94 protein-coding genes, 1 tRNA gene and 2 pseudogenes (1 of these 97 running past the window's edge) are annotated in these 115,343 nt (G+C 72.3%); 61 read left to right on the forward strand and 36 right to left on the reverse strand.

Annotated elements, in window-relative coordinates:
• Window positions 1-3,281: response regulator (locus ACZ7LV_RS13295; protein WP_471938817.1), on the forward strand; the 3,281-nt coding region annotated here is incomplete at its 5' end.
• A 91-nt stretch (window positions 3,282-3,372) separates the two neighbouring features.
• Window positions 3,373-5,850: a PP2C family protein-serine/threonine phosphatase gene (locus ACZ7LV_RS13300; protein ID WP_471938819.1), complete on the forward strand. Its 2,478-nt coding sequence runs from the start codon at window positions 3,373-3,375 to the stop codon at window positions 5,848-5,850.
• Between the two features lie 61 nt (window positions 5,851-5,911).
• On the opposite strand, the gene ACZ7LV_RS13305 is transcribed toward ACZ7LV_RS13300, so the two are convergent.
• Window positions 5,912-6,778 (reverse strand): helix-turn-helix domain-containing protein, encoded by an 867-nt coding sequence (locus ACZ7LV_RS13305; RefSeq protein ID WP_471938821.1) that lies wholly within the window; start codon window positions 6,776-6,778, stop codon window positions 5,912-5,914.
• A gap of 234 nt (window positions 6,779-7,012) precedes the next feature.
• Here ACZ7LV_RS13305 and ACZ7LV_RS13310 point away from each other — a divergent pair, with 234 nt between their 5' ends.
• A complete protein-coding gene (locus ACZ7LV_RS13310; protein WP_471938823.1) occupies window positions 7,013-7,438 on the forward strand; it encodes a hypothetical protein in 426 nt (141 codons plus the stop codon).
• Here ACZ7LV_RS13310 and ACZ7LV_RS13315 read toward each other — a convergent pair.
• Complete coding sequence (locus ACZ7LV_RS13315; RefSeq protein WP_471938826.1) at window positions 7,420-8,250, reverse strand: helix-turn-helix domain-containing protein; 831 nt, start codon at window positions 8,248-8,250, stop codon at window positions 7,420-7,422. The genes ACZ7LV_RS13310 and ACZ7LV_RS13315 overlap by 19 nt on opposite strands.
• A gap of 143 nt (window positions 8,251-8,393) precedes the next feature.
• On the opposite strand from ACZ7LV_RS13315, the gene ACZ7LV_RS13320 reads away from it, so the two are divergent.
• The 4 genes from ACZ7LV_RS13320 to ACZ7LV_RS13335 all read left to right on the forward strand — a co-directional run bounded on the left by ACZ7LV_RS13320 (window position 8,394) and on the right by ACZ7LV_RS13335 (window position 11,255).
• Window positions 8,394-8,699, forward strand: a complete 306-nt coding sequence (locus tag ACZ7LV_RS13320) for a 4a-hydroxytetrahydrobiopterin dehydratase (RefSeq protein ID WP_471938827.1) — start codon at window positions 8,394-8,396, stop codon at window positions 8,697-8,699.
• Between the two features lie 7 nt (window positions 8,700-8,706).
• The gene (locus ACZ7LV_RS13325) at window positions 8,707-9,450 is read left to right on the forward strand and encodes a class I SAM-dependent methyltransferase (RefSeq protein WP_471939211.1); all 744 of its coding nucleotides are present in this window, start codon (window positions 8,707-8,709) and stop codon (window positions 9,448-9,450) included.
• A gap of 119 nt (window positions 9,451-9,569) precedes the next feature.
• Window positions 9,570-10,475 carry a class I SAM-dependent methyltransferase gene (locus ACZ7LV_RS13330; protein WP_471938829.1) on the forward strand — a complete coding sequence of 302 codons (906 nt, stop codon included), beginning with the start codon at window positions 9,570-9,572 and terminating at the stop codon, window positions 10,473-10,475.
• 78 nt (window positions 10,476-10,553) lie between these two features.
• Window positions 10,554-11,255 (forward strand): SDR family oxidoreductase, encoded by a 702-nt coding sequence (locus tag ACZ7LV_RS13335; RefSeq protein WP_471938831.1) that lies wholly within the window; start codon window positions 10,554-10,556, stop codon window positions 11,253-11,255.
• A gap of 72 nt (window positions 11,256-11,327) precedes the next feature.
• Here the strand turns inward: ACZ7LV_RS13335 and ACZ7LV_RS13340 are convergent, their stop codons facing one another.
• The 3 genes from ACZ7LV_RS13340 to ACZ7LV_RS13350 form a co-directional block, all read right to left on the reverse strand.
• Window positions 11,328-12,164: an aldo/keto reductase gene (locus tag ACZ7LV_RS13340; RefSeq protein ID WP_471938833.1), complete on the reverse strand. Its 837-nt coding sequence runs from the start codon at window positions 12,162-12,164 to the stop codon at window positions 11,328-11,330.
• Between the two features lie 97 nt (window positions 12,165-12,261).
• Entirely contained in the window at window positions 12,262-14,088 is a 1,827-nt protein-coding gene (locus ACZ7LV_RS13345; protein ID WP_471938835.1) for an AMP-dependent synthetase/ligase, read from the reverse strand.
• Window positions 14,089-14,235: 147 nt separating this feature from the next.
• Window positions 14,236-15,099, reverse strand: a complete 864-nt coding sequence (locus ACZ7LV_RS13350; RefSeq protein WP_471938837.1) for a LysR substrate-binding domain-containing protein — start codon at window positions 15,097-15,099, stop codon at window positions 14,236-14,238.
• A gap of 142 nt (window positions 15,100-15,241) precedes the next feature.
• Here ACZ7LV_RS13350 and ACZ7LV_RS13355 point away from each other — a divergent pair, with 142 nt between their 5' ends.
• Window positions 15,242-16,282, forward strand: coding sequence for a bile acid:sodium symporter family protein (locus tag ACZ7LV_RS13355; protein WP_471938839.1), 1,041 nt, complete (start codon window positions 15,242-15,244; stop codon window positions 16,280-16,282).
• Here ACZ7LV_RS13355 and ACZ7LV_RS13360 read toward each other — a convergent pair.
• The 7 genes from ACZ7LV_RS13360 to ACZ7LV_RS13390 form a co-directional block, all read right to left on the reverse strand.
• Window positions 16,218-17,444 (reverse strand): hypothetical protein, encoded by a 1,227-nt coding sequence (locus ACZ7LV_RS13360; protein ID WP_471938841.1) that lies wholly within the window; start codon window positions 17,442-17,444, stop codon window positions 16,218-16,220. The two genes, ACZ7LV_RS13355 and ACZ7LV_RS13360, sit on opposite strands and share 65 nt — an antisense overlap.
• A gap of 11 nt (window positions 17,445-17,455) precedes the next feature.
• Window positions 17,456-19,333 (reverse strand): exo-alpha-sialidase, encoded by a 1,878-nt coding sequence (locus tag ACZ7LV_RS13365; RefSeq protein WP_471938844.1) that lies wholly within the window; start codon window positions 19,331-19,333, stop codon window positions 17,456-17,458.
• A 355-nt stretch (window positions 19,334-19,688) separates the two neighbouring features.
• The gene (gene fdhD / locus ACZ7LV_RS13370) at window positions 19,689-20,537 is read right to left on the reverse strand and encodes a formate dehydrogenase accessory sulfurtransferase FdhD (RefSeq protein WP_471938846.1); all 849 of its coding nucleotides are present in this window, start codon (window positions 20,535-20,537) and stop codon (window positions 19,689-19,691) included.
• Between the two features lie 7 nt (window positions 20,538-20,544).
• On the reverse strand, window positions 20,545-21,405 hold the full coding sequence (locus ACZ7LV_RS13375; RefSeq protein ID WP_401665894.1) for a 2Fe-2S iron-sulfur cluster-binding protein: 861 nt from the start codon (window positions 21,403-21,405) through the stop codon (window positions 20,545-20,547).
• On the reverse strand, window positions 21,402-23,219 hold the full coding sequence (locus ACZ7LV_RS13380; RefSeq protein ID WP_471938848.1) for an NADH-ubiquinone oxidoreductase-F iron-sulfur binding region domain-containing protein: 1,818 nt from the start codon (window positions 23,217-23,219) through the stop codon (window positions 21,402-21,404). Before ACZ7LV_RS13380 ends, ACZ7LV_RS13375 begins: the two co-directional genes overlap by 4 nt.
• A 5-nt stretch (window positions 23,220-23,224) precedes the next feature.
• Window positions 23,225-25,147, reverse strand: a complete 1,923-nt coding sequence (locus ACZ7LV_RS13385) for a molybdopterin oxidoreductase family protein (protein ID WP_471938850.1) — start codon at window positions 25,145-25,147, stop codon at window positions 23,225-23,227.
• Window positions 25,144-26,115 carry a 2-dehydropantoate 2-reductase gene (locus ACZ7LV_RS13390; RefSeq protein WP_471938852.1) on the reverse strand — a complete coding sequence of 324 codons (972 nt, stop codon included), beginning with the start codon at window positions 26,113-26,115 and terminating at the stop codon, window positions 25,144-25,146. The genes ACZ7LV_RS13385 and ACZ7LV_RS13390 overlap by 4 nt, the downstream gene beginning before the upstream one ends.
• 201 nt (window positions 26,116-26,316) lie before the next feature.
• Here ACZ7LV_RS13390 and ACZ7LV_RS13395 point away from each other — a divergent pair, with 201 nt between their 5' ends.
• From ACZ7LV_RS13395 to ACZ7LV_RS13485, 19 genes are all read left to right on the forward strand, one after another.
• Window positions 26,317-27,651: an OFA family MFS transporter gene (locus tag ACZ7LV_RS13395; protein WP_471938854.1), complete on the forward strand. Its 1,335-nt coding sequence runs from the start codon at window positions 26,317-26,319 to the stop codon at window positions 27,649-27,651.
• The gene (locus ACZ7LV_RS13400; RefSeq protein ID WP_401665905.1) at window positions 27,620-27,754 is read left to right on the forward strand and encodes an MFS transporter small subunit; all 135 of its coding nucleotides are present in this window, start codon (window positions 27,620-27,622) and stop codon (window positions 27,752-27,754) included. The genes ACZ7LV_RS13395 and ACZ7LV_RS13400 overlap by 32 nt, the downstream gene beginning before the upstream one ends.
• A 164-nt stretch (window positions 27,755-27,918) precedes the next feature.
• Window positions 27,919-28,857 carry a beta-ketoacyl-ACP synthase III gene (locus tag ACZ7LV_RS13405; RefSeq protein WP_471938856.1) on the forward strand — a complete coding sequence of 313 codons (939 nt, stop codon included), beginning with the start codon at window positions 27,919-27,921 and terminating at the stop codon, window positions 28,855-28,857.
• A gap of 173 nt (window positions 28,858-29,030) precedes the next feature.
• On the forward strand, window positions 29,031-29,708 hold the full coding sequence (locus ACZ7LV_RS13410) for a GntR family transcriptional regulator (RefSeq protein WP_401665911.1): 678 nt from the start codon (window positions 29,031-29,033) through the stop codon (window positions 29,706-29,708).
• 400 nt (window positions 29,709-30,108) lie between these two features.
• The gene (locus tag ACZ7LV_RS13415; protein WP_471938859.1) at window positions 30,109-31,290 is read left to right on the forward strand and encodes an ROK family transcriptional regulator; all 1,182 of its coding nucleotides are present in this window, start codon (window positions 30,109-30,111) and stop codon (window positions 31,288-31,290) included.
• A gap of 148 nt (window positions 31,291-31,438) precedes the next feature.
• The gene (locus ACZ7LV_RS13420) at window positions 31,439-32,956 is read left to right on the forward strand and encodes a sugar ABC transporter ATP-binding protein (protein WP_471938861.1); all 1,518 of its coding nucleotides are present in this window, start codon (window positions 31,439-31,441) and stop codon (window positions 32,954-32,956) included.
• The gene (locus ACZ7LV_RS13425) at window positions 32,953-33,972 is read left to right on the forward strand and encodes an ABC transporter permease (protein ID WP_471938863.1); all 1,020 of its coding nucleotides are present in this window, start codon (window positions 32,953-32,955) and stop codon (window positions 33,970-33,972) included. The genes ACZ7LV_RS13420 and ACZ7LV_RS13425 overlap by 4 nt, the downstream gene beginning before the upstream one ends.
• 17 nt (window positions 33,973-33,989) lie before the next feature.
• A complete protein-coding gene (locus ACZ7LV_RS13430) occupies window positions 33,990-35,030 on the forward strand; it encodes a substrate-binding domain-containing protein (RefSeq protein WP_471938865.1) in 1,041 nt (346 codons plus the stop codon).
• A gap of 85 nt (window positions 35,031-35,115) precedes the next feature.
• Window positions 35,116-36,321: a Gfo/Idh/MocA family protein gene (locus ACZ7LV_RS13435; protein WP_471938867.1), complete on the forward strand. Its 1,206-nt coding sequence runs from the start codon at window positions 35,116-35,118 to the stop codon at window positions 36,319-36,321.
• 12 nt (window positions 36,322-36,333) lie between these two features.
• Window positions 36,334-37,332, forward strand: coding sequence for a sugar phosphate isomerase/epimerase family protein (locus ACZ7LV_RS13440; RefSeq protein WP_401665928.1), 999 nt, complete (start codon window positions 36,334-36,336; stop codon window positions 37,330-37,332).
• Between the two features lie 264 nt (window positions 37,333-37,596).
• Window positions 37,597-41,316, forward strand: coding sequence for a ThuA domain-containing protein (locus ACZ7LV_RS13445; RefSeq protein WP_471938869.1), 3,720 nt, complete (start codon window positions 37,597-37,599; stop codon window positions 41,314-41,316).
• Between the two features lie 85 nt (window positions 41,317-41,401).
• Entirely contained in the window at window positions 41,402-42,646 is a 1,245-nt protein-coding gene (locus ACZ7LV_RS13450) for an inositol-3-phosphate synthase (RefSeq protein ID WP_471938871.1), read from the forward strand.
• On the forward strand, window positions 42,643-43,557 hold the full coding sequence (locus ACZ7LV_RS13455) for an SCO3242 family prenyltransferase (protein WP_471938873.1): 915 nt from the start codon (window positions 42,643-42,645) through the stop codon (window positions 43,555-43,557). Before ACZ7LV_RS13450 ends, ACZ7LV_RS13455 begins: the two co-directional genes overlap by 4 nt.
• Window positions 43,554-44,531 carry a sugar phosphate isomerase/epimerase family protein gene (locus ACZ7LV_RS13460; protein WP_471938875.1) on the forward strand — a complete coding sequence of 326 codons (978 nt, stop codon included), beginning with the start codon at window positions 43,554-43,556 and terminating at the stop codon, window positions 44,529-44,531. The genes ACZ7LV_RS13455 and ACZ7LV_RS13460 overlap by 4 nt, the downstream gene beginning before the upstream one ends.
• On the forward strand, window positions 44,528-45,247 hold the full coding sequence (locus ACZ7LV_RS13465) for an EboA domain-containing protein (RefSeq protein ID WP_471938876.1): 720 nt from the start codon (window positions 44,528-44,530) through the stop codon (window positions 45,245-45,247). Before ACZ7LV_RS13460 ends, ACZ7LV_RS13465 begins: the two co-directional genes overlap by 4 nt.
• Window positions 45,247-46,095, forward strand: a complete 849-nt coding sequence (locus tag ACZ7LV_RS13470) for a TatD family hydrolase (protein ID WP_471938877.1) — start codon at window positions 45,247-45,249, stop codon at window positions 46,093-46,095. Before ACZ7LV_RS13465 ends, ACZ7LV_RS13470 begins: the two co-directional genes overlap by 1 nt.
• A 3-nt stretch (window positions 46,096-46,098) precedes the next feature.
• On the forward strand, window positions 46,099-47,268 hold the full coding sequence (gene eboE / locus ACZ7LV_RS13475; RefSeq protein WP_471938878.1) for a metabolite traffic protein EboE: 1,170 nt from the start codon (window positions 46,099-46,101) through the stop codon (window positions 47,266-47,268).
• Window positions 47,265-48,659 carry a nucleotide pyrophosphatase/phosphodiesterase family protein gene (locus tag ACZ7LV_RS13480; RefSeq protein WP_471938879.1) on the forward strand — a complete coding sequence of 465 codons (1,395 nt, stop codon included), beginning with the start codon at window positions 47,265-47,267 and terminating at the stop codon, window positions 48,657-48,659. The genes eboE and ACZ7LV_RS13480 overlap by 4 nt, the downstream gene beginning before the upstream one ends.
• A gap of 90 nt (window positions 48,660-48,749) precedes the next feature.
• Window positions 48,750-49,955 (forward strand): sugar phosphate isomerase/epimerase family protein, encoded by a 1,206-nt coding sequence (locus ACZ7LV_RS13485; protein WP_471938881.1) that lies wholly within the window; start codon window positions 48,750-48,752, stop codon window positions 49,953-49,955.
• A gap of 97 nt (window positions 49,956-50,052) precedes the next feature.
• Here the strand turns inward: ACZ7LV_RS13485 and ACZ7LV_RS13490 are convergent, their stop codons facing one another.
• From ACZ7LV_RS13490 to ACZ7LV_RS13505, 4 genes are all read right to left on the reverse strand, one after another.
• The gene (locus ACZ7LV_RS13490; protein ID WP_471938884.1) at window positions 50,053-51,438 is read right to left on the reverse strand and encodes an OFA family MFS transporter; all 1,386 of its coding nucleotides are present in this window, start codon (window positions 51,436-51,438) and stop codon (window positions 50,053-50,055) included.
• Window positions 51,439-51,562: 124 nt separating this feature from the next.
• Complete coding sequence (locus ACZ7LV_RS13495; RefSeq protein ID WP_471938886.1) at window positions 51,563-53,707, reverse strand: acetate--CoA ligase family protein; 2,145 nt, start codon at window positions 53,705-53,707, stop codon at window positions 51,563-51,565.
• Window positions 53,708-53,711: 4 nt separating this feature from the next.
• Complete coding sequence (gene frc, locus ACZ7LV_RS13500) at window positions 53,712-54,944, reverse strand: formyl-CoA transferase (RefSeq protein WP_471938888.1); 1,233 nt, start codon at window positions 54,942-54,944, stop codon at window positions 53,712-53,714.
• Window positions 54,945-54,953: 9 nt separating this feature from the next.
• Window positions 54,954-56,636, reverse strand: a complete 1,683-nt coding sequence (locus ACZ7LV_RS13505; protein ID WP_471938891.1) for a thiamine pyrophosphate-binding protein — start codon at window positions 56,634-56,636, stop codon at window positions 54,954-54,956.
• A 178-nt stretch (window positions 56,637-56,814) separates the two neighbouring features.
• Here ACZ7LV_RS13505 and sucC point away from each other — a divergent pair, with 178 nt between their 5' ends.
• From sucC to ACZ7LV_RS13530, 5 genes are all read left to right on the forward strand, one after another.
• Entirely contained in the window at window positions 56,815-57,945 is a 1,131-nt protein-coding gene (gene sucC / locus ACZ7LV_RS13510) for an ADP-forming succinate--CoA ligase subunit beta (RefSeq protein WP_471938894.1), read from the forward strand.
• Between the two features lie 11 nt (window positions 57,946-57,956).
• The gene (sucD, locus tag ACZ7LV_RS13515) at window positions 57,957-58,841 is read left to right on the forward strand and encodes a succinate--CoA ligase subunit alpha (RefSeq protein WP_471938896.1); all 885 of its coding nucleotides are present in this window, start codon (window positions 57,957-57,959) and stop codon (window positions 58,839-58,841) included.
• A 163-nt stretch (window positions 58,842-59,004) separates the two neighbouring features.
• Window positions 59,005-60,573: an aldehyde dehydrogenase family protein gene (locus ACZ7LV_RS13520; RefSeq protein WP_471938897.1), complete on the forward strand. Its 1,569-nt coding sequence runs from the start codon at window positions 59,005-59,007 to the stop codon at window positions 60,571-60,573.
• Window positions 60,574-60,705: 132 nt separating this feature from the next.
• Window positions 60,706-60,790, forward strand: a tRNA-Leu gene (locus ACZ7LV_RS13525).
• A 180-nt stretch (window positions 60,791-60,970) separates the two neighbouring features.
• Window positions 60,971-61,162 carry a hypothetical protein gene (locus ACZ7LV_RS13530; RefSeq protein WP_471938899.1) on the forward strand — a complete coding sequence of 64 codons (192 nt, stop codon included), beginning with the start codon at window positions 60,971-60,973 and terminating at the stop codon, window positions 61,160-61,162.
• Window positions 61,163-61,196: 34 nt separating this feature from the next.
• Here the strand turns inward: ACZ7LV_RS13530 and ACZ7LV_RS13535 are convergent, their stop codons facing one another.
• The 7 genes from ACZ7LV_RS13535 to ACZ7LV_RS13565 all read right to left on the reverse strand — a co-directional run bounded on the left by ACZ7LV_RS13535 (window position 61,197) and on the right by ACZ7LV_RS13565 (window position 68,650).
• Window positions 61,197-62,099 (reverse strand): RNA repair domain-containing protein, encoded by a 903-nt coding sequence (locus tag ACZ7LV_RS13535; RefSeq protein WP_471938900.1) that lies wholly within the window; start codon window positions 62,097-62,099, stop codon window positions 61,197-61,199.
• A gap of 77 nt (window positions 62,100-62,176) precedes the next feature.
• A complete protein-coding gene (locus ACZ7LV_RS13540) occupies window positions 62,177-62,437 on the reverse strand; it encodes a hypothetical protein (RefSeq protein WP_471938902.1) in 261 nt (86 codons plus the stop codon).
• A complete protein-coding gene (locus ACZ7LV_RS13545; protein WP_471938904.1) occupies window positions 62,434-63,048 on the reverse strand; it encodes a nucleotide-binding protein in 615 nt (204 codons plus the stop codon). Before ACZ7LV_RS13545 ends, ACZ7LV_RS13540 begins: the two co-directional genes overlap by 4 nt.
• 197 nt (window positions 63,049-63,245) lie before the next feature.
• A complete protein-coding gene (locus ACZ7LV_RS13550) occupies window positions 63,246-64,619 on the reverse strand; it encodes a glycoside hydrolase family 18 protein (protein WP_471938906.1) in 1,374 nt (457 codons plus the stop codon).
• A gap of 46 nt (window positions 64,620-64,665) precedes the next feature.
• Window positions 64,666-66,330 carry a phosphodiester glycosidase family protein gene (locus tag ACZ7LV_RS13555; protein WP_471938907.1) on the reverse strand — a complete coding sequence of 555 codons (1,665 nt, stop codon included), beginning with the start codon at window positions 66,328-66,330 and terminating at the stop codon, window positions 64,666-64,668.
• Window positions 66,331-66,424: 94 nt separating this feature from the next.
• Window positions 66,425-67,357 (reverse strand): endonuclease/exonuclease/phosphatase family protein, encoded by a 933-nt coding sequence (locus tag ACZ7LV_RS13560; RefSeq protein ID WP_471939212.1) that lies wholly within the window; start codon window positions 67,355-67,357, stop codon window positions 66,425-66,427.
• A 225-nt stretch (window positions 67,358-67,582) separates the two neighbouring features.
• Window positions 67,583-68,650 carry a glycerophosphodiester phosphodiesterase family protein gene (locus tag ACZ7LV_RS13565; protein ID WP_401666034.1) on the reverse strand — a complete coding sequence of 356 codons (1,068 nt, stop codon included), beginning with the start codon at window positions 68,648-68,650 and terminating at the stop codon, window positions 67,583-67,585.
• 266 nt (window positions 68,651-68,916) lie between these two features.
• On the opposite strand from ACZ7LV_RS13565, the gene ACZ7LV_RS13570 reads away from it, so the two are divergent.
• The 3 genes from ACZ7LV_RS13570 (at window position 68,917) to fusA (ending at window position 71,996) form a co-directional block, all read left to right on the forward strand.
• Entirely contained in the window at window positions 68,917-69,603 is a 687-nt protein-coding gene (locus ACZ7LV_RS13570; RefSeq protein WP_471938909.1) for a nucleotidyltransferase domain-containing protein, read from the forward strand.
• Between the two features lie 80 nt (window positions 69,604-69,683).
• Complete coding sequence (locus ACZ7LV_RS13575; RefSeq protein WP_471938911.1) at window positions 69,684-69,836, forward strand: hypothetical protein; 153 nt, start codon at window positions 69,684-69,686, stop codon at window positions 69,834-69,836.
• Window positions 69,837-69,950: 114 nt separating this feature from the next.
• A complete protein-coding gene (gene fusA, locus ACZ7LV_RS13580; RefSeq protein WP_471938913.1) occupies window positions 69,951-71,996 on the forward strand; it encodes an elongation factor G in 2,046 nt (681 codons plus the stop codon).
• Between the two features lie 54 nt (window positions 71,997-72,050).
• On the opposite strand, the gene ACZ7LV_RS13585 is transcribed toward fusA, so the two are convergent.
• Window positions 72,051-73,859: a coagulation factor 5/8 type domain-containing protein gene (locus ACZ7LV_RS13585; protein WP_471938915.1), complete on the reverse strand. Its 1,809-nt coding sequence runs from the start codon at window positions 73,857-73,859 to the stop codon at window positions 72,051-72,053.
• A 360-nt stretch (window positions 73,860-74,219) separates the two neighbouring features.
• Between ACZ7LV_RS13585 and ACZ7LV_RS13590 the strand changes: the two genes are divergently transcribed.
• The 10 genes from ACZ7LV_RS13590 (at window position 74,220) to ACZ7LV_RS13635 (ending at window position 89,757) form a co-directional block, all read left to right on the forward strand.
• Entirely contained in the window at window positions 74,220-75,308 is a 1,089-nt protein-coding gene (locus ACZ7LV_RS13590) for a DUF1996 domain-containing protein (RefSeq protein WP_471938916.1), read from the forward strand.
• A 784-nt stretch (window positions 75,309-76,092) separates the two neighbouring features.
• Window positions 76,093-77,844 (forward strand): discoidin domain-containing protein, encoded by a 1,752-nt coding sequence (locus tag ACZ7LV_RS13595; RefSeq protein WP_471938918.1) that lies wholly within the window; start codon window positions 76,093-76,095, stop codon window positions 77,842-77,844.
• A gap of 82 nt (window positions 77,845-77,926) precedes the next feature.
• Window positions 77,927-80,545 carry a glycoside hydrolase family 3 C-terminal domain-containing protein gene (locus ACZ7LV_RS13600; protein ID WP_471938920.1) on the forward strand — a complete coding sequence of 873 codons (2,619 nt, stop codon included), beginning with the start codon at window positions 77,927-77,929 and terminating at the stop codon, window positions 80,543-80,545.
• Window positions 80,546-80,571: 26 nt separating this feature from the next.
• Window positions 80,572-81,612, forward strand: coding sequence for a LacI family DNA-binding transcriptional regulator (locus ACZ7LV_RS13605; protein ID WP_471938921.1), 1,041 nt, complete (start codon window positions 80,572-80,574; stop codon window positions 81,610-81,612).
• A gap of 372 nt (window positions 81,613-81,984) precedes the next feature.
• Window positions 81,985-83,301 carry an ABC transporter substrate-binding protein gene (locus tag ACZ7LV_RS13610; RefSeq protein ID WP_471938923.1) on the forward strand — a complete coding sequence of 439 codons (1,317 nt, stop codon included), beginning with the start codon at window positions 81,985-81,987 and terminating at the stop codon, window positions 83,299-83,301.
• Between the two features lie 14 nt (window positions 83,302-83,315).
• Window positions 83,316-84,317, forward strand: coding sequence for a carbohydrate ABC transporter permease (locus tag ACZ7LV_RS13615; protein ID WP_401666053.1), 1,002 nt, complete (start codon window positions 83,316-83,318; stop codon window positions 84,315-84,317).
• 7 nt (window positions 84,318-84,324) lie between these two features.
• On the forward strand, window positions 84,325-85,164 hold the full coding sequence (locus tag ACZ7LV_RS13620) for a carbohydrate ABC transporter permease (RefSeq protein WP_385377516.1): 840 nt from the start codon (window positions 84,325-84,327) through the stop codon (window positions 85,162-85,164).
• A gap of 29 nt (window positions 85,165-85,193) precedes the next feature.
• Window positions 85,194-86,552, forward strand: coding sequence for a GH1 family beta-glucosidase (locus ACZ7LV_RS13625; protein WP_471938926.1), 1,359 nt, complete (start codon window positions 85,194-85,196; stop codon window positions 86,550-86,552).
• Between the two features lie 156 nt (window positions 86,553-86,708).
• Entirely contained in the window at window positions 86,709-88,595 is a 1,887-nt protein-coding gene (locus ACZ7LV_RS13630) for a discoidin domain-containing protein (RefSeq protein ID WP_471939214.1), read from the forward strand.
• Between the two features lie 145 nt (window positions 88,596-88,740).
• The gene (locus tag ACZ7LV_RS13635) at window positions 88,741-89,757 is read left to right on the forward strand and encodes an alpha/beta hydrolase (RefSeq protein WP_471939216.1); all 1,017 of its coding nucleotides are present in this window, start codon (window positions 88,741-88,743) and stop codon (window positions 89,755-89,757) included.
• 21 nt (window positions 89,758-89,778) lie between these two features.
• On the opposite strand, the gene ACZ7LV_RS13640 is transcribed toward ACZ7LV_RS13635, so the two are convergent.
• Window positions 89,779-90,108: a deoxyxylulose-5-phosphate synthase gene (locus ACZ7LV_RS13640; protein WP_471938928.1), complete on the reverse strand. Its 330-nt coding sequence runs from the start codon at window positions 90,106-90,108 to the stop codon at window positions 89,779-89,781.
• Window positions 90,109-90,202: 94 nt separating this feature from the next.
• Here ACZ7LV_RS13640 and ACZ7LV_RS13645 point away from each other — a divergent pair, with 94 nt between their 5' ends.
• From ACZ7LV_RS13645 to ACZ7LV_RS13655, 3 genes and pseudogenes are all read left to right on the forward strand, one after another.
• Window positions 90,203-90,781: a hypothetical protein gene (locus ACZ7LV_RS13645; protein ID WP_471938930.1), complete on the forward strand. Its 579-nt coding sequence runs from the start codon at window positions 90,203-90,205 to the stop codon at window positions 90,779-90,781.
• A gap of 38 nt (window positions 90,782-90,819) precedes the next feature.
• On the forward strand, window positions 90,820-91,380 hold the full coding sequence (locus tag ACZ7LV_RS13650; RefSeq protein WP_471938933.1) for a hypothetical protein: 561 nt from the start codon (window positions 90,820-90,822) through the stop codon (window positions 91,378-91,380).
• A gap of 16 nt (window positions 91,381-91,396) precedes the next feature.
• Window positions 91,397-91,534 (forward strand): annotated as a pseudogene (locus tag ACZ7LV_RS13655) (contact-dependent growth inhibition system immunity protein); the annotation flags it as partial.
• A 54-nt stretch (window positions 91,535-91,588) separates the two neighbouring features.
• On the opposite strand, the gene ACZ7LV_RS13660 reads toward ACZ7LV_RS13655, so the two are convergent.
• Both ACZ7LV_RS13660 and ACZ7LV_RS13665 read right to left on the reverse strand, forming a co-directional pair.
• Window positions 91,589-92,182 carry a hypothetical protein gene (locus ACZ7LV_RS13660; protein ID WP_471938935.1) on the reverse strand — a complete coding sequence of 198 codons (594 nt, stop codon included), beginning with the start codon at window positions 92,180-92,182 and terminating at the stop codon, window positions 91,589-91,591.
• 287 nt (window positions 92,183-92,469) lie between these two features.
• Entirely contained in the window at window positions 92,470-93,366 is an 897-nt protein-coding gene (locus ACZ7LV_RS13665; protein ID WP_471938938.1) for a CDP-alcohol phosphatidyltransferase family protein, read from the reverse strand.
• Between the two features lie 107 nt (window positions 93,367-93,473).
• Between ACZ7LV_RS13665 and ACZ7LV_RS13670 the strand changes: the two genes are divergently transcribed.
• The 5 genes and pseudogenes from ACZ7LV_RS13670 to ACZ7LV_RS13690 all read left to right on the forward strand — a co-directional run.
• Window positions 93,474-94,454 carry a zinc-dependent alcohol dehydrogenase gene (locus ACZ7LV_RS13670; protein ID WP_471938939.1) on the forward strand — a complete coding sequence of 327 codons (981 nt, stop codon included), beginning with the start codon at window positions 93,474-93,476 and terminating at the stop codon, window positions 94,452-94,454.
• A gap of 89 nt (window positions 94,455-94,543) precedes the next feature.
• Window positions 94,544-94,942: a 6-pyruvoyl trahydropterin synthase family protein gene (locus ACZ7LV_RS13675; RefSeq protein WP_471938941.1), complete on the forward strand. Its 399-nt coding sequence runs from the start codon at window positions 94,544-94,546 to the stop codon at window positions 94,940-94,942.
• The gene (locus tag ACZ7LV_RS13680) at window positions 94,939-96,111 is read left to right on the forward strand and encodes a glycosyltransferase family 4 protein (protein WP_471938943.1); all 1,173 of its coding nucleotides are present in this window, start codon (window positions 94,939-94,941) and stop codon (window positions 96,109-96,111) included. The genes ACZ7LV_RS13675 and ACZ7LV_RS13680 overlap by 4 nt, the downstream gene beginning before the upstream one ends.
• Window positions 96,108-97,151 carry a class I SAM-dependent methyltransferase gene (locus tag ACZ7LV_RS13685; RefSeq protein ID WP_471938945.1) on the forward strand — a complete coding sequence of 348 codons (1,044 nt, stop codon included), beginning with the start codon at window positions 96,108-96,110 and terminating at the stop codon, window positions 97,149-97,151. The genes ACZ7LV_RS13680 and ACZ7LV_RS13685 overlap by 4 nt, the downstream gene beginning before the upstream one ends.
• Window positions 97,152-97,387: 236 nt before the next feature.
• A pseudogene (locus ACZ7LV_RS13690) lies at window positions 97,388-98,131 on the forward strand (lysylphosphatidylglycerol synthase transmembrane domain-containing protein); the annotation flags it as partial.
• 113 nt (window positions 98,132-98,244) lie between these two features.
• Here the strand turns inward: ACZ7LV_RS13690 and ACZ7LV_RS13695 are convergent.
• Window positions 98,245-99,018, reverse strand: a complete 774-nt coding sequence (locus tag ACZ7LV_RS13695; protein WP_471938947.1) for a creatininase family protein — start codon at window positions 99,016-99,018, stop codon at window positions 98,245-98,247.
• Window positions 99,019-99,056: 38 nt separating this feature from the next.
• On the opposite strand from ACZ7LV_RS13695, the gene ribA reads away from it, so the two are divergent.
• From ribA to ACZ7LV_RS13715, 4 genes are all read left to right on the forward strand, one after another.
• Window positions 99,057-99,716 (forward strand): GTP cyclohydrolase II, encoded by a 660-nt coding sequence (ribA, locus tag ACZ7LV_RS13700; protein WP_471938949.1) that lies wholly within the window; start codon window positions 99,057-99,059, stop codon window positions 99,714-99,716.
• Between the two features lie 96 nt (window positions 99,717-99,812).
• The gene (locus ACZ7LV_RS13705; RefSeq protein ID WP_471938951.1) at window positions 99,813-100,958 is read left to right on the forward strand and encodes an NAD(P)/FAD-dependent oxidoreductase; all 1,146 of its coding nucleotides are present in this window, start codon (window positions 99,813-99,815) and stop codon (window positions 100,956-100,958) included.
• Window positions 100,955-102,007: a saccharopine dehydrogenase gene (locus tag ACZ7LV_RS13710; protein WP_471938953.1), complete on the forward strand. Its 1,053-nt coding sequence runs from the start codon at window positions 100,955-100,957 to the stop codon at window positions 102,005-102,007. Before ACZ7LV_RS13705 ends, ACZ7LV_RS13710 begins: the two co-directional genes overlap by 4 nt.
• Window position 102,008: 1 nt before the next feature.
• A complete protein-coding gene (locus tag ACZ7LV_RS13715; protein WP_471938954.1) occupies window positions 102,009-103,157 on the forward strand; it encodes a saccharopine dehydrogenase family protein in 1,149 nt (382 codons plus the stop codon).
• On the opposite strand, the gene ACZ7LV_RS13720 is transcribed toward ACZ7LV_RS13715, so the two are convergent.
• The 3 genes from ACZ7LV_RS13720 to ACZ7LV_RS13730 form a co-directional block, all read right to left on the reverse strand.
• Window positions 103,144-104,376, reverse strand: coding sequence for a serine hydrolase domain-containing protein (locus ACZ7LV_RS13720; RefSeq protein WP_471938956.1), 1,233 nt, complete (start codon window positions 104,374-104,376; stop codon window positions 103,144-103,146). The two genes, ACZ7LV_RS13715 and ACZ7LV_RS13720, sit on opposite strands and share 14 nt — an antisense overlap.
• Before the next feature lie 67 nt (window positions 104,377-104,443).
• A complete protein-coding gene (locus ACZ7LV_RS13725; protein WP_471938957.1) occupies window positions 104,444-105,790 on the reverse strand; it encodes an MFS transporter in 1,347 nt (448 codons plus the stop codon).
• Entirely contained in the window at window positions 105,787-106,377 is a 591-nt protein-coding gene (locus ACZ7LV_RS13730; RefSeq protein WP_471938959.1) for a TetR/AcrR family transcriptional regulator, read from the reverse strand. Before ACZ7LV_RS13730 ends, ACZ7LV_RS13725 begins: the two co-directional genes overlap by 4 nt.
• Before the next feature lie 77 nt (window positions 106,378-106,454).
• On the opposite strand from ACZ7LV_RS13730, the gene ACZ7LV_RS13735 reads away from it, so the two are divergent.
• A complete protein-coding gene (locus tag ACZ7LV_RS13735) occupies window positions 106,455-106,880 on the forward strand; it encodes a PPOX class F420-dependent oxidoreductase (protein WP_471938961.1) in 426 nt (141 codons plus the stop codon).
• A gap of 117 nt (window positions 106,881-106,997) precedes the next feature.
• On the forward strand, window positions 106,998-107,534 hold the full coding sequence (locus ACZ7LV_RS13740; protein ID WP_471938963.1) for a hypothetical protein: 537 nt from the start codon (window positions 106,998-107,000) through the stop codon (window positions 107,532-107,534).
• Between the two features lie 50 nt (window positions 107,535-107,584).
• Here ACZ7LV_RS13740 and ACZ7LV_RS13745 read toward each other — a convergent pair whose 3' ends face one another.
• From ACZ7LV_RS13745 to ACZ7LV_RS13760, 4 genes are all read right to left on the reverse strand, one after another.
• Window positions 107,585-109,075, reverse strand: a complete 1,491-nt coding sequence (locus ACZ7LV_RS13745; protein WP_471938965.1) for an MFS transporter — start codon at window positions 109,073-109,075, stop codon at window positions 107,585-107,587.
• A 200-nt stretch (window positions 109,076-109,275) separates the two neighbouring features.
• A complete protein-coding gene (locus ACZ7LV_RS13750) occupies window positions 109,276-109,644 on the reverse strand; it encodes a hypothetical protein (protein WP_471938967.1) in 369 nt (122 codons plus the stop codon).
• 191 nt (window positions 109,645-109,835) lie between these two features.
• Window positions 109,836-111,182: an MFS transporter gene (locus tag ACZ7LV_RS13755; RefSeq protein WP_471938968.1), complete on the reverse strand. Its 1,347-nt coding sequence runs from the start codon at window positions 111,180-111,182 to the stop codon at window positions 109,836-109,838.
• A 152-nt stretch (window positions 111,183-111,334) separates the two neighbouring features.
• The gene (locus tag ACZ7LV_RS13760) at window positions 111,335-112,000 is read right to left on the reverse strand and encodes a TetR family transcriptional regulator (protein WP_471938970.1); all 666 of its coding nucleotides are present in this window, start codon (window positions 111,998-112,000) and stop codon (window positions 111,335-111,337) included.
• A gap of 162 nt (window positions 112,001-112,162) precedes the next feature.
• Between ACZ7LV_RS13760 and ACZ7LV_RS13765 the strand changes: the two genes are divergently transcribed.
• A complete protein-coding gene (locus tag ACZ7LV_RS13765; protein WP_471938972.1) occupies window positions 112,163-113,038 on the forward strand; it encodes a shikimate dehydrogenase in 876 nt (291 codons plus the stop codon).
• A gap of 34 nt (window positions 113,039-113,072) precedes the next feature.
• Complete coding sequence (locus tag ACZ7LV_RS13770) at window positions 113,073-114,854, forward strand: bifunctional sugar phosphate isomerase/epimerase/4-hydroxyphenylpyruvate dioxygenase family protein (protein ID WP_471939218.1); 1,782 nt, start codon at window positions 113,073-113,075, stop codon at window positions 114,852-114,854.
• Here ACZ7LV_RS13770 and ACZ7LV_RS13775 read toward each other — a convergent pair.
• Window positions 114,841-115,343: the 3' portion of a membrane-associated oxidoreductase gene (locus ACZ7LV_RS13775; protein WP_471938974.1), read on the reverse strand. It continues 961 nt past the right edge of the window; the window shows 503 of its 1,464 coding nt (coding positions 962-1,464); the start codon falls outside the window, past its right edge — the gene reads right to left on this strand; it ends in the stop codon at window positions 114,841-114,843. The two genes, ACZ7LV_RS13770 and ACZ7LV_RS13775, sit on opposite strands and share 14 nt — an antisense overlap.

A 115,343-nucleotide genomic window follows, 5' to 3' on the forward strand; every position in this document is an offset into this window, starting at 1 on the left:
AGCTCTCCGCGTTCGCCGACGAGGTCACCCGGGTGGCCCGTGAGGTGGGCACCGAGGGAAGCCTCGGCGGCCAGGCACACGTGCGGGGCGTCTCGGGCACCTGGAAGGACCTCACCGACAACGTCAACGTGATGGCCTCGAAGCTGACGAGCCAGGTCCGCTCCATCGCCCAGGTCGCCACGGCGGTCGCGCGCGGCGACCTGTCGCAGAAGATCACCGTCGAGGCCAAGGGCGAGGTCGCCGCCCTCGCGGACGTCATCAACACGATGGTCGACACGCTGTCCGCGTTCGCCGACGAGGTCACCCGGGTGGCCCGTGAGGTGGGCACCGAGGGGCGCCTCGGCGGCCAGGCCCAGGTGCCGAACGTGGCGGGCACCTGGAAGGACCTCACCGACAACGTCAACTCGATGGCCAACAACCTCACCGGCCAGGTCCGCAACATCGCCCTGGTCACGACCGCGGTGGCCAGGGGCGACCTGTCCAAGAAGATCGACGTCGACGCGCGCGGCGAGATCCTGGAGCTGAAGACGACCATCAACACGATGGTCGACCAGCTCTCCGCGTTCGCCGACGAGGTCACCCGGGTGGCCCGTGAGGTGGGCACCGAGGGGCGCCTCGGCGGCCAGGCCGAGGTGGAGGGCGTCTCCGGCACCTGGAAGCGGCTGACCGAGAACGTCAACGAGCTGGCCGGCAACCTGACCCGGCAGGTCCGTGCGATCGCCGAGGTGGCCAGCGCCGTCGCCGAGGGCGACCTGACCCGGTCCATCACCGTGGAGGCCTCCGGCGAGGTCGCCGAGCTCAAGGACAACATCAACTCCATGGTGGAGTCCCTGCGCGAGACGACCATGGCCAACCAGGAGCAGGACTGGCTCAAGACCAACCTGGCGCGGATCGCCGGCCTCATGCAGGGCCACCGCGACCTGCCCGTCGTGGCCGAACTGATCATGGACGAGCTGGTGCCGCTGGTCTCCGCCCAGTACGGCGCCTTCTACCTCGCCGAGGACCGCGCGCAGGGCCCCGAGCTGCGGCTCGTCGGCTCCTACGGCCGCCCCGAGGACGACACGCGGCCCGACCGCATCCCCTTCGGCCGCTCCCTGGTCGGCCAGGCCGCCCGCAGCCGCCGCACGATCTCGGTCGATCAGCTGCCGCCGGACTACGTGACCATCTCCTCCGGCCTCGGCCGGACCGTGCCGAGCGCCCTGCTCCTGCTGCCGATCCTCTTCGAGGACCAGGTCCTCGGCGTCATCGAGCTGGCCTCCGTCACGTCCTTCACCCCGATCCACCAGGACCTGCTGGAACAGTTGCGCGAAACCATCGGCGTCAACGTCAACACGATCGTGGCCAACGCCCGTACCGACGAGCTGCTCGGTGAGTCGCAGCGACTGACGGCCGAACTCCAGGTCCGCTCGGCGGAGTTGCAGGCGCAGCAGGAGGAGCTGCAGCGCTCCAACGCCGAACTGGAGGACAAGGCCTCGCTGCTGGCGACCCAGAACCGCGACATCGAGGCGAAGAACCTCCAGATCGAGCAGGCCCGGCAGGAACTGGAGGCGCGGGCGCAGCAGCTGGCGCTGGCCTCGAAATACAAGTCGGAGTTCCTCGCGAACATGAGCCACGAGCTGCGCACCCCGCTCAACAGCCTGCTCATCCTCGCCCAGTTGCTCGCCCAGAACCCCTCGCGCAACCTCACCCAGAAGCAGGTCGAGTACGCGGGCATCATCCACTCCGCAGGCTCCGACCTGCTCCAGCTGATCAACGACATCCTCGATCTGTCCAAGGTCGAGGCCGGGAAGATGGACGTCGCCCCGGAGCGGGTGTCGCTGCGCCAGCTCATCGAGTACGTCGAGGCCACCTTCCGGCCCATGACGACGCAGAAGGGCCTGGAGTTCACGGTCACCACCTCGCCGGGTGCGCCCGGCGACCTGCTGACCGACGACTCCCGCCTGCGTCAGGTGCTGCGCAACCTGCTCTCCAACGCGGTGAAGTTCACCGAGCAGGGCGGCGTGGAGCTGCTCATCCAGCCGGCCGCGGACGAGGAGGTGCCCGAGGGGGTCGTCAAGGGCGGCGCCGTGGTCGCGTTCCGCGTGAAGGACACCGGGATCGGGATCCAGGAGCAGCAACTGGAGTCCATCTTCGGCGCCTTCCAGCAGGCGGACGGCACCACCAGCCGCAAGTACGGCGGCACCGGCCTCGGCCTGTCCATCACGAGGGAGATCGCCCACCTGCTCGGCGGCGCGGTCTCCGTCGACAGCACGCCCGGCCGGGGCAGCACCTTCACCCTGTATTTGCCGGTGACCCGGCCCGACTTCGAGGCGCTGGCCGGCCGGTTCCCGGAGAAGCCGGCGGAACTGCCCGCGGCGACCACCTCCCTCGACACCCCGGAGACCGCTCCCCGTCCGGGCGTTGCCGGGCGGGGACCGCGCCGACGCCGGCTGCTCGTCGTGGAGGAGCGGCCCCGGGGCCTGCTGACCCTGGTCGCCGAGAGCGTCGTCGCGGACGTGGTCCGGCACGGCGCGGACGAGGCGGTGCCGCGGCCCGACGTGGACCTGATCACCGCCGTCGGCGCGCAGGAGGCGGCCGGGGCGCTGGCCGCGGAACCCTGCCACTGCGTCGTCCTCGACCTGGACATGCCGGACGACGAGGCCACCCGGTTCCTGGAGGCGCTCCAGGGCGACTCGGCCCTCGCCGACGTGCCCGTACTGGTGCACAGCAGCCACCGTCCGGACGTGGCGCGGGCCTGGGCGTTGCGCTCCCACGCGGACGACGGGGCGCTGGAGTTCCTCTCCAGCCTCGACGAACTGCGCGAGCGCATCGCACTGCACCTGTCCGCCGAGGAGCCCGGGGACGTCCTGACCCTGGTGCGGGCGGAGGAGCCGCAGAACCTCGCCTCGCCCGTCGTCGACCGCTCCTTCGCCGGCCGCACCGTGCTGGTCGTCGACGACGACGCGCGCAACCTCTTCGCGCTCAGCGGCATCCTGGAGCTGCACGGCTTCCGGGTGCTGCACGCGGAGGACGGCCGCAAGGGCATCGAGACGCTCGTGGACAACCCGGACGTGTCCCTGGTGCTGATGGACGTGATGATGCCGGAGATGGACGGATACACGGCCACCGCCGAGATCCGCAGGATGCCCCGGTACGCGGACCTGCCCATCATCGCCGTCACCGCCAAGGCGATGCCCGGCGACCGGGAGAAGTCCCTGGCGTCGGGGGCGAGCGACTACGTCACCAAGCCCGTCGACACCCATGACCTGATCACCTGCGTACGGCGCTGGCTGGCCCCCTGAGCGCGCCGCAGCCCGCCCCCGCGGCCCGTGGGGGCGGGCCCGGCCAGTCCGTCCGCGCCCCAGGGGCCGCCCGCCGAGGAGCACGCACATCGTGAGCACGCCCGACCAGCCTTCCGACCAGCCCACCGACCGGTCCCTCGGGACGCCGGGCGCCGAGCCGCCGTCCCGGACGGCCGCCTCCGGCGCCGCGCCGCCGGCGGGCCCGGCACCGGCCGGTGCCGCCGGGGACGACGACCCCGCGACCTCCCCCGTCGGCAGGCTGGCCGCCACCGTCGAGCGGCTGCGGCGCGAGGTGCGCGCGGCGCAGGCCGAGGCGGAGGGCCGGGCCCTGGTCGAGCTCGCCAAGGGCATCCTGGTCGAGCGGCTCGGATGCGGCCCGGCGCAGGCCGCCCGGCAGCTCGCCGAACTCACCGAGCAGGCCCGGGTGACGCCGCTGGAGTTCGCCGTCGAGGTCATCAACCAGGCCGCCCGCGACCGGATGTCGGAGGTCACGGACGCCTTCCTCGCGGCCGCCAACGGCGCCGGCCCGGTGGAACGCGACACGGCCGCCGTACGGTTGCGCGCCGCCGAGAGCGGGGCGCTCGCCGCCTCCGACGCGCAGGCCGTCGCCGACTCGCTGCTGGAGCACGCGCTGCGCCCGCTGGGCGCGGTCGCCGTGGCGGTGTGGGCCGCGGGCGCCGACGGCTCCCTGACGCTGGCGGGCAGCGCCGGCTTCTCCCCGGCGGAGGCCGCCCGCTGGCGCTACGTACCGCCGGACGTGGCGACGGTGGCGCGCCGAGGGCTCGTCGAGCGCAGCGGCCAGTGGTTCACCTCGCCGGCGGGGGCCGGACTGCCCACGATCGGGCGGCACCCGTACCCCGAGGGCGGCCGGGTGGCCGTGCCGGCGGGCACCGGAGGGCGCATCCACGGCGTCCTGGAGATCGCCTGGCCGGGGCCGCTGGAGCCGCAGCCGCCCCAGGTGGTCCGCCAGGTCGAGGCCCTCGCGGAGCTGTGCGCGCACACCCTGGAGACCTACCCGCCGCACCCCGAGGCGGCCCAGGAGCCGCGGATCCTTCCCGACGCCGCGGAACTCTCCGACCTCGCCGACGGGTTGTACGACCCGGCCCTGGTCCTCGTGCCGCAGGTCGACGACTCCGGGCAGCTGGTCGACTTCCGCATCCAGCACGTCAACACCCGCTTCCTCGACCCCGCGGGCCGGCCCCGCGCGGTGGTGAGCGGCGCGCTGCTGCTGGAGGCGTACCCGATGACGGCCGGGGACAGCGAACTGTTCCAGCGCATCGAGCGGGTCTACGCCACCGGCGAGCCGTTCCGCGCGCGGCGCATGCATCTGACCGCGCTGGTGGACCAGGTGCCGCTGTCGGCGGTGGCGGACATCAGCATCAGCCGGCACGCGGGCAGCGTGCTGCTGATCTGGCGGATCGAGGACGAGACGGCACGGCTGGCGAGCCTGCTCCAGCACGCCCAGCGGCTCGGCCGCATCGGCGGCTTCGAGGAGAACCTGCTGACCGGCCAGATCACCTGGAACAGCCAGATGTTCGACCTGTACGGCCGCTCCCTCACCACCCCGCCGGTGCCGTTGGAGGACCTCCCCGCCCACGCCCACCCGGACGACGCGGTGGCCATCGGCCGGTTCCTGCGCACGCTGCTGCACCACCGGCGGCCCGCCACCGCCGCCTTCCGGCTGCAACGGCCCGACGGGGTCAACCGGCACATCCGGATCGTCGCCGAGCCGGTGCTCGACACCGACGGCCGGCTGTTCGTGCTGCGCGGGGCATGCCAGGACATCTCGGCCCAGCACTGGACGGAGGTGGCGCTGGCGGCCACCCGTGACCAGCTCGCCCACACCGAGCAGCAGGCCGCCGAACGCAACCGGCTCACGCTCCAGTTGCAGCACGCCATCATGCCCCCGGAACAGGCCCCGCTGCAGATGCCCGGCCTGGAGATCGCGGTGCGCTACCGCCCGGCGGAGACCGAGCAACTGGTGGGCGGCGACTGGTACGACGCCGTGGTGCTGCCCTCGCGGCGCGTGCTGCTGTGCGTGGGAGACGTGGCCGGTCACGGCATAGAGGCCGCGACGAGCATGGTCGTGCTGCGCAACGCGCTGCGGGGCCTCGCGGTCACCGGCGCCGGACCGGGGCAGCTGCTGTCCTGGCTCAACATCGTGGCGCACCACCTCACCGGCTCGGTCACCGCGACCGCGGTGTGCGCCCTGTACGACCCGGAGCGGCGGACCCTGCGCTGGGCAAGGGCGGGTCATCTGCCGCCCGTGCTGGTGCGCGACACGGAGGCCACGCCGCTGCCGCTGGTCAAGGGCATCCTGCTGGGCGCCGTTCCGGAGGCGGCGTACGAGGAGGCCGAGGTGCAGCTCGCGGCCGAGGACACGCTGCTGATGTACACCGACGGCCTGGTCGAACGCCGGGACCGCTCCGTGGAGGAGTCGCTGACCCACCTGCTCACGACGGCCCGCACGGCGCCGAGGACCCTGGACCAGCAACTCGACCGGCTCCTGACGTACAGCAGGTCGGACACGGACGACGACACGTGCCTGGTGGGTGTCCGCGTCGACTAGTGCCGCGTCCGCCAAAGTTCGCCCCGTCGCGACGCGGCACCAGCGAGGCCCACGGCGGCCGTCACAGGTCGCCGCGGCACTCCCGCAGCAGCTCCTCGGTACGCTGCGCCGACGCGGCGTGCGTGCTCATGTGGTCCAGCACCTCCAGATGGGCTGAGACCTCGCCGCGGGAGTCGAGGTACAGCGCGCCGCTCAGGTACTCGGTGAAGACCATGTCCGGCAGTTCCGGTTCGCCGAAGCGGAACAGCGAGAAGGGCGCGTAGGTGCCCGGGTGCGGGCCTCGGGCGAACTCGGCGATCTGAAGGGTGATCCGGTCGCTCTCGGCGGCCTCCAGCAGCCGGTCGAGCTGCTCGCCCATGACCTCGCGGCGGGTGCTCACCGGGCGGCGCAGGACCGTCTCGTCCATGACCACCCACAGGTGCGGAGGGTCGGACCCGCGCAGCAGCTCCTGTCGCGCCATGCGCAGCGAGACGTGCCGTTCGATGGTCTCCTCACCGCCGGACTGCCCTATCGTCCCGGCCTGGAGCACGGCACGGGCGTAGTCCTCGGTCTGGAGCAGTCCGGGCACGAAGTGCGGCTCGTAGGAGCGGATCAGCCGGGCGGCGCCCTCCAGACTGACGAACAGGCTGAACCAGTCGGGCAGCACGTCGCTGAACCGCTGCCACCAGCCGGGCCGGTTCGCCTCCTCGGCGAGCGCGACGAACGCCGCCACCTCGTCCTCGGGGATGCCGTAGGCCGGCAGCAGGATCTGGAGGTAGGGGATCCGGAGCGCGACCTCGGCCGTCTCCATCCGCCGCACCGTCGCCGGGGCCACCCGCAGCACCAGGGCGGCCTCCTCGCGCCGGAGCCCGGCCGCCTCACGCAACTCCTGCAGCCGTTTCCCCAGCACCACCTGGCCCACGGTGGGCGCGGCCCGCCGCTCACTCACGCCACGCCTCCCCTACGCGCCGAAAGCACGCGTGCAGTCTGTCATGTTCCGCTTGGGCGCACACGGGCGCGGTCGTGCGTCCCGCGCCACAACCACGGGCGCGGCATGACGTCCGGGGCAATCGACCCGGCCGTCCGCGCGCGCCATCGTGGTCGTACCGGGTGCCGGACCGGCGCACTCCGGCCCGGCACCCGGTTCACGGCCCGACTCGACCTCGACGGAGGGTGATCCGCCATGTCCGCGACCCAGCTCGCCGCTCTCGCCCGCACCACCGGACCGCAAGCCGCCCTCCGCCGCTTCCTCGCCCTGGACGCGGTGGTGACCGGGGCCAACGGCGTCGCCTACCTGGCCGCCTCCGGGCCGCTCGGGCGGCTCCTCGGCGTGGACCCCGGGCTGTTGGCCGTCCTCGGCGCGGTGCTCGTGGTCTACGCGGGCGGTGTCGCACTGCTCGCGCTGCGGCCCCGTCCCGCGGCGCTGCCCGTACGGGTGGTGATCGACATCAACCTGGCCTGGGCGGCGGTCAGCCTCCTCGCCCTCGCGCTGTGGCTCACGCCCAGCACGGCGGGCGCGGTGTGGGGCGTGCTCCAGGCTCTCGTGGTGGCCGCGTTCGCGGGACTCCAGTTCGCCGCGCTGAGGGCACGTCAGGGCATAGTCGAGTGAAGGTACTTGACCGTCGCCGGGTCGGCCGGGAGCAGCGTCTCGATGGCCAGCTCGGCGACCGTCACGTCCAGGGGCGTGTTGAACGTCGAGATCGACGAGACGAACGACAGCACCCTGCCCTCGTGCTCGATCCGCAGGGGCAGCGCGAAGTAGGGCACGGGCCCGGCCGGTTCGGCGACCGGTGCCGGGTCGGGGGCCGGATAGGCGGTCACCTCGTCGTACAGCTCGCGCAGCGCCGCCGAGCGGTGGAGCGCGAGCTGCCGCTCCATCTGGGCGAGCAGATGTCCGCGCCATTCGGGGAAGTTGCGGATCCGCGGTGCCAGACCCTGGGGGTGCAGCGTCAGCCGCATCACGTTCGGCGGCATGGCGAGCAGGGACTCCGGCAGGCCCTCCAGCAGCATGGTGACGCCCCGGTTGGCGGCCAGCACGTCGTACGTCGCGTCCACCACCAGCGCCGGGTACGGCTCGTAGCCCTGGATCAGCCGTTCCATGCCCTCTCGCAGGGCCTCCAGCGCCGGGTCGTCCAGCGGGGTCTGCGGATAGCGGGGCGCGTAACCGGCCGCCAGCAGCAGCGCGTTGCGCTCCCGTACGGGCACGTCCAGGTGTTCCGCCAGCTTCAGCACCATCTCCTCGCTGGGGCGCGAGCGGCCCGTCTCGACGAAGCTGATGTGCCGTGCCGAGGAGCCCGCGCGCAGCGCCAGTTCGAGCTGGCTGACCCGTCGCCGCTCCCGCCAGGCCCGCAGCAGCGGGCCGACGCCCCGGCCGGCGGGGACGACCGGGGACGTGCCGTGCGCGGAGGGGGGAAGGGTCATACGCAAGACGGTAGTCGAGCGGACGTTGCGGCGCGCTCCCGCCTCCCGCCTCCCGCCTCCCGCCGGCCGCGCCGACCAGGGGCGGGACCGCCCGCCTGTGGCACGCTGAAGGGGTACGCGACGTCCATGGAGGGAGACCGCTCATGCCCGTCGAAGCGCTGTCGCGCGAGGAGATCGAGGACCGGCTGGAAGCACTGCCCGGCTGGTCGCTCGACGGCGACCGGCTCACCCGCTCCTACCGGCTCGCCTCGCACTTCGCCGCGGCGGCCCTGGTCGTGCACATCGCGCAGGTCCAGGAGGAGCTCGACCACCACTCCGACCTGACCCTCGGCTACCACTCCGTCGACCTCACGGTGACCACGCACAGCGTGGGCGGCAAGGTCACCGCGCTGGACTTCGGGCTCGCGGAGCGGGTGGAGGCCCTCGCCCCGGCGCACGGTGCCCGCTGAGCGCACGGTGCTGGACTACACCGAGGAGGCCGAGGGCTACGACGTCTCCCGCGGCGGCGAACCCAGGGCGGCCGCCGCCGCGGAGGGCGTGCTGCGTCTCGTGCCGGACAGGGCGCGCAGCCTGCTGGACGTGGCGTGCGGCACCGGCATAGTGACCCGGCGGCTCGCCGCCTCCCGGGCCGGACTGCGCGTGACGGGCGCCGACCTGACGTACGCGATGGCCCGGCGCGCCGCGAGCCGCCTGCCCGGCACCGTCGTGCTCGCCGACTGCCGCCGACTGCCCTTCCGCAGCGGGGAGTTCGACGCCGTCGCCAGTGTGTGGTTGCTGCATCTGCTGCGGCGGCCCGAGCACATCCGGGCGGCCGTGGCCGAGTCCGCCCGGGTGCTGAGGCCGGGCGGGGTCTATGTGACCACGGTGGACAAGGCGGCCGCCCACAACGTGGGCAGTGACATCGATGCCGTTCTCGCCTCCCGCCCCCGCACCCTCTTCCTCGACACCTCGCGGGCCGTCGCGTCGTACGCCGCCGAGCAGGGGCTGCTGCCCGCGGGACTGACCCGCTTCCCGGGCCGGGGCCAGGGCCGCAGTCCCCGCCGTACCATCGCCGACCTGCACCGCGGCTGGTTCGTGACGCTCCCGCCCGGCCACCCGCTCGCCGAGGTCTACGCCGCCCGCCTCGCCGCGCTGCCCGACCAGGACCGCCCCCGCCCCGACCCGTGGTTCACCCTGCGTGCCTTCCGCAAGGCCGGGTGAGCGGGCGGGCACGCGGAGCCGGCCGGCCGCCGTGATCCTTTGCCGCTTCGGCAACGGACCTTGCGCTTCGCGGGGCCGTCGTCGCACCCTGGCGGCATCCGGAGGAGAGGCTGACCCCCATGGCGCACGACCACCACACCGCACACCGGCACGAGCAGCGGCACGGTCACCACCACGACCACGCCGAGGTCGACTGGTCCGAGATGGCCCCGCACCTGGAGGAGGGCGCGGAGCTGTTCTCGCCCCTGTACGAACGGGCGCTCGCCTGGCTGGCGAAGCAGCAGACCGCCCCGGGCCTGGTCGTCGACGCCGGCAGCGGCCCCGGCGTCGTCTCCGGCCTGCTCGCCGAGACCTTCCCGGGTGCCCGCATCGTCGCCGTCGACGGCTCCGAACCGCTGCTCGCCCGGGCCGGCGAGCGCGCCGCGCGTCTGGGCTTCGCCGACCGGTTCGGGACCCTGGCCGGTGAGCTGCCCGGCGTACTGGACGACCTGGACTACCCCGCCGATCTGCTGTGGGCGAGCCGCAGCCTGCACCACATCGGCGACCAGCGGGCCGCCCTGGCCGCCTTCGCGGGGCGGCTGGCGCCCGGCGGGACGCTGGCGATCGTGGAGGGCGGCCTGCCGACGCGGTTCCTGCCGCGCGACATCGGGATCGGCCGCCCCGGGCTCCAGGCCCGGCTGAACGCGATCGAGGAGGAGTGGTTCAACGACATGCGCGCGGCACTGCCCGGCACGGTCGAGGAGACGGAGGACTGGCCGGCCCTGCTGACCGCCGCGGGTCTGACACACCTCCGCAGCCGCAGCTTCCTGCTCGACCTGCCCGCACCGGCGACCGACCGGGCCCGCGGCTACGTCGCCGCCACCCTCACCCGTACCCGTGAGGCGGTAGCCGAGCGCCTGGACGCCACCGACCTCGCCACCCTCGACCGCCTCCTCGACCCCGACGACAAGGCGAGCGTCCACCACCGGCCCGACTTCTTCCTGCTGACGGCGCAGACGGTGCACGCGGCGAGCAGGCCCCTGTAGCGCCCAGGACCCCTTGACCTGGAGCGCGCTCCAGGTGATGGACTCCCGGCACGCATCGGGAACGACAGGGGGTACGTCATGAAGGAGTCCCAGGTCGCGCTCATCACGGGTGGCGGCAGTGGCATAGGCGCAGCGGTGGCGCGGCGTCTGCTGGACGCCGGGCACCGGGTGGCCGTGACGGGGCGGGGGGAGGAGCGGCTGCGCGCCTTCGCCGAGGAACTCGGGCGCCCCGAGGAGCTGTTGACCCTCGCCGGGAACGCCGCCGACCACGAGGACGTGCGGGCCGCGGTCGAGGCGACACTCAAGGAGTTCGGGCGGCTGGACACCGTGGTGGCCAACGCCGGGTTCGCCACCCATGACACGGTGGCCGAGGGCGACCCGTCCGGCTGGGCCGAGATGGTGCTGACCAACGTGCTCGGACCGGCGCTGCTGATCCGTGCCTGCGTCGACGCGCTGAGGCGGACGCAGGGGAGGATCGTGCTCGTCGGCAGCGTCGCCGGGTTCGTGCCGACGCCGGGCAACCTCTACGGGGCGACCAAGGCGGCGGTGACCGCCCTCGCCGAGAACACCCGGCGGCAGGTCACCGCCTGGGGGGTCGGGGTCACGCTGATCGCTCCGGGACGGGTGGAGACGCCGTTCTGGGACGAGTACGGGAGCCTGCCGCCGGGGCGTCTGCTGACCGCCGGCCAGATCGCCGACTCCGTCGTCTGGGCGATCCGGCAGCCCGAGGGCGTCGACGTCAACACGGTCGTCGTGCGGCCCCTCGGGCAGCCGAACTGATCCGCACGGCGAGGCGCCCCGGAACCTCGACGGTTCCGGGGCGCCTCGCCGTGGCCGCGGAAACGATCCCGGTCAGCCCGCGTCGAACGTGGCCGGGTCCGGGCCCAGCCGGCGGTCCTCGTTCAGCGCGCTGATCGCCGCCACGTCCTCGGTGTCCAGGCTGAAGTCGAAGACCTCGATGTTCTCCGCGATCCGCGACGGCGTCACGGACTTCGGGATCACCACGTTGCCCAGCTGGAGGTGCCAGCGCAGCACGACCTGGGCGGGCGTGCGGTTGTGCTTCTGGGCGATGGCCACGATCGCCGGGACCTCCAGCAGGCCTCGGCCCGACCCCAGCGGGGACCAGGCCTCGGTGGCGATGCCCCGCTCCGCGTGGAACTCCCGGGCGGCGTGCTGCTGGAGATGCGGGTGCAGCTCGATCTGGTTGACGGCGGGGACGACCGACGTCTCGGCGATCAGCCGCTCCAGGTGCTCCGGCAGGAAGTTGGAGACGCCGATCGCCTTGATCCGGCCGTCGGACTGCAGCTTCTCGAACGCCTTGTACGTGTCGACGAACAGGCCCTTGGCGGGAAGAGGCCAGTGGATCAGGTAGAGATCCACGTAGTCGAGGCCGAGCTTTTCGAGGGAGACGTCGAAGGCGCGCAGGGTGGCCTCGTACCCCTGGTCGCCGTTCCAGAGCTTGGTCGTGACGAAAAGCTCCTCGCGAGGGACGCCGGAGGCGCCGATGGCCCGTCCGGTGCCCTCTTCGTTGCCGTAGATCGCCGCTGTGTCGATGCTGCGGTACCCGGTCTCCAGCGCCGTGGCGACCGCGCGCTCCGCCTCGTCGTCCGGCACCTGCCAGACGCCGAAGCCCAGCTGGGGCATCTCGACGCCGTTGTTGAGGATGATCGGGGGGACCTTGCTGCTCACGAGCTCTCGATCCTTCGGTTGTCGTCAGGTGGTACTGACATCGTCAACGATCACGGCCCGGGATGCATTCCTGACGCGAAAATGACCGGAAGCCGCCTCAGGTGCCGTACAGCGCCTCGACCTCCTTGGCGTACGCCTTCTCGATCGCCCGGCGCTTCAGCTTCAGCGAGGGCGTGAGCAGCCCGTGCTCCTCGGTGAAGGGCTGCGCCAGGATCCGGAAGGTGCGGATCGACTCCGCCTGCGAGACGAGCGTGTTCGCGGCGACCACGGCCCGGCGGACCTCCATCTCCAGATCCGGGTCGCGCACCAGCTCGGCCGGGGTGAGCCGGGGCTTGTTGCGCATCTGGAGCCAGTGCTCGACGGCCTCCTGGTCGAGAGTGACCAGGGCGGCCACGAAGGGGCGGTCGTTTCCGACGAGGATGCACTGGGCGACCAGGGGATGGTCTCGGACCCGCTCCTCCAGCAGGCCCGGGGCCACGCTCTTGCCGCCGGAGGTCACGAGGATCTCCTTCTTGCGGCCGGTGATCGTGAGGAAGCCGTCCTCGTCGAGGGCGCCCAGGTCGCCGGTGGCCAGCCAGCCGTCATGCAGGGTCTCGTCGGTGGCCTTGGGATTGTTGAGGTAGCCCTGGAACAGCGTGGGGCCGCGCAGCCAGACCTCGCCGTCGTCGGCGATGTGCACGGTGACGCCCGGGACGGGCTGCCCGACCGTGCCGTAGCGGGTGCGCTCGGGCGGATTGGCGGTGGCGGCCGCGGTGGACTCGGTCAGGCCGTACCCCTCGTAGATCTGCACGCCCGCGCCCGCGAAGAACAGACCGAGCCGCCGGTCCATCGCCGAGCCGCCGGACATGGCGTGCCGCACCCGGCCGCCCATCGCGGCACGGACCTTGGCGTAGACGAGCTTGTCGAACAGCTGGTGCTGCATGCGCAGCCCCGCCGACGGTCCGGGCCCGATGCCCCACGCCTTCTCCTCGACCGCGTCCGCGTAGCGCACGGCGACGTCGACGGCCTTCTCGAAGGGCCCCGCCTTGCCCTCCCGCTCCGCCTTGCGGCGCGCCGCGTTGAACACCTTCTCGAAGATGTACGGCACCGCCAGGAAGAACGTCGGCCGGAAGGCGGCCAGGTCCGGCAGCAGGGCGGCCGCGTTGAGCTGCGGCTGGTGGCCGAAGCGGACCCGGCCGCGGATCGCGGCCACCTCCACCATCCTGCCGAACACGTGCGCGAGCGGCAGGAAGAGCAGGGTGGCCGCCTCGTCGCCGCGCCGGGAGTGGAACACCGGCTCCCAGCGCTCGATGACGGTGTCCGCCTCGTACATGAAGTTGCCGTGCGAGATGACACAGCCCTTGGGGCGGCCCGTGGTGCCGGAGGTGTAGATGATGGTGGCGACCGAGTCCGGGGTGACCGCCTTGCGATGCCGGTGCACCACCTCGTCGTCCAGGTGCGCGCCCACGTCGTACAGCTCGTGGACGGCGCCCGAGTCGAGCTGCCACAGCCGGCGCAGCCTCGGCAGCCGGTCGATGACGGTGGCGATGGTCATCGCGTGGTCCTCGTGCTCCACGATCGCGGCCGTGACCTCGGCGTCGTACAGCATCCAGTAGCACTGCTCCGCCGACGACGTCGGATAGACCGGCACCACCTGCGCCCCGATCGTCCACAGCGCGAAGTCGAACAGCGTCCACTCGTAGCGGGTGCGGGACATGATGGCGACCCGGTCGCCGAACCGTATGCCCTCGGCGAGCAGGCCCTTGGCCAGGGCCAGGACCTCGTCGCGGAACTCGGCCGACGTCACGTCCCGCCAGCGTCCGGCGTCGTCCTTGCGGCCGAGCGCGATGTGCAGCGGATCGTGCTCGGCGTACTCGAAGACGACGTCGGCCAGGCCGCCCACGGGGGGCGCCAGCGCCAACGGAGGATTGGTGAACTCGCGCAAACCCGCTCCCCGCTCTCTGTGACGGTTCCCTGTGACGCCCGCACAGGCCGTGAAAGCTACCCCACGGCCCCCGATTCCTGACGGTGGAGTAAGTTCCGGCAGCGTAATCTCCACGGAATCTGTACGAGCCACTTACCGTGCCGGGCCTCAGCGCCTGTGCAGCCGCTCGCCCGCCGCCAGGACGGCCGCCGCCAGGGCGTCCGCCGGGCCCTGGGAGACGGCGCGGCGACGGCCGTGCACCAGGACGAAGTCGACCTTGCCGAGTTCGGGCAGGCCGAGACGGTCCGGGACGCGGACCAGGCCCGGCGGGACGAAGCCCTGGGAGTGGGCCATCACGCCGAGGCCCGCGCGGGCGGCGGCGATCAGTCCGTTCAGGCTGCCGCTGGTGCAGGCGACGCGCCACGCGCGGCCCTGGCGCTGCAAGGCCTCCAGGGCGAGGGCGCGGGTGATGCCCGGCGGGGGATAGACGATCAGGGGGACCGGCCGTTCCGGGTCCAGACGCAGGCGTTCCGCGCCGATCCACACCAGGCGGTCGCGCCACACCAGCTCACCGCGCGGGTCCTCCGGTCGCCGCTTGGCGAGGACCAGGTCCAGCTTCCCCGCGGACAACTGCTCGTGCAGGGTGCCCGAGAGCTCCACGGTCAGCTCCAGGTCGACCTCGGGGTGATCGTGCCGGAAGCCCTCCAGGATCTCCGGGAGCCGGGTGAGCACGAAGTCCTCCGAGGCGCCGAAGCGCAGCCGGCCGCGCAGCCGGGTACCCGTGAAGAACGCCGTGGCGTGCTCGTGCACCTCCAGGATCCGGCGCGCGAAGCCGAGCATCGCCTCGCCGTCCTCCGTCAGCTCCACGGAGTGCGTGTCCCGGCTGAAGAGCTGCCGTCCGGTCGCGTCCTCCAGCCGACGCACGTGCTGGCTCACCGTGGACTGGCGCAGCCCGAGCCGGCGCCCGGCCTGGGTGAAGCTGAGCGTCTGGGCGACGGCCAGGAAGGTGCGCAGGTGGGAGGGGTCGTACACGGAGCCATCGTAACGCGGTCATCGCGATACGTGATGACAGTCAGAGTGGTATGCCGGATTCACGATCGGCAGGTGAGGGAGGACCATGGAGCGGGGACCCGTGACCCCTACAGGTCCTGAGTCAAGAGCTAAGTGGAGCACCGTGAAACGCCTGCGTTGGCCGTCCTGGATGCCGATCGACCCGTACGTCCTGCTGTTGCTCGGGACGGTGGGACTCGCGGCACTCCTCCCGGCCCGGGGTGCGGGCGCCGACGTGGCCTCCGGCGCCGCCACCGCGGCGATCGCCTTCCTCTTCTTCCTCTACGGCGCTCGGCTGTCCACCCGCGAGGCCCTGGACGGGCTGAAGCACTGGCGGCTCCATGTCACCGTCCTGGCCTGCACCTTCGTGGTGTTCCCGCTGCTCGGGCTGGCCGCGCGCGGTCTGGTCCCGGTGTTCCTCACGCACTCCCTGTGGACCGGACTGCTCTTCCTCACGCTGGTCCCGTCGACCATCCAGTCCTCGATCGCGTTCACCTCGATCGCCCGGGGCAACGTGCCCGCCGCGATCTGCGCCGGCTCCTTCTCCTCGCTCGCGGGCATCGTGATCACGCCGCTGCTCGCGGCGTCGCTGCTGGGCGGCGGTACGGGCGGGTTCCAGGCCGACGCGATCATCAAGATCGTGTTCCAGCTGCTGGTGCCGTTCCTCGCCGGGCAGCTGCTGCGGCGCTGGATCGGCGGCTTCGTCGCCCGCCACCGCAAGGGCCTCGGCCACGTGGACCGCGGCTCGATCCTCCTCGTCGTGTACACCGCGTTCAGCGAGGGCATGGTCCACGGCGTCTGGCACCAGGTCAGCCCCGCCCGGCTGGCCGGGCTGCTGGGCGTGGAGGCGGTGCTCCTGGCGGTGATGCTCGCCCTGACCTGGTACGGCTCCAAGGCCCTCGGCTTCGGCCGGGCGGACCGCATCGCCATCCAGTTCGCCGGGTCGAAGAAGTCGCTGGCGTCCGGGCTGCCCATGGCGAGCGTGCTGTTCGGCGCGCAGGCCGCGCTCGCCGTGCTGCCGCTGATGCTCTTCCACCAGATGCAGCTGATGGTGTGCGCGGTGATCGCCAAGCGCCGCTCCCACGACCCGCGTGAACCGCTCACGGCACCGGCTTCAGCCGCAGCGTCACGAACCGTGGTCGGTACAGGCTCACGTTCCCGCTGATCGCCGCCGCCGCGCCGGTCGTCTCCAGCCAGTTGACGTCGTAGCTGAGCACGAGCCGCCCCTGGCCGCCGAGGTCGGGGTGCGCCTGCGGGTTGTACGCGGCGACCCCGCCGGACGGCAGGGGCGGGCTGAAGCCGCCCGTCGGCCCGTGCCAGGGCCCGGTGGGGGAGCAGGCCCAGTACGCCGTCACCGTGCCGAGGCCGGCCGCGCCCGCCGCCATGGTGAACAGCACGTAGGTGTCCCCGTCCCGCACCACCGAGAACGCGCTGCCCACCCCGACGCGCCGGCCGTCGCCGAGCACCGGGGCCGGACGGGTCCCGGTGACCCACTCGGAGCCGTTCCAGTACTCCCAGGCCGCCGGGTCCCCGAGCCCGCCGTCCGGCACCCGCGCCACGTACGCCGACGACACGGGGCGGGACACGGCCTGCCGGTCGTCGCCGCCGAAGACGTAGCTCCAGCCGTCCCGTGCCACCAGCGTCGTGCCGAACAGCACCCGGCGGGACGGGTCCGGCACCGTCCGCTGGTCGGACACCGTGGTGACGGACTCGACCCGCAGGTCCGGCAGGGACAGGGTGGCGACCTCGGTGGCGAGCGGCACCCCGTAGATCCACGGCGCCCCACCGGCCGCGCGGGTCCACAGCAGCACCCGCACGACCCGCTCCGTCGCGCCGGGGGAGCGGGGCTCGACCCGGGCGGCGACGGGCCATCGCCACTGCCCGCCCGCCGGTTCGGGGAAGAGGGGCGCGGGGAGCGTCCTCGCCAGCCGGCCCCCCGACATCACCACCGCCGAGTTGCGCACCATCGGCGCGGTGGTCTCGCGCCAGGCGTACGACTCGCCGGACGGGTTCGGCGGGGGGTGCACGGGGCCGAGGAAGGTGTCGGAGAACAGCCACAGCACCCGGCCGTCGGGCAGCTTCAGCGAGTGGGTGCCGTCACCGCCGGTCCAGTCGTCGGTGCGGCCGGCGTCGTCGCCGTAACGCGCGAACTCGCCGGTGAGCGCGGCGTCCGCCGACCACGAGGCGACCGTTCGGCCCGTGCACGCGCGGCCGCCCTCCTGGTCGCCGTCCGGGAGGGCGGTGAGCAGCACGGTCGCGAGGCCCAGGGCCAGCAGCAGTGCGGCCCAGGTTCCCGTGCGCTGTCGTGCTCGTCGTCGGTCGGGCACGCTCCGCGACGTTATCGGGCGGCGGTCACCTGGTCCATGGGCAGCCACAGGATGTTGCCGAACCAGGGCCCGGTGTGGGTGGTGCGGAGCCGCTCGATCTCCTCGTCGGACAGGTCCGTGTCCCAGACGCGGACCTCGTCGAGCGCGCCCGTGAAGAAGGCCCGGCTGTCCATGCGCTGGCCGATGTGCACCCCGAAGGGCGAGTTGCGGCTCACCGAACCGGGCACGTCCTCGGTGCTGATCGCGGTGCCGTCGATGAACAGGGTCAGTTGACCACCGCCGCGACGCAGCGCGAGGTGGTGCCACTTGCCGTCGTTGTACGCCCCGTTCGTGGACACGGCGGCCGAGTTGACGGTCCGCACCCCCTCCCTGGTGGTGATCAGCCCGCGCACCCGGTTGCTCGCCGGCTCGGCGCGCAGCCAGACCTGTGGCTGGCTCGTGCCCACCCCGCCCATCCACAACAGCGGCTGCTCGCCCGTGGTGGCCGTGTAGCGGAACCACAGGGAGGCGGTGAAGTCCCCGTCGCCGAGCGGCAGTTCCTCGCGGTACGGCAGCCGCACGGCATCGTCGGCGCCGTCGAAGGCGACCGCGTTGTTCAGCACGCCGGCGGTGGTCGAGGCGCCGCCGAGGACGCTCGCCCCGGGGGCGAGCAGGGCGCGGTCGTCGGTGGTCGGGTCGGCGCCGCGGCGCGGCGTGAGCCACTCCTCGTTGAAGCGGGCGAAGCGGATCTCGTCGCGGGCGTCGACCGTGCCGGCCTCGTACATCAGGCCGACGGTGGTGCCCGAGACGTCCACCAGATCGGAGTAGCCGGCCCAGTCGCGGGAGACGACCGTGCCGCGGTCCACGCTGTCCCAGGTCTCGCCGTCGTCGTAGGAGGAGCGGATCATCATGGTCCGGCGGCGGTCGGGGTCGCCCGGGCAGGCCAGCAGGAGCCGGTCGCCGAGGCGCAGGGTGGCGCCCTGGACCTGGGGGGCGTAGAGGTCGGGGAGGGACGCGAAGCGGCCCTTGAAGGTCTGGCCGCCGTCGCCGCTGACCACCTGGGAGCGATGGCCGAGTTCCGTGCCCTCCTGTTCCCGGCCGCTGACCAGGATCGTGCCGTCGGAGCGCTCGGTCATGGTGATCTCGGAGGGCTTCTGGCCGAAGGTGCCGTCGGCGGACAGCGGCCAGGAGTCGGTGGCGCCGATCCGCCAGGTGGTGCCGCCGTCGTCGCTGAGGACGAGCGCGGCGTGGTTCGCGGTGACCCGGTTGCCGTCCCAGGTCTCGGTGTTGACGCCGAAGACCAGCCGTCCGGCGTGGGCGCCCTGGGTGAGCTGGATGCCGTGCACGGGGCCGGTGGCGTACCAGGAGTTCCAGTGCGCGGGCAGGATCTGCGGGCCGAGGTCGCGCGGGCTGGACCAGGTGGCGCCGTCGTCGTCGCTGTGCTGCAGATGGGGGACACGGTCGCAGGGGACGTCGCAGTGCTCGCTGTCGGGACGGCCCGTGTTGTACGTCTGCGCCAGCAGGATCCGGCCCGTCTCCCGGTCCACCACCGGGGTGGGGTTGCCGTGCGTGTCACCGCCGCCGTCGTTGACGACCTGCAACGGCCCCCAGGTGCGGCCGCCGTCGGTGGAGCGCTTCAGCACGATGTCGATGTCCGTCGCGTCCCCGCAGTTGAGGACCCGTCCCTCGGCGAACGCGAGCAGGGTGCCCTTGGTGGTCCGGACGACCGCCGGAATCCGGAAGCAGGCGTAACCCGGGTCCTGCGAGGCCTTGAAGAGGACCTGCTCGTCGAAGAGCGGTGCGGCCGCGGCGGGTTGGGCGTGGGCGGGGCCCGGGAGGGCGGCGGCAGCCGTCAGGACGGCGCCCGCGGTGAGGGTGACTCTCAGACGTGAGCGGAGTCGAGACGGCATGAATGACCCTTCATTTGTCAGAACATCTGGACATCCCACGTCCAACCTATGCGCCACAGACGGTAGTTGCCGCAGCGACACACCGCAACCAGCGGGGTCGGGGCAACGGGGGTGGCGGTCAGGTGACCTGATGGAGTGTCAGCAGGTGCGGCGGAAGGGTACGCCGCATCGGCCGCGGGGCGCGGCGGGTCGGATCGGGCCTCCTGAGTTCGTTGGAGTTCCCAACGATAAATCAGTTCGTGAGGAAATCCGAGGAATTGCGCACTACGTCGGATTCATGGCTGAGGCGGGACCCCTGCGGCGCAGGGGGCGCTCCCCGCCGTTCGGGGCCCCGCCGCCGTGTCGCGGGGTGCCGTCAGCCCTGTGCGGCCGCGGTCCGCAGAGCGATGCGGTCCTCGCCCGCGTACACGTTCATGGAGCTGCCCCGCAGAAAGCCCACCAGGGTCAGCCCGGTCTCCTGGGCCAGGTCCACCGCCAGCGACGAGGGCGCCGAGACCGCCGCCAGCAGCGGGATGCCCGCCATCACGGCCTTCTGCGCCAGCTCGAAGGAGGCCCGGCCCGAGACCAGCAGGATCGTGCGGGACAGCGGCAGGCCGCCGTTCTGCAGGGCGCGGCCGACCAGCTTGTCGACCGCGTTGTGCCGGCCCACGTCCTCCCGGACGTCGAGCAGCTCGCCCGCCTCGTCGAACAGCGCCGCGGCGTGCAGACCCCCGGTCCGGTCGAAGACCCGCTGGGCGGCGCGCAGCCGGTCGGGGAGGTCCGCGAGCAGCTCGGGCTCGACGCGGACCGGGGGAGTGTCGGCGATGGGCCAGCGGGCCGTGGTCCGCACCGCGTCCAGGCTGGCCTTCCCGCACAGCCCGCAGGACGAGGTCGTGTAGACGTTGCGTTCGAGCGTGATGTCGGGGATCGCCACCCCGGGCGCCGTCTGCACGTCCACCACGTTGTACGTGTTCGAGCCGTCCACGGTGGCGCCCGCGCAGTAGACGATGTTCCGCAGGTCGCTCCGCTCGCCGAGTACGCCCTCGCTGACGAGGAACCCGGCCGCGAGCGCGAAGTCGTCGCCGGGGGTGCGCATGGTGATCGCGAGCGGTTTGCCGTTCAGGCGGATCTCCAGTGGTTCCTCGGCGACGAGTGTGTCGGGGCGGGTGGAGACCGCCCCGTCCCGGATGCGGATCACCTTGCGTCGTTCCGTGACTCGTCCCATGTCCTGATCAGCCCCGGTTCTGTACGTGCTGGTAGCCGAAACGGCCCTTGATGCAGAGGTTGCCGTGGGTCACCGGGTTGTCGTGCGGCGAGGTGACCTTGACGATCTCATTGTCCTGCACATGGAGCGTGAGGTTGCAGCCCACTCCGCAGTAGGCGCAGACCGTCGTCGTCTCCGTCTGCTGCGACTCGTCCCACGTACCCGCCGCGCGCATGTCGAACTCGGACTTGAACGACAGCGCCCCCGTCGGGCAGACCTCGATGCAGTTCCCGCAGTACACGCACGCCGAATCGGTGAGCGGGCCGTCGTGCTCGACCGCGATCCGGGCGTCGAAACCGCGGCCCACGACGGAGATCGCGAAGGTGTTCTGCCACTGGTCGCCACAGGCGTCGACGCACTTGTAGCAGAGGATGCACTTGTCGTAGTCACGGACGTACAGGTCGTTGTCGATCCGGGGTTCCTCGTCGAGGCGGGCGGCGTCCGGGCCGAAGCGGTCCGGCTTCGCCTCGTACTCCTTCAGCCACCCCGCCACCTCGGGTGTGGTCGACAGGTCGACCGAGGAGGCGAGGAGCTCCAGGACGATCTTGCGGCTGTGCCGGGCGCGCTCGGTGTCCGTGTGGACCGTCATACCGGGCTCCGCCTTGCGCGAGCAGGCCGGTACGAGGGTCCGGGAGCCCTCGACCTCGACCATGCAGACCCGGCAGGCGTTCTTGGGCGTCAGCGTGTCGCCCTGACACAGGGTGGGGATGTCCTTCCCGGCCGCCCGGCATGCGTCCAGGACGGTCGAGCCCTCCGGGACCCTGGCCTCCTGCCCGTCGACGGTGAACTCGACCAGCCGGCGCGGCACACCCAGTGGTATCGCGGTCATTCGTATGCCCCCAGACGGTCGATGGCGGATTCCACGGCGTTCCAGGCGGTCTGTCCCAGACCGCAGATCGAGGCGTCCCGCATCGCGCGGCCGACCTCTCTGAGCAGGGCGATGTCGCCCGCGGCGGCGGCTCCGGTGCGCTCCGCGATCCGGTGCAGCGCCTCCTCCTGCCGCACGGTGCCGACCCGGCACGGCACGCACTGCCCGCACGACTCGTCGCGGAAGAACTCGGCGATGCGCAGCAGCAGCCGGGGCAGCGGCACCGTGTCGTCGAAGGCCATCACGACACCCGAGCCGAGCGTGGTGCCGGCCTCACGGGTGCCTTCGAAGGTGAGCGGGATGTGCGTCTCGTCGGGCCGCACGAAGCCGCCCGCCGCGCCACCGAGCAGGATCGCGCGCAGCCCGCCGCGCACACCCGCCAGCTCCAGCAGCTCGCCCAGCGTCGCGCCGAACGGCAGCTCGTAGATCCCGGGCCGCGCCACGCTGCCCGACACGCAGAACAGCTTCGGGCCGGTGGAGGCCTGCGTGCCGATGGCCGCGTACGCCGGGGCACCCATCGTCAGGATCGGCAGGACGTTGACCAGCGTCTCGACGTTGTTCTCCACGGTGGGCTTGCCGAACAGGCCCTTCTCCACCGGGAAGGGCGGCTTCGAGCGCGGCTCGCCCCGGTAGCCCTCGATCGAGTTGAACAGGGCCGTCTCCTCGCCGCAGATGTACGCGCCCGCGCCCCGCCGGATCTCGATGTCGAAGGCGTATCCCTGGCCCAGGACGTCCTCGCCCAGCAGACCGCGCGCGCGTGCCTGGGCGAGGGCGTGCTCCAGCCGGTGCAGGGCGCGCGGGTACTCGCCGCGCAGGTAGAGGTAGCCGTGGTGGGCGCCGGTGGCGTACCCGGCGATGGTCATCGCCTCCACCAGCGCGTACGGGTCGCCCTCCATGAGCACCCGGTCCTTGAAGGTGCCCGGCTCGGACTCGTCGGCGTTGCAGACGACGTAGTGCGGGTGGTCCGGCTGGGACGCCGTGGCCTGCCATTTGCGGCCGGTGGGGAAGGCGGCGCCGCCGCGTCCGACCAGGCCCGAGTCGGTGACCTCGCGGATCACTCCGGCGGGTCCGAGTTCGAAGGCGCGCCGCAGGGCGGCGTAGCCGCCGTGGGCGCGGTAGTCGTCGAGCGAGGCGGGGTCCACCACGCCGATCCGCCGCAGCAGCACCAGATCGGGTGATCCGGCCTGCGGCACGGCCAGCGCGGCCGGCGGCTCCTGCGACGCCGCGTCGGGCGAGGTCGCGGCGAGGACGGCCGCGTCGACGGTCGCCGGCGCGGACACCGCCGTACGGACCGGCTCGCCGGCCTTGACGGCGAGCGCGGCCGGGGCGCGTTCGCACAGGCCGAGGCACGGGGAGCGCTCGAGGTGGACGCCGGGACCGAGGCGGGCCTCGATCCCGGCGCACAGCTCCTGCGCTCCGGCGGCCGCGCAGGCGAGGTCCGTGCAGACGTGCAGCACGGTCGCCGGACGCGGCTTCACCGAGAACATCGCGTAGAAGGTGGCCACCCCGTACGCCTCCGCCGGCGGCACCGTCAGCCGCCGGCACAGGTAGTCCAGGGCGCCGTCGCTGATCCAGCCGATCCGGTCGTTGATCGCGTGCAGCCCCGGCAACAGCAGGTCGCGGCGGTCGCGTGCCTCCCGGCCGCCCCGCGCCCACCGCAGGTCGGCGTCGGAGCGGTCGGCCCCCTCCCACGAGGACTCGGGCGGACCGAGCAGGGCGTCGACGGCCGCCCGTTCGTCGTCCGTCGGTTTGCTGTCACCGAAGTGCAGGTCCACTTACGTCACCTCACGATGGTCGCGACAGGAAGCTTGTCGATCCGGATCGCCGACGCCTTGAACTCCGCCGTCCCCGCGATCGGGCAGTTCGCCTCGATCGTCAGCTGGTTGGTGTCCACCTCGTCGGGAAAGTGCATGGTCATGAAGGCGAGGCCGGGCCGCAGCGCCGGGTCGATCCACACCGGGGCGACCACCGCGCCGCGCCGCGAGGAGATCTGGACCTCCTCGCCCACGACGACCCCGTACCGCTCGGCGTCCTCCGGGCACAGCTCGACGTACTCGCCGCGCCGCAGCGGGGAGGCGAAACTCCCGCTCTGCACGCCGGTGTTGTAGGAGTCGAGCCGGCGTCCGGTGGTGAGCCGGATCGGGAACCGGTCGTCGGTGAGGTCGACCGGCGGATCGTGCTGGACCAGCCCGAAGGGCGCGAGGCGGCCCCGCCTGGCCGGGTCCGCGTCCCACAACCGGCCGTGCAGATAGCTGGGTTCGATCCCGTCGGTGCTCGGGCACGGCCACTGGATGCCCTGGTGCTCCGCCAGGCGGTCGTACGTCATCCCGTAGTGGTCCGGCGAGACCGAGCGCAGCTCGTTCCAGACCGCCTCGGCGTCGGCGTACTTCCAGTCGTGGCCCAGGCGCGCGGCCAGATCGCAGATGATGTCGATGTCCTCGCGCGCCTCGCCGGGCGGCGTGACGGCCCGGCGCACCCGCTGGACGCGGCGTTCGCTGTTGGTCGTGGTGCCGTCGGTCTCGGCCCACCCGGCGGTCGCGGGCAGCACGACGTCGGCGAGCTCGGCGGTCTTCGTCAGGAAGATGTCCTGCACGACCAGGAAGTCCAGTTCCTGCAGGCGGCGTACCGCCTGTCCGCTGTCCGCCTCGGACTGCGCCGGGTTCTCGCCGATGCAGTAGACGGCCTTGAGCGTGCCCTCCTCCATCGCCTCGAACATCTCCGTGAGGTTCAGTCCGTAGTGCGGCTGGATGACGGTGTCCCAGGCGGTCTCGAACTTCAGCCGGGTGTCGGGGTCGAGGATGTCCTGGAAGCCGGGCAGGCGGTTGGGGATCGCGCCCATGTCGCCGCCGCCCTGCACGTTGTTCTGGCCGCGCAGCGGCTGGAGCCCGGAGCCGTAGCGGCCGACGTGGCCGGTGAGCAGGGACAGGTTGATGAGCGCGCGGACGTTGTCGGTGCCGTTGTGGTGCTCGGTGATGCCCAGGGTCCAGCACAGCTGGGCGCGCTCGGCACGGGCGTAGGCGTGCGCCAGCTCGCGGATCGCCTGCGCCGGTACGCCCGTCACCTTCTCGGCGAGCGACAGCGTCCACGGCTCGACGAGTGCCTTGTACTCCTCGAAGCCGCTGGTCGCCCGCTCGATGAACGCCTCGTTGGCGAGCCCGGCGTGGATGATCTCGCGGCCGATCGCGTGCGCCATCGGGATGTCGGTGCCGACGTTCAGCCCGAGCCAGCTCTCCGCCCACTCGGCGGTGGAGGTGCGGCGCGGGTCGACGGCGTGCATGCGCGCCCCGTTGCGGATGCCCCGCAGGACGTGCTGGAAGAAGATCGGGTGCGCGTAGCGGGCGTTGGAGCCCCACATCACGATGACGTCGGTGTGCTCGATCTCCTCGTACGACGACGTCCCCCCGCCGGAGCCGAAGGCGGCGGACAGGCCCGCGACGCTGGGGGCGTGGCAGGTGCGGTTGCAGGAGTCGACGTTGTTGGTGCCCATGACGACCCGGGCGAACTTCTGGGCGACGTAGTTCATCTCGTTCGTCGCGCGGGCGCAGGAGAACATGCCGAACGCGCCCTGCGCCGCGCGCAGTCCGCGTGCGGCGCGGTCGAGCGCCTCGTCCCAGGTGGCCGGGCGGAAGGGGGCGTCGCGCGAGTCCCTGACGAGGGGGTGCGTGAGCCGGGTGTAGGTCTTCGGGGACTGGCGTTTCCTCATGCGGCGCTCCTCAGCGCGAGCAGGTCCGAGATGGCGTGCACCGTGCGCAGGGTGGGCACGTCGACGCCGGTGATCTCCGCCAGCTCGACGACCGCGGCGAGCAGCACGTCGAGTTCGAGCGGTTTGCCGCGCTCCAGGTCCTGGAGCGTGGACGTGCGGTGGTCGCCCACCTTCTCGGCGCCCGCGAGGCGGCGTTCGATGGAGACGCCGACCTCGCAGCCGAGGGCCTCGGCGACGGCGAGCGTCTCGGTCATCATGATCTCGATGACCCGACGGGTGCCGCCGTGCAGGCACATCTGGCGCATGGTGGCCCGGGCGAGCGCGCTGATCGGGTTGAAGGAGATGTTGCCGAGCAGCTTCAGCCAGATGTCGTTGCGCAGGTCCGGTTCGACGGGGCACTTCAGTCCGCCGGCCAGCATGGCGTCGCTGAAGGCGGAGCACCGCCCGGACACGCTGCGGTCGGGCTCGCCGATGGAGAACCTGGTGCCCTCCAGATGCCGGACGACGCCCGGCCCCTCCAGTTCGGTGGCCGCGTACACCACGCAGCCGATGGCCCGTTCGGGCGCGAGCACCGCGCTGACCGAGCCGCCGGGGTCCACGCTCTCGACGCGGTGGCCGTCGTGGGGGCCGCCGTGGCGGTGGAAGTACCACCAGGGGATGCCGTTCTGGGCGGCGATCACCGCCGTGGTGTCGTGCAGCAGTGGCTCGATCAGCGGCCCGCACGCCGCGTACGAGTTGGCCTTCAGGCCCAGGAAGACGTAGTCGACCGGGCCGACTTCGGCCGGGTCGTCGGTGGCGTGGGCGTGCGCGGTGAAGTCACCGCGCGGGCTCAGCACCCGCACTCCGTGCTGCCTCATGGCCGCGAGATGCGGTCCACGGGCGATGAGATGCACGTCGGCGCCCGCGCGATGGAGCGCGGCACCGACGTAGGCGCCGATTGCTCCGGCGCCGAGGACTGCGACTTTCACAAGAACACTCCGTTCGGTTTGAGGGATACCGCGGAGATGGCCGGGGACGGCTTATGTCGACGAAATATTGTCTACAGTATGGAGGTTGGGTCGACAAGGGTCCGGGCGATGACCGTTCGGCGCAGGTTGGATACCGCTCACCGCATACGGTCGACTCCGCGTCTTCCCAACCCCCTTGATCCTTCCTAGCGTCCGGGATCCATGAGTCCCCCCGTCGCACCCCCGGGATGGAGCCGCTGGCTGGTCCCGCCCGCCGCGCTCTCCGTCCATCTCTCCATCGGGCAGGCCTACGCCTGGAGCGTGTTCAAGCCGCCCCTCGAATCCGCGCTCGGCCTCAGCGGCACCCAGAGCGCCCTGCCCTTCCAGCTGGGCATCGTCATGCTCGGCCTGTCGGCCGCGTTCGGCGGCACGCTCGTGGAGCGCAACGGGCCGCGCTGGGCGATGACCGTGGCGCTGGTCTGCTTCTCCTCCGGCTTCCTGCTGTCGGCGCTCGGCGCGGCCACGGAGCAGTACTGGCTGATCGTCCTCGGCTACGGCTTCGTCGGCGGGATCGGCCTCGGCATCGGCTACATCTCACCCGTCTCCACGCTGATCAAGTGGTTCCCCGACCGGCCCGGCATGGCCACGGGCATCGCCATCATGGGCTTCGGCGGCGGCGCGCTGATCGCCTCCCCGTGGTCCGCGCAGATGCTGGAGTCCTTCGGCTCCGACAGCTCCGGGATCGCGCTCGCCTTCCTGGTGCACGGGCTGACGTACGCCGTGTTCATGCTGCTCGGCGTGATGCTCGTGCGGGTGCCGCGGACCGAGCGGCCGGTGGCGTCCGGTCCGGCCGTGACCGAGGGCGTCCAGGTGTCGGCGAAGAACGCCGTGCGCACCCCGCAGTTCTGGTGCCTGTGGGTCGTGCTCTGCATGAACGTGACCGCCGGCATCGGCATCCTGGAGAAGGCCGCGCCGATGATCACGGACTTCTTCGCGGACACCGCCACCCCGGTGTCGGTGACAGCCGCCGCCGGCTTCGTCGCGCTGCTCTCGGCGGCGAACATGGCGGGCCGCATCGCCTGGTCGTCGACGTCCGACCTGATCGGACGCAAGAACATCTACCGCGTCTACCTGGGCGTCGGCGGGCTGATGTACCTGCTGATCGCGCTGTTCGGGGACTCGTCCAAGCCGCTGTTCATCCTGTGCGCGCTGGTGATCCTCTCCTTCTACGGTGGTGGCTTCGCGACGATTCCCGCCTATCTGAAGGACCTCTTCGGCACCTACCAGGTCGGCGCGATCCACGGCCGGCTGCTCACCGCCTGGTCCACCGCCGGTGTGCTCGGACCGCTGATCGTCAACTGGATCGCCGACCGGCAGGAGGAGGCCGGCAGGCACGGCGCGTCCCTGTACGGACTGTCGTTCATGATCATGATCGGGCTGCTGGCCGTCGGCTTCGTCGCCAACGAGCTCGTCCGCCCCGTCCACCCCCGCCACCACATCCCCGCACCCCGTCAGGAGGCCGTCGATGCCGGACGACACCAGCCAGAGTCCGCCTGACCGGCGCCCGCTGATCGCGGTCGCCTGGCTGTGGGTGGGCGCACCGCTCGCCTACGGTCTGTACGAACTCGTCAGGAAGGCCACACAACTGTTCACAGGATGAAGTTGTCTGGATCTGCTGAGCGAACCACCTGGCCGGACGTTCGAGGCCCTGCGGGAAACCGACAAGCCGACGTTCTCATTCCTGTGCCTTCGCCTGCACCGTTACTCGTGAGTCGCTGACCAGACTGGTGGGTCCCGCATCCCGCAGCAACGAGGGGACCCCCCATGAACGGCTCGCGCATCGCCGCCGTCGGCCACTACCAGCCCGCCAGGGTGCTCACCAACGAGGACCTGGCGGGCATGGTCGACACCAGCGACGCATGGATCACCAGCCGGGTCGGCATCCGCACCCGGCACATCGCCGGCCCCGACGAGCCGGTGGACGAGCTCGCCGCGCACGCCGCCGCCAAGGCGCTCGCATCGGCCGGGCTGGCCCCCCAGGACATCGACCTCGTCCTCGTCGCCACCTCGACCGCCGTCGACCGCTCCCCGAACATGGCCGCGCGGGTCGCGGCCCGGCTCGGCGTCCCGAGGCCCGCCGCGATGGACGTCAACGTGGTGTGCGCCGGCTTCACCCACGCCCTCGCCACCGCCGACCACACCGTGCGGGCGGGTGCCGCCACCCGGGCGCTCGTGATCGGCGCCGACAAGATGTCCGACGTCACCGACTGGACCGACCGCTCCACGTGCGTGCTCGTCGGCGACGGGGCCGGGGCCGCCGTCGTGGAGGCCTCGGCGGAACCGGGCGTGGGGCCGGTGCTCTGGGGCTCGGTGCCGGAGATGGGGCACGCGGTGCGGATCGAGGGCGAGCCCGCGCGGTTCGCGCAGGAGGGGCAGAGCGTCTACCGCTGGGCGACCACCCAACTGCCGCCGCTCGCCCGGCAGGCCTGCGAGCGGGCCGGGTACGCGCCGGCGGACCTGGCCGCGGTGGTGCTGCACCAGGCCAACCTGCGCATCATCGAGCCGCTCGCCGAGAAGCTGGGCGCCGTCAACGCCGTCGTCGCGCGCGACGTCTGCGAGTCCGGGAACACCTCCGCGGCCAGCATCCCGCTCGCCCTGTCCAAGCTGGTGGAGCGCGGGGCGATTTCGAGCGGCGACCCGGTGCTGCTGTTCGGGTTCGGGGGGAACCTGTCGTACGCGGGGCAGGTCGTGCGCTGTCCCTGAGCGCGCCGGAGCGGACCGGAGTGTGACGAGGCCAACTACCGCTGCCGCTGGTCATTGTGCGCCGTAGACTGTAGACAAAAGGCAATTGATACTCTCTTTCCCAGGGCTTTACGGCTTCGGGGATTGCCCCGGCGTCGTCATCTGCTGTGCACGGCCCAGCCAGGAGGGGACCGATGTTGTCGACAGGACTGCCGCAGGGTGCGGTGCCCAAGCTCGAACGTCCCGGCCCACTGCGCGACCGCGTCTACGAGGCGTTGCTCGAACTCATCACCACCCGCGCCCTCCAGCCCGGCCAGCACCTGGTCGAGAGCGAACTCGCCGGGCACCTCGGCGTCTCCCGGCAGCCGGTGCGCGAGGCGCTGCAGCGGCTGAACACCGAGGGGTGGGTCGATCTGCGCCCGGCGCAGGGCGCGTTCGTGCACGAGCCGACCGAGGCGGAGGCCGACCAGCTGCTGACCGTGCGCACGCTGCTGGAGGCCGAGGCCGCCCGGCTCGCCGCGGCCAACGCGGGCAAGGCGGGCGTGGCCGTCCTGGAGGAGCTGTGCGCGGAGGGCGAGCGCGCGGTCGCCGCCGACGACGTGGACGGCGCGGTCGCGCTCAACGCGCGCTTCCACGCGAAGGTCATGGAGCTGGCGGGCAACGCGGTCCTCGCCGAACTGGCCGCCCAGGTCGACCGGCGGGTCCGCTGGTACTACACGCCGGTCGCCCGGCAGCGCGGAAAGCAGTCCTGGATCGAGCACCGCGAGCTGATCGCCGCGATCACCGCGCGTGACGAGCAGCGCGCGACGACCGTCATGCGCGCGCACACCGAGCACACCCGCAAGTCGTACCACGACCGCCCCCGCGGCTAGCGCCTGTCGCGGGAGCGGCGTCGTCGTCCGGGGGGCGGCAGCGCGGTGCCGGGTGCGTGCGCCGGGCGGCAGACGCCACGTTCGCGACAGGTCCCGGAGCCGCGCCAGGCCCTGGTCGACTCGGTCCCCTGCGCCCCGTCACGGGGGTGGCCGGGTGAGTGCCGCGTGCGGTCCTGCGTGCGGCCGCACCCCCGGCCCCGGCCTGCCTTCTGATCACTGCGCGTAAGCCTGGCCCCGGCCTCGCCCGGGCACACTCGTCCCCATCTTTGTCCTGTGAGTGGAGAAAGTCCGCAGCAATTCGTGCGCACCTTCTTCCCAGTCCCGGCTGCCACTGCTACGTTCCCCCTCGAAAGCCGGACAGCGATGGCCGATTCGAGGCGGGGAGGGGCTCGTGAGACGCATGACCGCACGACCCGCGAACGCCCACCAGGCCAGACTGCTGAAGCTGCTGCGCGACGGCGGGCCCAACTCCCGGGCCCAGCTGGGCGATCAGGTCGACCTCTCGCGGTCCAAGCTGGCCGTCGAGGTCGACCGGCTGCTGGAGACGGGCCTGATCGTCGCCGACGGACTCGCCGCCTCGCGCGGCGGCCGCCGCTCGCACAACATCCGGCTCGCACCAGGCCTGCGCTTCCTCGGCGTCGACATCGGCGCGACCTCCATAGACGTCGCGGTCACCAACGCGGAGCTGGAGATCCTGGGCCACATCACCCAGCCGATGGAGGTACGCGAGGGACCCGTCGCGGTCTTCGAGCAGGTCCTCGCCATGGCGGCCAAGCTGCGGGCCTCCGGGCTCGCGGAGGGTTTCGACGGCGCCGGCATCGGCGTCCCGGGCCCGGTCCGCTTCCCCGAGGGCGTGCCCGTGGCACCGCCGATCATGCCGGGCTGGGACGGCTTCCCCGTGCGGGAGGCACTCAGCCAGGAACTCGGCTGCCCGGTCATGGTCGACAACGACGTGAACCTGATGGCGATGGGGGAGATGCACGCGGGCGTCGCACGCTCGGTGGGCGACTTCCTCTGCGTCAAGATCGGCACCGGTATCGGCTGCGGCATCGTCGTCGGCGGTGCCGTACACCGCGGGACCACGGGCTCCGCGGGCGACATCGGGCACATCCAGGCCGTGCCCGACGGACGTCCGTGCGCCTGCGGCAACCGCGGCTGCCTGGAGGCCCACTTCAGCGGCGCGGCACTGGCCCGCGACGCGCTGGAGGCGGCCCAGCAAGGAGACTCGGCCGAACTCGCGGCACTGCTGGAGGCGAACGGCATGCTCACCGCCGTCGATGTCGCCACCGCCGCCGCCGCGGGAGACGCCACCGCCCTCGAACTGATCCGTGAGGGCGGAAACCGCACCGGCCAGGTCATCGCCGGCCTGGTCAGCTTCTTCAACCCCGGCCTCGTGGTGATCGGCGGTGGGGTGACCGGCCTCGGCCACACCCTGCTCGCCGCGATCCGCACCCAGGTCTACCGCCAGTCGCTGCCGCTGGCGACCGGCAATCTGCCCATCGTCCTCGGGGAGCTGGGCCCCACCGCCGGTGTCATCGGCGCGGCCCGGCTGATCAGCGACCACCTCTTCTCACCCGCGTAGGCACCTGCCGCGCGCACCACCCGCACCGCGCACCACCCGCACCGCGCACCACCGGAAGAGCGCACCACCCCGTACCGCCCACCGCACCGCCCTACCCTGCTCCGCCCTGCCCTGAAACCGGCCCGCACGCCTGCCAAGGGGAACCCACATGGCCCCAGAACCACCCCTGCTCAGCATGTCCGGCATCACCAAGTCGTTCCCCGGCGTCCGCGCCCTGGACGGCGTCGATCTCGACGTCCAGGCCGGTGAAGTGCACTGCCTGCTCGGCCAGAACGGCGCCGGCAAGTCCACCCTGATCAAGGTGCTGGCCGGCGCCCATCAGCCCGACACCGGCACCATCCGCTGGCGCGGCGAGGACGTCACCCTGCGTTCGCCCATCGCCGCCATGCGCCTGGGCATCGCCACCATCTACCAGGAACTCGACCTGGTGGAGCATCTGTCGGTCGCCGAGAACGTCCACCTCGGCCACGAACCCACGGCCGCCGGGTTCGTCGTACGGCGCGGGACGGCCAAGGCGGCGACGGCCCAGTTGCTCAAGCGGCTCGGGCACCCGGAGATCGATCCGGCCCGGCTCGTCGGTGAACTGTCCGCCGCCCAGCAGCAGATCGTCTCCATGGCCCGCGCGCTCTCCCACGACGTCCGGCTGATCGTGATGGACGAACCGTCCGCCGCGCTCGACCCCGACGAGGTCGACAACCTCTTCCGGATCGTCGGCGACCTCACCGCCGACGGCGTCGCCGTCGTCTACATCTCGCACCGCCTGGAGGAGATCCGCCGGATCGGCGACCGGGTGACCGTGCTCAAGGACGGCCGGGCCGTGGCGGGCGGGCTGCCCGCGAAGTCGACGCCGACGCGTGAGGTCGTGGCGCTGATGACCGGCCGCAACGTCGAGTACGTCTTCCCCGAGCGGCCGGCCGCGCCGGCCCAGGGGGAACCGCTGCTGGAGGTGCGGGGACTGGCGCGCACCGGTGAGTTCGAGGCCTTCGACCTGACCGTGCGCCCCGGTGAGATCGTCGGCCTCGCGGGACTCGTGGGCTCCGGCCGCTCCGAGATCCTGGAGACCATCTACGGCGCCCGCAGGCCCACCGCCGGTCACGTCCTCGTCGAGGGACAGCCGTTGAAGTCCGGCAGCGTACGGGCCGCCGTCCGCGCCGGACTCGGGCTCGCTCCCGAGGAGCGCAAGGCGCAGGCGCTGCTGATGCTGGAGTCGGTCACCCGCAACGTCTCGGTCTCCTCCATGTCCCGCTTCTCGCGGGGCGGCTGGATCGACCGCGGCGCGGAACTGGGCGCGGCGCGCGCGGCGACCCGCGAGCTGTCGCTGCGCCCCGACAACCCCTCGGTGCCGGTCCGCACCCTGTCCGGCGGCAACCAGCAGAAGGCCGTCCTGGCCCGCTGGCTGCTGCGCGGCTGCCGCGTCCTGCTGCTCGACGAGCCGACCCGCGGCGTCGATGTCGGCGCCCGCGCCGAGCTCTACGCGGTCGTGCGGCGCCTCGCCGACGAGGGACTCGGGGTGCTGCTGGTCTCCAGCGAGGTGCCCGAGGTGCTCGGCCTCGCCGACCGTGTGCTGGTGCTGCGGGAGGGGCGCGTCGTGCACACCGCCCCCGCCCGTGAGCTGGACGAACACCGCGTACTCGACCTCGTGATGGAAGGAAGCCCGGCGACATGACGCAGCCCGTCTCCCCGCCGCGGGACAGCGCCGACAAGGTGCCGACGGCCGTACCACCCCCCGCCTGGCGCGGCATGCTGTTCCGTGCCGACGTCCGCACCCTGTCGCTGCTCGGCGTGCTCGCCGCGCTCGTGATCATCGGCGGCATCACCAAGCCGGACCAGTTCCTCGACACCCGCAACCTGCAACTGGTCCTCACCCAGGCCTCCGTGATCGGTGTCGTCACGGTCGGGATGACCTTCGTGATCATCTCCGGCGGCATCGACCTCTCCGTCGGCGCGATCGTCGCCCTCGCCTCCGTGTGGGCCACCACCGTCGCCACCCAGGAGTACGGTTTCGCCGGCATCCTGTTCACCGCGGTGCTCGTCGGCGTGGGCTGCGGGCTGGTGAACGGAGTGCTCATCGCCTACGGCGGGATGGTCCCGTTCATCGCGACCCTGGCCATGCTGGCCTCGGCCCGCGGACTGGCGCTGCAGATCACCGACGGCAGCACCCAGATCGTCACGGTGGACGGCATCCTCGACCTGGGCGAGCGCGACGCGTACGTCCTCGGTATCCCGCCGCTCGTCCTCGTCTTCGCGGTCGTCACGATCATCGGCTGGCTGGTGCTCAACCGCACCACCTTCGGCCGCCGCTCGGTCGCCGTCGGCGGGAACGCGGAGGCGGCACGACTGGCCGGCATCGACGTCCGCCGGCAGCGCCTGTATCTCTACCTGCTCTCCGGACTGTGCTGCGGCATCGCCGCGTTCCTGCTGATCATCCTGTCCGGATCCGGTCAGAACACCAACGGCAACCTCTACGAACTCGACGCCATCGCCGCCGCGATCATCGGCGGCACGCTTCTCAGCGGAGGGCGCGGCACCATCGTCGGCTCCGTGCTCGGCGTCCTGATCTTCACCACGATCACCAACATCTTCGCCCTGAACAACCTGCAGAGCGACGTCCAGCAGATCGCCAAGGGCGCGATCATCGTCGCCGCCGTGCTGGTCCAGCGCCGTACCGCGAGCACGACCTGAGGAAAGGGTTCACCGCCATGTCGCAACTCACCAGTCGCAGAGGACTGCTCTTCGGGACGGCCGCCGTGTCGGCCGGTGCCCTCCTCGCCGGGTGCACCAGCAACGAGCCCAAGGAGGAGGAGCGGGCCGCCGACAACCAGCCGGCCGCCGACGACAAGCCCGGCAAGCAGGTCACCATCGGCTTCGCCGGACCGCAGGCCGACCACGGCTGGCTCAACGCGATCAACGAGAACGCCAAGAGCCGCGCCGAGAAGTACCAGGACGTCACGCTGGAGATCACCGAGGGCTCCAACGACACCGCCGCGCAGATCGGCCAGATCGAGACCCTCATCAACAAGAAGGTCGACGTCCTGGTCATCCTGCCCGCCGACGGCAAGGCGCTCACCCAGGTCGGGCTCAAGGCCATGCGGGCCGGGATCCCGGTGATCAACCTGGACCGCATCTTCAACACCCCGCAGGCGTACCGCTGCTGGATCGGCGGCGACAACTACGGCATGGGTCTGAACGCCGGCCACTACATCGGCGAGAAGCTCAAGGACAAGTCCGGCGCCCGGGTCATCGAACTGGCGGGCCTGGACAACCTGGAGCTGACCAAGCAGCGCACCCAGGGCTTCGACGACGCGCTGAAGAACTACCCGAACATCCGCAAGGTGGCCCGCCAGGCCGCCGAGTTCACCGTCGAGTCCGGCCAGGCCAAGATGGCCCAGCTGCTCCAGGCCCAGTCCAAGTTCGACGCGCTGTGGAACCACGACGACGACCAGGGCGTGGGCGCGCTGCGCGCCATCGAGCAGGCCGGGCGCGACGACTTCCTGATGGTCGGCGGCGCCGGTGCGCTCTCCGCGTTCCAGGCCATCGAGGCGGACGACGGCGTGCTGAAGGCGACGGTCCTCTACCCGCCGTCGATGGCCGCCTCGGCCATCGACCTGGCCCGTGCCCTCGGCCAGGCCAAGGGAGTCGGCGGCCTCGCCGAGTTCGAGATCCCGGCCTCGCTCACCTGCTACTCGGCCGTCGTCGACAAGATCAACGTCGAGCAGTACATGTCCACCGGCTTCAAGTGAGGCGCCCCGCCTGACGGGCCCGGCCCCAGTGAGCGGGCCGGGCCCGAACCCCCCACCGCGCCACGACGACGAGGAGGACATCCCCATGGCACAGCCGCAAGCGCCCGAAGGGGCCGACGCCGCGAAGCCCCCGCTGCGCATCGGCATGGTCGGCTACGCCTTCATGGGCGCCGCCCACTCCCAGGGCTGGCGCACCGCGGGCCGCGTCTTCGACCTGCCCCTGCGGCCGGAGCTGGCCGTCATCTGCGGGCGGGACGAGACGGCCGTACGCGCGGCGGCGGACCGGTACGGCTGGGCGGCGGCCGAGACCGACTGGCGGGCGCTGATCGCCCGGGACGACGTCGACGTGGTCGACATCTGCACCCCCGGCGACAGCCACGCCGAGATCGCGCTCGCGGCGCTGGCCGCGGGCAAGCACGTCCTGTGCGAGAAGCCCCTCGCGAACACCGTCGAGGAGGCGGAGGCGATGACGGCCGCCGCCGAGGAGGCCCACGGACGCGGCCAGTTGGCCATGGTCGGCTTCAACTACCGCCGGCTTCCCGCCACCGCGCTCGCCCGGCAGATGGTGGCCGAGGGCCGCCTCGGTACCCTGCGGCACGTCAGGGTGTCGTACCTCCAGGACTGGCTGGTCGACCCGCAGGCCCCGCTGACATGGCGGCTGCGCAAGGAGATGGCCGGCTCCGGCTCGCTCGGCGACCTCGGCGCGCACATCGTCGACCTGGCGCAGTACCTGGCGGGGGAGCAGCTGGCCGGCGTGTCGGCGCTCACCGAGACCTTCGTACGGGAACGGCCGCTCGCCGGCGCCGTCCGTGGTCTGGGCGCCGCCTCGGCCGACGGGACCGGGCAGGTCACCGTCGACGACGCCGCCCTGTTCACCGCTCGCTTCGCCTCCGGCGCGCTGGCCTCCTTCGAGGCCACCAGGTACGCCACCGGCCGCAAGAACGCCCTGCGCCTCGAACTCAACGGCGAGCGCGGCTCGCTCGCGTTCGACCTGGAGCGGCTCAACGAGCTCTGGTACCACGACGGCACCGAACCCGACACCCGGGCCGGCTTCCGCCGCATCCTCGTCACCGAACCCGACCACCCCTACCTGGACGCCTGGTGGCCGCCGGGCCACGGCCTCGGCTACGAGCACACCTTCGTCCACCAGGCCCGGGACCTGGTCCACGCGGTCGCCGAGGGGCGCCTGCCCGAACCCTCCTTCGCCGACGGGCTGCAGGTGCAGCGCGTGCTCGCGGCGGTCGAGGAGAGTGCCGAGAAGAACTCCGTCTACACCCCGATCGCTCTCTAGGAGGCGTCGGTCATGCCGCGCACGTTCACACTCTTCACCGGCCAGTGGGCCGACCTGCCGCTCGAAGAGGTCTGCCGCCTCGCCCGTGACTTCGGTTACGACGGTCTCGAACTGGCCTGCTGGGGCGACCACTTCGAGGTCGACAAGGCCCTCAGCGACCCCGCCTACGTCGAGTCGAGGCACCAGCTGCTCGACAAGTACGGCCTGAAGTGCTGGGCGATCTCCAACCACCTGGTCGGCCAGGCCGTCTGCGACGCCATCATCGACGAGCGCCACCAGGCCATCCTGCCCGCCCGGATCTGGGGCGACGGCGAGGCGGAGGGCGTGCGGCAGCGCGCCGCGGCCGAGATCGCCGACACCGCGCGGGCCGCGGCGGCGTTCGGTGTCGACACCGTCATCGGCTTCACCGGCTCCGCCATCTGGCACCTGGTCGCGATGTTCCCGCCCGCCCCCGAGGCGATGATCGAGCGGGGCTACGAGGACTTCGCCACGCGCTGGAACCCGATCCTGGACGTCTTCGACGCCGAGGGCGTCCGGTTCGCCCACGAGGTGCACCCGAGCGAAATCGCCTACGACTACTGGACGACCCGGCGTGCCCTGGAGGCCGTCGGCCACCGGCCCGCCTTCGGGCTGAACTTCGACCCCTCGCACTTCGTGTGGCAGGACCTCGACCCGGTCGGCTTCCTGTGGGACTTCCGCGACCGCATCTACCACGTGGACTGCAAGGAGGCCCGCAAGCGCCTCGACGGCCGCAACGGGCGCCTCGGCTCGCACCTGCCCTGGGGCGACCCGCGCCGCGGCTGGGACTTCGTCTCCGCGGGGCACGGCGACGTGCCCTGGGAGGACGTCTTCCGCATGCTGCGCTCCATCGACTACCAGGGCCCGATCTCCGTCGAGTGGGAGGACGCCGGCATGGACCGGCTCCAGGGCGCCCCCGAGGCCCTGGCACGCCTCAAGGCCTTCGACTTCGAGCCCCCCAGCGCGTCCTTCGACGCGGCGTTCAACAGCTGATCGACCCACCCCGCGACTGCTCGGGGACGGGGGCCGGAATCACCGCCGGTCCCCCCTCCGACCTGCCCGGATTCCGCTTTGTCCAGTGATGGGAAAAAGTTCGACAGGTCCTGGCCCAAGGGGTGTTCGGCCGCGACGCAAGCGGTTACCGTCCCTGAAGCATTTAAGACACAACCACCTCCGGGGTGACGGCGCACCCCGGCGCCCGCACCGCACGTCCACGCACCCATTCCGTACGGCCCACCCCGTTCCCGGAGGGACTTCGTGCACAGCACCAGACTCAGAAATACCCGCACCACGAGGCGTCCCAGGCTTCGTACCGCCCTTGCCCTGTTCACCGGCCTGCTGCTGGCCGTGGGCACCCCGGCGACCGTCGCCGGCGCCCACCCCGGCCACCCCGAACACGACGAACCGGCCGCCGAGGGGCAGTTCCAGCAGGTGCCGCTCGCCAAGGGCGAGCCCGAGATGGGCGAGCCGATGTCGCTCGCCGTGCTCCCCGACCGCAGCGTCCTGCACACCTCGCGCGACGGCACGCTGCGCCTGACCGACCAGGGCGGCGTCACCAAGGTCGCCGGCAAGATCCCCGTCTACAGCCACGACGAGGAAGGCCTGCAGGGCGTCGGCATCGACCCGGACTTCGAGAACAACCGGGCGATCTACCTCTACTACGCCCCGCCGCTCGACACCCCCGCGGGCGACGCCCCGGAGAACGGCACCCCCGAGGAGCTCGCGAAGTTCGACGGCGTCAACCGCCTCGCCCGCTTCGTGCTGAACCCCAACGGCACGCTGGACATGGCGAGCGAGAAGAAGGTCCTGGACGTCGCGGCCTCCCGAGGCACCTGCTGCCACGTCGGCGGCGACATCGACTTCGACGCGGACGGCAACCTCTACCTGTCGACCGGCGACGACACCAACCCCTTCTCGTCCGACGGCTACACCCCGATCGACGACCGCGAGGGCCGCAACCCCGCCTTCGACGCCCGCCGCAGCTCGGGCAACACCAACGACCTGCGCGGCAAGATCCTGCGCATCAAGGTCGCCGAGGACGGCTCCTACACCGTTCCGCAGGGCAACCTCTTCGCCCCGGGCACTGAGAAGACCCGTCCCGAGATCTACGCGATGGGCTTCCGCAACCCGTTCCGGATGAGTGTCGACGACGAGACCGGCATCGTGTACGTGGGCGACTACGGCCCCGACGCGGGCGCCGCCGACCCGAACCGGGGCCCGGCGGGACAGGTCGAGTTCGCCAAGGTCACCGAGGCCGCCAACTTCGGCTGGCCGTTCTGCACCGGGAACAACGACGCCTACGTCGACTACGACTTCGCCACCGGCACCTCCGGCGGGAAGTTCGACTGCGCCGCCCCGAAGAACACCTCGCCGCACAACACGGGCCTGGTCGACCTGCCGCCCGCGCAGGCCGCCTGGATCCCGTACGACGGCGGATCCGTGCCCGAGTTCGGCAGTGGCTCCGAGTCCCCGATGGGCGGCCCGGTCTACCGCTACGACGCCGACCTCGACTCCAGCGTGAAGTTCCCCGAGGCCTACGACGGCGACTTCTTCGCGGGTGAGTTCGGGCGCCGCTGGATCAAGCGGATCGAGCAGAACGAGGACGGCTCGGTCGCGAAGATCAACGACTTCCCGTGGACCGGCACCCAGATCATGGACATGGAGTTCGGCCCCGACGGCGCGCTCTACGTCCTGGACTACGGCGTGTCCTGGTTCCAGGGCGACGAGAACTCCGCGCTGTACCGGATCGAGCACGCCGAGGACGGCTTCTCCCCGATCGCCGAGGTGAGCGCCGACAAGACGTCCGGCGCGGCCGGCCTGAAGGTCACCTTCACCGGCTCCGCGACGGACGCCGACTCCACGGACCTCACCTACAGCTGGGACTTCGGCGACGGCACCACGGGCGAGGGCCTCAAGCCCACCCACCGGTACAAGAAGGTCGGCACCTACACCGCCACCTTCACCGCCAAGGACGCCGAGGGCAACACCGGCAACGCCAGCGTCCGGATCGTGGTCGGCAACACCGAGCCCAAGGTGCGCATCGACGTCCCGGCCAACGGCACCCTGGCCGCGTTCGGCGAACCCGTCCCGTTCAAGGTGACCGTCACCGACCCCGAGGAGACGATCGACTGCTCCAAGGTCAAGGTGGCCTACAGCCTCGGCCACGACTCCCACGCCCACGAGCTGACCAGCGAGATGGGCTGCGAGGGCACCCTGAAGCCGCCGCCCGGTGACGGCGGACACGACCCCAACGCCAACATCTACGGCGTCGTCGGCGCCAGCTACACCGACGGCGGGGCCAATGGCCAGGAGGCCCTGACCGGTACCGCGCGCACCGTGCTCCAGCCGCCGCACCGCCAGGCCGAGCACTTCGGCGCCCAGTCCGGCATCAGGACCTACGACAAGGCCGGCGCCAACGGCGGCAAGACCGTCGGCGACATCAACGACGGCGACTGGATCTCCTTCAGCCCCTACCGGTTCGACGGGCAGAAGAAGGTGACCGTGCGGGCCTCCTCCGGCGGCGCCGGCGGCTTCGTCGAACTGCGCACCGGTTCGCCCGAGGGACCGCTGCACGGCTCGGCCTACATCCCGCCGACCGGCAGCTGGGACACCTTCCAGAACGTCGACGTCCCGCTGCGTGCGCTGCCCAAGGGCACCACGGAGATCTACCTGGTCTTCCGGGGCGGCGAGGGCGCGCTCTACGACGTCGACGACTTCGAGTTCTCCAAGGAGCCGTTCAAGGCCGGCAAGAAGGTCCTGGTCTTCTCCAAGACCGCCGGCTTCCGGCACGACTCCATCCCGGCCGGCATCGCGGCCCTGAAGGAGCTCGGCGCACCGGCCGGCATCACGGTCGACGCGACCGAGGAGGCCGGGCAGTTCACCACGGCCAACCTCGCCAAGTACGACGCCGTGGCCTTCCTGTCCACCACCGGTGACGTCCTCAACGCCGCCCAGCAGACGGCGTTCGAGAACTTCGTCAAGAACGGCGGCGGCTACATGGGCATCCACGCCGCCGCCGACACCGAGTACGCGTGGGAGTTCTACGGCGGCCTCGTCGGCGCCTACTTCGACTCGCACCCGGCCATCCAGAAGGCCACGGTCCGCGTCGAGGACCACGACCACCCGTCGACCTCGCACCTCGGCGACGCCTGGGAGCGCACCGACGAGTGGTACAACTACCGCACCAACCCGCGTGAGCAGGCCAAGGTCCTCGCCACCCTGGACGAGACCACCTACCAGGGCGGGAACATGAAGGGCGACCACCCGATCGCCTGGTGCCAGAGCTACGGCGGCGGCCGCTCCTTCTACACCGGCGGCGGCCACACCAAGGAGTCGTACGCCGAGGAGGCCTTCCGCGCCCATCTGCTCGGCGGTCTGCAGTACGCCACCGGCCAGGTCAAGTCGGACTGCAAGCCGAGCACGGACTACCGGAAGATCTTCAACGGCCAGACCCTGGACGGCTGGAAGCAGGCCGGCCCCGGCAAGTTCAACGTCAAGGGCGGCACCCTGGAGTCCGAGGGCGGCATGGGTCTGCTCTGGTACCAGGCCAAGGACCTGAAGTCGTACTCCCTCAAGCTCGACTGGAAGATGCAGGGCGACGACAACTCCGGGATCTTCGTGGGCTTCCCCGCCTCCGACGACCCCTGGTCCGCGGTGAACAAGGGTTACGAGATCCAGATCGACGCCACTGACGCGCCCGACCGCACCACGGGCTCCGTCTACTCGTTCAAGTCGGCGAACATCAAGGCCCGTGACCAGGTCCTGCGTCCGCCCGGACAGTGGAACTCCTACGAGATCAAGGTCCAGGGCGAACGCCTCCAGGTGTTCCTCAACGGAGTCAAGATCAACGACTTCACCAACAAGGACCCCCAGCGGAGCCTGACCGACGGTCACATCGGCCTCCAGAACCACGGAGCCGACGACCAGGTGTCCTTCCGCAACATCCAGTTGAAGGAACTGCCCACCACGGGCGGCTGAGCGGGCGGCGGGCGGGGGACGCCGGACCCCCGCCCGCCGTCTTCGTCCCGCCGCCCGGGGTTCGCGCTCGACAAGGAGGCTGCCCATGTCCGCGTCCCTTACCCGACCGCGTGTGGGGGTGTGGCTGATCGGAGCACGAGGCTCCGTGGCCACCACCGTCGTCACGGGTTGCGCCGCCGTCACCGCGGGACTGCACCCACCCACCGGCATGGTGACCGAGACGTCACCGTTCACCGACAGCGGCCTGCCCGCGCTGTCCGACCTCGTCTTCGGCGGTCACGACACCGTCGACTGCCCCCTGCCCAAACGCGCCGAGACCCTCACCGCGGGCGGTGTGATCCCGCCCGGCGTCGCCACCGCCGTGAGCGCCGAACTCGCCGCCGCCGACCGTGAGATCAGGCCCGGCGGGCCCACCCCGGGGGACACCAGGAGCCAGACCGAACTGATCACGGCCTTCGCCGACGACATACGCGACTTCGTGCGCCGCAACGCACTGGAGCGGGCCGTGGTCGTCAACGTCGCCTCCACCGAACCCGCGTCCCAGGGGCCGGACGCCCCGCTCCCGGCCAGCACCCTGTACGCCCTGGCGGCGCTGCGGGCCGGCTGCCCCTACGTGAACTTCACCCCCTCCGAAGGCCTGCACCACCCCGTCGCCGCCCGGGAGGCGGAGCTCAGCGGGCTGCCCTACGCCGGCCGGGACGGCAAGACCGGCCAGACCCTCCTGCGGGCCGTGCTGGGCCCGATGTTCGCGCAGCGCGCGCTGACCGTACGGGCCTGGTCCGGGACCAACCTGCTCGGCGGCGGCGACGGCGCCGCCCTCGCCGACCCGGCCGCCGCGGCGGCGAAGAACGCGGGCAAGGAACGCGTCCTCGCCGACACCCTCGGCACCGTTCCCGAGGGCGAGGTGCACATCGACGACGTCCCGGCCCTCGGAGACTGGAAGACCGCCTGGGACCACATCGCCTTCGACGGATTCCTCGGCACCCGCATGGTCCTCCAGACCATCTGGCAGGGCTGCGACTCGGCCCTGGCGGCGCCGCTGGTCCTGGACCTGGCACGCCTGACCGCGCGCGCCCACCAGGTGGGCGTCTCCGGGCCGCTCGGCGAACTGGGCTTCTACTTCAAGGACCCGGTCGGGGAGGGGCCCGCGAGCCTGGGGGAGCAGTACGTGGCACTGGGCCGGCTGGGGCAGCGGCTGCGCGCCGCGGGGGCGGGCACGGCCGCGGACGCGTCCGCGCTCGCGGGAGCGGGGCCCGCCTGGCCCGAGGAGCGGACCCAGGACGACGGCGACGGTACCGAGGACGAGGGCAGCCAGGGGACGCGGGTATGAGCCGTAGCCGGGCCTGGGCCGAACTGCTGCGTCTGCCCGCCCTGTTCACCGTCCCCGGGGACGCCCTGAGCGGCGCGGCGGCCACCGGCGTCGCGCCCAACTCCCGGACCGTGCTCGCCATCGGCTCCTCCCTCTGCCTCTACGAGGCCGGCATGGCCCTCAACGACTGGGCCGACCGGGAGGAGGACGCCGCCGAACGACCCCACCGCCCGCTGCCCTCGGGCCGTATCCAGCCGTCCTCCGCCCTCGCCGCGGCCTGCGCCCTCACCGCCGCCGGACTGGCCCTCGCCGCCCGCGCGGGGCGCCCCGCCCTGACGGTCGCCGCACCCCTCGCGGCCACCGTCTGGGCCTACGACCTCGCCCTGAAACACACCCCCGCCGGCCCGGTGGCCATGGCCGCCGCCCGCGGCCTCGACCACCTCCTCGGTGCCGCCGCCACCAGCGGCCGCACCCGCGAGGCCCTGCCCTCCGCCGCCCTCCTCGGCACCCACACCCTCGCGGTCACCACGGTCTCCCGCCGGGAGACCCAGGGCGGTTCGTCCCTGCCACCCCTGGCCGCCCTCGCCGCGACGGCCCTCCTCACCCGCCTGGTGGCACGCGGCCGGGGCGCGGCCGGTGCCGGGACCGGCCCGCGCACGGCCGCGCACGACCGGCCCACCCTCACTCTCGACGGCGCGCTGCGCACCGCGCTGGCCGGCGCCTACGCCGCCACCGCGGGCCGCCCCTACACACACGCCGCCCTCAACCCCTCACCGCCCCTGACCCAACGGGCCGTCGGCGGCGGCATCCGCGCCACCATCCCCCTCCAGGCCGCGCTCGCCGCCCGTGCCGGGGCCGGCCTGACCGCCGTGGCCATCGCCGCGCTCGCCCCGATCGGACGCAGGTACGCGAGGAAAGTGAGCATCACATGAGCCACCGGCCCCACCCGGCGCAGCACCCCCGTGAACCGGCCCCGCCCCATGCCCCCCTGCGCTTCGGCTACGGCACCAACGGCCTCTCCGACCTCCGGCTCGACGACGCCCTCGCGCTGCTCGCCGACCTCGGCTACGACGGCGTCGGTCTCACCCTCGACCACATGCACCTCGACCCCCTCGCCCCGGACCTCCCGGCCCGCACCCGCCGGGTCGCGCGGCGCCTCGACGAGCTCGGTCTCGGCGTCACCGTGGAGACGGGCGCCCGCTACGTGCTCGACCCGCGCCGCAAGCACGGGCCCTCCCTCCTGGACCCGGAGCCCGACGACCGCGCCCGGCGCGTGGACCTGCTGCTGCGGGCCGTCCGGGTCGCCGCCGACCTGGGTGCCCACGCCGTGCACTGCTTCAGCGGCATCCTGCCGCCCGGCACCGACGAGGACACGGCGTGGAAACGCCTGGCCGACAGCCTGGCCCCGGTCCTGGACGCGGCGGCCGCCGCCGGCGTCCCGCTCGCCGTCGAACCCGAGCCCGGCCATCTGCTCGCCACCCTCGACGACTTCCACCGCCTGCGCCGCACCCTCGGCGACCCCGGCGTCCTGGGACTGACCCTCGACATCGGCCACTGCCAGTGCCTCGAACCCCTTCCGCCCGCCGACTGCGTACGGGCCGCCGGACCCTGGCTGCGGCACGTCCAGATCGAGGACATGCGCCGCGGTGTGCACGAGCATCTGCCGTTCGGGGAAGGGGAGATCGACTTCCCGCCGGTGCTCGCGGCCCTCGCCGCCACCGGCTACCAGGGCCTGACCGTCGTCGAGCTGCCCCGCCACTCGCACGCGGGCCCCCACCACGCCGGGCTCTCCCTCCCGTTCCTCCGTGCCGCCGCCCCACCACCCGACGGGCCGGTCCCACCCCCGACCCCGCCCGGCGCACCCCACGGCGGACCCTCCGCCCTCTCCGAAGGGAGCATCCCGTGAAGCACCCCGACGCCGCAGCGGCGACCCCGGCGGCGAGAACCGGCGACCCGGGCGGCGGCGAGGACGGCGGCCCCGGCTCGCTCGCCGCCCTGCGCGCCCACCTCGCCTCCCACCTCCCGGGAGCCGCCCGCGCCTGGCTCGACCAGGCACTCGCGGAGGCCGCAGCCCACCCCGGCACGCACGGGCCCATCTCCGTGTGGGAACTGCGCATCGCCGAGGCGGGCCGCCGGTGCGGGGACGAGCACGCCGACGCGGCCCGGGTGCTGGTCCTGCACGCCGCCGGCGCCGACCCGGAGTCGCTCGCCCGCGTCTACCGCCAGGGCACCGGCGCCGAACGCCGCGCCGTGCTGCACGCCCTGCCCCACCTGGTGGCCGGACCCGAAGGCCTCCCGCTGATCGAGGACGCCCTGCGCACCAACGACACCCGGCTCGTCGCCGCCGCCGTCGGCCCCTACGCCGCCCGGCACCTCGACGCGCACAACTGGCGCCACGCCGTGCTGAAGTGCCTGTTCACCGGCGTCTCCGTGGACAGCGTCGCCGATCTGGAACACCGCGCGAACGGGGACGCCGAACTCGCGCGCATGCTCGGCGACTACGCCACCGAACGCACGGCCGCGGGCCGTGCCGTACCCGAGGACCTGCACCGTGTCCTGGCCCTGACCGATCCCGCCGCCGCACCGCGGGGATCGGACACCCCCCACGCCAAGGAGTCCTGATGCGCATCTTCGACCCCCACATCCACATGACGTCCAGGACCACCGACGACTACGAGGCCATGCACGCCGCCGGTGTGCGCGCCGTCGTCGAGCCCGCCTTCTGGCTCGGGCAGCCCCGTACGTCGCCCGCGACGTTCCTCGACTACTTCGACTCCCTGCTCGGCTGGGAACCCTTCCGCGCCGCCCAGTACGGCATCGCCCACCACTGCACGATCGCCCTGAACCCCAAGGAGGCCAACGACCCGCGCTGCCTGCCCGTCCTCGACGAACTTCCCCGCTATCTCGTCAAGGACCAGGTGGTGGCCGTCGGAGAGATCGGCTACGACTCGATGACACCCGCCGAGGACACCGCGCTCGCCGCCCAGCTCCAGCTCGCCGCCGACCACGAGCTGCCCGCGCTCGTGCACACCCCCCACCGCGACAAGCTGGCCGGTCTGCGCCGCACCCTCGACCTGGTGCGGGAGTCCGCCCTGCCGACGGACCGCGTCCTGATCGACCACCTCAACGAGACCACCGTCAAGGAGGCCAAGGACGGCGGCTGCTGGCTGGGCTTCTCCGTCTATCCGGACACCAAGATGGACGAGGAGCGGATGGTGGCGATCCTGCGGGCCTACGGGACCGAGCAGGTGCTGGTGAACTCCGCCGCCGACTGGGGCCGCAGCGACCCGCTGAAGACCCGCAAGGTCGCCGACCTGATGCTCGCGGAGGGCTTCACCGAGGACGACGTCGACCAGGTGCTGTGGCGCAACCCCGTCGCCTTCTACGGCCTCAGCGGCCGGCTGAACCTCGACATCGCCACGACCGACGCCACCCACGAGGGCAACTCCATCCTGCGCGGCGGGGAGTGAGCCATGCGCTTCCGTCATCCGGACGGCTCCACGGTGCACCTCGCCTACTGCACCAACGTCCACCCCGCCGAGACCCTCGACGGCGTCCTCGCGCAACTGCGTGACCACTGCGAACCGGTCCGCCGCCGCCTCGGCCGCGACCGGCTCGGCATCGGCCTGTGGCTCGCCAAGGACGCTGCCCACGCGCTGGTCACCGACCCGTCCGCGCTGCGCACCCTGCGCACCGAACTCGACCGGCGCGGACTGGAGGTCGTCACCCTCAACGGCTTCCCCTACGAGGGCTTCGGCGCCGAAGAGGTCAAGTACCGCGTGTACAAGCCGGACTGGGCCGACCCCGAGCGCCTCGAACACACCACCGCCCTCGCCCGCGTCCTCGCCGGACTCCTCCCCGACGACGTCACCGAGGGCAGCATCTCCACCTTGCCGCTCGCCTGGCGCACCGCCCAGGACGCCCCGCGGGCCGACGCCGCCCACGCCGCCCTGCGCACCCTCGGCGAACGCCTCGACGCTCTCCAGGAACTGACCGGCCGCTCGCTGCGCGTCGGCCTGGAACCCGAGCCCGGCTGCGTCGTCGAGACCACCGGGGACGCCATCGCCCCGCTGACCGCGATCGCCCACGACCGCATCGGCATCTGCGTCGACACCTGCCACCTCGCCACCTCCTTCGAGGACCCGCACACCGCCCTCGACGCCCTGGTCCGCGCCGGTGTGCCGGTCGTCAAGTCGCAGCTCTCCGCGGCCCTGCACGCCGAGCACCCGTATCTCCCCGAGGTGCGCGAGGCACTCGCCGCCTTCGACGAGCCCCGCTTCCTGCACCAGACCCGCACCGCCACCGCCGCCGGTCTGCGCGGCACCGACGACCTCGGACCCGCCCTGGAGGACGCCGCCCTGCCCGACGCCTCGCCGTGGCGCGCCCACTTCCACGTCCCGCTGCACGCGGACCCCGCGGCGCCCCTGACCTCCACGCTCGCCGTGCTGAAGAGCGCGCTGGCCCGGCTCGTCGGCGGGGCCACCCCGCTCACCCACCACCTGGAGGTCGAGACCTACACGTGGCAGGCCCTCCCGCCGGAGCTGCGGCCCCGCGCCCGCACCCAGCTGACGGACGGCATCGCGGCCGAACTCACCCTCGCCCGTGACCTGCTGACGGACCTCGGCCTCAAGGAGCTGCCGTGAACGCCCCCGCCCCCGCGCGCCCCACCCCGCTCCTCGTGCTCGACGTCGTGGGCCTCACCCCCCGCCTCCTCGACCACATGCCGCACCTCAAGGCCCTCGCCGCATCCGGCGCCCACGTCCCGCTGGGCACGGTCCTGCCCGCCGTCACCTGCGCCGCCCAGTCCACCTTCCTGACCGGCACCATGCCCTCCGAGCACGGCATCGTCGGCAACGGCTGGTACTTCCGCGAACTGGGCGACGTCCTGCTGTGGCGCCAGCACAACGGTCTCGTCGCCGGCGACAAGCTCTGGGACGCGGCCCGCCGCGCGTACCCCGGCTACACGGTCGCCAACATCTGCTGGTGGTACGCCATGGGCGCCGACACCGACATCACCGTCACCCCCCGTCCGGTCTACTACGCCGACGGCCGCAAGGAACCCGACTGCTACACCCGCCCGCCGGAGCTCCACGACGAACTCACCGAGGAGCTGGGCACCTTCCCGCTCTTCCACTTCTGGGGACCCGGCGCGGACCTCGTCTCCAGCCGGTGGATCATCGACGCGACCCGGCACATCCTGCGCACCCGCCACCCCGACCTCGCCCTGTGCTACCTCCCCCATCTCGACTACGACCTCCAGCGCTTCGGTCCCGACGACCCGCGCTCCCTGAAGGCGGCCGCGGACCTGGACGCGGCCGTGGCCCCGCTGCTGGCCGACGCGCGCGCGGAGGGCCGTACCGTCGTCGTGCTCTCCGAGTACGGCATCACCAAGGTCAGCCGGCCGGTCGACATCAACCGGGCGCTGCGCCGCGCGGGCCTGCTGGAGGTGCACACGCAGGACGGCATGGAGTACCTGGACCCGATGGCGTCACGGGCCTTCGCCGTCGCCGACCACCAGATCGCCCATGTCTACGTGCGCCGCCCCGAGGACCTCGACGCGACCCGGGCCGCGCTCGACGGGCTGCCCGGCATCGAGCAACTCCTCGACGACGAGGGCAAGAAGGCCCACCATCTTGACCATCCGCGGGCCGGCGAACTGGTCGCCGTCGCGGAGCCGGACGCCTGGTTCACGTACTACTACTGGCTCGACGACGAGCGCGCGCCCGACTTCGCGCAACTCGTCGAGATCCACCGCAAACCCGGCTACGACCCGGTCGAGCTGTTCATGGATCCCCTCGACCCCTACGTCAAGGTCAAGGCGGCCACCGCGCTGGCCCGCAAGAAGCTCGGCATGCGCTACCGCATGGCGGTGGTGCCGCTGGATCCCTCACCTATTCGTGGCAGCCACGGCCGCCTTCCCGACAGCGACGACGACGGTCCGCTGCTCATCTGCTCCACCCCCCGTGCACTCGGTGACCGCGTGGCGGCCACCGAGGTGAAACAACTCCTGCTCCAGCTCGCCGGACTCGGCTGAGATCCGGCTACTGAGAGTGAATCACACGGCACTGACAACGGCCGGTCCCGGCGGCACCGGGCCGGCCACGACCGAGAAGGCAGGCCATTCGTGACCCTGTATTCCGACCCTTCCCGCACCGCAGCCGCCACCGACGCCCCCGACGAGGGACTGCGCCGCAGCCTCGGCGTGGACCGGCGCCGTTTCCTCAGCACCTGCACCGCCGTGGCGGCCGGAGCGGTCGCCGCCCCGGTCCTCGGCGCCGCCCCGGCCCTGGCCCAGGACCGCGGCAGAGACCACGGCCACGGGCACGGGCACGGCCACGGCCACGGCGGGGACGTGCTCGTCCCGGCGCACAAGCGCGGCATCATCCTCTACACGGTCCGTGACGCCACCGCCCGCGACCCGCTCGCCACCGACCTGCCCTCCGGGTTCCGCGAGGTGTTCAAGCAGCTGGCGCGGCACGGCTACCGGCAGGTGGAGTTCGCGGGCTACCGCCAGCACGCCAACGCGCCCGGCGGCGCCGACCTGGAAACCGTCGCGGGTGCCAGGCTGCTGCGCTCCTGGCTGGACGACTACGGTCTGCGCGCCCAGGGCAACCACGGCTTCATCCCGTCGTCCTGGCCGCTGACCACGGCGGACCTGGACACCTTCAAGAAGCACCTGGAGATCGCCAACATCATCGGCATGGACCACATGGGCACCGGCGGCGACCCCACCGGCAGTTCCTACCGTGCCGACTGGGACGTGGCCGCCGACAAGTGGAACGCCCTCGGCGAGATCGCCCGCCGTGAGGGCATCAAGCTCTACACCCACAACCACGACAGCGCGTACGGCTTCCTGCTCGACCGGGGCCCGCTGGACGACCAGGGCCGGCCGACCCGTAGCTCGGGCGTCCGGAAGCTGGAGTACTTCCTCAAGGTCACCGACCCGAGGGTGGTCTGGCTGGAGATGGACATCTTCTGGGCGCACGTGGCCCAGTACAAGTTCCACACCTACACCGCCGCCGACGGCTCCACCCGCAGGAACGTCTTCGACCCGGCGGGCCTCGTCGCCTGCCACAACAAGCGCTACCCGCTGTTCCACGCGAAGGACGGCGTCGTCAGCACGACCAACGGCATGGGGTACGACATGGTGCCCTTCGGCACCGGGGTCATCGACTACACGACGTTCTTCTCGCGGGTCGGGGACCGCAACTACCACAACCCGATGGTCGAGGACGACAACTCCCCGAGCGCCACGGACCCGGGGCAGTCGCTGCGTGAGGCCAAGATCAGCTACGACAACATGGCGGCCCTGCGCAAGCGGCGCCGCTGATCCACCACGCGAATCGGGCGGCCCTTCCCCCTGCTGGGGGAAGGGCCGCCCGGTCCGTTCGCGGTGCCTCGTGCGGCCGCGCGGGCCACGTGTCACGTCAGGCCGTCTCCTCGCCCAGAGGTTGCGGGTTGGGGGTGATGCGCTTGTCCTTGGGCCGTCCCGGCGGGCTGAGGAACAGCGCCACGAAGCCGGCGAAGAACGAGATGCAGCCGGCGAGGATGAAGGCGCCGTTCAGGCCCCAGGCCGACACGACGACGATGCCCATGCCGGAGCCGAGGCCGGAGACCAGCTTGGAGCTGTACACCATGCCGTAGTTGGTGGCGTTGTTGTTCTCTCCGAAGTAGTCCGCGGTCATCGCCGCGAACATCGGGAAGATGGCGCCGCCACCGAAGCCGGAGACCGCGGAGAAGAACAGGAACAGCGGCAGGTTCTGGATCTCCGCCGACCAGATGATGCCGAACTGGGCGAGGCCCAGGATGACACAGACGTACAGCAGGCACTGCTTGCGGCCGTACAGGTCGGAGAGCCAGCCGATGACGCCGCGCCCGGTGCCGTTGACGATGGCCTTGAGCGACATGGCGGTGGCCACGATCCCGGCGGCGAATCCGGCGTGCTCGCCGATCTCGACCTGGAAGGCGATGCCGAAGATGTTCACGCCCGAGGTGCAGGCGAGACAGAACCACATGAGCGCCACCCGGCCGGTCTTCCAGGCCTCACCGGGGCTGTACTGGTGGACGGCCGGCGGGTTCTTCTCCAGGGAACGGCGCGCACGGGGGTCGTCCGGCGGGTTCAGCGGGTCGATCGCGGCGGGCCACCAGTTCTTCGGCGGGTCCTGGAAGAAGAATCCGGCGACGGCGACGGTCAGCGCGAGGAAGCAGCCGACCGCGACCAGGATGACCTTGAAGTTGGAGATGTCCATCACGGTCGAGAAGAGGAAGACGAAGGGCACCGAGCCGTAGGCGAAGCCGCCGTTGACGAAGCCGGTCTTGCCGCCCTTGCGTTCCGGATACCACTTGCCGACCATGTTGACGCAGGTGGCGTACACCATGCCCGCGCCCATACCGCTGAACATACCGAAGCCGATGAAGGCGAGGATGACGTGCGGTGCGAAGGCCAGGGACAGATAGCCCATCAGCGTGCCCGTCGCGCCCAGCATCATGGCCCAGCGCGCGGGCAGCTTGCCGGTCTCACGCAGCCGTCCCGCCGGGAAGGCCACCGCGGCCTGGAAGAACACCCAGACGCTCAGCATCCAGAAGATGCTGCCCTCCGACCAGTGGTGGGCCTGGTGGATCGTCTCCTCGGCGGACGCGAACGCGTACTCCGCGGAGGAGATGCCCATCATGCCCACCCAGGGCAGGATCACCATCCACTTGCGCTTGCGCCCCATGATGTCGATGTCGGACTCGCCGACCCGGTAGACGCGTCCGTTCTTGTCGGTGACCTCACGGTAGGTCACCGATGTTGGCAGATCGGTCGTTGTCATGTTCTGTTGCACCCCTTGCGTTCGAAAGATCTGGCCAGCGCCCCCTGTCCAATGCCTTTCGTGCGCGCGCGGGTCCCGGGGCCGGCCGACGCGCACCGTCGGCCGGCTCCCCCCTGAGCTCACGTCATGAGCCGCCCCCCAACAGCCCCGCCGCCCGTGCCCAGCGGTACTTGGCGCCGAGCACGGCCACCGGCCTCTCCGTCGTGTAGGGGTAGGCCACGACCCCTCGCTCGTAGAGGTACTGGCACGCCTCCTCGACCTCGACGTCGCCCGCGAGCGACGCGACCACCGGCTTCTCGATCCCGCGCTCGCGGAACTCGGCCACCACACGCGCGGTGAGTTCGGCGAAGACCATGGGAGGGGTGACGATGGTGTGCCAGTAGCCGAGGACGAGCGCGTGGATGCGCGGGTCCTCCAGGCCGAGCCGGATGGTCGCCTCGTAGGTCGACGGCGGCTCGCCCCCGGTGATGTCCACCGGGTTGCCCGCGGCCCCGAACGGCGGGATGAACTTCCGGAACGCCTCGTCCAGGTCCGGCGGGATCTCCATCAGGGAGAGCCCGTTGTCGGTGACCGCGTCGGAGAGCAGGACACCGCTGCCGCCGGCCCCGGTGATGATCACGACGTTGTCGCCCTGGGGGGTCGGGAGCACCGGCAACGCGCGCGCGTACTCCAGCATGTCGTTCAGGCCGGGCGCCCGGATGACGCCCGCCTGCCGGAGGATGTCGTCGTACACCGCGTCGTCGCCGGCGAGGGCGCCGGTGTGCGAGCCCGCGGCCTTGGCGCCGGCCGCCGTACGACCCGCCTTCAGGACCACGACCGGCTTCTTCGGCACGGTCTCCCGCGCGGCCTCCACGAAGGCCCGGCCGTCCTTGAGGTCCTCCAGGTGCATGGCGATGCACTCGGTGTGCGGGTCCTCACCGAACCAGGTCAGCAGGTCGTCCTCGTCCAGGTCGGACTTGTTGCCGAGGCCCACGATCGCGGACACGCCGGTCTTCGTGGTGCGGGCGAAGCCGAGGATGGCCATGCCGATGCCGCCCGACTGCGAGGTCAGCGCGACGCCGCCCTTCACGTCGTACGGCGTGCAGAACGTGGCGCACAGGTCCTGCCAGGTGGAGTAGTAGCCGTAGATGTTCGGGCCGAGCAGCCGGGTGCCGTGCCGTTCGGCGATCTCCACGATCTCGTCCTGGAGTTCGTGCTCGCCGGTCTCCGCGAATCCGGAGGGGATGAGGACGGCGTTGGGTATGCCCTTGCGTCCCACCTCCTCCAGCGCCGCGGCCACGAACTTGGCGGGAATGGCGAACACGGCCACATCCACCTCACCGGGAACGTCCGTGACACTCTTGTACGCCTTGCGGCCCAGAATGTCATCGGCCTTGGGGTTCACCGGGTGGATCTCCCCGGAGAACCCGCCGTCGACGAGGTTGCGCATCACCGAATTGCCGATCTTGCCCTGCTCGTTGGAGGCACCGATCACGGCGACCGTGCGCGGCTGCATCAGCCGGCGCATGGAGGTGAGGATCTCCTCGCGCGAGTAGCGGCGGCGCTGCTTGGCCGGCGCCTCGGACAGGATCACCCGGATGTCCGCGGCCAGTGCGCCCTCCGGGGTGGCGATCACCGGGTTGAGGTCGACCTCGGCGATCTCCGGGAAGTCCGTGACGAGCTGGGACACCCGGCGGATCTGCTCGGCGACCGCCCAGCGGTCCACGGCCGCCGCGCCGCGCACCCCGCGCAGGATCTCCGCCGAGCGGATCGAGTCCAGCATGGACAGCGCCTCGTCGGCGTCCACCGGAGCGAGCCGGAAGGTGACGTCCTTGAGGACCTCGACCAGCACACCGCCGAGCCCGAAGGCCACGACCTTGCCGAACGTGGGATCGGTCACGGCGCCGACGATGACCTCCTGCCCCTTGGGCAGCAGCTCCTGCACCTGTACGCCTTCGATCCGGGCGTTCGCGTCGTACGCACGGGCGTTCTCGACGATCGAGTGGAACGCGGCCCGCACGTCGGCGGCGCCCTCGACGCCGACGATCACGCCGCCCGCGTCGGTCTTGTGCAGGATGTCCGGCGAGACGATCTTCATCACGACGGGACCGGCGAACCGCGCCGCGTGGGCCACGGCCTCGTCGACGTCCGTCGCCAGCTCCTCACCGGGTACGGCGATGCCGTACGCGTCCGCGAGCACCTTGCCCTCCGGGGCGGTCAGCGCCGTGCGCCCCTCGGCCCGGACGGTGTCGAGGAGTGCGCGCACCCTCAGCACCCGGTCTTCGGCCATCACGTCAGATCACTCCGTTCGACTTGAGCAGGCGCAGTTCCTCGTCACCGAGGCCGAGCTCGCCGACGTAGACCGCGGCGTTGTGCTCGCCCAGCAACGGCGAACTGGTCACGTCCACGGGGGAGTCGGACAGCTTCAGCGGGCTGCCGACGGTCATGAACTCGCCCCGCTCGGGGTGCGGCACCCGGACGACCATCTCGTTGGCCGCCAATGAGGCGTCCTCGATGATCTCCTTGGTGGAAAGGATCGGCCCGCACGGGATGTTGTGGGCGTTGAGCCGCTCCAGCACCTCCCACTTGGGCAGGGTCGAGGACCACTCCTCGATGAGCTGGAACATCTTGTTGAGCTTGGGCAGCCGCGCCTCGGGCGTCGACCACTCGGGGTCGTCGGCCAGCTCGGGCCGGCCGATGAGCTCACTCATCGGCTTCCAGCCGACGGGCTGCACGATGACGTACACGTAGTCGTTCGGGCCGCCCGGCGCGCACTTGACCGCCCAGCCGGGCTGGCCGCCGCCGGACGCGTTGCCCGAGCGGGGGACCTCGGTGCCGAAGTCCTCGTTGGGGTACTCGGCGAGCGCGCCGTGCGCCAGGCGCTGCTGGTCGCGCAGCTTCACCCGGCAGAGGTTGAGCACGGCGTGCTGCATGGCCACGTTGACCCGCTGCCCGCGTCCGGTGTGCTCGCGCTGGTACAGCGCCGCGAGGATGCCCGCGACGGCGTGCACACCCGTGCCCGAGTCCCCGATCTGGGCTCCGGTCGCCAGCGGCGGCCCGTCCTCGAAGCCGGTGGTCGACATCGAGCCGCCCATGGCCTGCGCGACGACCTCGTACGCCTTGAAGTTGGTGTACGGGCCTTCGCCGAACCCCTTGATGGAGGCGTAGACGATCCGGGGGTTGATCTCCTGGATGCGGTCCCAGGTGAAGCCCATGCGGTCGACGGCGCCCGGTCCGAAGTTCTCGACCATGACGTCGGAGCGCCGGATCAGCTCGGTCAGGAGCTCCTTGCCGCGTTCGGTCTTGGTGTTGAGGGTGATGCTCCGCTTGTTGCAGTTGAGCATCGTGAAGTAGAGGGAGTCGACGTCCGGGAGGTCACGCAACTGCTTGCGCGTGATGTCCCCGGACGGCGCCTCCAGCTTGACGACGTCCGCGCCGAGCCAGGCGAGCAGCTGCGTCGCGGAGGGCCCGGACTGGACATGGGTCATGTCCAGGACGCGGATGCCTTCGAGAGCCTTGGCGGTCACCGGATCACCTCACTTGTACATGGTCTGGTTCATGGTTCCGGGGGCGTACGCGTCCGGGTCGACCCAGACGTTGATCAGCGACGGCTTGCCCGACTCACGGGCGCGCCGCAGCGCGGGGCCGATGTCGGCGGGGTCACGGACCTCCTCGCCGTAACCGCCCAGCATCTGCGCGAACTTGTCGTAGTGGACGTCGCCGAGGGTGTTGCCGATCCGCTCGCGCTCCTTGCCGTACTTGGCGGCCTGGCCGTAGCGGATCTGGTTCATGGAGGAGTTGTTGCCGACGATGCCGACGAAGGGCAGGTCGTAGCGGACCAGCGTCTCGAAGTCCCAGCCGGTCAGGGAGAACGCGCCGTCACCGAAGAGGGCGACGACCTCCTTGTCGGGCCGGGCCTGCTTGGCCGCGAGCACGAACGGCACCCCGACGCCGAGCGTGCCGAGCGGACCGGGGTCCATCCAGTGGCCCGGCGACTTGGGCTGCACGACCTGACCGGAGAAGGTGACGATGTCGCCGCCGTCGCCGATGTAGATCGAGTCCTCGGTGAGGAAGTCGTTGATCTCGCTGACCAGCCGGTAGGGGTGGATCGGCGAGGCGTCGGAGCGCAGCTGCGGCAGCCGCTTCTCCAGCGCGCTCTGCTCGGCGGCGCGCAGTTCGTCGAGCCACTCCTTGCGCTTGGAGGCGCCTCCGTTGACGCGCCCGGAGGCCGCCTCGGTCACCGACTTCAGCACCAGCCCCGCGTCGCCGACGATGCCGAGGTCGATGTCGCGGTTCTTGCCGACGGTGCGGTAGTCGAGGTCGATCTGCACGACGGTCGCGCTCGCCGACAGCCGCTTGCCGTAGCCCATGCGGAAGTCGAAGGGCGTGCCGACAATGACGATGACGTCGGCGTTGGAGAACGCGTAGCGGCGCGACAGCTGGAAGTGGTGCGGGTCGCCGGGCGGGAGGGTGCCGCGGCCGGCGCCGTTCATGTACGCCGGGACGTTCAGCGCGCGGACCAGCTCGATGGCCGCCTCGGTGCCGCGGGTCGTCCACACCTGGCTGCCCAGCAGGATCGCGGGCTTCTCGGCGTGCACGAGCAGGTCGGCGAGCTTCTCGATGGCCTCGGGGTCGCCGGCCGAGCGGGTCGAGGCGCGGTAGGCCCCGGCCTTCGGCACGCGCGCCTTGTCGGCCGGCACCTTGGCGTCGAGGACGTCGCGCGGGATCTCCAGGAAGGAGGGGCCGGGCGCGCCGTGGTAGCACTCGCGGAACGCCATGGACACCATGTCCGCCGCGCGCGCCGTGTCCGGCACGGCCGCCGCGAACTTGGTGATCGGCGTCATCATGTCGACGTGTGGCAGGTCCTGAAGGGACCCCATCTTGTGCTGAGTGAGGGCGCCCTGGCCGCCGATGAGCAGCATCGGCGACTCGGCGCGGAAGGCGTTGGCGACGCCGGTGACCGCGTCGGTCGTGCCGGGGCCCGCGGTGACGACGGCGCAGCCGGGCTTGCCGGTGATCCGCGCGTAACCGTCGGCGGCGTGCGCGGCCACCTGTTCGTGACGGACGTCGACGACTTCGATGCCCTCGTCGACGCAGCCGTCGTAGATGTCGATGATGTGGCCGCCGCAGAGGGTGTAGATGCGTTCTACCCCCTCGGCCTTCAAGGCCTTGGCGACGAGGTGACCGCCGGAAATGACGTCCTGGGTGTCGTCGGGCATGGCGAAGTCCTGTCCCTTCGTAGGGGGTTGGAACGCTCTCGCGGTACATTGCATACAGTCGACGAATACTGTATGAAGCTTGTTATCCCGCATCCGGTGGGTGGTGTCCAGGGGGCGTGCGGCAGTTTTCGAGGGGCTCGGGTTTCGCCCACGCAAGACTCAGTAGTCAGGAGCCGAGATGGACCTGTACGAACACCAGGCAAGGGAACTCTTCGAGGAACACGGCATCTTGGTGCCGCGGGCCGAGGTCACGGACTCGCCCAAGGAGGCGCGGGAGATCGCCCGCAGGCTCGGCGGACGTGTCGTCGTCAAGGCACAGGTCAAGACGGGCGGTCGCGGCAAGGCGGGCGGAGTGAAGCTCGCCGCCGACCCGGCCGCCGCCGAACTGACGGCACGCCAGATCCTCGGCATGGACATCAAGGGCCACACGGTCGGCAAGGTCATGCTGGCCCAGCCCGTCGACATAGAGACCGAGTTCTACGTCTCCTACGTCCTCGACCGCGCCGCGGGCCGCTTCCTCGCGATCGCCTCCGCCGAGGGCGGCATGGACATCGAGGAGGTGGCCGCGACCCGGCCCGACGCCGTGGCACGCATCCCGATCGACCCGGCCGAGGGCGTCACCTCCGCCAAGGCGGGCCGGATCGCCGAGGCGGCCGGACTGCCGCCGCAGACCGTCGACGTGCTCGTCCGGCTCTGGGAGGTGCTGGTCCGCGAGGACGCCCTGCTGGTCGAGGTGAACCCGCTGGTCCGCACCGCCCAGGGGCAGATCCTCGCCCTCGACGGCAAGGTCACGCTGGACGACAACGCCCGCTTCCGGCAGGCCCGCTGGGGCGCCGAGGCAGCGGAGCACGACGACCCGCTGGAGGCGGTGGCCGCCGAACGCGGCCTGAACTACGTCAAGCTGGACGGCGAGGTGGGGATCATCGGCAACGGCGCCGGACTCGTCATGTCGACGCTCGACGTCGTCGCCGGCTGCGGCGCGCGCCCCGCCAACTTCCTCGACATCGGCGGCGGGGCCTCCGCCCAGATCATGGCCGACGGTCTGTCCGTCATCCTCTCCGACCCCGCCGTGAAGTCGGTCTTCGTCAACGTCTTCGGTGGCATCACCGCGTGCGACGCGGTGGCCGACGGCATCGTGCAGGCGCTGGACACCGTCCGGCTGACCAAACCGCTGGTCGTCCGGCTCGACGGCAACAACGCCGTACGCGGCCGGGCGATCCTCGACGAACGCGCGCACCCGCTCATCCAGCAGGCCACCACCATGGACGGCGCCGCCCGCGCGGCGGCCCAACTCGCCAACGCCACTTAAGGAGCCGGGACATGGCCATCCACCTCACCAAGGAGAGCAAGGTCCTCGTCCAGGGCATGACCGGCGGCGAGGGCATGAAGCACACCCGGCGCATGCTCGCCGCCGGCACGGATGTCGTCGGCGGCGTCAACCCGCGCAAGGCGGGCCAGAGCGTCGACTTCGACGACCGCGCCGTGCCCGTCTTCGGCTCGGTGGGCGAGGGCATGGCGGCCACCGGGGCGGACGTCACGGTCGTCTTCGTGCCGCCCGCCTTCGCCAAGGCCGCGGTGATCGAGGCCGCCGACGCCGGCATCGGCCTCGCGGTCGTCATCACCGAGGGCATCCCGGTCCACGACTCGGTGGCCTTCACCGCCTACGCCGCACAGAAGGGCACCCGGATCGTCGGCCCCAACTGCCCCGGCCTGATCACCCCCGGCCAGTCCAACGCCGGCATCATCCCGTCCGACATCACCAAGCCCGGCCCGATCGGCCTGGTGTCGAAGTCCGGCACGCTGACCTACCAGCTCATGTACGAGCTGCGCGACATCGGCTTCTCCACCTGCGTCGGCATCGGCGGCGACCCCGTCGTCGGCACCACCCACATCGACTGCCTCGCCGCCTTCCAGGACGACCCCGACACCGAACTGATCGTCCTGATCGGCGAGATCGGCGGCGACGCGGAGGAACGCGCCGCCGCGTACATCCGCGAACACGTCACCAAGCCGGTCGTCGGCTACATCGCCGGCTTCACCGCCCCCGAGGGCAAGACCATGGGGCACGCCGGCGCCATCGTCTCCGGCTCGTCCGGCACGGCACAGGCCAAGAAGGAGGCGCTGGAGGCGGTCGGAGTGCGGGTGGGGAGCACACCGACCGAGACGGCCCGCCTGGTCCTGGCCGCGCTCGGGACCACCGGGTGATGTCACTCACGGTCGCCGCACGGTGACTGTGGCGTTTCCTGACTCGTCAGTAGCTTCTGGGTGAGACACCCTCGAAGTACGGCGCCGCGCACGGCAGTGCGAGCCGTGTGCGGCGCAGCCACGCAACTCCCGCCCGACCGTGCACCGAGAGCGGAGCAAAACGATGGCATCCACCCTCATTCCGAGCACCGGCTCCCCGACCCTCACCCTCAAGGCCGGCACCGCCTGGGCAGACGCCTGGCAGCGCTGTCTGGCCGTCGCGCCCGAGGCGTTCCAGGACGACCGCGTCCTCAACCTCTGGAACGCCACCTGGCAGGCGGACGGCCACGTCCTGCCCGCCACCACCCCCGTCGACGGCACCCCCATCGCGGCCCCGCCGCGCCTGGACGGGGACGCCGCCCACCAGGCCGTCCGCGCCTCGCTCGACCAGCACCGCGCCTGGCGGCACATCCCGCTCGACGAACGCCGCGCCCGCGTCGCCGCGACCCTCGACGCGCTCACCGAGCACCGCGAACTGCTCGCGCTGCTGCTCGTCTGGGAGATCGGCAAGCCGTGGCGGCTCGCGCAGGCGGACGTCGACCGGGCCATCGACGGCGTGCGCTGGTACGTCGACGGCATCGAGCCGATGCTCGCCGGACGGACCCCGCTGGCCGGCCCGGTCTCCAACGTCGCCAGCTGGAACTACCCGATGAGCGTCCTCGTCCACGCCATGCTGGTGCAGGCGCTGGCGGGCAACGCGGTCATCGCCAAGACCCCGACCGACGGCGGCGTCGCCTGCCTGACGCTGGCCTGCGCGCTCGCCGCCCGGGAAGGGCTGCCCGTCACCCTCGTCAGCGGCAGCGGCCGCGAGTTGTCGCAGGCGCTGGTGCGGGCGCCCGAGATCGGCTGCGTCTCCTTCGTCGGCGGCCGCGACACCGGCGCCGCGGTGGCCACGGCCGTCGCCGACCTCGGCAAGCGGCACATCCTCGAACAGGAAGGACTCAACACCTGGGGTATCTGGAACTACTCGGACTGGGACACCCTCACCGCGGTCGTGCCCAAGCTCTTCGACTACGGCAAACAGCGCTGCACGGCCTATCCGCGCTTCGTCGTCCAGCGCGCGCTGTTCGACGAGTTCCTGGCGGCGTACCTCCCGGCGGTCCGTACCCTGAAGGTCGGGCACCCGCTCGCCGTCGAGAAGCGCGACGACCCCTACCCGGCCCTCGACTTCGGCCCGTTGATCAACGCCGCCAAGGCCAAGGACCTGAACGACCAGGTGGCCGAGGCCGTCGACCGCGGCGCCGTCCCGCTGCACCGCGGCAAGCTCGACGACGCCAGGTTCCTGCCCGGCCAGGACACCTCCGCCTACGTGCAGCCGGTCACGCTCCTCAACCCGCCGCCGTCCTCCCCGCTGCACCACGCGGAACCCTTCGGCCCGGTCGACACCATCGTCCTGGTCGACACCGAGGCCGAACTGCTGGCCGCCATGAACGCGTCCAACGGCGCGCTGGTCGCCACGCTGTCCACCGACGACCGCACGACGTACGAACGACTGGCCCCGCAGATCCGCGCCTTCAAGACCGGCCACGGAAAGCCGCGCTCCCGCGGCGACCGCGAGGAACTCTTCGGCGGATTCGGCGCGTCCTGGCGGGGCGCGTTCGTCGGCGGCGAGCTGCTGGTGCGGGCGGTGACGCAGGGCCCGGAGGGGGAGAGGCTGCCGGGGAACTTCCCCGAGTACCACCTGATGCCGTAGTCATCCGAGCACCTTCCGTCACGGCGCCTGTCGCGGCGAGGGGTGGAAACGCAGGTGAAGGGCACTCCGAAACCTTGGTATTGTTGTCCCTGTCGCCGCCGGGAACAGCCCCGGCAAGGCGGCGGACACCTGGTCCGGGTGGCGGAATGGCAGACGCGCTAGCTTGAGGTGCTAGTGCCCTTTATCGGGCGTGGGGGTTCAAGTCCCCCCTCGGACACGCACTCCAACGATACGCAGCGAGGGCCTCGACCTGACGGTCGCGGCCCTCGTCGCGCGTCCTCCTTGCAGGCTGTGTCCACAACGCCAAGAGGTTCAGATGCTCTACCGGAGCCCTGCTGACTTTTGCGCCGAGTACGCCCGAGCACACAACCGCAGCAAGACCGATGAGTTCGGCGCCGTGTCCACACTGGAGCAGGTGACCGTCGTCAGCGAGACCGCGGACACGGCGCGGGTCGAGGCACTCTGGTTCACCTTCGGCCATCAACCGGAGGCCGGGTACTACGACGTTCTTGAACGCACCGCCTTCGTCCTGGTCAAACGGCACGACGGGTGGCGCCTGCACTCCGAGGAAGTCCTCGGCTACGAGTGACCGGTGTGGTGCCGGTCTCGCCTGGCCGTGTGACTTACCGGTCGGTGATGTCGCAGAGCCACGCCGTGTCCTCCGGGCCCGGGGCGTCGGGGCCGGGGTCGGGGAGCCGGCGGACCTCTCCCGTGCGCAGGGCGACCGTGGCTCGTGCCCGCATCGGCCCGTCGCCCCTGCGGGAGAGCAGGACCAGTTCCCAGACCGTCGCGGTCATGGCGTCCAGCCGGGTGGCGCAGTCGGCGGTGACGTGCCGCGGATCCCGGGTCCGGCCCAGGGACAGATGGGGCGTGAAGTCCTCGGCGGGCCCGCGACAGCGCGGGAACCGTTGTCGCAGTGCGCGGTGCAGGTCCGCCCATGGCGCCTCGCCGGCCGCCGCCGGGTCCAGCCACACGGTGACGTACGCCCTGTGCCGGAAGGTGCGCACGCCGTCCAGCCGGGTGGTGAACACCGGCGTCATGGCCGTCGCCGCGGACAGCAGCGGGGCCGCCCGCTCGAAGTCGGACTCCGGCACGAAGCCGGGGAGCACGTTGACGTGCGGCGGCCATCGGTGGATCTGCGGATCGTGGTCCCGGCGGATGTCCTGGATCGGCGGCCACAGCTCCGCGGGCGGGATCCAGGCCACCGCCGTGCGGGCGGTCGGGGACACGTCGAGCACGCGGGCGGGCTCGCCGCTGTGGGAGCTCAGGTCCGCCCGGGGGTCCCGCACCCGGCCGGCGCCCGAGGCGTCGACGCGGTCCACGCCCGTGGCCCGGTCCCAGACCAGTTCGCCGTCCGCCTCGATGGACACCACCCGGTGCCACGGGATGTCGCCCCCGGGCACGAAGGAGGGCAGCGGGACGCGTGCGAGACCACCGCCGCGCCGGCTGATTCTCAGCACGAACCGGGCCGGGTCGAACCGGGTGTCCCAGCGGACCTGGTGATAGACCTCGTCGCTGGTCCGCATCACGAGTCCTCTCCCCGCCACCGCACCTTCCCTTCTTCCAGGGTGCCACCACCGGAACGCGGTCGTGGCGCCCTCGGTCAGGTGCGGCTGCCCGCGTCCGACGAGGGCGTGCCGGGAGCGATCGCGGACAGGACGCGCAGGGCGGCCGTACCGGCGTTCGTCAGCACGGCGACGGCAGGGGCCGTCCACTGGTCCAGCCGGCGCTGCAGGTCCGGTTCGAGTTCGATGGTGATCCGGACGTATCTGCTGTTCAGCGTGGCTGCCTTGGGCGTGTGGGGCTGCGGCTCCGCCTGACCGCGCCGCAGGGCCGCGCGGTAGTTGTCCTTGCGTTGGTTCATGCGTTTTCCTGACGCTTGAGGAGTTCGTTCGCGAGGTCGATGTAGGCGGTCTTCCGGACGCGGACCGGTCCGCCGAACGACTGGGAGTAGAGGTCGAGGCGGGCGATCTGCGTGTCGAGCACCTGGAAGCCCCGTTCCGCGAGGACTTCCCGGGCGTCGGCGTCGGGACCGGTACGCGTGGTGTCAGGGCGGTTGGTGCGGTTGAGCAGCACCGCGGTGCGGGCCGGCTTCGCGCGCAGGGACTGCACATCGCCCATTTCGGTCTGGATGGGGGCCATCCGGTCCAGCTCGATGGGAGCCGGAGTGACCGGCACGAGCCACTCGTTGGCGTGGAGCATGACGCTACGGGCGATGCGGGCGTGGTCCTCGAGCTGCGGGGCGTCGAGCACCACAGCCTGGCGCCCGCCGAGGAAGTCGTCGATGCGACGGTGTACGTCGCCGACGGGAAGGGCGATCACGGGGAAGGGGAAGCCGCCGGCGAGTTCGCTCCAGCGCAGTGCGGAACCGGCCGGATCGCTGTCGACAAGGAGCGGGGGCAGGCCCAGCTCGTGGAGCGCATGGGCCAGCCAGACAGCGCTGGTCGTCTTCCCGACTCCGGGCTTCAGATTCACAAAAGCACAGCTCAGCAGCACGTCCGTCACCGTATTGAGCCCGACCGGCCGGTGCCGCCCGCCGCGCGGAGCGGGCGCCCGGGTTCACCCGGGAGTCGGCCTGGGCGTCGTACGGGCGTCGTACGGGGCGAGCCGCCGGACCGTGGCGTGTGCCCCGGCACCCGTGTCGGGTGCCGGGGCAGATCATCCATGACGGGTCAGCGCCCGTTGAGGCCCCTGTCCACCGCCGCCGTCAGCTCGCCGTCGGCCGTGTCGCCGTCCATCGACCAGAACATCGCCCCGCCCAGCCCGAGCTTGCGGACGTACGCCGCCTTGGTCCTGAGCACCTTCGGGTCGTCGTACGTCCACAGCGTGGTGCCGTCGAAGATCCAGGCGCTGCCGTTCCACCGGTCCCGGTGCACGGTGTACGTGCCGGAGGCGGCCAGGCCCTTGAGGACCTTGTAGTCCTCGTAGCCGTCCGCGTACGTGCCCTTCGCCGGACCGGTGGCCGGCTGGCCGAGGCCGTCGCCGCCCCCGCTCACCCCGGTCCAGCCCTGCCCGTAGAACGGCATGCCGACCACCAGCTTGCGGGGCTGGGCGCCCCTGCGCACCCAGTCCCGCACCGTCCGGTCCACGCTGAAGTCGCCCGGCGCGAACAGGGCGGACTGCTGAGCCGTCGTGGGCTGGCCCGACACGTGGTAGTCGTAGCCCTGGAGATTGACGAAGTCGAAGTCCCGCATGATCCGCGGGATGTCGAACCCGGCGTCGATCGCGCCCGGCGCGGCCGGTACGAACGCCGTCAGGTCGTAGTGCTTGGCCTTCCTGCCGCGCGGCGCCTGGCTCTTGGCGTACGCGTCGAGCTGGGTGCGGAACTCGTGGACGAGGGCGGTGAAGTTGCGCTTGTCCTCGGGTCGGTAGACCGTGTCCGTGTCACCCGGCGAACCGGGCCACTCCCAGTCCAGGTCCACGCCGTCGAACAGCCCGGCGGCCGAGCCCGCGCCACCGCGCGCGCCGTCGACCGGCAGATTGCCCTTGATGTACAGGTCGATGCAGGACGACACGAACCTCTTGCGTGACTCGGCGGTCAGCGCGGCGTCGGAGAAGTGGGTGGACCAGCTCCAGCCGCCCAGCGAGATCAGCACCTTGAGGCCGGGGTGCTTGGCCTTGAGCTCCCGCAGCTGGTTGAAGTTGCCGGCGAGCGGCTGCGTGTCGGTGTCGGCGACGCCGTCCACGGAGTTCTCGGCGTCGAGGGGGCGCGCGTAGTCGGCCCAGGCGTCCGCCTCGCCCGGTACGTTCCCGGTGAAGCACTCGCCCTCGGCGTTCACGTTGCCGAAGGCGTAGTTGATGTGCGTCAGCCTGGCTGCCTGACCGCTCGTGTCCAGGTCCTTGACCTGGAAGTCGCGGCCGTACACGCCCCACTGCGTGAAGTAGCCCACCCGCTTGCCGTGTGGGGCGGTGGTGGTGTGCGACTCGCCGGCGACGGCCGTTCCGGCCGCCGGGGCGAGGACGGCGAGCAGGGACAGGGAGCAGGTGGCAACGGCCACTCGTCTCAGGGTTCTTCGCATGAGGGGGAACGTATTGGTATGGACCATTGCCGTCAATAGGTCCGTGGCGCCTGGCGCCTCGGGCGCCGGCCCGCTAGGGGGCCGGGCGGACAGGGGCCGGCTTGGGCACGACGACGAGTGCGTCGCCGACCGGACGCTCGCCGGTGGCGTCGCTGGGGCGCCCCTGCAGCGCGCCGCGGACGACCATCGTCGTGGAGCCGCCGCCGTCCAGGTTGACCGCGTCCACCGCGCCCAGGCTGCGCAGCACCTCGGCGGTCTCGGTGATCGACAGCCCCGCGCTCCGGTCGGGGCGGCGGCCGTCGACGGTGAGCAGGAGAACGCGTCCGTCGGCGGTGACTCCGGCGGCCGTGCGCGGATTGCGGCGCAGATACCAGTTGTTGTACACGGCGGCACGGTCCGCGCCCGTGATGTCCTCGGGGCTCCAGCCGTCCCGGACCGGGTCGAGGGCGATCGCGCCGTCGCGCAGCAGCAGCGGACCGCCGTTGACGACGGACGTCCTCGCGGCGAGCGGCACCGCGGCGCCCGTGTCGGCGTCGGACACCGTGCTGCGCACCGTGAACCGGGCACCCGTGCGGGCGTGGGTGCGCAGCCATCGGGCCTCGGTGCCGGTGCCCTGGAGCAGGGTGCCGCGCGCGGGCACGGTGCCGCCCCGGCTGCCGCGCACCGCGGTCACCCGCCCGGTCGCGTCGAGGGTGACCTGGTATCCGGGCCCTTGGGGAGCGGTGTTGCCGAACTTCGCCGTGAGGGCGACCAGTTCGTTGACGTTTCCGCAGGTGTAGTCGTGCGCCGGGTGGGAGAAGGGGGTGATGGTCCCGACGCCGCCGCAGTTCGCGATCAGTCCCGGCTGCCGGTTGAGGCCGGTCACCTTGCGGGTGGCGCCGCCGGCCGCCGCGACCGTGCTGCTGGTCCGCAGCCGGCGTACCGAGGTGCCCCGCACGCTGTCGCCCGGGATCACCAGGGCCGGCCGCGCGCCCACGGACTCGGAGAGCAGGGCGCCGCCCACCACCGAGATGCCGGCGGGATCGCCGTCGGTGCCGGCCACCCAGTTGCCGGGAGTGGTGTGGGAGCCGCCGATGACGAAGTAGCCGCCGTTGACCGCCGCGAGTGCGTGGGCGCGACGCGCCGTCGCGCTGGTGGTCTCGCGTCCCGGCACGACGCCGCTCGCCAGCTCCGACCGCAGGCTGCCGCGGAACCGGGCGGGGTCGAGGACCAGCACGTCCAGGGACCAGGGGCCGTCCGTGGCGTGCCCGTCCGCGCCGGTGTGCTGGACGGCGGCGGACAGCCCGCGCGCCGCGATCGCCGTCCTGGCCCGGTCGGCGGCGGCTTCGTCGGAGTAGCGGCCGACGCGTACCGTCCAGCCGAGCGGCCGGTCCTGCGGCCCACGGGGGTCGGGTCCGGCGGTGCGGTCGAGGCGTGGCGTGTACCCGGCGGCGCGGACCCTGTCCGACAGTGCGTCGGCCTCCGCCTCGCTCGTGGCGAGACCGACCGTGACCGTCCAGAACTCGTGCGACGACACCCGGCCGCGCTCGATCGCGATGTGTGTGACGCCCGGCGCGATCTGCCGGGAGGTACGGGTCTCCGTGAGGTCGGCGGGTCCCAGCGGCAGCTCCGCCGCGACCGCCGCGTCGGCGCGCTGCGCGGCCGGCTGGATCTGCGCGCCCGCGGTGATCGTGGCGCCGACCAGGAGGGCGGTGGTCACCGCGCCGAGCAACCGACGTCGTGCCGTGCGGAGCTGCATGGCCAAGCCCTTTCAGCTGGAGGGTCAGCTGCGACCGTGCATGCCGCACATGTCGTCGAGCCGACCGCCCCTCTGACGGGCGGCGACGGGATGGTTACCGTATGGAGCGGTGGCGTGTCTCCCACGCGCGGGCCGGGTCGTCGAGCGCGATCCGCGCCACCACGGGGAGGTGGTCGCTCCCCGTCCTGGGCAGGGTCCGTATGTCGGTCACGGTCGCGCCGCGCGCCATGACCTGGTCGATCCTGGCGACGGGGAACGCGGTGGGCCAGCTGAACTCGAAGTCCTCGTCCGGGGAGTGGAGTCGTGAGGTGAGCGGCGTCAGGCCCCGGTCCCGTGTCGTGCCGTTGAGGTCGCCGGCCAGGATCACCGTGGCCGACCGGTCACCGGCGATCCGTCCGCCCAGCAGGCCCGCGCTCTCGTCGCGCCACCTGGTGTCGAATCCGGCGGTCGGCCTGATCCGCACCGACGGCAGATGCGCCACGTACACGGCGACGGCGCGCTCCGGCGCGACCCGGACGACCGCCCGCAGCCCCCGGTTCCAGTCGCCCGGCACCTGCTCCGGCCGGATGTCGGCCGGCCCCTTCTCCGTCAGCGGATACCGCGACCACAGACCGACCGTCCCCACCACCACGTGATACGGGTAGCGACTCCTGAACTCCGCCTCGTAGACCGGCAGTTCCTTTGCCGTGAGCTCCTGGAGCGCCAGCAGGTCCGGGCCGGTTCCGGCGAGGGCGCGGGCCGTGGCCGCCGGGTCCCCGTTCTCGTCGCTGACGTTGTGCTGCACCACCGTCAGGTCGTGGGCGCCCGGATCCCGGGGCAGCAGCGACGGGGCGAACTGGGCGGCCCAGACCACGGTCGCCGCACCCCCGGCCGCGACCGCGCTCGCCGAGCGGCGCAGTGCGGCCACCGCGAGCAGCGGCACGACCGGCAGGCCCAGCCAGGGCAGGAAGTTCTCGGTCAGAGCCCCCACGTTCCCCGGGGTGCCGGGCACGAGGGAGGGGAAGAGCAGCACGAGGGCGACCAGCAGGGCCGACGCCGCGGTGACGCGCCCACGGGTCCAGGCGGTCCGCCCGTCCTCGTCGCGCCCCCGCCAGGGCCGCCGCCGGAAACGGTCACGGAACCGACGCGCGGCCACGGACACCCCCAAGTGCTGTCAGACCCGCGGGCCCACCCCTGTGCTCACCGGCCCGTCGACGGCGACGATACGCCGTCGACGGGCGGGACCTCCGCCCGGCCCGCACGGGCCCCCGGGTCAGTGGCGCGGGAAGTACTGCTTCGGCAGCCGCATCCCGCGGTCGGCCATCAGCTCCCGGACGTGGTTCGGGTAGTTCGTGATGATGCCGTCGACGCCCATGTCCATGAGCGCCGCCACCGTCGCCGGGTCGTCGCAGGTCCACGGGACGACCTTGAGGCCCCGGGCGTGCGCGGCGTCGATCATCGCGCGGTCGGGGTAGAAGCGGAAACCGGGGTCGCCGATCTTGCCGTTCTGCGGGAAGCCGTAGTTGGGGGAGAGGGCCTCGACGCCCGGTACCGTCGCGGCGGCCTTCACGAAGTCGCCGTCGTAGTCGTCGGCGTCGATCCCGCCGAGCCAGGGGGAGGCGCCCTCCTTGCCGACCTGGAGGAAGTCGTAGTTGGTCAGCGCCACCAGCGGCCACCGCGGCGCCAGCTTGTGCATCGCCTTGAGCGCGCCCCAGTCGAAGGACTGGATGCTGACCTGGCGCTCCAGGCCGGAGGCGCGGATCTCCTCGAAGACCCGGCGCACGAAGAGCTCACGCGGCGCGGTCTGTTCGGGCGCGCCCGCCTCGACCTTCGTCTCGATGTTGAGGGTGACGTCCTTGGCCTTGTAGCGCTTGACCAGGTTCAGCACATCGCGGAGCTCGGCCATCCGGGCGCCCGCGATCTGCTCCTGCTCGGGGTGGCCGGGCAGCTGCTGGAAGCCGCAGTCCATGGTCTTGATCTGCGCCAGCGTCAGGTCCTTGATGTACTTCCCGACGTACGGGTACTGCGCATCGCCCGGCACGACCGGAGCCGTGTCCCGGCACTTCTGGGCGCTGACCTGCCGGTCGTGCGTGACGACGACCTTGTGGTCCTTGGTGACCTGGGTGTCCAGCTCCAGCGTGGAGACGCCGAGGCGCAGCGCCTTGCCGAAGCCCTGCAGGGTGCTCTCGGTCGTCATGCCCAGGCCGCCGCGGTGGGCCTGGAGGTCGAAGCGCGCCTTGTGGGTCGACGCGTGGGGGCCGTCCGTCGTCGCCTGGGCGGCCGCGGGGGCGGCCAGCACCGGCAGCAGGGCCAGGCCGACGAGGGCATGTCGTGCGGACATCGGAACCTCACTGGTGAAGATCGGGGTGTGGTCGGTCGGGTCGATCGGGGCGATCGATCCCTGGACGCTAGTTCGAGACCCGGCGCGCTTGAAGACCTGGACGTGATGCCGCTGTGAACGCTGGAGGAACCCGAGGGTCACGCCGTACGGGCCCGGTGGCAGGAAAATGGCAGGCCGTCCGCGCGTCGGACGCGGCATCATGACGGTTCGCCGCCGTCCTCGCCACCGAAACGAAGGGCGCGCGCCACGCACTCCGGGGGGTTTCCGTGACCGTGACCAACATCCTGCTGTCCGGCGTCGTCGGCTCGACCGCCTACGGCCTCGCCCACGAGGGCTCCGACGTGGACCGGCTCGGCATGTTCGCCGCCCCCACCGAGACCCTCCACGGTCTGCACGGCCCGAAGGAGTCCCACGTCACCACCGCACCCGACCGCACCCTGCACGAAGCGGCGAAGTGGTGCCGCCTCGCGCTCGGCGGCAATCCGACCGTCATGGAACTGGTCTGGCTGCCCGAGGAGTTGTACGAGGTCAGGACCCCCCTCGGTGACGAGCTGATCGGCATCCGCTCGACCCTGCTCGGCGCCCGCCGGGTCCGAGACGCGTATCTCGGCTACGCCACGCAGCAGTTCCGCAAGCTCCGCAGCCGTGCCGGCGACCCGGTCGGCCTCAGGCGCACCGCCAAGCACGCCCGCCACCTCAAGCGGCTGTGCACCCAGGGCTACGAGCTGTACGCCACCGGCCGGCTGACCATCCAGGTCGAGGACCCCGGGAGCTACCACGCCTTCGGCGAGCGGGCCGCCGCCGACCCCTCGACGGCGCTGCCGCTGCTGCGCCACTTCGAGGAGGCGTTCGACGCGACGCCCGGCGTCCTGCCCGAACAGCCCGACGAGAGGGCCGCCGAGGCGTGGCTGCGACGGGTCCGGCGGCACTTCTACACGGCGGACGGATCCTAGGGCCCCTCGTTCGCAGCAGGCCCTGGGGCCGGTCGAAAATGCCGTGCGGCCGGCGGTTCGGGCTCCCTACACTCGCCTCGTTGTCGAACAGCGAGTCGAGCGAGGGGGGACGGGCCATGCGTGAGCGTGCCGCTGTCGTCGTTCCCCGCTCCCGCTACGAGGTGATCCTCGTGTCCTCGGCCTTCCGGTGCCCGCTGCGCGGCCGGCACCGGAAGGCCGTGACGACCATCTGAGCGCACGCAGGTGCGCGTCGGTACACGCCGACGCCCCGCGCCCGCCCGCCGCTTCATGTCACGTCCGGACATCGCGCCGCCCACGCACACACATCACCCGAAAGGCCAAGGGCCGTGCGCACCGCACTCGACCGACACCTCACCGCCGTCCGCAACCTGGGCATCCTCGCCCACGTCGACGCCGGGAAGACCACCCTCACCGAACGCGTCCTCTACGCCACCGGCACCACCCACCGCCGCGGCGAGGTCCACGACGGCACCACCGTCACCGACTTCGACCCCCAGGAACGCGACCGGGGCATCACCATTTTCGCCGCGGCCGTCAGCTGCGCCTGGGAAGGGCACCGGATCAACCTGATCGACACACCCGGACACGTCGACTTCGCCGACGAGGTCGAGCGTTCGCTGCGGGTGCTGGACGGGGCGGTCGCCGTGTTCGACGCCGTCGCCGGTGTCGAGCCGCAGAGCGAGTCCGTCTGGCGGCAGGCCGACCGGCACGGCGTACCGAGGATCGCGTTCGTCAACAAGCTGGACCGCGCGGGCGCCGACCTCGACGCGGCCGTCGCCTCGATCCGGAGCCGGCTGCACCCGGCCCCGCTGGTCGTGCAGCTGCCGATCGGCGCCGAGGACGGCTTCACCGGCGTCGTCGACCTGGTCCGGATGCGGGCGCTGATCTGGGCCGAGGGCGCCGAGACCGCCGCGGCGCGACCGGTTCCGCCGGACCTGCTGGACGAGGCGCGGCGACGACGACAGCTGCTGGAGGAAGCGGTCGCCGAACTGCACCCGCAGGCGCTGGAGGAGTTCTGCTCCGCCGCCGGGCTGTCGGAGCGGACCCTGTCCGCGGCCCTGCGCGACCTCACCCGCAGCGGCGACGGCGTCGTCGTCCTGTGCGGGTCGGCGTACCGCAACCGCGGTATCGAGCCGCTGCTCGACGCCGTCGTGGCCTACCTGCCGTCACCGCTGGACGTGCCGCCGGTGCGCGGCACAGGGGGCGAGGAACGCCAGGCCGACCCGCGGGCGCCGCTCGCGGCCCTGGCGTTCAAGGTGAGCGCCACACCGACGGGACGCCTCACGTACGTGCGGCTGTACTCGGGGACGATGGAGAAGGGGGACATTGTGTGGGAGGCGGGCGCGCGGCGCACCGAGCGGATCGGGCGGATCCTGCGGGTGCAGGCCGACCGGCACGCGCAGGTGGACCGGGCCGTCGCGGGCGACATCGTGGCCGTGGTCGGGCTGAAGGCCGCCCGCGCCGGCTCGACCCTGTGCGCGCCGGACGCGCCGCTCGTCCTGGAGCCCCCGGGCGTGGCCGAACCGGTCGTCACCGTGGCCGTCGAGGCCCGCACGTCCACCGACGCCGAACGGCTGGCCACGGCGCTCGCCCGGCTGGCCGAGGAGGATCCGTCGCTGGTCGCGCGGACCGACCCCGAGACCGGGCAGACCGTGCTGTCCGGCATGGGCGAACTGCACCTGGAGGTGGCGGTGGAGAAGCTGCGGCGCGGCCACGGGCTGGACGTGGGTGTCGGCCGGCCCAGGGTGACGTACCGCGAGACCGTCGGGCGCGGGGTGGCCGGGCATGTCCACCGGCATGTCAAACAGGACGGCGGGGCGGGCCAGTTCGCCCATGTCGTGCTGGACGTCGAACCGCTGGAGGAGGGGTTCGCGTTCCGCTCGGCGGTCGTCGGCGGGCGCGTGCCGCAGGAGTACGTGCGTGCCGTCGAGGCCGGCTGCCGGGACGCCCTGACCGAGGGCCCGCTCGGCGGGCATCCGGTGACCGGGCTGCGTGTGACGCTGACCGACGGGGCGACCCATGTGAAGGACTCGTCCGAGACGGCGTTCCGGACGGCCGGCCGGAACGGGCTGCGCGACGCCCTGCGCGGCTGCGCGATGGTCCTGCTGGAGCCGGTCGTCGAGGTCACGGTGACCGTGCCCGAGGACGCCGTGGGCGGTGTCCTCGGTGACCTCGCCGCCCGCCGCGGCCGGGTGACCGGCTCGCGGAACCGGGCGGGCTCGGCGGTCGTCACCGCCACCGTGCCGCTGGCCGAACTCTTCGGCTACGCGACCCGGTTGCGCAGCCGCACCCAGGGCCGCGGCACCTTCACCGCCCGGCCCACCGGGTACGCGCCGGCGCCGGTGACCCCGGCGGCGACGGCCGGCCGGTAGCGCCGACGGCGGCCCCACCCCCACCTCGGGGGCGGGGCCGCCGCCGGCGCGCGGTCACGGGAACGACACCACCGTCGAGGGCACCGTGGACGTTCCGGACGTCGGCGCGCCCGTGTCGTTGATGACGTGCGCGTACTGCCCGTTGCCGCCGAGCGAGACGACGAGCAGGTTGTGGAAGCGCACGCCCGCACGCACGGGGGCGGCGAAGCCGTGGTGCTGCACGATCGAGGGCGCCACGTTGTAGTAGCAGTAACTGCCCATGCCCCAGCCCTCGTGCGTGGTGACGTTGTCGCCGACGCGGTAGGCGGCGTAGCCCCGGATCGAGCCGTTCTGGATGGCGGCCTGGTTCGGGGCGTCGTACGCCTTCTCGTTCTGGTAGAAGATCGTGCGGCCGCGCTCGCCGAACCACTGCACGTCGTACTTGTTGAAGTGCTCCACGAACAACCCCGTCGCCAGCACGTCGTGGCCGTTGACGACGAGGCCGTGGTCGGCCCGGTTGGTCTCCCAGCCGACGCCGTCGCCGTGGTCGGCGCGCCAGATCCAGGTGTGGTCGATGATCGTGTGCCGGCTGTTGACGACCATGCTGGTGGTGGCCTTGCCGGGGCCCGCGCCGCCGATGCGGATGAAGACGTCCTGCACGCTGATCGGGTTGGCCGAGTGGTCCCGGGAGCTGCCGCTCGGGCCGATCTCCACCAGCGTCGGGGAGTTGACCGGCCCGGCGTCGACCAGGAACCCGGCCAGCCGTACGCCGTCCACGTCGGCGACCTTCACCGCGGTGACGCCGTTGTCCGGGATGATCGTCGCGTAGCCGAGGCCGAGGACGACGGTGCCCGCGCGGTTCACCTGGATCGGCTGGTTCACGTGGTAGATGCCGGGCGTGAGCAGCAGGTGCAGGCCTTCCGACAGGGCCTGGTTGAGGGTGGCGGCGGAGACGCCGGGCTTGGCGACGTAGAACTGGGAGAGCGGCAGCGAGGTGCCGCGCGGAGTTCCGTTGCCCCAGGTCACGCCGCGTGCGTTGGTGCGCTTCTCCGGCAGGAAGACGCGGTACTCGCCGCCGTTCAGGTAGAGGAAGGGCTTCTCCCGCGAGACGGGGGTGGTACTGAGGGTGGTGTACGGCGGGTTCGGGAAGCTCCCGGCGGGCGCGCCCTCGACGCCCGAGAACACCATGTTCCACACCGCGTTGACCCAGCCGCCGACCGCGCTGTCCCGGGTGTACCACTGCTGCTGGGAGTACGGGCCGACCTGGCCGTCGATCCGGCTGTCGGCGATGTAGCCGCCGCTCGCCCAGCCGTAGCCGTTCGGGGCGAGGTTGAGACTGCCGCGCACATGCATACGGCGGAACGGGGCCGCTTGGGAGACCGCCCAGCGGTTGGTGCCGTTGACCGGGACCACGGCCAGGTTCTCCGCGGAGCGCCAGAAGTTCTGGGTGGCGTTGCCGTTGAACCAGCCCGCGTCGACCGTGATGTCGCCGTTGATGGTCGTGTCGTCGGGGGACAGGCCGAGGCCGGAGATGGAGGTGTAGAAGCCGATCTGGGCGTTGAGGCCGTGATAGGTGCCCGGCTTGAACAGCAACTGGTAGCGGCCGGTGCCGAACTGCGCGGACTCCTGCTGCCGGAAGATCTGGTCGAGCCTGGCCTGGATGCCGGGCGTGGAGGGGTCGAAGACGATGACGTTCGGGCCGAGGTCACCGCCGCCCGGCAGGGCGCGCGGGGACCTGCGGGCTGTGCCGGGCGCCGAGGTCGCGGCGGACGCGGGCGTGGCGAGCGAGGCCAGTACGGGGGCGGCGGCAGCGGCGCCGAGAACGGTGCGGCGGCGCACGGCGGAGGGCTCGGGCGTGGCAGGGCCTGTGGGGGCAGGGGACATGGGGGCGACTCTCCTTGTTCGGGAAATGAACGAAACGGAGGTGGGGGAGCGCTCTCTTGGCGTGAATGCTTCAGGCGTGTGAACCAGGCGTCAAGAGGTGCGGCAGCAGTCCGTGGCTCAATTGCCGACGGAGCGTCAAATCACCTGCAGATAAGCCGCTTTGCCGGTTTTCCGGGGGGTATGGGGCGCACCCGCGCTCCGAGCATTGCATTCAAGAGATGCGGTGAGGAGTCCGCTGATCCTTCTGTCGAATCCCTTGACGCCCTCCTGTCGCGCCCTCAGCATTCCGTGGCGGGAGAGCGCTCTCCCGAACCGTTCAGCGACTGTTCCGAGACTCATCGACGAGCTCAGGAGGTCTCCATGCCACGGAGATCGAAAGTCATCTCGGGTGTCCTCATCGCGAGCGCCCTGTTACTGACGTCGCTCGGCGTCGGCGGCATCGCGGCGAGCGACGACGGGGCCGCGCAGGGCGGGAACGCCGCGCACGCCTCAGGACACACCGGCCATGTCATGGCCCCCTCGGTCGCCTCCTCGCCGGAGGACCCCGACGGAGACGGCTACATCCCCGCGAACCCGCCGGTCACCGGCGTCACCCCGTCCACGAAGGAGCCGCCGCACCGCTACTTCCACGAGTTCCAGGCCAACTGCGCGGTCAGCCACACCCGGCCCGACGACCCGATCGTGTATCCGCAGCAGCCGGGCAGGTCCCACGACCACACCTTCATGGGCAACACCACCACCGACGCGGCCAGCACCACCGCCTCGCTCGGCGCCGGCCGCACCACGTGCCTGGCTCCCGGCGACCTATCGGCGTACTGGATGCCGACCCTGTACGACGGCGACCGGCCCGTCCTTCCGGTCGGACCGCAGGTCGTCTACTACAAGGCCGGCGTCACCGACTACACGAGCGTGCGTCCCTTCCCCAAGGGCCTGCGGTTCGTCGTCGGCAGCCCGACGCAGAGCGCCGCCGAGTTCCGGAGCCACAAGGGCTTCGTCGAGGGCTGGGAGTGCGGCGACAGCTACTTCAACGTCGAGTTCCCCGCCAACTGCCCCGACCGGGACGACGTCCAGGTCAACATCCGTATGCAGGCGCCCAGTTGCTGGGACGGCAGGTACTTGGACACGCCCGACCACCAGAGCCACATGTCCTACCCGGTGGTCAACCCCGGCACCAACAACAACATCTGCCCGGCCACCCATCCGGTCGCGCTGCCGATGATCGAGTTCAAGATGGCGTTCCCCGTCAACGGCGACCTGTCGCGGGTGCGGCTGGCCAGCGGCCCGGGCCACTCGTTCCACTACGACTTCTTCAACGCCTGGGACGAGCGGACGCTCAAGGCACTGGTGGACCACTGCGTCGTCGGCGCCCTCCAGTGCAACGCCCGCGGCTACGACGAGACCCACCCCGAGGCGGGTGCGGCACTGAACGAGCGCTACGAGCTGCCCTGACCGCCCGCTCTCGACCGACCGGCCCCGCCGGTCACGCCCCGCCACGGCCGGGCCGCCCCTTCCCCGACGGGGCCGTAGACCCGACGGAACGTAGGGAGCCGACGAGCCCGACGGAACCTACGGGGTCTGGCGGACCAGCGGGCCTGGCGGACCAGCGGGTCCAGGCGGACCCCCCTCGCCATGGCGGGGCCGCCGCTTCCCCTACGGGGCCGACGAGCCCGACGGAGCCGACGAGCCCGACGGAACCTACGGGGTCTGGCGGACCAGCGGGCCTGGCGGACCAGCGGGCCCGGGCGGGCCCGACGGACCTGTGGCCCCGCCGGGCACGCCCCGCCACTTCCCCGACGGGGCCGACGAAGCCCGCCGAGCCCGACGGGCACGGCGGACCCACGAGTCCGAGGGACCCGACTGGCACGGCGGACCCGCGAGCCCGCCGGGCACGGCGGACCAGCGGGCCTGGCGGACCAGCGGGCCCGGGCGGACTCGACGGACCCGTGCCCGGCCGGTCACGCCCTCGCCACGGCCGGGCCGTCACTTCCCCGACGGGGCCGACAAGCCCAACGGGCCCGACGAGCCCGACGGACCCGACTGGCACGGCGGACCCACGAGCCCGACGGACCCGACGAGCCTGCCGGACCCGACGAGCCCGACGGGGACGGCAGGCCCGCGAGCCCGAGGGGCCCCGGGCACGGCGGGCCCTGTGGATCTACGGATCCGGGGACCCGCATGCTTCCCCCGCTTACCCCCCCACCGCCCCCCATCACCCCACACCGGAGAACCCACCATGAGCCGAGCCCATCCCCCCGCGCGCCGTCTGGCCGCGCCCCTCACCGCCGGTCTGCTGGCCGCCGGCGCCCTCACCGCCCTGCCCGTCGGCCAGGCGCACGCCGTCGGCAGCGTCGTGAAGGTCACCGGCGGCCAGGGCGCCTGGCACTTGACCGTGGACGGCAGCCCGTACCAGGTCAAGGGACTGACCTGGGGGCCGTCCGCCGCCGACGCCGGCCGCTACATGCCTGACGTCAGGTCCATGGGCGTCAACACCATCCGCACCTGGGGCACCGACGCGAGCAGCAGACCGCTGCTCGACTCGGCGGCGGCCCACGGCATCAAGGTCATCGCCGGCTTCTGGCTCCAGCCCGGCGGCGGCCCCGGCAGCGGCGGTTGCGTCAACTACGTGACGGACACGGCGTACAAGAACCAGATGCTCGCCGAGTTCCCACGCTGGGTCCAGGAGTACAAGGACCACCCGGGCGTCCTCATGTGGAACGTCGGCAACGAGTCCGTGCTCGGTCTGCAGAACTGCTGGAGCGGCGACGAACTGGAGCGCCAGCGCAACGCCTACACCACCTTCGTCAACGACGTGACCCGACGGATCCACGCCGTCGACCCCAACCACCCGGTCACCTCGACCGACGCCTGGGTCGGCGCCTGGCCGTACTACAAGCGCAACGCCCCCGACCTCGACCTGTACGCGGTCAACGCCTACGACGCCGTCTGCGACATCCGGGCCGCCTGGGAGCAGGGCGGCTACACCAAGCCGTACATCGTCACCGAGACCGGGCCGGCCGGGGAGTGGGAGGTGCCCGACGACGCCAACGGCGTCCCGCTGGAGCCCACCGACCGGGCCAAGGCCGACGGCTACACCAGGGCCTGGGACTGCATCACCGGCCACCGGGGCGTGGCGTTGGGCGCGACGATGTTCCACTACGGCACCGAGTACGACTTCGGCGGCATCTGGTTCAACCTGCTGCCCGCCGGCCAGAAGCGGCTGTCGTACTACGCCGTGAAGAGGGCCTACGGCGCGTCCACGGCAGGCGACAACACCCCGCCGGTGATCTCCGAGTTCGGTGTCGAGGGCGACGCGGGGCGGGTACCGGCGGGCCGGGACCTGGTCCTGACCGTACGCGCGAGCGATCCCGACGGGGACGCGCTGTCCTACGAGGTGCTGACCAACGGCAACTACGTCGACCAGAGCAAGCAGTTGACGCCGGTGCCGGTCACCAGCCTCGGCGGCGGACGTCTCAAGGTCACCGCGCCCGACCGGCCCGGCGTGTGGAAGATCTACGTCAAGGCCACCGACGGCAGGGGCAACGTCGGAGTGGAGACCCGGTCGATCCGGGTGGTGCCGCCCGCCGTCGACGGCACGAACGTGGCCCTCGGCAAACCGGCCACCGCCTCCTCCTACCAGCCCAGTTACGGCGACTGCCCCTGCACGCCCGGGAACGCCGTCGACGGCAACCCCGCCACCCGCTGGGCCAGCGACTGGAGCGACCCGCAGTGGATCCAGGTCGACCTGGGCACACGCACCACGTTCCGGCACGTGCAACTGCACTGGGAGACCTCGTACGCCCGCGCCTACACCCTCCAGACGTCCGACGACGGGGTGAACTGGCGGACGGTGCGCACGGTGACCGACGGCAACGGAGGGGTCGACGACCACGCCGTCTCGGGGACCGGGCGTCATGTGCGGGTCAACGGCACGGCGCGCGGGACGGGTTACGGCTACTCGCTGTACGAGTTCGGCGTCTACAGCTGACCGGCGGACGAGCGGCCGGCCCTCCGGCGGGGGGGCGCGGCCGACGTACCGTACGGCTGATCGAGAACGGGAGCGGGACCAGGTGGGGACGAGCGACGAGGCGACGGCGGACGACATCGACCGGCTGCTGGGGAAGCTGACGCCGCAGGCCAGGGCATCGCTGCTCAGCGGCGCGACGACCTGGCGGACCAGGGCCGAGCCGGCCGTCGGGCTGCGGGAGATGGTGTTGTCGGACGGTCCGGCGGGGGTACGGGGCGAGTCGTGGGACGAGCGGCACACGTCCGTCCTGCTGCCCTCCGCCACGGCGCTCGCCGCCACCTGGGACGAGGTGCTGGTGGAGCGTCTCGGCGGACTGCTCGCCGCCGAGGCGCGCCGCAAGGGTGCCGACGTCCTGCTCGCCCCCACCCTCAATCTGCACCGCAGCCCGCTCGGCGGGCGGCACTTCGAGTGCTTCTCGGAGGACCCCTGCCTCACCGCCCGGATCGGCGCCGCGCTGATCCGGGGGGTGCAGGCGCACGGGGTCGCCGCCACGGCCAAGCACTACGTGGCGAACGACTCCGAGACCGACCGGCTCACCGTGGACGTACGGGTCGGTGAGCGCGCCCTGAGGGAGGTGTACCTCGCCCCCTTCGAGGCGGCGGTGGCCGCCGGGGTCCGGCTGGTCATGGCCGGGTACAACGCGGTCAACGGCACGACCATGACCGCGAGCGGGCTGCTCACGGATCCGCTGAAGAGCGAGTGGGGCTTCGACGGGGTCGTGGTGTCCGACTGGGGCGCCGTGCGCGGCACGGTGGACACCGCCCGGGCCGGCCTCGACCTCGCCATGCCCGGGCCCGACGGTCCCTGGGGCGAGGCGCTCGCCCGCGCGGTGGCCGAGGGGGAGGTGTCCGAGTCCGCCGTGGCCGACAAGGCGCGCCGGGTGCTGCGCCTGGCCGCCCGCGTCGGCGCCCTGGCGGGGGAGCACCCGCCGGCCGTGCCGCGCCGGGGGACCCGTGAGGTGCGGGCACTGGCACGCCGGGCGGTCGCGGCGGGCACGGTCCTGCTGACCAACCGCGGTGTGCTGCCGCTGGACCCGGATCACCTGAGACCCGGCGCCCCGGAGGAGCCCCCGGGCCCGGGTGCCCTCACCCGACCGGGCCGCGGTGGGGCCCGGGAGTCGGCGGGCCGCGTGCAGGTGCCGTCCGGCACCCCGGCGTGGGCGCCCGCGCCGGGTCCGCCCACCCTCGCCGTCCTCGGTGCGCACGCCGCACGCACCCGCACCCAGGGCGGCGGCAGCGCCGGCGTCTTCCCCCATGCCGAGGTGTCCGTCCTGGACGGCATCCGGGCCGCGTTGCGCGGCCGGGCACGGGTCGTCCACGTGCCCGGCCCGCGACCGGAGGGCCCGCCGCCCCCGCTGGACGCGGACACCTGCTCCGACCCGCGCTCCGGGCAGCCCGGCGTGCTGCTGCGCGTGCTCGACGCCGCCGGACATGAGCTGTACGCCGAACGGCGCGGCGGGGGACGGCTGTTGGAACCGCGCCTGGTGCCCGGCGCGCACACCGTCGAGATCAGCGCGCGGCTGCGGCCCCGCACCGAGGGCCGTTGGACACTGGGCGTCGCCGGGTTCGGCCGGATGCGCCTCGAACTGGACGGCCGGGTCCTGCTCGACGGGGAGTTCCCGCCGCTGACCGACGACCCGGCGGTGGTGCACGTCCATCCGCCCGCCCAGTACGCCTTCGCCGAACTGGGCGTCGGACAGGACGCCCTGCTGCTGGCCCGGCGGGAACTCGCGCCCGGCACCGGCCGGGCGACCGTCGTCAGCGCGGCCCCACCCGCACCGGACGTCGCACATGCGCTCGCCCGGGCCGCCCGCGCGGCCCGCGAGGCGGACGCGGCCGTCGTGGTCGTCGGCACCACCGCACACGACGAGTGCGAGGGCCGCGACCGCACCGGCCTGGCGCTGGGCGGCGCCCAGGACGCCCTGGTGCGCGCCGTGGCCGCGGCCAACCCGCGCACGGTGGCCGTGGTCAACAGCGGCGGACCGGTGGAGATGCCCTGGCGCGACGAGGTCGGCGCGCTGCTGCTGGCGTGGTTCCCCGGCCAGGAGGGCGGCGGCGGCCTCGCGGACGTCCTCTTCGGGCGGGCCGAACCGGGCGGACGGCTACCGACCACCTGGCCGGCCGCGCTGGCGGACGCCCCCGTCACGGCCACCGCCCCCACCGACGGCCGGCTCGACTACACCGAGGGCCTGCACGTCGGCCACCGCGCCTGGCTGCGCGAACGGCGCACGCCCGCCTACTGGTTCGGGCACGGCCTCGGATACACGACCTGGTCGTACGAGGAGTTGACGGCACCGCGGGTCGCGCCCGCGGGGGAGGACCTCACGGTGCGCGTCCGGCTGCGCAACACCGGGAGCCGCACGGGGAGGGAGGTGGTGCAGGTGTACCTGGCCCGCCCGCGGGGCCGTGTCGCGTACCCGGAGCGCTGGCTCGCCGGGTACGCCCCGGTCCACGCCGGCCCCGGCGAGACGGTGACGGCGACGGTCCGGATCCCGGCACGGGCCCTGAGCCACTGGTCACCCGGCCACGGCGGCTGGCGCACCGAACCGGGCCCCTGCGAGGTCCTCGCGGGCCGCTCGGCCGGCGACCTGCCGCTCGTGGCGGACGTGGAGGTGGCGGCGACGGAGGTGGACCGCACCCCCGGAGAGCGCTCTACCCCCTGACCCGTTCCCCCCTTTAGGGTGCGGGCATGAGCAGACAGGCCCCGACCCTGGAGGACGTCGCCCGGGAGGCCGGGGTCTCCCGGGCCACCGTGTCCCGGGTCGTCAACGGCGTCCGCAACGTGGACCCCGCCATCCAGGACCTGGTCCGCCGGGCCATCGAACGGACCGGGTACGCCCCCAACCAGGCCGCCCGTTCCCTGGTCACGCGGCGCACCACCACCGTGGCCCTGGTCGTCTCGGGAGCGGGCGACGCCTCGGACGCCGAGCAGGACGCCTTCGCCACGCGGGTGTTCGCGGACCCCTTCTTCGGCCGGGTGGTCGGCGGTGTGGTCGGACACCTGCGGCCGCGCTCGATGCACCCGGTGCTGATGTTCGCGCAGACGCCGAAGGCCCGTCAGGAGGTCGTGACGTATCTGCGCCAAGGCAGTGCGGACGGCGCGCTCGTCGTCTCCACGCACCCGGACGACCCGCTGCCCGCGCTGCTCGCCGACGCCCGGCTGCCGGCGGTCCTGTTCGCCCGGCCCGGACGGCCGCTACCGCTCAGCTACGTCGACCTCGCCCACCGGGACGGTGGCCGGCTCGCCGCCGAGTGCCTGCTCGCCCGGGGGTGCCGCCGCGTCGTCACCGTCGCCGGCCCGCTGGCGGTCGCGGCGAGCCAGGAACGCCTCGCCGGGTTCCGCGACACCATGGCCCGGCACGGGCATCCGTACCTGCCGGTCGCCGAGGGCGGCTTCACGGTGGACAGCGGGATGGCGGCGATGACCTCGCTGCTGTCCGAACACCCGCTTCTGGACGGCGTGTTCACGGCCAACGACCTGATGGCCCAGGGCGCCGTCCAGGTGCTGCGCGAGCACGGGCGCAGGGTCCCGCAGGACGTCGCCGTCGTCGGTTTCGACGACTCCAGCGTGGCCGTCACCTGCCGGCCACGGCTCACCACCGTGCGCCAGCCGGTGGAGGAGATGGCGGCGACGATGGCGCGGCTGCTCGACGAGCACATCAGGGGGACCCGTGCCGAACCCACGTCGGTGATCTTCGATCCCGAACTCGTCGTACGCGACTCGGCCTGACCACCGCCGCTCCGGTGGATCATGACGCCGACGCCACGGTCGGACTACAGGAGTTGGTGCTCGCTCCGGCGTCCGCGCCGGGCCGAGACCCAACCGTTGCACAACGGCACCCCGCCCGGTCCTTTCCCAGGTCCGGGCCATAGTCCCAGGTCATCGGCGGCTCGCCCGCCGTTCCCCTCGCTCCGGCAGGCGGCGTGGGCGGCCGGGCCCGTCAAGAGACGGTGCCGGACATCTTGACGGGCCTTTCTCTTGAGGTTTAACTCACGTCCTAAATTAAGCCATGAGGGGCTTCGGAGCGTGAACGCGAACGGGCGTCGTGCGCCTCCGGGCCGTCCTCGGACTTCTCGACTCCCGGAAGGGACACCAGGAGCCATGCGCAGCATCCGAGCCGCGGCCGTAGGCGCCGTCACCCTGTCTCTCGCTCTCACCGCCTCGGCCTGCGGAGGCGGTTCCGCCTCGGGCGGCGGGTCCAACGACTCGCCCAAGACGCTGACCTACTGGGCCTCCAACCAGGGCGCCAGCGTCGAGGTCGACAAGAAGGTCCTCCAGCCCGAGCTCGACAAGTTCGAGAAGCAGACCGGCATCAAGGTGGAGCTGGAGGTCGTGCCCTGGTCCGACCTGCTGAACCGGATCCTCACCGCCACCACGTCCGGTCAGGGCCCGGACGTGCTCAACATCGGCAACACCTGGAGCGCCTCCCTCCAGGCCACCGGCGCGCTGCTGCCGTGGGACGCGAAGAACCTCGACAAGATCGGCGGCAAGGACCGCTTCGTCGACTCCGCCCTCGGCTCGACCGGCGTCCAGGGACAGGACCCGGCCGCCGTGCCGCTGTACTCGATGGCCTACGCGCTCTACTACAACAAGAAGATGTTCGCCGACGCGGGCATAGAGCAGCCCCCCGCCACCTGGGACGAGCTGGTCGAGACCGGGAAGAAGATCTCCAAGGACGGCAAGTGGGGCCTCGGTGCCGAGGGTTCGAACCTGTCGAACAACATCCACCAGGTCTTCGTCCTCGGCAAGCAGCACGGCGCCGACTTCTTCACCGCCGACGGCAAGCCCGACTTCACCTCCGACGGCGCGGTCGCGGCCGTCAAGCAGTACGTCGACCTGATGGCCGGCGACAAGATCATCGCCCCGGGCAACGCCGAGTACGCGCAGAACCAGTCGCTGAGCGACTTCGCCAAGGGCAAGACGTCGATGGTGCTCTGGCAGACCGCCTCGGCCACCTTCGCGTCCATGGGCATGAAGGAGGACGACTGGGGCGTCGCCCCGGCCCCCGTCCAGTCCGGCGAGCCCGGCACCGGCACGAACACCAACTCCATGGTCGCCGGCATCAACATGGCGGTGTTCAAGAACTCCGACAACATCGACGGCGCCACCGAGTTCGTGAAGTTCATGACCAGTGACGCCGAGCAGAAGATCCTCAACAAGGCGTACGGCTCCATCCCGCCGGTCAAGGCCGCCCAGTCCGACGCCGCGTTCAACTCCCCGGCCACGGCGGTCCTGCGCGAGACCCTGGCGAGCAGTGCCTCCGCGTTGCCCCAGGTCCCGGACGAGTCCCAGTTCGAGACGGCCGTCGGCACGGCGGTCAAGGAACTGTTCGCCGACGCCGCGGCCGGCCGTGAGGTGACCACGGAGTCGGTGAAGGCGGCGCTCACCAAGGCCCAGCAGCAGATGCCGACGAAGTGAGCCCGGACACCACCATGACGACCACCACCGCCTCGGCACGGCCCGGTGAGCGGACGGTCGGCAAGAGCTCCCCCGGTGCGGCGCGCGGCCCCCGCCGCCGCACCGGGCGGATCCGCCGGATCGGCCTGCCCTACCTGCTGCTGCTCCCCGCGCTGGCCCTGGAACTCCTCGTCCACCTGGTGCCGATGGTCATCGGCATCGTGATGAGCTTCAAGGAACTCACCCAGTTCTACATCCGGGACTGGAGCCTCGCCCCGTGGACCGGCGTCGACAACTACCGCATGTCGGTGGACTTCGACGCCCCCGTGGGCCAGGCGCTGCTCGACTCGTTCCTCGTCACCTGCGCCTTCACGGTCCTCTCCGTCGGCCTGTGCTGGTTCATCGGCACCGCCGCCGCGATCTGCATGCAGGACACGTTCCGCGGCCGGGGGCTGCTGCGGGCGCTGTTCCTGGTCCCCTACGCGCTGCCCGTCTACGCCGCGGTCATCACCTGGGCGTTCATGTTCCAGCACGACAACGGCCTGGTGAACCACGTCCTGCACGACCAGCTGGGCCTCACCGACAAGCCCTCGTTCTGGCTGATCGGGGACAACAGCTTCATCGCCCTGCTCGTCGTCTCGGTCTGGAAGGGCTGGCCGTTCGCCTTCCTGATCGTGATGGCGGGTCTGCAGAACATCCCGAGGGACCTGTACGAGGCGGCGGCCCTGGACGGCGCCGGCGTCTGGCAGCAGATCCGCCGCATCACCCTGCCCTCGCTGCGCCCGGTCAACCAGGTGCTGGTCCTGGTGCTGTTCCTGTGGACGTTCAACGACTTCAACACGCCGTACGTCCTGTTCGGCAAGGCGGCACCGGCGGCGGCCGACCTGATCTCCATCCACATCTACCAGTCGTCGTTCGTCACCTGGAACTTCGGCGCCGGCTCGGCGATGTCGGTCCTGCTGCTGCTCTTCCTGCTCGTCGTGACGGGCGTGTACCTGCTGCTGACGTCACGTGGCCGGAGGTCCACCCATGTCTAGGTCTCCGATGGCGGCGCCCCGCTCCTTCCTGTGGACCCGCCGGATCTTCCTGACCCTGCTCACCGGCTTCGTCCTGCTGCCGGTGTACGTCATGGTCTCCAGCTCCCTGAAGCCGCTCCAGGACGTCTCCAGCTCGTTCCGCTGGCTGCCCAGCGAACTGACCGTCCGTCCGTACATCGACATCTGGTCGACGGTCCCGCTCGCCAAGTACTTCGTGAACTCCCTGGTCGTGGCGGGCGCGGCGACGGTCTGCTCGGTGGTGATCGCCGTCTTCGCCGCCTACGCCGTCAGCCGCTACGACTTCCCCGGCAAGCGTGTCTTCTCGGTCACGGTGCTGTCGACGCAGATGTTCCCGGGCATCCTCTTCCTGCTCCCGCTGTTCCTCATCTACGTCAACATCGGCAACGCCACCGGCATCGCCCTGTTCGGCTCGCGGGGCGGACTGATCCTCACCTATCTCACGTTCTCGCTGCCGTTCTCGATCTGGATGCTGATCGGCTACTTCGACTCGGTGCCCCGCGACCTCGACGAGGCGGCGCTGGTGGACGGCTGCGGCCCGCTGCGCGCCCTCGTGCAGGTCGTCGTACCCGCCGCGATCCCCGGCATCGTCGCCGTCGCCGTCTACGCGTTCATGACCGCCTGGGGCGAGGTGCTCTTCGCGTCGGTGATGACCAACGACACCACCCGCACCCTCGCGGTCGGCCTCCAGGGCTACTCCACGCTCAACGACGTGTACTGGAACCAGATCATGGCCGCCTCGCTCGTGGTGAGCGTCCCCGTGGTCGCGGGCTTCCTGCTGCTCCAGCGCTATCTCGTCGCCGGGCTGACGGCCGGGGCCGTCAAGTGACCGACGCACCAGTCTCCGAAAGGACTTCCGTGACCATCGACCTCGCCGCACTCCCGCACGACTTCCTGTGGGGCACGGCCACCTCGGCGTACCAGATCGAGGGAGCCGTGGCGGAGGACGGCCGCTCGCCGTCGATCTGGGACACGTTCTCGCACACCCCCGGCAAGATCGCGGGCGACGACCACGGCGACGTCGCCTGCGACCACTACCACCGCTGGCGCGAGGACATCGGTCTGATGCGCCGGCTGGGCACCAACGCCTACCGCCTCTCGATCGCCTGGCCGCGCGTCGTACCGGGCGGCGACGGCCCGGTGAACTCGAAGGGGCTGGCCTTCTACGACGAACTGGTCGACGGTCTGCTGGAGGCGGGCATCACCCCCTCGGTCACGCTCTACCACTGGGACCTGCCCCAGGCGCTCCAGGACCGCGGCGGCTGGCCGGAGCGCGAGACGGCCGAGCACTTCGCGGCGTACGCGTCCGTCGTCGCGGAGCGCCTCGGCGACCGGGTGTCCCACTGGGCCACGCTCAACGAGCCCCTGTGCTCCGCGTGGATCGGTCACCTGGAGGGCAAGATGGCCCCCGGCTGGACGGACCTGACGGCGGCGGTGCGGGCCTCGTACCACCTGCTCCTCGCGCACGGCCTCGGCATGCAGGCCATCAGGGCGGCGGCCCCGCACGCCCAGGTCGGCATCGTCAACAACCTCTCCACGATCCACGCGGCGTCGGACCGGCCGCAGGACCTCGCGGCCGCCCGCCGCATGGACGGCCACACCAACCGCTGGTGGCTGGACCCGGTGCACGGCCGCGGCTTCCCGCAGGACATGCGGGAGGTGTACGGCGTGGAACTCCCCGAGCAGCCGGGCGACATGGCGGCCATCGGGGGCGCGCTGGACTGGCTGGGCCTGAACTACTACTTCCCGCAGACGGTCGCCGACGACCCGGACGCCCCCGCGCCCCAGGTCCGCACCGTCCGGCGCGACGGCGTCCCGCGCACCGGCATGGACTGGGAGATCGACGCGAGCGGCATCGAGGAACTGCTGCTGCGCCTGACGCGGGAGTACGGGCCGCGCAGGCTGTACGTCACGGAGAACGGCTCCTCGTTCCCCGACGTGGTGCGCCCCGACGGCACGATCGACGACCCGGAGCGCCAGGCCTACCTGGTCCAGCACCTGGCGGCGTGCGCGTCGGCGGCCCGCAAGGGGGCGCCGCTGGCGGGGTACTTCGCCTGGTCGTTGCTGGACAACTTCGAGTGGGCGTACGGCTACGACAAGCGGTTCGGGCTGGTCCACGTCGACTACGCGACCCAGGTCCGCACCATCAAGGGTGCCGGCCACCGGTACGCGGAGATCGTCCGCGACCACCGGGGCCGGGCGCGCGAGGCGGCGTAGCGGCACCGGCGGGTCCGAAGACCCCGTGGTGGGCGCGGTCGCGGGAGTCCGCGTCCACCACGGCTGCACGGCTGCACGACTGGAACGACTGCACGCACGTGTCAGGTATGCCAGAAGGTATGTCAGGTGCACGACAACCTTGCCAAGGAGACCCGCATGCAGCTCCGCACCCCCCGCACCCCCCGCGTCCTCGTGACCGCGTTGACGGCCGTCGCCCTGCTCTGCGCCGGCCCAGGACTCACCGCACCCGCCGCTGCCGGACCCTCGGCCGCGGCGGCCTGGGACACCGACCGGGCCGCTTCCGCCTACGCCGCCGCCCCGTCCTCCGTCACGGCCTCCGGCAGCGAGAACGGCGGCACCGCCCCGGGCCTCGCCTTCGACGGCAACGGCGGCACCCGCTGGTCGAGCGACTTCGCGGACGACGCCTGGATCCGCGTAGACCTCGGCTCGACGATCCGCGTCGACCGGGTCGTCCTCGACTGGGAGGCGGCGTACGGCAAGCGGTACGTCCTGGAGGCCTCGCGCAACGGCACCGACTGGACCCCGTTCTACACGGAGACGGCCGGCACCGGCGGCTCGGTCACGGCCCACACGTACCCGCAGGAGGTCACGGCCCGCTACGTCCGCATGCGCGGCGTCGAGCGCGCCACCGCCTGGGGCTACTCCCTGTTCTCCTTCAAGGTCTACGGCGGCGAACCGGCTCCCGCCTCCACCACGCGCACCAACCTGGCCCTGCACCACCCGGCCTACGCGAACTTCTACCAGCACGCGGGCAACTCACCCGCCTTCGTCACGGACGGCGGATGGCCCGCCGACCTGAAGGCGGACGCCAGCCGCTGGGCCTCCGACTGGAACGCGAGCCGCTGGGTCTCGGTCGACCTCGGCGCGACATCGACCATCGACACCGTCGACCTCTACTGGGAGGCCGCCTACGCCGTCGACTACGAACTCCAGGTCTCGGACGACAACCGCACCTGGCGCACGGTGTACCGCCCGACGGCCGCCGAGGTCGCGGCCCGCCGCGCGGACGTGAAGGCCCCGGGCGAGGCGACCGGCCGCCACGACTCGGTCCGCCTCCCCGCGCCCGCCACCGGCCGCTACGTGCGCATGCTCGGCAAGGAACGCCGCTCCTTCCACAACCCCGCCCCGCACACGGCCCAGTTCGGCTACTCCCTCTACGAGTTCCAGGTCTGGGGCACCGGCGGCTCGGCCGCGGCGGCTTACCCGGCGCTGCCGGGCGACCCGTCCGGCGCGTACCGCACCACCTTCTTCGACGACTTCACGTCGGCCGCGCTGGACCGCGCCAAGTGGCGGGTGGTCCGTACGGGCACGGAGATGGGCCCGGTGAACGGCGAGTCCCAGGCGTACGTCGACTCCCCGGACACCATCCGCCAGGAGAACGGCGCACTGGTGCTGCGGGCCACGTACTGCAAGGGCTGCACCAAGGCGGGCGGCGGCACCTACGACTTCACCTCCGGCCGCATCGACACCCACACCAAGTTCGACTTCACGTACGGCAGGGTGAGCGCCCGTATGAAGCTCCCGGTCGGCGACGGCTTCTGGCCCGCCTTCTGGCTGCTGGGCAGCAACGTCGACGACCCCACGGTCTCCTGGCCCGCCTCCGGCGAGACCGACATCATGGAGAACGTCGGCTACGCGGACTGGACCAGCACCGCACTGCACGGCCCCGGCTACTCCGCCGACGGCAACATCGGTGCCCGGCAGGTGTATCCGAACGGCGGCCGCGCCGACCAGTGGCACACCTACGCGGTGGAGTGGACGCCGACCGGCATGAAGTTCTTCGTCGACGACCGCCTGGTCCAGGAGACGAGCCGCAACAAGCTGGAGTCGACGCGCGGCCAGTGGGTCTTCGACCACCACCAGTACGTCATCCTGAACCTCGCCCTGGGCGGCGCCTATCCCGCCGGCTGGAACCAGGTCACCACCCCCTACTGGGGCCTGCCCCAGTCGAGCGTGGACCGGATCGCGGGCGGGGGAGTGCGGGCGGAGGTGGACTGGGTCCGCGTGGAGCAGAAGGGCTGAGCGACCGGGCGGGAGACGAGGCGTCGGTGGCCGACGGCCCGTCTCCCGCCCGGTCCCGTTCGATGGCACCATGCTCCACAGCCGCTTCGTCGATCTGTCCGGGCAGCAGCGAGACACACCGCAGGGAGCCGCCGTGATCACGACCGTGACCGCCGTCCTGACCCCCTTTCGTTCCCGAGTCCTGCTCGTGCTCGCGGTGCTGCTGGCGACCGTCGCGCCGGCCGCGCCGACGCTCGCCGCCGCACCCGTTCCCCCGCCGACCGGCGCCGCGCGCCCCTCGGGCGCCGAGGTCGTGGCGGTCACCCAGGTCGCGGACCGGCAGGTCGACCTGTCGGTGCGGTCGAGCGCCCTCGGCGGCCGCACCGTGCAGGTGCGCCTGCTCACCCCCGACGGCTGGAACCCCGACGACCGGCGCCGCCACTGGCCGACGCTCTGGCTGCTGCACGGCTGCTGCGGGGACTACACGTCATGGACCCGCATGACCGACGTCGCCGAGACCGAGAGCCTGCGCGACGTGCTGGTGGTGATGCCGGAGGCCGGCTGGAACGGCTGGTACACCGACTGGTGGAACCACGGCGAGGGCGGCGACCCCGCGTGGGAGACCTTCCACACGGTGGAACTGCGACGGCTCCTGGAGAGCGACTGGGGCGCCGGCCGCGACCGCGTCGTCGCCGGTCTGTCCATGGGCGGCCAGGGCGCCCTGCTCTACGCCGCCCGGCACCCGGGCATGTTCAAGGCGACCGCCGCGTACTCCGGTTCGGCGCACCCCCTGCTGAACCAGGAGTCGGTCGACCGGATCATGGGCCTGTTCGCCGGCCAGGGCAACGACCCCCTGCGGATCTGGGGCGACCCGGTGGCCCAGCGCCGTATCTGGCAGTCCCACGACCCGTACCACCTGGCGAAGCGGCTCAAGTCCCTGCCCGTCTACCTCTCCTGCGGCGACGGCACCGCGGGCCCCCTCGACCCACCGGGCGCGACGAACCCCCTGGAGGCCGACTTCAACCGCCAGAACCACGCCCTGGCCGCCGAACTGAAGCGCGTCGGCGCCCGGCACGTCACCACCCACTTCTACGGCCCCGGCACCCACACCTGGGCCTACTGGGAACGCGAACTCCACGCCTCACTGCCGATACTGCTCGCCGCCCTGAACGCCGACACCTGACCCCGACCGGGACCTGCCCCGTCAGGGCACCTCGCGGCGCACGAGCGCCCTGACGAAGGACTCGCCGGACCGCCGGGCGCCCACCATCCGCTCACGTACCTCCCGCAGGGTGCGCGGACGGTAACCGGGGCCGCCGCAGCAGCTCTTGTGAAAGCGAACACCGGCGTTCAGCAGAACGGAGAGGGTGCGCCAGGCCGCGACATCCCGCCGCGGCGGCGGGGCGAAGGCCGAACCCACGTGGATCATCGTCCCCGCACAGCGGGGGCAGACCCGCTGCCTGTCCGGGCCGTAGGGCTGCTTGTACGAGGCCCGACAGGGCAGACAGACGTACGAGGTCTTCGCGTGGGCCATTCCGGCAGCATAGTGCGCACGGCGGTCCCAGCAACTGCTCTCCTGCCGCCTTCCCGCCCACCGTCGGCCTCCCTGGAGCACAAGGCTACGATCAGTGTGCATACGCGACTTGTCATGCCGCGGCTACGGGGGCGACTCACAGGTCTGGCTGAAGGTCGACTCGGCCGGCAAGTACGACCTCGAGCTTGCCGCCAACGAGTACATGGTGGACGGTCACACCCTGGACAAGCACGTGGGCAAGACGGACGAGCAGCTTGCGCAGCGCCTGCGTGACCAGCCGGCGAACCCGAACCAGGGTCCGACCCTGACCTGGCCATACGAAAAGCCGAAAATCAAAGCCTCTTCGGCCTTCCCGAACTACCGGCGGGCAGAGGAGCTGACCGAATACAACCTCAACCAGAACAAGGCCGCGATCGAGGCGTGGATCAAGGGCCCGCCGCCGCCGGCCGACGGCACGGTCGAACCGTTCTACTCCACTACGCCCAACGGCGAGATCAGCGGCCGCAGCGTGTTCAAGCAGCCAGTGGACCCCAGCGATCCGCTGTCCGGGTACAAGCAGGGCGGCCTGAGGGCCAAGGCATACGACGTGACCGGCATCGACACGCGCATCAGGTACGACAGCAGTCGCACACCGCCGTTCACCGTCATGACGTCGATGCCCTATGCGCCCTAGGGTGCCCTGCCGAACCGACCGAGAAAGGCCAGCACCACATGTCCGTCGACCAGGCTTCTTGGGAAGCTGCGGTGCGTCACCTGTACGAGGACGCGTACCCGTACGACGCCACGGGCCCGCGCCGCCACGAGGACTGGGTCCTCGACGTGCTCGCGCTGATGGCGCGGGTCCCGGACCCACGAGGTTGGACCGGTCTCGACGACGCGGCTCAAGCCCCGGAGCGCGAGGCCTCACCCACATATCCCTTCGCCGCGTACCCCGCGAAGAGCGTCGCGCCGCGTCTTCAGGAGATCGACCGGGAGAGTGCCGAGAATCTGCTCCTGGCCCTCACGGACGACGGGTGCACCCTTTCCAACCTGAGGCGTTTCGCGGAGAGCGAGGAGGAACTGCGGGAGATGGCGCGCACGATCCTCGCGCGCTACGGGGACGAGGCCCGCTATCACACCAACATCAGCAAGCCGGGCCATGTGCGTGGCACGCTCGACTTCACATCGTCCAGCTGGGCGTACAGCCCGCTCAGCATCTACACGGAGGACTTCGGCCTGATCGTCGTCTCCGACACCGAGGTGGGCATGTTCTGGAACTTCGCCGACTACTGACCCGTCGGAACTCCACGAGCTGCTCGCCCTCCCTTTGGACGAGGGCGACTACGCCCTGGCAGCCGCAGAACTCGGCATGGAGGTCGGCCCGCCCGAACCGGCCTCCTACGGTGACTGGTTCCAGTCGGTGGCGGCGAGGTGGTCCGGCATCTGATCGGGCCTTTATCGACCCCGGGTCACGTCCCGCACAGCCTTCGACGGTCGCTCGTCAGTTGGCCAAGGAAATGCGTTCGACGTGGCCCGCCTTCACGCTCGCTATGTCGGACAGATCTCTGCCGTCCTCCAGCGTGCTGTACTCGTTGAACTCGCCCTCGTCCGAATCCGTCTTGCCCGGCGCCACGTGCGTGGCTCCGATGTAGGTCTGCGCCACGAAGTCCCCGTCCTTGTCGAAGGCGTTGACGACGACCGAGTAGTTGGCGGGGTCGTCCCCGTCGTTCGTGATCTTGTACGCGAACTCGTAGGTCTCGGTGGCCGGGTCGCAGTCGTTGTACGTGAACTCGTCGGTGTCGTCGCAGCCGCCGAGGTCGGAGGGGTCCTCCTTGACGACCGACTTGCCGCCCAGGATTTCGACGTGCGCCATGGCGTTCTCGGCGTCCTTCGACTTCAGCACCCACCAGGTGGCGCCCCCGCCGGCGAGCAGCGCGGCGATGAGGGCGGAGACCAGGGCGACGGCTATGAGCCGGCCCGTGCCGCGTCGCTGGGGAGGTGAGGGGTGGGGCTGCCAGTGAGCGGCCGGCGGCGCGGGAGGGTACGGCGGCGGTGGGGGCGTCGGGACCGGTCTGTCGGAGGTGCTGTCGGCCATGGCGGGGAACTCCTCATCGGGACAAATGCGCGCTGACGCGGGCACGAGCGGGCCTTGGTCGGAGCTGCGGAGCGGTCAGGTCGGGCCTGTTGCGCTGTGTCCTGTCCACGTGCCGCCGTGGTCGGACGAAAGCGTCGCGGCCGCCGACCGTGCCACGACGAGGCCGGACGTGAGGCAGGCAGCCTCGAACATGCTAGCGGTGGCCTGGGTCTGGAAAGGTCCCGATGTGACAGGCTCGTCGAGCCGATCCCGCTGTATACGCCGCGTCGGCCGTGACCGGCCGCGCGTCACCCGGCGACCGGCTCCAGAACCCGCCCCGTCCGCCCGGACTTCTCCGCCTGCCCGGTCCGTACCGCCGTCTCCGCGCGCACGCCCTGCGCCGCCTCGCCGACCGTCCCGGAAGCCGCCTCCGCGGCCCGCGTCGGGCCCATCGGCAACGCCTCTTCCGTCGGTACCCCGGCCGGCCGGCCCTCCCGCGACGTCCGCCACAGCCACAGCACGTCGCGGCCGAAGGACCACATCAGCAGGCCCAACGCCAGCCCGACGACCGCGGCGTTGCCCGCCCACGGGAGCAGATCGGCGCCCGCCACCAGCAGGAACACTCCCTGCGCCGCGGCCACCGTCTTGCGGGCCGTGCTCGGGGGGAGCGCCGCGTTCAGCCACGGCTGGAAGCGGGCCGCGGCGACGAACGCGTAGCGCATGCCGCCGATGAGCAGCACCCACGGGCCCAACGACATCGAGACGTAGACGCTCAGGACGAGGATGAGGAACGCGTCGACCTCCATGTCGAAGCGTGCCCCGAGCGCCGACGACGTGCCCGTGCGCCGCGCGACCTTCCCGTCCACACCGTCGAGGATCAGCGCCACCGCCGTCAGGGCGACCAGCAGCGTGACCGGCGGCGCGCTCTCGAAGGAGTCGGCGACCAGCGCGGTCACCCCGCCGACCAGGGTGGCCCGGCCGAGGGTGACCCGGTTGGCCGGGCCGAACGACCTCAGTCCGGACCGGTGCAGGGCCCGCGAGAGCACCGCCCAGCTGGCGATCGCGAAGGCGAGCCCGGTGAGCCAGCCCGCCGGTCCCAGTCCGATCGCCGATCCGAGCACGGCCAGCAGCAGGACCTGCACGCCCGCGCCCACCGCGGTCTCCTGCTGGACCAGCCTCGCGTCAAAAGTGTTGTTCAGGGCCACCGCACATCCTCCGGCCAGGTGACAGAGTCGATCATGCCGCGTACTGTGCGCGGCCTGTGCACACCTCCGTACGTGCACCACCTGCCGATCGTTCAGGAGGAACGCCGATGATCCGCGCCGCACGGGCGTTCTGGCTCAGCTCCCCGGGGCGGGGAGAGATCCGGGACGTCGAGCTTTCGGAGCCCGCCGAGGGCGAGGTGCTGGTCCGCTCACTCTGGTCCGGCGTCAGCCGTGGCACGGAGACGCTGGTCTTCCGGGGCGGGGTGCCGCAGAGCCAGCACACGGCCATGCGGGCGCCGTTCCAGGAGGGCGACTTCCCGGCGCCGGTGAAGTACGGCTACCTCAACGTGGGCGTGGTGGAGGAGGGCCCGGCCGAACTGGTCGGCCGTACCGTCTTCTGCCTCTACCCGCACCAGACCCGGTACGTCGTCCCCGCGGCCGCCGTGACCCCCGTACCGGACCACGTGCCCGCCCACCGCGCGGTGCTCGCGGGCACCGTGGAGACCGCCGTCAACGCCCTCTGGGACGCGGCGCCCCTGGTCGGCGACCGGATCGCCGTGGTCGGCGGCGGCATGGTCGGCTGCTCGGTGGCCGCGCTGCTGGCCCGCTTCCCCGGCGTACGGGTGCAGTTGGTCGACGCCGACCCCGCCCGCGCCGGCGTTGCCGAGGCGCTCGGCGTCGGGTTCGCGGCACCCGCCGACGCGCTCGGCGAGTGCGACCTCGTCGTGCACGCCAGCGCGACCGAGCAGGGCCTTTCCCGGTCGCTGGAACTCCTCGCGCCCGAGGGCACCGTGATCGAACTCAGCTGGTACGGGGACCGGCGCGTCGCCCTCCCGCTCGGCGAGGCCTTCCACTCCCGGCGCCTGACGATCCGCAGCAGCCAGGTGGGCACCGTCTCCCCGGCCCGCCCCGGGCGGACGTACGCCGACCGGCTCGGCCTCGCCCTCGACCTGCTCGCCGACCCCGCGCTCGACGCGCTCGTCACCGGGGAGTGCGCCTTCGAGGAACTCCCGGACGTGCTGCCCCGGCTCGCCTCCGGTCGGATCCCGGCGCTCTGCCACCGGGTGCGGTACCCCGAAAGCGCCTGACCTCAGAAAAGAGGTACGAGCCGCTGAACATGGGAAGGACACGAGCCGTACTACTCGGCATCCATGCCCCGCACCTGGAGGGTCGTCCGTTGTTCAGTGTCACCGTCCGCGATCACATCATGATCGCCCACAGCTTCCGCGGCGAGGTCTTCGGCCCCGCGCAGCGCCTGCACGGAGCGACGTTCCTGGTGGACGCCACGTTCCGGCGTGAGCAGCTGGACGACGACAACATCGTCGTCGACATCGGACTTGCCACCCGGGAACTCGGCGCCGTGGTCAGCGAGCTGAACTACCGCAACCTCGACAACGAGCCCGACTTCGCCGGGATCAACACCTCCACCGAGTTCCTGGCGAAGGTCATCGCCGACCGGCTCGCGGAGCGCGTGCACAAGGGCGCGCTGGGGGAGGGGGCGAAGGGGCTCTCGGGGATCACGGTCACCCTGCACGAGTCGCACGTCGCCTGGGCCGCTTACGAGCGTGCCCTGTGACCGACACGACCGTGGAGAAGCTCTCCCTCGTGCCCGCCCAGGCGGCCCCCAGGAACGGCGAGATCGTCCCCATGTCCCTGCGCACCGTGCACTTCGTCATGCCGGGCGGCGTCGACGACCCGGCCGCACCCAGCGGCGGCAACGCCTACGACCGGCGGGTCTGCCTGGACCTGCCCGGCTTCGGCTGGCGGGCCCACAAGCAGCCGGTTACCGGCTCCTGGCCCCGGCCGGGCGCGGCCGCCCGCACCGAACTCGCCCGCACGCTGCGCGACCTGCCGGACGGCGCGGTGGTGCTGCTCGACGGGCTGGTCGCCTGCGGCGTACCGGAGATCGTAGTCCCCGAGGCCGAACGGCTGCGGCTCGCCGTCCTGGTGCACCTGCCGCTCGGCGACGAGACGGGGCTCGACCCCGCGGTGGCCGCCGAGCTCGACGCCAAGGAACGCACGGTCCTGCGGGCCGTCGGCGCCGTGATCGCCACCAGCGACTGGGCGGTCCGCCGGCTCGTCGCCCATCACGGCCTGGCCCCCGACCGCGTCCATGTGGCCGCCCCCGGCGCCGACATCGCCCCCCTCGCCTCCGGCACCGACGGCGTCTCCCGCCTGCTGTGCGTCGCCGCCGTCACCCCGCGCAAGGGACAGCACCGGCTGGTCGAGGCCCTCGCCGGGGTGCGCGACCTGCCCTGGAGCTGCGTGTGCGTCGGCGGTCTCGGCCAGGACCCCGAGTACGTGGCGCACTTGCGGCAACTGATCGCGCGGCACGGCCTCCAGGACCGCGTCGAGCTCGCCGGCCCCCGGTCCGGCGCCGAGCTCGACGCCGGCTACGCCGCCGCCGACCTGATGGTCCTCGCCTCCTACGCCGAGACCTACGGGATGGCGGTCACCGAAGCACTCGCGCGCGGCATCCCGGTGCTGGCCACGGACGTCGGGGGCATCCCCGAGGCGCTCGGCCGCGCCCCCGACGGCGGCGTCCCCGGCATCCTCGTCCCGCCGGAGGACCCGGCCGCGCTCGCCGCCGAGCTGCGCCACTGGTTCGGCGAGGCCGACGTACGGCGCCGTCTGAAGTCGGCCGCCCGGGGCCGGCGCGCCGCGCTCGACGGCTGGGCGACGACCGCGAAGCACCTGGCCGGCGTCCTGAGCCGGCTTCCCAGCGAACCCCGGAGGGCGGCATGAGCGGAACGACGACGGCTGCACAGGACACGGGGAGCAACGGTGCGGTCCCCGTGCCCGGACGGCCCGGCACGGGGACCGCGCCGGACGCCGCGTCCGCGGAGGAGACCGCATCCGGCCCGGTCGCCGTCATACCGGGCGCCGGCCCCAGCGGTCCCCGCCCCGGGGAGCGTCCCACGCTGCGACTGCGGGAGACGGACCCGGGGGACGAACAGCCGCGCTACGCGCCCGAGTGGCTGGAACTGCGGGAGGGCGCGGACGCGGCCGCCCGGGCGAACGACCTGCTCGACCCGCTGCGCATCCGGCTGGCGAACATGCCGACGCGGTCCGGCGGGGCCGCCGTGCACGACCTGGGCTGCGGTACCGGCTCGATGGGGCGCTGGCTCGCGCCCCGGCTCGACGGCGCCCAGCACTGGATCCTGCACGACCGCGATCCCTACCTCCTGCACTTCGCCGCCGTGGCCTCCCCGCGCTCCGGCGCCGACGGCAGCCGCGTCACCGTCGAGACCCGGCGCGGCGACGTCGCCCGTCTCACCCCGGACGCTTTGGCCGGGGCCTCGCTGGTCACCGCGTCCGCGCTGCTCGACGTCCTGACCCGCGAGGAGGTCGACACCCTCGCCGCCGCCTGCGTCGGGGCCGGCTGCCCGGCGCTGCTCACCCTCTCCGTGGCCGGCCGCGTCGAACTCACCCCGCGGGACCCGCTCGACGCGCGGATCACCGAGGCGTTCAACGCGCACCAGCGCCGGGGCGGCCTCCTCGGCCCGGACGCGGTCGGCGCGGCGTGCGACGCCTTCGCCGAGCGTGGCGCGACCGTGCACGTCCGGCCCAGTCCCTGGCGGCTCGGCCCGGACGAGGCCGAGCTGACCGCCCAGTGGCTGCGCGGTTGGGTCGGCGCGGCCGTCGAGGAGCGGCCCGACCTCGCGGAGCCGGCCGGCGAGTACCTCACCGCCCGCCTCGCGGCCTGCGCCGCGGGCGAGTTGCGCGTCACCGTCCACCACAACGACCTCCTGGCCCTGCCCCACCCCACGAACGGCACCCCATGACGGCCCCGACAGCGAACGCCCCGACGGTGCCCGTCCTGGGGGCAACCGAGGTGCCCGCCGCAACGGCGAGCGCCCCGCAGGTGCACGCCCCGGCGTTTAACGCCACCGAGGAGAACGCCCGCGGGGCGAGTGCCTCCGTGCCCGTGGCCTCGGCTCAGGTGTCGTCGCGTCCTCGTGCCCGGGCCCTGCGTCGGCACCTCGGCACCCTCGCCGGTGTCGTGATCCTCGCCGTTCTGATGTGGCGGGTGGGGACCGGGGTCCTCCTGGACGGGCTGCGGCGGATCGACGCGCTCACGCTGCTCGCGGCCCTCGGCATCGGCCTGGTGACCACGGCGTTCAGCGCCTGGCGCTGGCAGTTGGTGGCGCGCAGCCTGCACATCCGGCTGCCGCTCGGACCGGCGCTGGCCGACTACTACCGCGCCCTGTTCCTCAACGCCGCCCTCCCCGGCGGCGTCCTCGGCGACGTGCACCGGGCGGTGCGGCACGGGCGGAGCGCCGGCGACCTCGGCCGCGGCGTCCGCTCGGTGGTGCTGGAGAGGACCGCGGGCCAGGTGGTGCTGGCCATGGCCGGGGTGGCGGTCCTGCTGACCGTCCCGTCCCCGGTGCTCGACGAGACCCGCCACATCGCCCTGCTGCTGACGCCCGCCGCGGCCGGCGCCCTCGCGATCGGCCTCGCCGTGCGCGGGAGGCGGACCCCGGCCGCCCGCCGGCGCCGCGCCCTGATCGACGAGGCCCGCGCCGCCCTGCTGTCCCGGCGCAACGGACCGGGCGTCATCGGCTCCTCCGTCGTGGTCCTCGCGGGCTACGTGGCGATGTTCCTGCTCGCCGCCCGGGTCACCGGCACCGACGCCTCCGCGGTCGTCCTGCTGCCCCTCGCGGTGCTCGCGCTGCTCGCGATGAGCCTGCCGCTCAACGTCGGCGGCTGGGGCCCGCGCGAGGGCGTCACCGCCTGGGCGTTCGGCGCCGCCGGGCTCGGCACCGGTGACGGACTGGCCGTCGCGGTGGTCTACGGCGTGCTGAGCCTCGTGGCGAGTCTGCCCGGCGTCCTCGTCCTCGTCGCCCGCTGGTACCCGGGCCCGCGCGACCGTCGGGGCTACCGCACGTCGCCGCAGAGCAGCGAGAAATACGCCCCGAACGATTCCGCCAGGCTCGCCAGCAGCACCTTGCCCTTTTCCGCATCCCCCAGCGAAGGACGGCCGATGACACCCGAATCGGTGTAGGCGGACATCCCCAGGCTGAGCAGATGACGCCGGTCGTCCGCCACGAAATCGGTGCTCTCATGACCGGGCCTCACCAATTCCGGATGAGAGTGCAGAAGGATGGAGGTCTCGATTTCCCCCGCGTGCATGTCGGTGAGCAGCGAGGTTCGCACCCCGGCCCGCTCCCGAGCCGTCTCCCAGTCCTCCGCGGCCGGGAACAACGCCATTCGCTCACCTCGCGCGGAGGATTCCTGAACGACGTTTCCGAGGACATAGTTTCCCCCGTGCCCGTTGACGAGGACCAGCGCCTCGACGCCGGAGCGGCGGAGCGACTCGGCTATGTCCCGTACCACCGCGTGAAGGGTCACGGAGGAGATGCTGACGGTCCCCGGCCAGGCCGCGTGCTCGTGCGAGCAGGAGATCGTCACCGGAGGAAGGAGGTGCACCGGGTACGTGTCGGCGATCTCTCGCGCGACGGCGCAGGCGATGAGCGTGTCGGTCGCCAACGGCAGGAAGGGCCCGTGCTGTTCGAAACTGCCCACGGGAAGGACGGCGACCTGCCGTGAGACATCGGCGCCCCGCTTCCGTACGTCCTCCGTGGTGTCCCCGGGCAGCAGACCGTGCCGCACCGCGCCAGCTCCAGCCGACCGTATTTCCGAACCACTCATTTCTTCACGGCCTTTCGTCTCTGCTTAGGAAACAGATCATGACAGAAAACATCGGCGTCATCGGTACGAAGCCGGCGCAGCGCACCGGCGTGGAACGCATCGTGAATGCGCCGCTCCCCACGGTGTACGGGCAATTCCGGGCGGTCGGCTACCTCGACCACGACCGCGGCGACGAACAAGTGGCCCTGGTGTACGGCGACATCGGCACCGAGAACGTCCTCACCCGGCTGCACTCGGAGTGCCTCACCGGCGACGCCTTCGGCTCCCAGCACTGCGAATGCGGCGACCAGCTCGCCGCCGCCCTGCGGGCCGTGGCCGCCGAAGGCAGCGGTGTGGTCGTCTACTTGAGAGGGCACGAGGGCCGCGGCATCGGCCTGCTCGCCAAGCTGCGCGCGATGGCCCTGCAGGCGGAGGGCCTGGACACCGTCGAGGCCAACCTGGCGCTCGGTCTGCCGGTGGACGCCCGCGACTACGGCGTCGCCGCGGAGATGCTGCGCGACCTCGGAGTGTCCTCGGTGCGACTCATGTCGAACAACCCGCGCAAGCGCGAGGCTCTGCTGCGGCACGGCATCACGGTCGCCGAGCAGGTGCCGCTGCTGATCCCGCCGTGCGAGAACAACATCACGTATCTGCGGACGAAGCGGGAGCGGCTGGACCACCATCTGCCGCACCTGGACGCGGTCGCGCACTGGTCCTGACCCGGAGCGGGAAGTGTCCCGACCGGACAGAAGGGGGATACGGGAGAGCAGCCCCGGCGCGCGTGCCGGGGCCACCCCCACCAAGAGGAGCGCCGCGTGGTGGAACGAGCCTCGGTCGTCGTCGTGGGCGGCGGTGTGACGGGCACCAGCATCGCCTGTCACCTGGCGCGTGCCGGCGTCCCCGACGTGGTCCTGGTCGAGCGCGGCGAACTGGCCTGCGGCTCCACCTCGAAGGCGGCGGGCGGGGTGCGGGCGCAGTTCTCCGACGAGCTCAACATCCAGCTCGGCGCACGCAGTCTGGAGGCGTTCGGCCGCTTCGAGCGGGACACCGGGTACGACATCGGGCTGCACCGGGTCGGATACCTCTTCCTGCTGTCGACGCCCGAGCAGGTCGCGGCCTTCGAGGCGGGCGTGCGGCTGCAGAACGACCTCGGCGTGCCCAGCCGGCTGACCGACCCGGACGAGGCCGCCCGCCTGTCGCCGCTGATCACCACCGACGGACTGCTGGCCGCCGCCTGGTCGCCCGACGACGGCCACTGCACCCCCGAGGCCGTCGTCCACGGCTACGCGGCCACCGCCCGCCGCCACGGCGCGACCGTCCTGCGGCACTGCGCGCTCACCGGCATCGAACTGCGCGGCGACACCATCACCGCCGTCATGACCAGCAAGGGCCGGATCGCCACCGACACGGTGATCTGCGCGGCCGGCGCCTGGTCGGGACAGGTCGCCGCGACGGTCGGCGTCGACCTGCCGGTGGAGCCGCTGCGCCGTCAGATCGCGGTCACCGAACCGGTCCCCGGCCTGCCGCCGAGCCTCCCCATGACCATCGACTTCGGCACCAGCCTCTACTTCCATGCCGAGGGTCCCGGGCTGCTCGTGGGCATGTCCGACCCGGACGAGACCCCCGGCTTCGCCACCGACACCCACGACCGCTGGATCCCCGGCCTGTGCGAGGCCATGGCCCGGCGCGCCCCGGCCCTGCTCGACCTGCGCCGCACCGGCGGCTGGGCGGGCCTGTACGAGATCACCCCGGACCACAACGCCCTGATCGGCGAGGCCTCCTCACCGTCCCGCTTCCTGTACGCGACCGGGTTCTCCGGGCATGGCTTCCTCCAGGGGCCGGCCGTGGGCGAGGTCGTGCGCGACCTGTATCTCGGCCGCGTACCCTTCGTGGACGTCCGCCCCCTGAGCGCCGACCGCTTCGCGGCCGACGCCCCGCGCCCGGAGGCCAACCTCGTATGACCGAGCTGCACCTGTGGCTGCGCCACGAGACCCGCCGAACCGAACGCCGCACGCCGATCGTGCCCGCCGACGCCGCCCGGCTGACCGGGAGCGGCATCACCGTCACGGTCGAGGAGTCGCCCCAACGGGTGTTCCCCGTCGAGGAGTACGCGGCGGCCGGCTGCCGCGTCGCGGCCCCGGACTCCTGGGCCTCGGCGCCGCCCGGCACGGTGATCCTCGGACTCAAGGAACTCCCTGACCGGCCGCACGCCCTGACGCACCGGCACATCTGCTTCGGCCACGCCTACAAGGGCCAGCCCGGCGCCGCGGACCTGCTGCGCCGCTTCACCGCCGGCGGCGGCACCCTGCTCGACCTGGAGTACCTGGTCGACGACGACGGCCGCCGGCTGGCCGCCTTCGGGTTCTGGGCCGGCTACCTGGGCGCCGCGCTCGCCGTCCTGCAGCACCGCGGCCGGCTCACCGCCCCGCTGACCCCCACCGGCAAGGAGGAACTGGACGAGACCCTGCGTCCCACCGCCGGGGACCCGGACGTCACGGCGCTCGTCATCGGCGCCCTGGGCCGCAGCGGACGGGGCGCGCGCGTCGCCCTGCGGACCGCGGGGCTCGACCCCACCTGCTGGGACCTCGCCGAGACCCGCGCCCTGGACCGGCCGGCCCTGCTGGGCCACGACCTCCTGGTCAACGCCGTGCTCGCCACCACGCCCGTCCCGCCGTTCCTGCGCGAGCGGGACCTCGACGACCCCGCCCGGCGGCTGCGCACGGTCTGCGACGTCACCTGCGACGTCGGCTCGCCCCTCAACGTGCTTCCGGTCTACGACCGCGTCACCGACTGGTCCGAGCCCGTACGGCGACTGCGCAAGGAGCCCGAGCTCGATCTGATCGCCATCGACAACCTGCCGTCCCTGCTGCCGAAGGAGTCCAGCACCGACTTCTCGGCGGCACTCACACCCCAGCTGCTCGACTTCCGAACGGGCGGGGCGTGGGGCCGCTGCCGTGACCGGTTCCGGGCGGCGCTCGCCGGGCCGGACGTCGAGGAGAGGGAGTCCTGAGGTGACCGACGCGCGCGTTCCCGCGAGCGGCACCGTCCACTGGGTCGGCGCGGGACTGTCCACCGGCGGCGGGCCCGCCATGCTGTGCGACACCGCCGAGCGGGTACGGCTCTGGCACCGCACCTCGGAGCGCGCCATCGCCGCCGTGGACCGGCTGGGCCTCACCGGCCGCGCCGAGCCGCGCGCCGGTGGGCTCCCCGCGCTCGCCGCCGAACTGGCGCCCGGCGACGTCGTCGTGTCGATGCTGCCCGCGTCCGAGCACGCCGCGCTGCTCGCCGCCTGCGTCGCGCGCGGGGCCCACTTCGCCTGCTCCAGCTACGTCTCCGAAGCGCTGCTCGCCCAGGTGCCCGCGGCCGGCCGGGCCGGGCTGACCGTCCTCACCGAGGCGGGCCTCGACCCGGGGATCGACCACCTCTTCGCGCACAGCCTCGTCGCCCGGGCGCGCGCGGCGATCGGCGACGCGGACCCGGCGACGTACCACCTCACCTCGTACTGCGGTGGCGTCCCGGCGGTGCCGAACGACTTCCGGTACCGCTTCAGCTGGGCGCCCGCCGGGGTCCTGGGCGCGCTGCGCTCACCGGCCCGCTCCATCGAGGACGGCGCGCCGAGGGTCGCGCAACGGCCCTGGGAGGCGACGCGTCCGCACACCGTCGGCGGCGAGACCTTCGAGGTCTACCCCAACCGGGACAGCGTGCCCTTCATCGCCCAGTACGGGCTGCCGGCCGCCTGGACGCCACGCACCTTCGTGCGGGGCACGCTGCGGCTGGAGGGCTGGCTCAAGGCCTGGGCGGAGGTGTTCGAGGAGCTCAGGGCCGGCGACGACGCCCGGATCGGCGCGCTGGCGGGGGAGTTGGCGCGGCGCCACCCGACCACCGACACCGACCGCGACCGGGTCGTGCTCGCCGTCCGTCTGGAGGTGCGCGGCGCGGCGGGGCGGACCTGGTCGGGCGGCTACCTCCTCGACCTGGTCGGGGACGAGGAGGAGAGCGCGATGGCCCGCTGTGTCTCGCGCCCGCTGGCCGTGGGCGTCCGGCACATCCTGGACGGCTCGCTGCCGCCCGGACTCAGCCGCGCCGCCGGGACGGCCGCCCGGTCCGAGCGGTGGCTGGACGAACTCGCCGACGCGGGGATCCCGTTCACGCGTCCTTGATCGCCTCGTGGACGAGCTGCTTGAGGTCGCGGAACATGGTGTGCGAGGTCCGCGGGCGCACCTGCGTCATGAACTGCACCGTGATGTCGCGGCCCGGGTCGACCCAGAACGTGGTGGTCGCGACCCCGGTCCAGCCGAACGTGCCGAGTCCGGCGGGCGCCAGGGCGCGCTCCGGGTCGATGACCACGGAGACGCCGAAGCCGAAGCCGACGCCGTCGTTGCCGGGTTCGTCATGGGCCGGGCGGCTGCCGAAGGAGCGCAGGTCGGCGCCGCCGGGGAGCTGGTTGGAGGTCATCATGTCGACGGTGCCCGGGGTGAGCAGCCGTACCCCGTCGAGTTCCCCGCGGCGGCGCAGCAGCTCCATGAAGCGGTGCATGTCGTAGGCGCCCGCCACCATGCCGCCGCTGCCCGACAGGAACCGGGGCCGGCCCCTCAGCGGCAGTCCGGGGATCGGCTCGATGCCGGTGCCGTCCTCCTTCTCGCCGTACATCTCGGCAAGCCGCCGCGCCTGCGCATCGTCGACCTCGAATCCGGCGTCCGGCATTCCGAGCGGGCCGAAGATCCGTTCCGCGAGGTGCACGTCGAGCGGCTGCCCGGACACCACCTCGACGATCCGGCCGAGGACGTTGCTGGCGACGGAGTAGTTCCACTGCGTGCCGGGCTCGAACTGCAGCGGCAGGCTCGCGTACACGTCGATCGTCTCGGCGAGGTTCGCGCCCGGCGGCACCGACGACTCCAGACCCGCCTCGCGATAGAGGGCGTCGACGGGGTGCGCGTGGTAGAAGGCGAAGGTCAGACCCGCGGTGTGGGTCATCAGGTGCCGGACGAGCATCGGCTGGGCCGGGCGGGTCCGGATGTCGGCGCCGGAGCCGCTCTCGTGGACCCGCGCGTCGGCGAAGGCCGGCAGATGGCGGGCGACCGGGTCGTCCAGCGACAGCCGGCCGTCCTCGACCAGCATCAGCGCGGCGACCGCGGTGAACGGCTTGGTCATCGAGTAGATCCGCCACAGGGTGTCGGGCTCGACGGGGAGCCCGGCGGCGACGTCGCGGTGGCCGTGCGTGGTGAGGTGCGCGACGCGGCCACCGCGCGCGACGCAGACGAGGTAGCCGGGCAGTCTGCCCTCGTCCACGTAGTGGGCGAAGTACTGGTCGACGCGGTCCAGCGCCTTCGCGTCCAGCCCCACGTCGCCGGGGTCCACCTCTTGTCGCAGCACTGCCATCGCCCTGCCTCCGCTTTCCGTTCCACGAGGTGGGATCGGGGATACCCCGCCCGCGCGTCCTCAGACCTCATCGTCGCGCAGGAATACGCGAAGGGGCGCCAGGATGATCGGGACGTGTCCGAGTCGTGCCCTTCGTCCGGTCGGGACCCGGCAGTGCGAGAGCCACGGTCGCACCGACCGCGGCGAAACCGGCGAGGACGAGCAGCGGCGTGCCGCCCGCGCCCAGGAGCGGTGCGGCCACCGCGACGCCGAGCACCGGCCCGACGTTCATCGCCGTCTGCTGCAGACCGCCCGCCACTCCCGCCGACGCCACGGGTGCCTGCTGGACGACGACCTGAGTGCCCGTCACCATGACCGTGCCGAAGCCGGCGCCGAGGAGGGCGAATCCGGTGGCGAGGGGGAGCGGGCCGGTGGCGGGGGCGAGGACCAGGATGCCGGCGGCGAGTACGGTCATGGCCGCCACGGCCGTTCGGCGGGGGCCCGCCCGGCGCAGCAGCAGCGCGCACACGGGCGCCGACGCCACCATCAGGGTCGCGAGCGGCAGGGTGAGCAGCGCGCTGCGCAGCGGATCGAGACCCAGGGCGTGCTGAAGGGCGTAGGTGGCGGCGAAGAGCGTGCCCGACAGGGCGGCGGAGGCGGCCGTGAGCACCCCGAGCGCGGCGGCGACGGGGCGCGAGCCGATGACGTCCCTGGGCACCAGGGGGTGTGCGCAACGGCGTTCGAGGACGGCGAACGCCACCGCGGCCACCGCCGCCACGACACAGGTCGAGGCGGTCCGTGTGACCAGCGCGTGCACCAGGCAGGCGAGGGCCGTCGCGAGCAGCGTCGCGCCCGGCAGGTCCAGCCGGGTGTCCGGTACGCGGGCCGCACGGCCGTCGCCCCGGAGCGCGAGCACGCCGAGGACCAGTGCCGGGACGACGTTGAGGAAGAACACGGACCGCCAGCCGAAGCACTGCACGAGCGCCCCGCCGGCGACCGGACCCGCGGCTGCCGCCAGCCCGATGGCGGCGGTCCGTGCGGCGAGGGGCCCGCGCAGCCGGTCGGGCGGGAACGCCGCGCGCAGCATGCCGAGCGTGGCGGGCTGCAGCAGCGCCCCGAAGACGCCCTGCGCGACCCGTAGTCCGATCACCCAGCCGACGTCGGCCGCCACCCCGATCCCGGCCGACGTGGCACCGAAGCCGAGCATGCCGAGGGCGTACAGCCGCCGATGGCCGTGGCGGTCGCCGAGCCGTCCCGCGAGGACCAGCAGGGCGGCCACGGCGATCAGATAGCCGGTGCTGGTCCACTGGACCTGCGCGAACGACGCGTCCAGGTCCCTTTGCAGGGTGGGCTGCGCGATGGTCAGCACCGTGCCGTCGAGCGCGACGACCATGGCGCCGACCACGCTGCTCACCAGGGCGAGCCGGGGACTCACGGTGCGCCTTCGGGGCCGAGGTGGGCCTCCAGGGCGGTGCGCAGGAGCGGGGTGAGGTCCTCGGTGCCGACGGCCAGTTGCAGGCTGCCCCAGCTCCCCAGCTGGGCGATGCCGTGCAGTTGGGCCCACAGGGCAGCGGCGACGGTCCGGGCGTCGGCGTCGGGGCGTACCTGGCCGACGAGCTCCACCAGCAGCCCGAACAGCGGAAGGCTGGTGTCCCGCAGGCGCAAGTGTCCGCTCTCCAGCAGATCGTGACGGAACATCAGCTCGTACATGCCGGGGTTCTCCCGCGCGTACTCCAGGTAGGTCCGGGCCAGCCGGCCGAGCCGTGCCCGCGGGTCCCGGTCCGTCGCCGTGGCCGTCGTGGTGCGCGCGGCGAGTTCGGTGAAGCCGCGCCGGGCGATGGCCGACAGCAGTTCCAGGTGGGTGGGGAAGTGGCGGCGCGGGGCCCCGTGCGAGACGCCGGCCCTGCGGGCGATCTCGCGCAGGGTGAGCGCCTGGGCGCCCTCGCGGGTCACCAGGTCGACGCCGACGTCGACGAGTCGGGAGCGCAGGCCGGCCGCGGATGCGGTGTCGTCCATGGACATGGGCACTGTCTACCACGGGGCGTAGACAGTGTCTACGCGCCGGGAATGGTCCGGGACCGGGGGGAGTTGACCCAGCCATGGACGAGGACGCGCTGCTGAGACTGCTCACCGAAGGCCACGGCGGGGTGCTGGTCACCCTCCGGCGGGACGGCCGACCCCAGTTGTCGAACGTCGTGCACGCCTACGACCCCGACGAGCGTGTCGTCCGGATCTCGGTCACCGACGACCGCGCCAAGACCCGCAACCTGCGCCGTGACCCGCGCGCCTCCTACCACGTGACCACGGACGACCACCGGGCCTACACCGTCGTCGACGGGACGGCCGACCTGTCACCCGTCGCCGCGGATCCGCACGACGACACGGTCGAGGAACTGGTCCGCCTCTACCGCGACATCGGTGGCGAGCACCCGGACTGGGACGACTACCGCGCCGCCATGGTCCGCGACCGCCGCCTGGTGATCCGCCTGCGGGTGGAGCGGGCCTACGGGGCTCCCCGGCGCTGAGGGGCCGGGGTGGGGCCGCTGCGGCGCGGTGCTTGCTCGGGGCGGTGGGTACTCGGTGCGGCGGGGCCGAGGCGGCATCGGCCCGGGAACCGCCGCTCACCCGAGAAAGAGACCCGCATGAACGACCGAGCGCACACGGACGCAGCACCCGTGGACGGCACCGCCGCGGACGGCGCCGACCTGCTGGGCATCTATCTCAACGACCACCTGGCGGGCGCCACCGCGGGCAGCGACCGCGCCCGTTCGCTCGCCGGAGCCCTCGCGCGGTCGCCGTCCGGACCGGCCCTGCGCACCATCGCCCAGGAGATCGCCGACGACCGGGAGAGCCTGCTCGCGATCATGGACTCGCTCGACGTGCCGGTGCGGCACTACAAGGTGTCCCTCGCCTGGGCCGCGGAGAAGGTCGGACGGCTGAAGAGCAACGGACGTCTGGTGGGCCGCTCACCGCTGACCTCGCTGGTGGAGCTGGAGGTCCTGCGCCTAGGGGTGCTGGGCAAGGCCGCCGCCTGGCAGACACTGCGCCTGCTGGCCGAGACCGACCGCCGGCTCGATCCGGAGCAACTGGACGAGTTGCTCGCGCGGGCCGAGAGCCAGCAGAGCACGCTGGAGGAACTGCGCCACCGGCAGGTCTCGGAGACCTTCGGGCAGACCTGACGGCGTCCCGCGCCCGCGCGGTGGGCCCGCCCGCGTCGCCCGGTGCGGCCTCAGGGCTGGCAGGCGTGCGTGTGGCTGTGCGCCACCTCGTCGGGACAGCCCCGCCCGTCCCGCCGGTGGTCGCGCAGCCAGTCCCGTACGGCCAGCGCGAACGCGCCCAGTACCGGCAGGACACCGCAGCCGACGGCGAACGCGACGGCGGACCGGTAGTGGCCGGGACCGCCGTCGCCGAGCGTCAGGTAGAAGAGGCCCGGCAACGCCGCCGTGCCCACGGCACCGCCCAGCCGCTGCCCGGTCTGCAGGGCGCCGCCCGCCGCCCCCGCCATGGGAACCGGCACGTCCCGCAGGGTCATGGTCACGTTGGGCGAGATCACACAGCCGCTGCCGATCCCGCCGAGGAGCAGTGCCAGGGCCTGGAGCCACACGGCCGTGCCGTCGGGCGCCCACCGCAGGATCAGCGCCGTTCCTCCCAGGCCCACGGCGACGGCGGCCAGTCCGCACACCGTCAGCAGCCGGCCCAGCCGCTCCACCAGCCGTCCGGCCACCGCGGCGGCCACGGCGGAGCCGATGGCGAAGGGCGTCACCGCGAGCCCGGACTCCAGGGGCGAGTAGCCGAGCCCGTCCTGGAAGAACAGCGCGAACACCAGCCACACCCCGCTGAACCCCACGAAGTACAGCGTGGCGATGGCGGCGCCCGTGACGTACCCCCGCGTCGAGGTGACCAGCCGGGGATCGAGCAGGGGCCGGCCGTGGCGCGCCGCGACCCGGCGCTCCCACCGGACGAACGCCACGAGGAACGCCGCCGCCACCGGGAACAGCCACCACAGCGTGCGGACGCCGCCCGACTCGGCGAGCACCAGGGGGAGCATCACCGACAGCACGCCCGCGCCCAGCAGCGCGACGCCGGGCAGGTCGAGCCGCTGACCGCCCGAGGGCGCGGCCCGGGGCAGCAGCCGGACACCGAGGATCAACGCGATCGCACCGATCGGCACGTTGACGTAGAAGATCCAGCGCCAGCCCCCGGGGCCGTCGGCCAGGGCCAGGATCAGCCCGCCGACGACCGGGCCGACCGCGCTGGAGATGCCGACCGTGGCGCCGAACAGGCCGAAGGCCCGGCCCCGCTCGGCGCCCCGGAACATCTGCTGGATCAGGGCGGAGTTCTGCGGTGCCAGACAGCCCGCGCACACACCCTGCGCCACCCGGGCCACCACGAGCAGCTCGATGGACGGCGCGGCCCCGGCGCCCGCGCTGCACAGCACGAATCCCGCCAGGGCGATCAGGAAGATGCGCCGTCGGCCGATCGTGTCACCGACGCGGCCCGCCGTGACGAGGACCAGGGCGAACGAGAGGGCGTACCCGGAGACCACCCACTGGATGGCGGGAGCCGTCGCCCCCAGGTCGCGCTGCATCGAGGGCAGCGCCACCGCGACGATCGTCACGTCCAGCAGACTCATGAAGCCGGCCACCAGCGTGACCCACAGCGCGCGCCAGCGTCTCGGGTCGACCTCGTCGGCCTGCCGCCCGCCCGCCTCCGCTCCCATCGCCACTCCCTACTGCGGCCGTCCGCCGCCGTGACCCGCCGACGTGCGGGTTACCAGCCTGCGGCCCGGCCACACGTCGCACGGTCCGCTGTTGCGCCAGGTGGGCGTAGGACCCGCGACCGGACGCATGCGGGGCCACGGGAGGCCAGGTCGTGAGTGGGGCGGCGGCCGGAGGCGCACGCCGGGCCCGCCGGATCCGGTCAGGCCGCGAGCGCGGGCCCCGGCACCGGCCGCAGGGCCCTGGCCGGAGTGCGTGCCGCGCGGACGCGATAGGTCGTCCTCGACGGGTCGACGACCGGCTCGCCGAGGGTGATCCGGCCGGCCGCGTACAGGCTGTCGCACTCGTCGGTGGGCAGGGCGACGTAGCAACTGCCGCGGCCCGTGGTGGGGTCGAGCGGCCGCCAGTAGCCGTACCGGCGGCGGCCGTCGGCGTGCACGGTGACGAACACCGGCGTGCCGGGGTCGGAGATGATGCGCGCGGTGTCGGATGCGGCGGGGCGGGTACCGGGGACCTGCCGGGCCGGACGGCGGTCGTGCGGAATGTGCGCATGGCCGGTGCTGAGCGGCATCATCGGGACCTTTCGCGGATGGGTGTCGAGACCGACTACCCGGCACGGCCGTTGTTGATCTCTCTTCGCGGCATTCTTCTGCACGGCACTGACAACGGCCGGTAGTCGACGCTCCGGCGCGGGCGCGCACGCGCCGGAGCCCCCGGCACGCCGTCGAGGCGCCCGGGGGATCCGGCGAGCCGGTCAGCCGGTCAGGCGGTCACCGTCGTGGGCCGGGCTGTCTCACGCGCACCCCGCACGCCCAGGTCCTCGGTCGGCACCCGGTGCGTCTCGCGGGCCGACAGCGCGGCCACGACCGGCGGCACGCACAGCGCGGCGGTGAACAGTGCCACCGAGAACCAGTCGTCGCCCCCGGGACCGGCGATCTGCGCGGCGAAGGTGACCGCGAAGCCCGCCACCGCGAAGCCGATCTGCGTTCCGATCGCCATGCCGGACAGCCGGACGCGGGTGGCGAACATCTCGCCGTAGAAGGCGGGCCACACCCCGTTCGCGGCACTGTAGACGACGCCGAAGGCCACGATGCCCAGCAGCAGAATCAGCGGGTAGGAGCCGGTGGAGATCGACCACAGGTACAGGAACATGGTCACCGCGCTGCCGACCGCGCCGATCAGGAACACCGGGCGCCTGCCGATGCGGTCCGACAGCGTGGCCCACAGGGGGATCGCGGCCAGCGCGACGACGTTGGCGAGCGCGCCGACCCAGAGCATGGAGGAGCGGCTCATGCCGACCGCGTCGCTGGTGGCGTACGACAGCGCCCAGACCGTGAAGATGGTGCTGACCGAGGCGATCAGCGCGGCGGCGACCACGCGCAGTACGTCCGCCCAGTGTTCCCGCAGCAGCACCGCCAGCGGCAGCTTCACGACGCCCTCGGCCGCGGCCTGTTGCTCGAAGGCCGGCGTCTCCTCCAGCTTGCGCCGGATGACGTAGCCGACGACCGCGACGCCGACGCTCAACCAGAACGGCACGCGCCAGCCCCAGGACATCAGGTGTTCCTCGGGCAGCGCCGCGACCGGGAGGAACACCAGCGTGGCCAGCAACTGCCCACCCTGGGTGCCGCTGAGCGTGAAGCTCGTGAAGAAGCCCCGCCGCTCGGGCGGGGCGTGCTCCAGGGTCATGGAGTTGGCGCTGGCCTGCTCGCCGGCCGCCGAGATGCCCTGGAGCACGCGGCACAGCACGAGCAGCACGGGGGCGAGCGTGCCGACCTGGTCCCGGCTGGGCAGGCAGCCGATGAGGAATGTCGAGACACCCATCAGCATCAGCGTGAAGACCATGATCTTCTTACGGCCGAGCCGGTCGCCGAAGTGGCCGAGGAAGAGCGCGCCGACCGGCCGGGCCGCGTACGCGACACCGAAGGTGGCCAGCGAGAGCAGCGTCGCCGTGGCCGGGTCGGACTCGTCGAAGAAGACCTCGGGGAAGATCAGCGCGGCCGCGCTGCCATAGATGAAGAAGTCGTAGTACTCCAGCGCGCTGCCGATCCAGGCGGCGGTCGCGGCCTTCTTCGGCTGCCCGGGCGGGGCGGCGGGGGCGGGGACGGACACGGCGGCTCCTTCGAGGGAACTCCCACGCGGAGGGAGTGAGCGGCGGGGCAGGCCGGAACTTCGGCTAATTAACCCACTGGATAGTTAGTCCCGGTGGGTAGGGATGGTGCGCGTGCCCTTCCCCGCTGTCAAGAGATCCGGCCGCGCCGCCGTCAGCCCGCCGCGCGGTCCGCCGTGAGATACGCGATCACCATGTCGCCGAGCATCGTCCGGTAGTGCTCGCGCTGCGCCGGATCCACCAGGTCGCGGCCGAACAGGGCGCCGAACGTGTGCCGGTTGGCCACCCGGAAGAAGCAGAACGAGCTGATCATCGCGTGCAGGTCGACCGCGTCCACGTCGGCCGTGAACAGCCCCGACTCCTGGCCGGACGCCAGGATCCGGCGGATCACGTCCAGGGCCGGGGAGCCGATCCTCCCCAGCTTCTCGGAGGCCGCGATGTGCTCGGCGCCGTGGATGTTCTCGATGCTCACCAGGCGGATGAAGTCGGGGTGTGCCTCGTGGTGGTCGAAGGTCAGCTCGGCCAGCCGCCGGATGGCCGCGACCGGGTCCAGGTGCTCGACCTTCAGCTGCTGTTCGGCCTCGCGGATCACGCCGTACGCCCGCTCCAGCACGGCCGTGAACAACCGCTCCTTGCCGCCGAAGTAGTAGTAGATCATCCGCTTGGTGGTGCGGGTGCGGGCGGCGATCTCGTCGACCCGGGCGCCGTCGTAGCCGGCCCGGGCGAACTCCTGCGTCGCCACGTCGAGGATCTCGGCCCGGGTGCGGGCGGCGTCACGGATCCGGCCACCGTGGCGTGCCGGTTCGTCGACGGTGGTCATCGGGCTCCTCCGGGCGCGGGGCGGATGCCGAAATTCTAGGGCCCGGCCGCGCCGAGCGGTCCGGCGGTCTTCCCCCACCGCTCCCACGGTCTTCCCTCACCGGTTCCCGGCCTGCTATGACTAACGTACTGGTTCGTACATTAGCCGTACTGGAGGTCCACGGTGGCCAAGGACTCGTATCTCGTCGGACTGATCGGCTCCGGCATCGGACCCTCGCTCAGTCCGGCCCTGCACGAGCGCGAGGCCGACCGCCTGGGGCTGCGCTGCCTGTACCGGCTGATCGACATCGCCGAGCTCGGCGTGCCGCCGGAGGCCGTCGGCGACCTGGTACGGGCCGCCCGGGACCTCGGCTTCGACGGACTGAACATCACCCACCCCTGCAAGCAACTCGTCATCGGGCACCTCGACGCGCTCGCCCCGCAGGCCGAGGCGCTCGGCGCGGTCAACACCGTCGTCCTCGACGGCGGCCGGGCCGTCGGCCACAACACGGACGTCACCGGCTTCGCCGCCTCCTTCGCGCGGGGCCTGCCCGACGCCCCGCTGGAACGGGTCGTGCAGCTCGGGGCCGGCGGGGCGGGTGCCGCCGTCGCGCACGCCACGCTCACCCTCGGCGCCGGGCGGATCACCCTCGTCGACGCGCTGCCCGAGCGGGCCGCCGCCCTCGCCGGCACGCTCGGCCGGCACTTCGGTGCCGGCCGCGTCGGCACCGCCGAGCCCGCGGAGCTGCCCGCCCTGCTCGCTCGCGCCGACGGCCTGGTCCACGCCACCCCCACCGGCATGGCCCCGCACCCCGGCCTGCCCGTCCCCGCCGAGCTGCTGCACCCGGCACTGTGGGTCGCGGAGGTGGTCTACCGCCCGCTGGAGACCGAACTGCTGCGCACCGCCCGCGCGGTGGGCTGCGCCACCCTCGACGGCGGCGGCATGGCCGCCTTCCAGGCGGCGGACGCGTTCCGCCTGTTCACCGGACGGGAACCCGACAGGACACGGATGCTCGCGGACCTCGCCGAGCTGGCGGACACCGTTCCCGCCGTCAACTAGGAGTCCTGGCATGCGGAAAACACAAGGTGCCGCCCTGCGGACGTCCATCGCCACCGTCTCCCTCGGCGGATCCCTCACCGAGAAGCTCACGGCCGCCTCCCGGGCCGGCTTCGACGGGGTCGAGATCTTCGAGAACGACCTGCTCGCGAGCCCGCTGACACCCGAGGAGATCCGCACCCGCTGCGCCGACCTCGGCCTGCGCATCGACCTCTACCAGCCGATGCGGGACATCGAGGCCGTGCCGCAGGACGAGTTCGCACGCAATCTGCGCCGCGCCCGGAGCAAGTTCGAGCTGATGCGCCGGCTCGGCGCCGACACCGTGCTCGTCTGCTCCAGCGTCTCCCCGCTCGCCGTGGACGACGACGCACTCGCCGCCGCCCAGCTCGCCCGACTGGCCGACCTCGCCCAGGACTTCGGCATCCGCGTCGCCTACGAGGCGCTCGCCTGGGGACGGCACGTCCATACCTACGACCACGCCTGGCGCGTCGTCGAGGCGGCCGGGCACCCCGCGCTCGGCACCTGCCTCGACAGCTTCCACATCCTCTCCAGGGGCACCGACCCCCGGGGCATCGAGGACATCCCCGGCGAGAAGATCTTCTACCTTCAGCTCGCCGACGCGCCGCTGCTCGCCATGGACGTCCTGCAGTGGAGCCGCCACTACCGCTGCTTCCCCGGCCAGGGCGGCTTCGACGTCGCCGGGCTGGTCGGCCATGTGCTGCGCACCGGGTACGACGGCCCGCTCTCGCTCGAGGTCTTCAACGACGTCTTCCGCCAGGCCGAGGCCGCGCCCACCGCCGTCGACGCCCGCCGCTCCCTGCTGGTGCTCCAGGAGGCCGTCGGCGCGGCCGCACCGCCCGCCCCCGCCGTTCCCACCGGCGTCGCCTTCGCCGAACTGGTCACCCCCGACACCGAGCCCGTGGACGCGCTGCTCGCCGCCCTCGGCTTCGCCCGCACGGCCCGGCACCGCGGCAAGCCGGTGGACCTCTGGCAGCAGGGCGAGGCCCGCATCCTGGTCAACACCGGACCGGCCGTCCGGCGTGGTGACACCCAGCTCGCCGCCGTCGGCCTGCGCTCACCCGACCCGGTCGCCGCCGCCGACCGCGCCGAGGCGCTCCTCGCCCCCGTGCTGCCCCGCCGCCGCTCCCCGAGCGACGCGCCGCTGGACGCGGTCGCCGCACCCGACGGCACGGAGCTCTTCTTCTGCGGATCCGGCCGCTGGCGCGCCGACTTCGCCCCGCTCGCCCACGCGCCCGCCGCCACCGACGTCCGCCACATCGACCACCTGGCGCTCACCCAGCCCTGGCACCAGTTCGACGAGGCGGCGTTGTTCCACCGCAGTGTGCTCGGCCTCGACGCTCAGGAGAGCGTCGATGTCGCCGACCCCTACGGCCTGCTGCGCAGCCGCGCCCTCACCAACGCCGACGGCAGCGTCCGGATCGTGCTCACCGTCGGGCCGGCCCCCACCCGTGAGACGGGCCGCGCCCAGCACATCGCGCTGGCCACCGACGACGTGACCGCCGCGGCCCGCCGCTTCCGTGCGGCCGGCGGCCGCCTCCTGTCCGTCCCCGCGAACTACTACGACGACCTCGCGGCCCGTCACGACCTCTCGGAGGAGGAACTTCGGACCTACCGCGAACTCGGCATCCTCTACGACCGGGACGCGCACGGCGTCTTCCGCCACTGCTACACGCAGACCGTCGGCCGGATCTTCTTCGAACTGGTCCAGCGCGACGACGGCTACCGCGGCTACGGCGCGCCGAACGCCCCGGTCCGGCTCGCCGCCCAGCACACCCTGCGGGCGGTCACTGGCGGCTGATCATCCGCGTCACGCCGGCGGCGACGGTGGTGGCCAGGATCCAGCCGGTCAGGACGAGGACGTACGCCAGCGCCTGGTACCAGCCGCGCGGGGCGAACGCGGGCTCCTGGCCGAAGGAGATCACCGGCAGCAGCAGGTCGAGCGTGTAGAACACCGGGTTGAAGTCGGGAGCCTCGGCAGGCTTCAGTGCCGGCGGGTGGCGCAGGGCGTACACGACGGAGCCGGCGCACAGCAGCGACAGCAGCCAGCCGGCCGCCCGCATCGGCCGGTAGCCGTAGCCGACGGTGGCCTCCTGGAGGTGCCCCCAGAAGCGTCCGAGCACGGGCAGGGTCGCGCGGTGGCGGCGCTGTTTGGCGAGCTGGACCTCCCGGGCGGCACGGTCGTCGCCGATGCGCTGGTAGGCGGCGGTCAACTGCTCGTAGGCCTGCGGGACATAGCCGTCGCCGTCGCGCTCCAGCATGGGCAGCCGCCGTTCGGCGGGCTCGGGCG

It is taken from the genome of Streptomyces sp. NPDC107562, assembly GCF_055657325.1.

What these genes read in the sequence shown, in the direction of transcription:
- ACZ7LV_RS13400 (WP_401665905.1), top strand. Translation starts at nt 27,620, where the DNA reads ATGCCGGACGACACCAGCCAGAGTCCGCCTGACCGGCGCCCGCTGATC.
- ACZ7LV_RS13405 (WP_471938856.1), top strand. Translation starts at nt 27,919, where the DNA reads ATGAACGGCTCGCGCATCGCCGCCGTCGGCCACTACCAGCCCGCCAGG.
- ACZ7LV_RS13310 (WP_471938823.1), top strand. Translation starts at nt 7,013, where the DNA reads ATGTCCGCGACCCAGCTCGCCGCTCTCGCCCGCACCACCGGACCGCAA.
- ACZ7LV_RS13495 (WP_471938886.1), bottom strand. Translation starts at nt 53,707, where the DNA reads ATGGCCGAAGACCGGGTGCTGAGGGTGCGCGCACTCCTCGACACCGTC.
- ACZ7LV_RS13565 (WP_401666034.1), bottom strand. Translation starts at nt 68,650, where the DNA reads ATGTCCGCACGACATGCCCTCGTCGGCCTGGCCCTGCTGCCGGTGCTG.
- ACZ7LV_RS13455 (WP_471938873.1), top strand. Translation starts at nt 42,643, where the DNA reads ATGAGCCGTAGCCGGGCCTGGGCCGAACTGCTGCGTCTGCCCGCCCTG.
- ACZ7LV_RS13440 (WP_401665928.1), top strand. Translation starts at nt 36,334, where the DNA reads ATGCCGCGCACGTTCACACTCTTCACCGGCCAGTGGGCCGACCTGCCG.
- ACZ7LV_RS13520 (WP_471938897.1), top strand. Translation starts at nt 59,005, where the DNA reads ATGGCATCCACCCTCATTCCGAGCACCGGCTCCCCGACCCTCACCCTC.
- ACZ7LV_RS13320 (WP_471938827.1), top strand. Translation starts at nt 8,394, where the DNA reads ATGCCCGTCGAAGCGCTGTCGCGCGAGGAGATCGAGGACCGGCTGGAA.
- ACZ7LV_RS13740 (WP_471938963.1), top strand. Translation starts at nt 106,998, where the DNA reads ATGAACGACCGAGCGCACACGGACGCAGCACCCGTGGACGGCACCGCC.
- ACZ7LV_RS13415 (WP_471938859.1), top strand. Translation starts at nt 30,109, where the DNA reads ATGACCGCACGACCCGCGAACGCCCACCAGGCCAGACTGCTGAAGCTG.
- ACZ7LV_RS13535 (WP_471938900.1), bottom strand. Translation starts at nt 62,099, where the DNA reads ATGCGGACCAGCGACGAGGTCTATCACCAGGTCCGCTGGGACACCCGG.
- ACZ7LV_RS13685 (WP_471938945.1), top strand. Translation starts at nt 96,108, where the DNA reads ATGAGCGGAACGACGACGGCTGCACAGGACACGGGGAGCAACGGTGCG.
- ACZ7LV_RS13610 (WP_471938923.1), top strand. Translation starts at nt 81,985, where the DNA reads ATGCGCAGCATCCGAGCCGCGGCCGTAGGCGCCGTCACCCTGTCTCTC.
- ACZ7LV_RS13760 (WP_471938970.1), bottom strand. Translation starts at nt 112,000, where the DNA reads ATGACCACCGTCGACGAACCGGCACGCCACGGTGGCCGGATCCGTGAC.
- ACZ7LV_RS13550 (WP_471938906.1), bottom strand. Translation starts at nt 64,619, where the DNA reads ATGGTCCATACCAATACGTTCCCCCTCATGCGAAGAACCCTGAGACGA.
- ACZ7LV_RS13730 (WP_471938959.1), bottom strand. Translation starts at nt 106,377, where the DNA reads ATGTCCATGGACGACACCGCATCCGCGGCCGGCCTGCGCTCCCGACTC.
- ACZ7LV_RS13595 (WP_471938918.1), top strand. Translation starts at nt 76,093, where the DNA reads ATGAGCCGAGCCCATCCCCCCGCGCGCCGTCTGGCCGCGCCCCTCACC.
- ACZ7LV_RS13490 (WP_471938884.1), bottom strand. Translation starts at nt 51,438, where the DNA reads ATGACAACGACCGATCTGCCAACATCGGTGACCTACCGTGAGGTCACC.
- ACZ7LV_RS13710 (WP_471938953.1), top strand. Translation starts at nt 100,955, where the DNA reads ATGACCGAGCTGCACCTGTGGCTGCGCCACGAGACCCGCCGAACCGAA.
- ACZ7LV_RS13605 (WP_471938921.1), top strand. Translation starts at nt 80,572, where the DNA reads ATGAGCAGACAGGCCCCGACCCTGGAGGACGTCGCCCGGGAGGCCGGG.
- ACZ7LV_RS13590 (WP_471938916.1), top strand. Translation starts at nt 74,220, where the DNA reads ATGCCACGGAGATCGAAAGTCATCTCGGGTGTCCTCATCGCGAGCGCC.
- ACZ7LV_RS13505 (WP_471938891.1), bottom strand. Translation starts at nt 56,636, where the DNA reads ATGCCCGACGACACCCAGGACGTCATTTCCGGCGGTCACCTCGTCGCC.
- ACZ7LV_RS13435 (WP_471938867.1), top strand. Translation starts at nt 35,116, where the DNA reads ATGGCACAGCCGCAAGCGCCCGAAGGGGCCGACGCCGCGAAGCCCCCG.
- ACZ7LV_RS13615 (WP_401666053.1), top strand. Translation starts at nt 83,316, where the DNA reads ATGACGACCACCACCGCCTCGGCACGGCCCGGTGAGCGGACGGTCGGC.
- ACZ7LV_RS13420 (WP_471938861.1), top strand. Translation starts at nt 31,439, where the DNA reads ATGGCCCCAGAACCACCCCTGCTCAGCATGTCCGGCATCACCAAGTCG.
- ACZ7LV_RS13620 (WP_385377516.1), top strand. Translation starts at nt 84,325, where the DNA reads ATGGCGGCGCCCCGCTCCTTCCTGTGGACCCGCCGGATCTTCCTGACC.
- ACZ7LV_RS13745 (WP_471938965.1), bottom strand. Translation starts at nt 109,075, where the DNA reads ATGGGAGCGGAGGCGGGCGGGCGGCAGGCCGACGAGGTCGACCCGAGA.
- ACZ7LV_RS13365 (WP_471938844.1), bottom strand. Translation starts at nt 19,333, where the DNA reads ATGCCGTCTCGACTCCGCTCACGTCTGAGAGTCACCCTCACCGCGGGC.
- ACZ7LV_RS13430 (WP_471938865.1), top strand. Translation starts at nt 33,990, where the DNA reads ATGTCGCAACTCACCAGTCGCAGAGGACTGCTCTTCGGGACGGCCGCC.
- ACZ7LV_RS13695 (WP_471938947.1), bottom strand. Translation starts at nt 99,018, where the DNA reads ATGAGTGGTTCGGAAATACGGTCGGCTGGAGCTGGCGCGGTGCGGCAC.
- ACZ7LV_RS13750 (WP_471938967.1), bottom strand. Translation starts at nt 109,644, where the DNA reads ATGCCGCTCAGCACCGGCCATGCGCACATTCCGCACGACCGCCGTCCG.
- eboE (WP_471938878.1), top strand. Translation starts at nt 46,099, where the DNA reads ATGCGCTTCCGTCATCCGGACGGCTCCACGGTGCACCTCGCCTACTGC.
- ACZ7LV_RS13460 (WP_471938875.1), top strand. Translation starts at nt 43,554, where the DNA reads ATGAGCCACCGGCCCCACCCGGCGCAGCACCCCCGTGAACCGGCCCCG.
- ACZ7LV_RS13660 (WP_471938935.1), bottom strand. Translation starts at nt 92,182, where the DNA reads ATGGCCGACAGCACCTCCGACAGACCGGTCCCGACGCCCCCACCGCCG.
- ACZ7LV_RS13670 (WP_471938939.1), top strand. Translation starts at nt 93,474, where the DNA reads ATGATCCGCGCCGCACGGGCGTTCTGGCTCAGCTCCCCGGGGCGGGGA.
- ACZ7LV_RS13720 (WP_471938956.1), bottom strand. Translation starts at nt 104,376, where the DNA reads ATGGCAGTGCTGCGACAAGAGGTGGACCCCGGCGACGTGGGGCTGGAC.
- ACZ7LV_RS13410 (WP_401665911.1), top strand. Translation starts at nt 29,031, where the DNA reads ATGTTGTCGACAGGACTGCCGCAGGGTGCGGTGCCCAAGCTCGAACGT.
- sucC (WP_471938894.1), top strand. Translation starts at nt 56,815, where the DNA reads ATGGACCTGTACGAACACCAGGCAAGGGAACTCTTCGAGGAACACGGC.
- ACZ7LV_RS13315 (WP_471938826.1), bottom strand. Translation starts at nt 8,250, where the DNA reads ATGACCCTTCCCCCCTCCGCGCACGGCACGTCCCCGGTCGTCCCCGCC.
- ACZ7LV_RS13630 (WP_471939214.1), top strand. Translation starts at nt 86,709, where the DNA reads ATGCAGCTCCGCACCCCCCGCACCCCCCGCGTCCTCGTGACCGCGTTG.
- ACZ7LV_RS13425 (WP_471938863.1), top strand. Translation starts at nt 32,953, where the DNA reads ATGACGCAGCCCGTCTCCCCGCCGCGGGACAGCGCCGACAAGGTGCCG.
- ACZ7LV_RS13640 (WP_471938928.1), bottom strand. Translation starts at nt 90,108, where the DNA reads ATGGCCCACGCGAAGACCTCGTACGTCTGTCTGCCCTGTCGGGCCTCG.
- ACZ7LV_RS13540 (WP_471938902.1), bottom strand. Translation starts at nt 62,437, where the DNA reads ATGAACCAACGCAAGGACAACTACCGCGCGGCCCTGCGGCGCGGTCAG.
- ACZ7LV_RS13450 (WP_471938871.1), top strand. Translation starts at nt 41,402, where the DNA reads ATGTCCGCGTCCCTTACCCGACCGCGTGTGGGGGTGTGGCTGATCGGA.
- ACZ7LV_RS13335 (WP_471938831.1), top strand. Translation starts at nt 10,554, where the DNA reads ATGAAGGAGTCCCAGGTCGCGCTCATCACGGGTGGCGGCAGTGGCATA.
- sucD (WP_471938896.1), top strand. Translation starts at nt 57,957, where the DNA reads ATGGCCATCCACCTCACCAAGGAGAGCAAGGTCCTCGTCCAGGGCATG.
- ribA (WP_471938949.1), top strand. Translation starts at nt 99,057, where the DNA reads ATGACAGAAAACATCGGCGTCATCGGTACGAAGCCGGCGCAGCGCACC.
- ACZ7LV_RS13330 (WP_471938829.1), top strand. Translation starts at nt 9,570, where the DNA reads ATGGCGCACGACCACCACACCGCACACCGGCACGAGCAGCGGCACGGT.
- ACZ7LV_RS13585 (WP_471938915.1), bottom strand. Translation starts at nt 73,859, where the DNA reads ATGTCCCCTGCCCCCACAGGCCCTGCCACGCCCGAGCCCTCCGCCGTG.
- ACZ7LV_RS13555 (WP_471938907.1), bottom strand. Translation starts at nt 66,330, where the DNA reads ATGCAGCTCCGCACGGCACGACGTCGGTTGCTCGGCGCGGTGACCACC.
- ACZ7LV_RS13395 (WP_471938854.1), top strand. Translation starts at nt 26,317, where the DNA reads ATGAGTCCCCCCGTCGCACCCCCGGGATGGAGCCGCTGGCTGGTCCCG.
- ACZ7LV_RS13385 (WP_471938850.1), bottom strand. Translation starts at nt 25,147, where the DNA reads ATGAGGAAACGCCAGTCCCCGAAGACCTACACCCGGCTCACGCACCCC.
- ACZ7LV_RS13735 (WP_471938961.1), top strand. Translation starts at nt 106,455, where the DNA reads ATGGACGAGGACGCGCTGCTGAGACTGCTCACCGAAGGCCACGGCGGG.
- fdhD (WP_471938846.1), bottom strand. Translation starts at nt 20,537, where the DNA reads ATGGGACGAGTCACGGAACGACGCAAGGTGATCCGCATCCGGGACGGG.
- ACZ7LV_RS13470 (WP_471938877.1), top strand. Translation starts at nt 45,247, where the DNA reads ATGCGCATCTTCGACCCCCACATCCACATGACGTCCAGGACCACCGAC.
- ACZ7LV_RS13375 (WP_401665894.1), bottom strand. Translation starts at nt 21,405, where the DNA reads ATGACCGCGATACCACTGGGTGTGCCGCGCCGGCTGGTCGAGTTCACC.
- ACZ7LV_RS13650 (WP_471938933.1), top strand. Translation starts at nt 90,820, where the DNA reads ATGTCCGTCGACCAGGCTTCTTGGGAAGCTGCGGTGCGTCACCTGTAC.